The 115343-nt window shown below is 33.5% G+C and carries 91 protein-coding genes and 1 pseudogene (1 of these 92 running past the window's edge); 33 read left to right on the forward strand and 59 right to left on the reverse strand.

All coding sequences use genetic code 11. The features are described 5' to 3' along the window. Nucleotides 1-145: 145 nt before the first annotated feature. The 20 genes from M9897_00005 to M9897_00100 all read right to left on the reverse strand — a co-directional run bounded on the left by M9897_00005 (nucleotide 146) and on the right by M9897_00100 (nucleotide 30612). Complete coding sequence (locus M9897_00005; GenBank protein ID MCO5267263.1) at nucleotides 146-352, reverse strand: hypothetical protein; 207 nt, start codon at nucleotides 350-352, stop codon at nucleotides 146-148. 1 nt (nucleotide 353) lies between these two features. Next, the gene (merTP, locus tag M9897_00010) at nucleotides 354-953 is read right to left on the reverse strand and encodes a mercuric transport protein MerTP (protein MCO5267264.1); all 600 of its coding nucleotides are present in this window, start codon (nucleotides 951-953) and stop codon (nucleotides 354-356) included. Then, a complete protein-coding gene (locus M9897_00015; GenBank protein ID MCO5267265.1) occupies nucleotides 950-1324 on the reverse strand; it encodes a metalloregulator ArsR/SmtB family transcription factor in 375 nt (124 codons plus the stop codon). Before M9897_00015 ends, merTP begins: the two co-directional genes overlap by 4 nt. Nucleotides 1325-1565: 241 nt before the next feature. Next, on the reverse strand, nucleotides 1566-2615 hold the full coding sequence (locus M9897_00020; GenBank protein MCO5267266.1) for a hypothetical protein: 1050 nt from the start codon (nucleotides 2613-2615) through the stop codon (nucleotides 1566-1568). Nucleotides 2616-2783: 168 nt separating this feature from the next. After that, nucleotides 2784-3830 carry a hypothetical protein gene (locus M9897_00025; protein ID MCO5267267.1) on the reverse strand — a complete coding sequence of 349 codons (1047 nt, stop codon included), beginning with the start codon at nucleotides 3828-3830 and terminating at the stop codon, nucleotides 2784-2786. A gap of 46 nt (nucleotides 3831-3876) precedes the next feature. Further along, nucleotides 3877-4935 (reverse strand): hypothetical protein, encoded by a 1059-nt coding sequence (locus M9897_00030; GenBank protein ID MCO5267268.1) that lies wholly within the window; start codon nucleotides 4933-4935, stop codon nucleotides 3877-3879. Continuing rightward, nucleotides 4898-8461: a S8 family serine peptidase gene (locus M9897_00035; protein ID MCO5267269.1), complete on the reverse strand. Its 3564-nt coding sequence runs from the start codon at nucleotides 8459-8461 to the stop codon at nucleotides 4898-4900. Before M9897_00035 ends, M9897_00030 begins: the two co-directional genes overlap by 38 nt. Nucleotides 8462-8634: 173 nt before the next feature. Further along, nucleotides 8635-9030 (reverse strand): hypothetical protein, encoded by a 396-nt coding sequence (locus M9897_00040; protein ID MCO5267270.1) that lies wholly within the window; start codon nucleotides 9028-9030, stop codon nucleotides 8635-8637. Nucleotides 9031-9038: 8 nt separating this feature from the next. Continuing rightward, entirely contained in the window at nucleotides 9039-12596 is a 3558-nt protein-coding gene (locus M9897_00045) for an OmpA family protein (protein ID MCO5267271.1), read from the reverse strand. A gap of 149 nt (nucleotides 12597-12745) precedes the next feature. Next, nucleotides 12746-14398, reverse strand: coding sequence for a WG repeat-containing protein (locus M9897_00050; GenBank protein MCO5267272.1), 1653 nt, complete (start codon nucleotides 14396-14398; stop codon nucleotides 12746-12748). Between the two features lie 1110 nt (nucleotides 14399-15508). Then, a complete protein-coding gene (locus M9897_00055; GenBank protein MCO5267273.1) occupies nucleotides 15509-16672 on the reverse strand; it encodes a DUF262 domain-containing protein in 1164 nt (387 codons plus the stop codon). After that, nucleotides 16672-17760 carry an adenine-specific methyltransferase EcoRI family protein gene (locus tag M9897_00060; protein ID MCO5267274.1) on the reverse strand — a complete coding sequence of 363 codons (1089 nt, stop codon included), beginning with the start codon at nucleotides 17758-17760 and terminating at the stop codon, nucleotides 16672-16674. Before M9897_00060 ends, M9897_00055 begins: the two co-directional genes overlap by 1 nt. Nucleotides 17761-17944: 184 nt before the next feature. After that, complete coding sequence (gene ltrA / locus M9897_00065; protein MCO5267275.1) at nucleotides 17945-19174, reverse strand: group II intron reverse transcriptase/maturase; 1230 nt, start codon at nucleotides 19172-19174, stop codon at nucleotides 17945-17947. A 756-nt stretch (nucleotides 19175-19930) separates the two neighbouring features. Beyond that, the gene (locus tag M9897_00070; GenBank protein MCO5267276.1) at nucleotides 19931-20623 is read right to left on the reverse strand and encodes a hypothetical protein; all 693 of its coding nucleotides are present in this window, start codon (nucleotides 20621-20623) and stop codon (nucleotides 19931-19933) included. Nucleotides 20624-20869: 246 nt separating this feature from the next. Then, nucleotides 20870-24271 (reverse strand): isoleucine--tRNA ligase, encoded by a 3402-nt coding sequence (ileS, locus tag M9897_00075; GenBank protein MCO5267277.1) that lies wholly within the window; start codon nucleotides 24269-24271, stop codon nucleotides 20870-20872. Nucleotides 24272-24335: 64 nt separating this feature from the next. Then, nucleotides 24336-24668, reverse strand: a complete 333-nt coding sequence (locus M9897_00080) for a zinc ribbon domain-containing protein YjdM (protein MCO5267278.1) — start codon at nucleotides 24666-24668, stop codon at nucleotides 24336-24338. A gap of 35 nt (nucleotides 24669-24703) precedes the next feature. Continuing rightward, on the reverse strand, nucleotides 24704-26029 hold the full coding sequence (locus M9897_00085) for a hypothetical protein (GenBank protein ID MCO5267279.1): 1326 nt from the start codon (nucleotides 26027-26029) through the stop codon (nucleotides 24704-24706). After that, nucleotides 26019-28409 carry a TonB-dependent receptor plug domain-containing protein gene (locus M9897_00090; protein MCO5267280.1) on the reverse strand — a complete coding sequence of 797 codons (2391 nt, stop codon included), beginning with the start codon at nucleotides 28407-28409 and terminating at the stop codon, nucleotides 26019-26021. The genes M9897_00085 and M9897_00090 overlap by 11 nt, the downstream gene beginning before the upstream one ends. 15 nt (nucleotides 28410-28424) lie before the next feature. Beyond that, entirely contained in the window at nucleotides 28425-29033 is a 609-nt protein-coding gene (locus M9897_00095; protein ID MCO5267281.1) for a hypothetical protein, read from the reverse strand. A 343-nt stretch (nucleotides 29034-29376) separates the two neighbouring features. After that, nucleotides 29377-30612, reverse strand: a complete 1236-nt coding sequence (locus tag M9897_00100; GenBank protein ID MCO5267282.1) for an IS4 family transposase — start codon at nucleotides 30610-30612, stop codon at nucleotides 29377-29379. Between the two features lie 88 nt (nucleotides 30613-30700). On the opposite strand from M9897_00100, the gene M9897_00105 reads away from it, so the two are divergent. After that, on the forward strand, nucleotides 30701-30946 hold the full coding sequence (locus tag M9897_00105) for a hypothetical protein (GenBank protein MCO5267283.1): 246 nt from the start codon (nucleotides 30701-30703) through the stop codon (nucleotides 30944-30946). Between the two features lie 50 nt (nucleotides 30947-30996). On the opposite strand, the gene M9897_00110 is transcribed toward M9897_00105, so the two are convergent. Then, on the reverse strand, nucleotides 30997-31839 hold the full coding sequence (locus M9897_00110) for a sulfotransferase domain-containing protein (protein MCO5267284.1): 843 nt from the start codon (nucleotides 31837-31839) through the stop codon (nucleotides 30997-30999). 21 nt (nucleotides 31840-31860) lie between these two features. Continuing rightward, entirely contained in the window at nucleotides 31861-32466 is a 606-nt protein-coding gene (gene cysC, locus M9897_00115) for an adenylyl-sulfate kinase (GenBank protein MCO5267285.1), read from the reverse strand. Between the two features lie 186 nt (nucleotides 32467-32652). On the opposite strand from cysC, the gene serS reads away from it, so the two are divergent. The 3 genes from serS to M9897_00130 are packed head-to-tail and all read left to right on the forward strand — an operon-like array spanning nucleotide 32653 to nucleotide 35152. Next, nucleotides 32653-33924, forward strand: coding sequence for a serine--tRNA ligase (gene serS / locus M9897_00120; GenBank protein ID MCO5267286.1), 1272 nt, complete (start codon nucleotides 32653-32655; stop codon nucleotides 33922-33924). Between the two features lies 1 nt (nucleotide 33925). Next, the gene (locus M9897_00125) at nucleotides 33926-34183 is read left to right on the forward strand and encodes a rhodanese-like domain-containing protein (GenBank protein ID MCO5267287.1); all 258 of its coding nucleotides are present in this window, start codon (nucleotides 33926-33928) and stop codon (nucleotides 34181-34183) included. Nucleotides 34184-34186: 3 nt separating this feature from the next. Continuing rightward, a complete protein-coding gene (locus M9897_00130) occupies nucleotides 34187-35152 on the forward strand; it encodes a bile acid:sodium symporter (protein MCO5267288.1) in 966 nt (321 codons plus the stop codon). 58 nt (nucleotides 35153-35210) lie between these two features. Here the strand turns inward: M9897_00130 and M9897_00135 are convergent, their stop codons facing one another. Beyond that, a complete protein-coding gene (locus M9897_00135) occupies nucleotides 35211-36536 on the reverse strand; it encodes a hypothetical protein (protein ID MCO5267289.1) in 1326 nt (441 codons plus the stop codon). 107 nt (nucleotides 36537-36643) lie between these two features. On the opposite strand from M9897_00135, the gene rsmI reads away from it, so the two are divergent. Beyond that, on the forward strand, nucleotides 36644-37315 hold the full coding sequence (rsmI, locus tag M9897_00140) for a 16S rRNA (cytidine(1402)-2'-O)-methyltransferase (protein ID MCO5267290.1): 672 nt from the start codon (nucleotides 36644-36646) through the stop codon (nucleotides 37313-37315). A 24-nt stretch (nucleotides 37316-37339) separates the two neighbouring features. Continuing rightward, nucleotides 37340-37801, forward strand: a complete 462-nt coding sequence (locus tag M9897_00145; protein ID MCO5267291.1) for a hypothetical protein — start codon at nucleotides 37340-37342, stop codon at nucleotides 37799-37801. Nucleotides 37802-37920: 119 nt separating this feature from the next. Here M9897_00145 and M9897_00150 read toward each other — a convergent pair whose 3' ends face one another. The 5 genes from M9897_00150 to M9897_00170 form a co-directional block, all read right to left on the reverse strand. Beyond that, a complete protein-coding gene (locus M9897_00150) occupies nucleotides 37921-40500 on the reverse strand; it encodes an adenosylcobalamin-dependent ribonucleoside-diphosphate reductase (GenBank protein MCO5267292.1) in 2580 nt (859 codons plus the stop codon). A gap of 445 nt (nucleotides 40501-40945) precedes the next feature. Beyond that, nucleotides 40946-41728: a 16S rRNA (adenine(1518)-N(6)/adenine(1519)-N(6))-dimethyltransferase RsmA gene (gene rsmA, locus M9897_00155; GenBank protein ID MCO5267293.1), complete on the reverse strand. Its 783-nt coding sequence runs from the start codon at nucleotides 41726-41728 to the stop codon at nucleotides 40946-40948. Further along, entirely contained in the window at nucleotides 41728-42036 is a 309-nt protein-coding gene (locus M9897_00160; GenBank protein MCO5267294.1) for a DUF4286 family protein, read from the reverse strand. Before M9897_00160 ends, rsmA begins: the two co-directional genes overlap by 1 nt. 55 nt (nucleotides 42037-42091) lie before the next feature. Continuing rightward, nucleotides 42092-42403 carry a DUF4286 family protein gene (locus tag M9897_00165; protein ID MCO5267295.1) on the reverse strand — a complete coding sequence of 104 codons (312 nt, stop codon included), beginning with the start codon at nucleotides 42401-42403 and terminating at the stop codon, nucleotides 42092-42094. A 174-nt stretch (nucleotides 42404-42577) separates the two neighbouring features. Beyond that, nucleotides 42578-43378 (reverse strand): DUF3108 domain-containing protein, encoded by an 801-nt coding sequence (locus M9897_00170; GenBank protein ID MCO5267296.1) that lies wholly within the window; start codon nucleotides 43376-43378, stop codon nucleotides 42578-42580. A 132-nt stretch (nucleotides 43379-43510) separates the two neighbouring features. Between M9897_00170 and M9897_00175 the strand changes: the two genes are divergently transcribed. Together M9897_00175 and M9897_00180 are read left to right on the forward strand one after the other, a co-directional pair. After that, nucleotides 43511-45979 carry a fibronectin type III domain-containing protein gene (locus tag M9897_00175; GenBank protein MCO5267297.1) on the forward strand — a complete coding sequence of 823 codons (2469 nt, stop codon included), beginning with the start codon at nucleotides 43511-43513 and terminating at the stop codon, nucleotides 45977-45979. 87 nt (nucleotides 45980-46066) lie between these two features. Beyond that, nucleotides 46067-46576 carry a hypothetical protein gene (locus M9897_00180; GenBank protein MCO5267298.1) on the forward strand — a complete coding sequence of 170 codons (510 nt, stop codon included), beginning with the start codon at nucleotides 46067-46069 and terminating at the stop codon, nucleotides 46574-46576. An 8-nt stretch (nucleotides 46577-46584) separates the two neighbouring features. Here the strand turns inward: M9897_00180 and M9897_00185 are convergent, their stop codons facing one another. The 5 genes from M9897_00185 to M9897_00205 all read right to left on the reverse strand — a co-directional run bounded on the left by M9897_00185 (nucleotide 46585) and on the right by M9897_00205 (nucleotide 52777). Beyond that, nucleotides 46585-47823, reverse strand: a complete 1239-nt coding sequence (locus M9897_00185) for a sensor histidine kinase (protein MCO5267299.1) — start codon at nucleotides 47821-47823, stop codon at nucleotides 46585-46587. 23 nt (nucleotides 47824-47846) lie between these two features. Further along, nucleotides 47847-48743: a sensor histidine kinase gene (locus tag M9897_00190; protein MCO5267300.1), complete on the reverse strand. Its 897-nt coding sequence runs from the start codon at nucleotides 48741-48743 to the stop codon at nucleotides 47847-47849. A 340-nt stretch (nucleotides 48744-49083) separates the two neighbouring features. After that, nucleotides 49084-50295 (reverse strand): sensor histidine kinase, encoded by a 1212-nt coding sequence (locus M9897_00195; protein ID MCO5267301.1) that lies wholly within the window; start codon nucleotides 50293-50295, stop codon nucleotides 49084-49086. Nucleotides 50296-50298: 3 nt separating this feature from the next. Further along, nucleotides 50299-51486: a sensor histidine kinase gene (locus M9897_00200; protein ID MCO5267302.1), complete on the reverse strand. Its 1188-nt coding sequence runs from the start codon at nucleotides 51484-51486 to the stop codon at nucleotides 50299-50301. Between the two features lie 55 nt (nucleotides 51487-51541). Beyond that, a complete protein-coding gene (locus M9897_00205; GenBank protein ID MCO5267303.1) occupies nucleotides 51542-52777 on the reverse strand; it encodes a sensor histidine kinase in 1236 nt (411 codons plus the stop codon). Nucleotides 52778-52928: 151 nt separating this feature from the next. Here M9897_00205 and M9897_00210 point away from each other — a divergent pair, with 151 nt between their 5' ends. The 4 genes from M9897_00210 to M9897_00225 all read left to right on the forward strand — a co-directional run bounded on the left by M9897_00210 (nucleotide 52929) and on the right by M9897_00225 (nucleotide 56299). Further along, complete coding sequence (locus M9897_00210) at nucleotides 52929-54083, forward strand: cystathionine gamma-synthase (GenBank protein MCO5267304.1); 1155 nt, start codon at nucleotides 52929-52931, stop codon at nucleotides 54081-54083. Between the two features lie 5 nt (nucleotides 54084-54088). Further along, nucleotides 54089-54787, forward strand: coding sequence for a TrkA family potassium uptake protein (locus tag M9897_00215; GenBank protein ID MCO5267305.1), 699 nt, complete (start codon nucleotides 54089-54091; stop codon nucleotides 54785-54787). Further along, entirely contained in the window at nucleotides 54784-55485 is a 702-nt protein-coding gene (locus M9897_00220) for an SDR family NAD(P)-dependent oxidoreductase (protein MCO5267306.1), read from the forward strand. Before M9897_00215 ends, M9897_00220 begins: the two co-directional genes overlap by 4 nt. A gap of 61 nt (nucleotides 55486-55546) precedes the next feature. Continuing rightward, nucleotides 55547-56299 carry a CAP domain-containing protein gene (locus M9897_00225; GenBank protein MCO5267307.1) on the forward strand — a complete coding sequence of 251 codons (753 nt, stop codon included), beginning with the start codon at nucleotides 55547-55549 and terminating at the stop codon, nucleotides 56297-56299. Here the strand turns inward: M9897_00225 and M9897_00230 are convergent, their stop codons facing one another. From M9897_00230 to M9897_00250, 5 genes are all read right to left on the reverse strand, one after another. Continuing rightward, a complete protein-coding gene (locus M9897_00230; GenBank protein MCO5267308.1) occupies nucleotides 56300-56821 on the reverse strand; it encodes a hypothetical protein in 522 nt (173 codons plus the stop codon). Between the two features lie 280 nt (nucleotides 56822-57101). Next, the gene (locus M9897_00235) at nucleotides 57102-58991 is read right to left on the reverse strand and encodes an FG-GAP-like repeat-containing protein (protein ID MCO5267309.1); all 1890 of its coding nucleotides are present in this window, start codon (nucleotides 58989-58991) and stop codon (nucleotides 57102-57104) included. A gap of 436 nt (nucleotides 58992-59427) precedes the next feature. Next, entirely contained in the window at nucleotides 59428-60045 is a 618-nt protein-coding gene (locus tag M9897_00240; GenBank protein ID MCO5267310.1) for an ABC transporter ATP-binding protein, read from the reverse strand. 59 nt (nucleotides 60046-60104) lie between these two features. Then, complete coding sequence (locus M9897_00245) at nucleotides 60105-61022, reverse strand: ABC transporter permease (GenBank protein ID MCO5267311.1); 918 nt, start codon at nucleotides 61020-61022, stop codon at nucleotides 60105-60107. An 87-nt stretch (nucleotides 61023-61109) separates the two neighbouring features. Next, nucleotides 61110-61553: a PepSY-like domain-containing protein gene (locus M9897_00250; protein MCO5267312.1), complete on the reverse strand. Its 444-nt coding sequence runs from the start codon at nucleotides 61551-61553 to the stop codon at nucleotides 61110-61112. A gap of 756 nt (nucleotides 61554-62309) precedes the next feature. On the opposite strand from M9897_00250, the gene M9897_00255 reads away from it, so the two are divergent. Genes M9897_00255 through M9897_00265 form a run of 3 tightly spaced genes read left to right on the forward strand, consistent with a single transcriptional unit; the run spans nucleotide 62310 to nucleotide 65855 of the window. Beyond that, nucleotides 62310-62606, forward strand: coding sequence for a GIY-YIG nuclease family protein (locus tag M9897_00255; protein MCO5267313.1), 297 nt, complete (start codon nucleotides 62310-62312; stop codon nucleotides 62604-62606). Beyond that, the gene (locus tag M9897_00260) at nucleotides 62581-63003 is read left to right on the forward strand and encodes a hypothetical protein (protein MCO5267314.1); all 423 of its coding nucleotides are present in this window, start codon (nucleotides 62581-62583) and stop codon (nucleotides 63001-63003) included. Before M9897_00255 ends, M9897_00260 begins: the two co-directional genes overlap by 26 nt. Beyond that, a complete protein-coding gene (locus M9897_00265; GenBank protein ID MCO5267315.1) occupies nucleotides 62895-65855 on the forward strand; it encodes a leucine--tRNA ligase in 2961 nt (986 codons plus the stop codon). Before M9897_00260 ends, M9897_00265 begins: the two co-directional genes overlap by 109 nt. Nucleotides 65856-65863: 8 nt before the next feature. On the opposite strand, the gene M9897_00270 is transcribed toward M9897_00265, so the two are convergent. Further along, the gene (locus tag M9897_00270; protein ID MCO5267316.1) at nucleotides 65864-67180 is read right to left on the reverse strand and encodes a hydroxymethylglutaryl-CoA reductase, degradative; all 1317 of its coding nucleotides are present in this window, start codon (nucleotides 67178-67180) and stop codon (nucleotides 65864-65866) included. Between the two features lie 3 nt (nucleotides 67181-67183). Next, complete coding sequence (locus M9897_00275) at nucleotides 67184-68230, reverse strand: isopentenyl-diphosphate delta-isomerase (protein ID MCO5267317.1); 1047 nt, start codon at nucleotides 68228-68230, stop codon at nucleotides 67184-67186. A 200-nt stretch (nucleotides 68231-68430) separates the two neighbouring features. Between M9897_00275 and M9897_00280 the strand changes: the two genes are divergently transcribed. After that, entirely contained in the window at nucleotides 68431-69090 is a 660-nt protein-coding gene (locus M9897_00280; GenBank protein MCO5267318.1) for an FAD-binding oxidoreductase, read from the forward strand. 116 nt (nucleotides 69091-69206) lie between these two features. On the opposite strand, the gene M9897_00285 is transcribed toward M9897_00280, so the two are convergent. The 7 genes from M9897_00285 to M9897_00315 form a co-directional block, all read right to left on the reverse strand. Then, nucleotides 69207-69884: a TonB family protein gene (locus M9897_00285; GenBank protein MCO5267319.1), complete on the reverse strand. Its 678-nt coding sequence runs from the start codon at nucleotides 69882-69884 to the stop codon at nucleotides 69207-69209. A gap of 417 nt (nucleotides 69885-70301) precedes the next feature. Then, nucleotides 70302-70679: a glycine cleavage system protein GcvH gene (gene gcvH, locus M9897_00290; GenBank protein MCO5267320.1), complete on the reverse strand. Its 378-nt coding sequence runs from the start codon at nucleotides 70677-70679 to the stop codon at nucleotides 70302-70304. Between the two features lie 95 nt (nucleotides 70680-70774). Next, nucleotides 70775-71800 carry an AI-2E family transporter gene (locus tag M9897_00295; GenBank protein ID MCO5267321.1) on the reverse strand — a complete coding sequence of 342 codons (1026 nt, stop codon included), beginning with the start codon at nucleotides 71798-71800 and terminating at the stop codon, nucleotides 70775-70777. Between the two features lie 61 nt (nucleotides 71801-71861). Then, nucleotides 71862-72317, reverse strand: coding sequence for a GNAT family N-acetyltransferase (locus M9897_00300; GenBank protein MCO5267322.1), 456 nt, complete (start codon nucleotides 72315-72317; stop codon nucleotides 71862-71864). Between the two features lie 2 nt (nucleotides 72318-72319). Further along, nucleotides 72320-79768 (reverse strand): cell surface protein SprA, encoded by a 7449-nt coding sequence (gene sprA / locus M9897_00305; protein ID MCO5267323.1) that lies wholly within the window; start codon nucleotides 79766-79768, stop codon nucleotides 72320-72322. Nucleotides 79769-79809: 41 nt separating this feature from the next. Beyond that, a complete protein-coding gene (ruvA, locus tag M9897_00310; GenBank protein MCO5267324.1) occupies nucleotides 79810-80385 on the reverse strand; it encodes a Holliday junction branch migration protein RuvA in 576 nt (191 codons plus the stop codon). A 2-nt stretch (nucleotides 80386-80387) separates the two neighbouring features. Continuing rightward, nucleotides 80388-82655: an NADP-dependent malic enzyme gene (locus M9897_00315; GenBank protein ID MCO5267325.1), complete on the reverse strand. Its 2268-nt coding sequence runs from the start codon at nucleotides 82653-82655 to the stop codon at nucleotides 80388-80390. A 64-nt stretch (nucleotides 82656-82719) separates the two neighbouring features. Here M9897_00315 and M9897_00320 point away from each other — a divergent pair. Next, nucleotides 82720-83412: pseudogene (locus M9897_00320) on the forward strand (NAD-dependent deacylase). A 56-nt stretch (nucleotides 83413-83468) separates the two neighbouring features. Here the strand turns inward: M9897_00320 and M9897_00325 are convergent. After that, on the reverse strand, nucleotides 83469-84188 hold the full coding sequence (locus M9897_00325; protein MCO5267326.1) for a T9SS type A sorting domain-containing protein: 720 nt from the start codon (nucleotides 84186-84188) through the stop codon (nucleotides 83469-83471). A gap of 200 nt (nucleotides 84189-84388) precedes the next feature. On the opposite strand from M9897_00325, the gene M9897_00330 reads away from it, so the two are divergent. Continuing rightward, nucleotides 84389-86005, forward strand: coding sequence for a choice-of-anchor J domain-containing protein (locus M9897_00330; GenBank protein ID MCO5267327.1), 1617 nt, complete (start codon nucleotides 84389-84391; stop codon nucleotides 86003-86005). 53 nt (nucleotides 86006-86058) lie between these two features. Here the strand turns inward: M9897_00330 and M9897_00335 are convergent, their stop codons facing one another. Further along, on the reverse strand, nucleotides 86059-87333 hold the full coding sequence (locus tag M9897_00335; GenBank protein ID MCO5267328.1) for an OmpA family protein: 1275 nt from the start codon (nucleotides 87331-87333) through the stop codon (nucleotides 86059-86061). A gap of 134 nt (nucleotides 87334-87467) precedes the next feature. Between M9897_00335 and purH the strand changes: the two genes are divergently transcribed. The 7 genes from purH to M9897_00370 all read left to right on the forward strand — a co-directional run bounded on the left by purH (nucleotide 87468) and on the right by M9897_00370 (nucleotide 95572). Beyond that, nucleotides 87468-88994 (forward strand): bifunctional phosphoribosylaminoimidazolecarboxamide formyltransferase/IMP cyclohydrolase, encoded by a 1527-nt coding sequence (gene purH / locus M9897_00340; protein MCO5267329.1) that lies wholly within the window; start codon nucleotides 87468-87470, stop codon nucleotides 88992-88994. 75 nt (nucleotides 88995-89069) lie between these two features. Next, complete coding sequence (locus M9897_00345) at nucleotides 89070-90095, forward strand: rod shape-determining protein (GenBank protein ID MCO5267330.1); 1026 nt, start codon at nucleotides 89070-89072, stop codon at nucleotides 90093-90095. Nucleotides 90096-90200: 105 nt separating this feature from the next. Next, nucleotides 90201-90941 (forward strand): rod shape-determining protein MreC, encoded by a 741-nt coding sequence (locus M9897_00350; GenBank protein MCO5267331.1) that lies wholly within the window; start codon nucleotides 90201-90203, stop codon nucleotides 90939-90941. Between the two features lie 8 nt (nucleotides 90942-90949). Continuing rightward, nucleotides 90950-91450, forward strand: coding sequence for a hypothetical protein (locus M9897_00355; protein MCO5267332.1), 501 nt, complete (start codon nucleotides 90950-90952; stop codon nucleotides 91448-91450). After that, nucleotides 91447-93318: a penicillin-binding transpeptidase domain-containing protein gene (locus tag M9897_00360; protein ID MCO5267333.1), complete on the forward strand. Its 1872-nt coding sequence runs from the start codon at nucleotides 91447-91449 to the stop codon at nucleotides 93316-93318. The genes M9897_00355 and M9897_00360 overlap by 4 nt, the downstream gene beginning before the upstream one ends. Beyond that, nucleotides 93315-94715 carry a rod shape-determining protein RodA gene (gene rodA, locus M9897_00365; GenBank protein ID MCO5267334.1) on the forward strand — a complete coding sequence of 467 codons (1401 nt, stop codon included), beginning with the start codon at nucleotides 93315-93317 and terminating at the stop codon, nucleotides 94713-94715. Before M9897_00360 ends, rodA begins: the two co-directional genes overlap by 4 nt. Beyond that, nucleotides 94715-95572, forward strand: a complete 858-nt coding sequence (locus tag M9897_00370; protein ID MCO5267335.1) for a CPBP family intramembrane metalloprotease — start codon at nucleotides 94715-94717, stop codon at nucleotides 95570-95572. Before rodA ends, M9897_00370 begins: the two co-directional genes overlap by 1 nt. Here M9897_00370 and M9897_00375 read toward each other — a convergent pair. After that, on the reverse strand, nucleotides 95569-96891 hold the full coding sequence (locus M9897_00375; protein MCO5267336.1) for a DUF1624 domain-containing protein: 1323 nt from the start codon (nucleotides 96889-96891) through the stop codon (nucleotides 95569-95571). The genes M9897_00370 and M9897_00375 overlap by 4 nt on opposite strands. A 131-nt stretch (nucleotides 96892-97022) precedes the next feature. On the opposite strand from M9897_00375, the gene M9897_00380 reads away from it, so the two are divergent. The 3 genes from M9897_00380 (at nucleotide 97023) to hemW (ending at nucleotide 100597) form a co-directional block, all read left to right on the forward strand. Continuing rightward, on the forward strand, nucleotides 97023-98579 hold the full coding sequence (locus M9897_00380) for a HAMP domain-containing histidine kinase (protein MCO5267337.1): 1557 nt from the start codon (nucleotides 97023-97025) through the stop codon (nucleotides 98577-98579). A gap of 47 nt (nucleotides 98580-98626) precedes the next feature. Further along, nucleotides 98627-99352 carry a hypothetical protein gene (locus M9897_00385; protein MCO5267338.1) on the forward strand — a complete coding sequence of 242 codons (726 nt, stop codon included), beginning with the start codon at nucleotides 98627-98629 and terminating at the stop codon, nucleotides 99350-99352. A 117-nt stretch (nucleotides 99353-99469) separates the two neighbouring features. Further along, nucleotides 99470-100597: a radical SAM family heme chaperone HemW gene (gene hemW, locus M9897_00390; protein ID MCO5267339.1), complete on the forward strand. Its 1128-nt coding sequence runs from the start codon at nucleotides 99470-99472 to the stop codon at nucleotides 100595-100597. Here hemW and M9897_00395 read toward each other — a convergent pair. Next, entirely contained in the window at nucleotides 100594-101469 is an 876-nt protein-coding gene (locus M9897_00395; GenBank protein ID MCO5267340.1) for a cation diffusion facilitator family transporter, read from the reverse strand. The two genes, hemW and M9897_00395, sit on opposite strands and share 4 nt — an antisense overlap. 34 nt (nucleotides 101470-101503) lie before the next feature. Continuing rightward, entirely contained in the window at nucleotides 101504-103666 is a 2163-nt protein-coding gene (locus M9897_00400; GenBank protein MCO5267341.1) for a PKD domain-containing protein, read from the reverse strand. 329 nt (nucleotides 103667-103995) lie between these two features. Between M9897_00400 and M9897_00405 the strand changes: the two genes are divergently transcribed. After that, the gene (locus M9897_00405) at nucleotides 103996-104487 is read left to right on the forward strand and encodes a hypothetical protein (GenBank protein MCO5267342.1); all 492 of its coding nucleotides are present in this window, start codon (nucleotides 103996-103998) and stop codon (nucleotides 104485-104487) included. 3 nt (nucleotides 104488-104490) lie between these two features. Here the strand turns inward: M9897_00405 and M9897_00410 are convergent, their stop codons facing one another. The 5 genes from M9897_00410 to M9897_00430 all read right to left on the reverse strand — a co-directional run bounded on the left by M9897_00410 (nucleotide 104491) and on the right by M9897_00430 (nucleotide 109408). Continuing rightward, entirely contained in the window at nucleotides 104491-105417 is a 927-nt protein-coding gene (locus M9897_00410) for an Omp28-related outer membrane protein (GenBank protein MCO5267343.1), read from the reverse strand. A gap of 8 nt (nucleotides 105418-105425) precedes the next feature. After that, nucleotides 105426-107078 carry a DUF6029 family protein gene (locus M9897_00415; GenBank protein MCO5267344.1) on the reverse strand — a complete coding sequence of 551 codons (1653 nt, stop codon included), beginning with the start codon at nucleotides 107076-107078 and terminating at the stop codon, nucleotides 105426-105428. A 13-nt stretch (nucleotides 107079-107091) separates the two neighbouring features. Beyond that, nucleotides 107092-107619, reverse strand: coding sequence for a TlpA family protein disulfide reductase (locus M9897_00420; protein MCO5267345.1), 528 nt, complete (start codon nucleotides 107617-107619; stop codon nucleotides 107092-107094). A 330-nt stretch (nucleotides 107620-107949) separates the two neighbouring features. Continuing rightward, a complete protein-coding gene (locus tag M9897_00425) occupies nucleotides 107950-108675 on the reverse strand; it encodes an NRDE family protein (GenBank protein MCO5267346.1) in 726 nt (241 codons plus the stop codon). Nucleotides 108676-108724: 49 nt separating this feature from the next. Next, the gene (locus M9897_00430; protein MCO5267347.1) at nucleotides 108725-109408 is read right to left on the reverse strand and encodes a phosphoribosylaminoimidazolesuccinocarboxamide synthase; all 684 of its coding nucleotides are present in this window, start codon (nucleotides 109406-109408) and stop codon (nucleotides 108725-108727) included. A gap of 155 nt (nucleotides 109409-109563) precedes the next feature. On the opposite strand from M9897_00430, the gene M9897_00435 reads away from it, so the two are divergent. Then, a complete protein-coding gene (locus M9897_00435; GenBank protein ID MCO5267348.1) occupies nucleotides 109564-110013 on the forward strand; it encodes a DUF420 domain-containing protein in 450 nt (149 codons plus the stop codon). Here the strand turns inward: M9897_00435 and M9897_00440 are convergent, their stop codons facing one another. Beyond that, nucleotides 110014-111237 carry an ABC transporter permease gene (locus M9897_00440; GenBank protein MCO5267349.1) on the reverse strand — a complete coding sequence of 408 codons (1224 nt, stop codon included), beginning with the start codon at nucleotides 111235-111237 and terminating at the stop codon, nucleotides 110014-110016. Between the two features lie 2 nt (nucleotides 111238-111239). After that, complete coding sequence (gene rbfA, locus M9897_00445) at nucleotides 111240-111578, reverse strand: 30S ribosome-binding factor RbfA (GenBank protein ID MCO5267350.1); 339 nt, start codon at nucleotides 111576-111578, stop codon at nucleotides 111240-111242. A 205-nt stretch (nucleotides 111579-111783) separates the two neighbouring features. Between rbfA and M9897_00450 the strand changes: the two genes are divergently transcribed. The 3 genes from M9897_00450 to M9897_00460 all read left to right on the forward strand — a co-directional run. Then, the gene (locus tag M9897_00450; protein ID MCO5267351.1) at nucleotides 111784-113634 is read left to right on the forward strand and encodes an ABC transporter ATP-binding protein/permease; all 1851 of its coding nucleotides are present in this window, start codon (nucleotides 111784-111786) and stop codon (nucleotides 113632-113634) included. 222 nt (nucleotides 113635-113856) lie between these two features. After that, nucleotides 113857-114642 (forward strand): class I SAM-dependent methyltransferase, encoded by a 786-nt coding sequence (locus M9897_00455; GenBank protein ID MCO5267352.1) that lies wholly within the window; start codon nucleotides 113857-113859, stop codon nucleotides 114640-114642. After that, nucleotides 114621-115343, forward strand: partial view of a glycosyltransferase gene (locus tag M9897_00460; protein ID MCO5267353.1) — the 5' portion only. Its footprint extends 18 nt past the window's final position; 723 of the gene's 741 nt are visible here — the first part of the coding sequence; its start codon is at nucleotides 114621-114623; its stop codon lies beyond the right edge, outside the window. Before M9897_00455 ends, M9897_00460 begins: the two co-directional genes overlap by 22 nt.

The raw sequence follows: 115343 nt of genomic DNA on the forward strand, positions 1-115343 counted from the left end.
CGCGGCTTGGCGAAGGTGGCGATTTTACCACAAATGTTCATACGAAGCACACTCTTCAAATTTACGATAAACTGTCATACGAAGAACTGAACCGCCACTTTTGCCAAACCGCTGTTAGTGGCTGGGCTTCTTTGTTTTTCGTCTGTTAGCAACATTTTTTGTCCTGCTGAATTGGTGGACAAGCAACACTTCCGTAACTACAATAAACACAGCAGTCGCCTTGTTTTGGTTTTAGAACTTGTTTACATTTTTCACATTCGTAAAAATATTGACAAGCGTCTGTCGGCATTGTTTCTTCTTTCTTGTGTCCGCAGTTGGGACAAGTTATTGTTGATTGTAATTTGATTTCCATTTTAATTTTCTTTTTTGTCAGCTACAGAATATCCTGTTGAGTTTATTGCTTTTTCGATTTCAGAAATGTTTGTTTTTGAGTTGTCAAATTCTACGATTGCATTTCCATTTTCGTAAGATGCGTTTGAACTTATTATTCCTGTCAATTTATTTACTTCGTGATTTACGTGTTCGCCACAACTTTCACAAGTCATACCGCTAATCGTAAATTCTACTTTTTTAATATTGGATTTGTCCACTACTATGATTTGCTTTTCAGCCTTTGAGTAAAAAACACTTGAATAGTATGGAAAAGCAAGCATAACGATGGCAAATCCCGTTACTATTCCTAAAAACATTTTTGACTGAATGAATTTTGGTTTTTCTTCTGTCTCACAGTTGCAGTCAATTTGCTTTTTTGGTTTCAACTTTTGATACCAAGCAAAACCAAGCACTAAAATTGTCATTCCGATAAAATACGGTCGGAAAGGTTCAAGCCAAGAAAAAGTTGAGGCAAGTCCGCTTGTTCCTGCAATGAGAGCCAAAACAGGTGTAATGCAACACAATGAAGCTGCAATTGCTGTTAAAAGTCCTGCTCCAATTAGTTTGTTGTCTGTTTTCATAATGTTTCCAAAATTTTGTTTTCGTCAAGTATTTTGAAAAACGGTTTCAGCATTTTTTCATACTCTTTTGTTAATGAGTAAAAAATGGTTTGAGCTTCTCTTTCTGTTTCAATGAGTTTTCTGTCTTTGAGTTTTCGCAAGTGTTGTGAAACCGCTGAAATTGTCATACCAAGAATATCGCTTATATCACAAACACAAAGTCGTTTTTCTTCATAGATCAGAAAGAGAATTTTCAGTCTTACGTTGTTTCCTGCCAATTCAAGTCCGTTTGATAAATAGTCAAATGAGCCGTTGAGTTCTGAAACTCTGTCTTTACAGCGATTTATTTGTTTAATGTCCGCTTGTTGTCGTATGCAAGAATTGTTGTCCATAGTACAAAGGTAGTCAATTTGCTTATTTAAGCAACTACTAAAATACGAAACATCAAAAAGAACCCGATTTGTCTGTCGGGTTGTGTCGTCATAGCCTTGCCACTAACGGTTGGCGGCTACCCGAAGGTGGCGATTTTGAAGCACTTCACTGTCAACCAAGCACAAAACTTTGATAGAAGCACAAAGCTTGATTTAACCACTGAACCGCCACTTTTGGGTAGGTGCTGTTATGCACAGGCTATCATTCTTCGGCATTGTAATATTCTATTTTTCGTTCAATTAGTTTATTTAATTTGTTTTGATAATATATTTTTAAAGTTGTCCAATTACCGTGAATATCAAAAGTATATTCATATATCTCACGATAAGGATTATTGATGGCTTCAGTTTGTTCAAAAATAGCAGATTCAAAGTAAAATTCTTTCCAAATTAATAGGTTATTCTCATCATATCCTGCTTTAAAGTGTTTGCTAAACGACCAATTAGAATTGCGAATAGTAAAGTCTTGCACGTTTTGCTCAGTGATATTGCCTTTTGAATCAAATGAAGTTGATACCATAATATTTAAGCATGAATTTGCAGTGGCACAAATATTTTGGAGGTGATAAAAAACCGGTCTATTCAGAGAATCATAGGTTGTAACCGTATTTGGATATTTGTAATTTCCTTTCTTGTCAAAGTGGAATTCTACTTTACCACCTTTCATATCATCATAAAGTTTCGTAATAGGGTAGTATTTATATTGGACGGAAGTAAATGAATCATTATAAGTAAATTTCGTTTTGTAATGATATACTTCATTTTCATGGGAATACTTCCCTATGAAATAATCTTCCTTTCCAATAAGATAACCTAAATCATTGTATTGGTAATTTGTTCTTGAACTGTCTGAATATTGCCTATTTTCGGTTTTTCGTTCTAAAAGTTTTCCATTTTTATAAGTGTAATCTTCAATCGTCCAACAAAGGTCACAAGTCGTATGTTTAAAATACACAAGTTGTAAATTGCTGTTAAATTTTTGCTCTACGGCACTTTCAATTCCATTAATCGTGTCAGCATTAAGATAATAGCTTGTTGTATTTACGATTTTTACAGGTCCTTTTAAATTGAAAAAAGTTGTGTTTCTTTCATTTTTTCCATAGGTAATTTGGTCATAAAAAGGGTCTATTAAGAAAGGATATGTTTTCTCTGTTCCATTAGTTGCATATATGTACATAATAAGAGATTCTTGCGTAAATCCTTTATTAAAATAGAGGAGAAATAAAATAAATAATATGACTTTAGTTTTCATCATTGCTTGTTGTTGGGTGTTCTTTTAGCTTGTGCATAACGGTCAGTGGCTCAGAGAAGTGACGGTTTTTAGAGTAAACCCAAGAACGAAGCGTAAATTTCTTTCTTACAGTAATCTTCAAAACGAAGCATTTATTTGCCATTTCTCTGAGCCACATGTTACCCAACGTTACTTTTTAACAAGTATCGGTGTTTTTTCCATAGTATTTGGATTTAATAAATAAATATTTGGTTGTATTAGTACCCCCCCAGATTCACTTAATTTTGAATTATGTATTTCCTCTATTAAAATATTTCCCGAAATCTGAGAAACACTGATGTTTAATATTTTTCGAGTTTGACACATTTCTTGTAAAAGTTTTGTAGTCCCAGTTAATTCATTATACTGATAGAAGCCTAATCCATAAATAACATAATATATATAATTTTGATATTTATCTACATCTGTAAGTGCATATCCATCTGGGTTGTTAACAGATATTATAGGATTAAAAGTTGTATTTGAAATAATATAGCCTATCCCTCTATTGACCGGTGTTTGTGTTAAATCTGCAAAAGAGAAAAGCCCCTCAATGAATTCCCCTCCAAAAAACGCTGGACTACCTACTCCAACAGAACTATTAAAATAATAAGGAATTGAGTCAACAATATCAGCATCTAAGTTATAAATAGGTCTTTGATTATTATAGGCTGGACCAGTTGCTAATATTTTAGTTCCTGCACCATTAAATTTCGGTTCATAGAAATGTATATTTGAAGGTAAGAATTGATGTAACCCAGTACCATTATCATTAATTATATATCCAACTCCTGAACTTCCCGTTCCAACATTAAATACAATTTTCCCTTGCTTTCCCCAGTCAGGCAAACTTATACCTAATCCTATAGTTTCATTAGCATTACATAAAACGATATTTTCACCAGTTGATATTATGTGTTTAACTAATTCCTCTGAACTTGCAACACCTCCTCTAATATAGACAAATTCATCATCACTAAAAGGACTAAAACAAGGTTGTGAATACGTGGTGTCTCCGTAATATTCATCTAAAGTGATATTGCCCTCACCCCAGTTAAAATCTTCACAGGGAGTAGTTTCGTTGTTTCCATTGTTATCAGTAATACTTGGAATCTTATCCTTTTTACAAGAAGCAAAAAGGATAAGAACCAAACACAAACTACTGCTTAACAAACTTAATTGTCTTACCTGTTTCATTTGCTTTAAGTTTTATAAAATACATACCTTTTGACTTTGTTTTAAGTTATTTCTTAACCAAAATCGGTGTTTTTTTCATTGTATTTGGATTTAATAAATAAATATTTGGCTGTATTAGTACCCCCCCAGATTCACTTAATTTTGAATTATGTATTTCCTCTATTAAAATATTTCCCGAAATTTGAGAAACACTGATGTTTAATATTTCTCGAGTTTGACACATTTCTTGTAAAAGTTTTGTCGACCCTGTTAATTCATTATACTGATAGAAGCCTAAACCATAAATAACATAATATATATAATTTTGATATTTATCTACATCTGTAAGTGCATATCCATCTGGGTTATTTGTAGAGATTATTGGACTAAAAATTGTATCTGAAATAATATAACCTAAACCTTTTTCTGCTGGCGTTTGAGTTAAGTCAGCGAAAGCAAAGAGGCCATTTTTTATTTTTCCATCAAAACAAGCTGGACTTCCTATTCCAATTGTACCGTTAAAATAACAGATAAATGAATCTACTATGTTTGCATTTAAATCATAAATAGGACTAAGAATATTTGACTCACTATTATAGTAAGAACCTAAAGCAAATATTTCTTTGCCTTCATTATCAAATTTAGGTTGTGAAAAATTCACATTTGAGGGTAAAAATTGGTGCAAATCACTTCCATCATCATTAATTATATATCCAATCCCTGAACTTCCTGTCCCAACATTAAATACAATCTTCCCTTGCCTTCCCCAATCAGGTTGGCTAATTCCTAATCCTATAGTTTCATTGGCGTTACATAAAACAATATCTTCACCAGTTGATATTATGTGTTTTACCAGTTCAGCTGAACTTGCAACACCTCCTCTAATATAGACAAACTCATCATCAGTAAAAGGACTAAAACAAGGTTGTGAATATGTGGTGTCTCCGTAATATTCATCTAAAGTGATATTCCCTTCTCCCCAGTTAAAATCTTCACAGGGGATAGTTTCGTTGTTCCCATTGTTAACAGCCATATTCGGAATCTTATCCTTTTTGCAAGAAGCAAAAAGGATAAGAACCAAACACAAACTACTGCTTAACAAACTTAATTGTCTTACCTGTTTCATTTGCTTTAAGTTTTATGAAATACATACCTTTTGACCAAGGTGTTGAATTAATGTTGATTGAATGTGCGCCAATAGTGAAGTTCGATTTATCTCTATTATATACAAGTCTTCCATTAATGTCGAATATTTCCAATTGAACATCAGAATTTTCAGAAAGTACAAAGTTAATTGTAACATTATTTGATGATGGATTTGGATAACAAGACAAATTAAATATTTGCTCATCCTCTTCATCAACTCCAGCATAATCCGACTCTAAATGCAAAGTATAACCTACTCGTACAAGGTTACCTGGACTAGCTGGATACCAATAGTCAATTGGATCTCCATTAGGCTTTTGTGTTAAGTGTATAATTGTTCCCTTCACATCACCAGAATTATTGCTCATACTTGTAATGTAATTAGCGTTTTCTCGGTCTATATAAGTCGGAGTTGGGCTAATTTGATTATCTAGGAGAGTTGTATAACTATTTAATGGCCAATAGTCCAAAATGATATCTCCACCATTTAAGTTGTTATCTAAAGTATAAGAAATTTCATAAATAGTTCCATGATATTTCCCATGGGCTAAATCATTATTACTGAAAAAGAAATCCCCAGTAACTTTTGGAACATTACTAAGATTAGCTGGAATCGGTAACTCTTTTTTGACATGCTTAACAATGTATTCTGTTCTATCTATTTTTTGCATTACAGCTCCAGCGTCTAAAAGTCCCCAACCTGAGTAATCGTCATAGCCATCAGAATAATTACTTCCATATGTTGCAAAGTCTCGGTCATTTGCATATCGTTGTAGCAAAAACTCCACATCATCAGGTGCAAGGTTATTAGGAGTCGAAGGTTGCCAGTCAATATGACTAAGCATAAGAGCCGCAACACCAGAAACATGAGCAGCAGCTGCTGAAGTACCATCAAAAGAACCATGTGAGTTTGTAGAATTATTGTTGATTGTATAGATTATATCAGAATCATAGGGTGCAACAATGTCAACATCACCTCCATATGATGAGTTTGAATGTTTATATCCGTTTTTATCAGTTCCACCAATACTTAAAACCCATTCTTCGCGTTCTGCATAAGCTGGGAAGTATTCCTTTTGATTCTTTTCGTTCCCTCTTGAACAAACATTTATTACACCATTTCTAAAGATCTGTCGCTGTGCATCTTTATACATGTTTTGGGTAGTTATAATGGGTACTTCTTCTGAGTATGGTACATTTCTTTTCCAACTATTATTGATAATATCCATAGATTGAGGATAAAGTGATGTCCATGTAGAAGCATCTAGCATTGCTTCGGTTACTTCTGTTGCTGTTAGCCCGATTTCAATGGCTCTAAATCCATGTATTGAAACGCCTATATTGTGTTCCACTGGGTTAGGGTCTGGCTGTGTGCCGTCCCCAGGAATAACGTTTTCATAAGGCCAATTTCCACCAGCGATACCAGATATTCCATCATTGTTGTTTCTTAATGCCCCAATAATTCCAGCCACCTTTGTACCGTGTCCATTTCCATTTCCTCCTACTATTGGGTCACCATGATTGGACGTGTATTCCAAACTTTGATCTATTTCATAATCATAACCTCCTTTAATTTTGGAAGCTGAACCATTGAAAAAACCACCAAAATCATCATGATCCCATTTAACTCCAGAATCTATTACTCCTACTTTTATCTTATCAGAACCAGTCTCAATTTCCCATGCCGGTTCAATATTAATATGTCCATTTGGATATGTAGCAGAAACTAAAGAATGTTGGGAAGAAAAATAAGGGTCGTCTACCAATAATTCAACAAAACCGTTGGTATGTGCATATTTAATTGAAGGGAAAAGTGGTTGTCCTGTGTTTAATACATTACATACATTCACTTCATCTTCTTTACCAACATCTATCAGTAAAATAGCCCAAAACGGCTCAATTTTCACCTCATCACCTAATCTATTTACAAATACGCTATCAGCAGTTGTAAAGTGTCTAAATATTTTATAGGTTTTTGCTCTTCCCCATGGAATTTCTGGATAAACATTTTGTAAATCATTAATTACATTAGGTTGAACAAAATCGCTTAACGTTCCATAATTAAACCCTCTTCTATTTACAGCATCGTGAATGATAGCAGATTCATCAAAGCGAACAATTATTTCCCCTTTAGCATGTGATTCCACACCGTTTACTATTCTTGGTTCGACAACTCGATTTGTTGAAGAATATTTTACAGTGGCGTTTTTGTCAACACCATTTATTTTAGAAATTCCGGAAACAAAAATATCATCCCCTCTAACTGTTACAGATTTTGCCTCATTCTCTTGACTTCCAGCATCAAATTTTTGAACGAATTTTACATCTCCATCAGTTGTATATTTGATAGTTGCAAACTCTTTTGTGTCATTTTCATCTTTTAGAGTCCCTGTTACAATAACATCTCCTTGGTTTGTAATTGCTAAGTGTTCAGCCGTTGCGATATTATCGCTACCTGATGAACCGAATTCTCTTTGCCAAAGTTCTGTTCCATCGGAGGAATATTTAATAGTTATATAATCCTTTCCTCCATTAGAGTTTTCTTTCGTTCCTGTAATGTAAACATTTCCGAAGTCGTCAACACCAATGGCTCTACCAACATCTTCTAGACCACCATCAAAATTTTTAACCCATTCTAAATCAAAGTTTCCATTGATTTTTAAAGTTTGAATGTTTCGATTGCCGTTAATTTCAACATAACCTGTAATGTAGGTGTTGTTATTTGCATCAGATGTTACAGCTACAACATTGTCTAAACCAACACCTGAAACAACAGTCCTTTTAACATCATTGATTGTACCATCCGATTTATCCATAATTAGGGTAGCATAATCCCAACTGTTGAAGGCAGAAGCAGACGCGCCAGAAACAACAATGTTATTGGAATGAATAGCTATACTTGTCGCCGCATCATGCAGATTTGCATAATCATAAGTATTGTGCCATAAATAGCCTCCGTTCGCATCAAACTTTACAATAGCATAATCTGAAAAGGTATTTAAAGATTCTGTACCACCTACTAGATAAATACTTCCTTCTTGGTCTATGTCTAAGTCAGCAGGAATATCCATACCGTTTGCTGGTCCATCCCATGAACTTGCCCATAAAAGATTACCGCTAGGAGAGTACTTGAGAAGCCCAAAATCCATACTACTTTGTTCTTCAATGGCAGAAGCAACGAAAATTTCATTTGAAGCATTGATTTTAAGCTGCACTCCATAATCATTACCACTACCAGAACCATCATAGGTTTTCTCCCATAAAACTTGTCCATGGGGGTTGTATTTAGTAATTAAAACATCAGAGTTGCTTGATTGGTTCATCGTGTTTCCAACCACAATTAAATTACCAAAACTATCAACTGCTGATACAGTTCTGTGGATATTACCAACTTTTCCAGTTGAATTATCCCAATCCTTATTCACATATGTTTTTTGTGCATAAGGAGTTCCAGCAAGGAAAAACATCCCTGCTAGCGTTAGCATTATTTTATATTTATTTTTCATTTTCATGTCAATTTAAGTTATTTTTCTAAGTAATTCTAATTTTTATTCGTTAAAAAGGAAGAAAAGTCAAGGTGGTTTTAAAACTAAATACAAAGTTTTTATGATAGATGATGAGGAATATCATCACTTTAAAAATAGCTTTATATTTATGTAATGTTCTCATGCCAAACTGTTTATTTATCCCCGTTTACGAGTGTTTGCGTAATGTTGGGTAACGTTCGGCAAATAGGCGCAGGCAGGGAGTTTAACCACTGAACTTGCCACGAAGAACTGAACTTCAAATTTAGCACTTTCCTGTCTAACGAAGCACGTAAACCCTGCTTGAGCTTATTTGCTGTTACAAGCTGGCCTTCTTTCTTTTCAAGCGACTTACCTTTATTATTATCAATCAGTTCTGTCATTCTGCTTTCGCCTGCCGGGTTGCGTTTCGGCAAAGTTTTATTTTTGTTTAATGGGGAAGATTTTTTGTTTTTTCTCAAGGACGTGGAAAGCATACTCTTTTGCAAGCTTTGGTTTGTGTATGGGCTTGTGCAGCTTGCAAATGTGTATGCTTTGATTGGAGAAATCACTTTAGTTACTATTTTAAAAATCTTAATTCAACTCGTCTATTTTTCTTTCTTCCTTCATCAGTGGAATTATCTTCAATATTTCTGGTCGCTCCATATCCAATAATTGTAAAAATTGCAGGATCACATCCTTGATTTATAAGGTAGTCTTTTACATTATTTGCTCTAGTTTCGGATAATATTTGATTTTGTTTTTCAGTGCCTATGTCATCAGTATGACCAGATATTTCTACTTTCAATTCGTTTTTAATAATAATATTTGCTACTCTTCTTAATTCAGGTAAGGATTCATCTAATAAACCAGCTGCGCCAAAATTAAAAAACAAGTTATTGATGGGAACAGCTGTTCCCTGTTCAATCATTTCTTTAAATGTAACCACATCAATATTCTGTTCAATTGATGTTGCTTTTGTCTCTTTTCTCAAATCTATGTTATTTGAAATTGGGAATAGTTCATTGTTATCTATATAATAACCATAAATTTTACCTAAGGGTAAAATGAAATAGAAACTGCCATCAATAGGGTTAGAATTTGATTCGCCTATAATTTTATTAGCTTCCAAATCTTCCCAAGAAATCATTGCACTAATAGGCTTGTTGCTTTTATCAACTAACTTACCTGATATTGTGGCAACATAATCTGGTTTAAGATAATCTGGGATTTTGAATGAAAAAATATCTTTCCCTGTCCCTTTTGCTAATGTTATGTCGTATAGAGATGTTGTTGCTTCTGCAAAAGCATTTTTCAAATCATTAGATGACTTTGAGTGATAAAAATTTCCACCTGATAATGATGCTATTTGTGCGAGATCACTGTATGCCTGAGAATATTCATTTACTTCTAATGCTATACATTGATGAGGTATTTTACTAATCCCTAGTTGAGAAATAGTTTTTAAAAACATATCAAATGACATATTACCATTTGCATCCCCATCAGACATTAATATTACCATTTGATTTTTGGATGCTCTATTTTTATTTGCTGACATATATTTGTTTGCCTCCAAAATGGCTTCATACATTGGAGTTTGTCCATAGTCTCGTAAATTCAATATAAATTTCTCTAATTGATTATAATCTTCAGTAAAATCAATTCTATCAAAGATTAGTGAGTTATTATAACCAGGAAAAGTAAGTATTGCTACTTCAGAATAATTTTGAATAGCTGTTTTGCAAGTTTCTAAAGCAGCAACCTTTAAAGCATCCATGCGTGAGCCACTCATGCTCCCTGAAATATCTAAAACTAAGACAAGGCTTGATAACTCCATCTTTTTTTTGTTTGCCGAATAAAATGCATATTCTCCATCTGTGGAAAATTTAAAACCCCAGTCTTTATTAACCGTATTAATATTCTTTCCCATATTTATTGGAGTTGCCCAATGAGTCCATGACGAGTCGTTTAAGCGTTGGGTCATAAATACATCTGTACTACCAATACCATAATGACCATCAGAACTAAAATATAATGTTCTGCCATCTGGATGCAGAAATGGAGATCGTTCAGTATATGGGGTATTGATTTGATTTCCTAAATTAATAGGATTAGACCATTTATTCCCATCAAGCTTTTCAGATATATATATATCTGTTGGGTACTCATTATCCCCACGATACAGCCCTTGATTGATAGAATTCACATTGAGTCCACCGGGTCTTGAAGATGTAAATAGTAACCCTTTTCCATCGGCAGTAAAGGAAGCGTCACCTTCATAATATTCTGAATTGATAGGATAAGGAAATGCTACTGGGTTGCTCCAACCATACCGTGTTTTTAAGCTGTAGTATATATCACCACCATTATCATTACGCCAAAGTAAAAGTATATTTCCATCAGCAGAAATAGCCATTGGTGCCTCATTCCCATCAGCTGTACTTAAATCGGCTAATAATTCCGGAGATGACCATTTATCATTTATCCAATCAGCAGTATAAATATCTTCACCGCCTAAACCATCAGGGCGTCCTTTTGAGCAAAAGTATAATTTTTTCGAATCATAAGATATAACTGGGCTATAATCATCAAACTCTGAATTTACTTGAGTAAGGGATTCGAAAATTATTTGCTTCTCATTTTTTTCAAGAACACCAATTATCTTATCAAAACGTAATGCCATTTCGGGAAAATAGGGTTTGTATTTTTTATAAATACTTGATGCATTAGACCAATCTCTATGAATAATAAAACGCTCGGCAAGTTTCTGAACACAGACGAATGCTATTTCTTTTGGTGCATTATTCTTAATAAAATTCTCATATAGTACTGTATTAAATTGCCTAACTCCAATATCTATGTTCAAATCATCTAGTTTTTTTAAACTCTCAAATTCATTTTCAATTTTACTTTTATAAGTTGCTGAAAATATTTTCAAGTGCTTATTATACATTTTTTTGTATGTATTTATATCCCCATCCTGAAATAAAACATCAAAATATTCATCTATATTTTTCTCAAAACCTTTAATTCCAATTTCTTCAATAAAACGATCCATTTCAGTTATTAAACCTTCATTTTTAATTATCGTAAGTAAAGAATCTTGTATGTTTTTAAGATTCTTATTGTTAGGATGCTCTTTTATAGCAGCCCAATAATCTTTTATGCTATTAGTTTTTACAACATCTTGAAACAGCAAATTATCAAACTTAATTATGGCTTCAGAAAGAAAAGAACTGTTGGGGTATTTTAAAATAAACATTTTGAATGCATCTGAATTATTCATTTTTTTTGCATCATTAAAAGCTAATTCATCACGTTTTTGAATAGCTTCTTTTTTTTCAACTGCCTCAGGGTATTTATTTATAAAATCCTGATATGAATCAATTGAATTAATTTTTGTTGCTTCTAAGAAAGCTAACTTATTTCTCAATGATATTGCATCATTAAAAAGGTGCGATTTAGGATACTTATCAATATATTCTTGAAAGGAGCGAACTGAATTAAGTTCTTTTGACTTCGCGAATTCTAATATATATATGTTACTCAACGCAGATTTTAACAGATCATCTGCTTGTGAATTATTAATCACTCTATGTGAATTGAAGTCATTTATAAACTTTTGATATGAATCAGTTGTGTTTATTTTTTCTGCTTCATTAAAAGCAATTTCATAAATTTTTCTTTGGGCTTTTATTTTCCATTCTGGGGCATTGGTAAAGTAAAGAATGTAATTTTTAAAACAATCTATTGTATTTTTATCCTTACAATCATTATAAGCCAGATTATAACATTCTTCTTTAATTTTCGATAAGCTTTCTATTGTGTATCCCTTTTTGCTGTATTTTACTTTTTCTTCATTACCTAAATCATTTAATACCTTTATAGCGATTACAATATAATCATTGGCTTTGTAAGGATTATAACCCTTGTATTCTTTAGAGTTATATAGTTTTGCATATGCATAATTTAACTCAATATCATCTTTTTCTTTCTCATACTTCTTAGACAATTTTTTTTCTGCCTTTGCGAACTCTAGCTTATCTATATGTTTAAGGAATGCATTTGATTGGGCATTTGAAGATAAAATGCCAAATAAGAAAAAGGATAAAATGCAAAAATATTTTTTAGTCATAACTATAATAAGATTCGTAATTTCAAAAATATTTGACTTCGTATTGATGTTTTTAATAACTCACAACCAAACTTGTTAGCGTTTGGTTGTGAGTTGGGTTTATTAAAATAATAGCAGCTTATTGATAAACGGAAATATACTCTTGGCCATTAGTCAACGTATTCTTCTTCTTGTTCTGCTGATTCATATTCAGACATATCATCAAAATCCTGCTCCGAAGTCGCGGCACTTATTACAATCACTATATCTCCACTATTCATTGCTATTATAATCTCTTTTTTACCATCACTGTAAACATTTTTATTTTTAGAACTCTTGTCCTCGTCTTTTTTATATCCGCTTAGTTTGCCTTCAATAGCGGAAATTACAGCTTCCTCTTTACCATATCCTTTACCTCTCAACGATATTGAATATGCAAAGCCAGTAGGTTCATTTTTTCCATTAAATTTATACTCGGTGTCTTTGTAGGTGTACCAACCAGATCCTTTAGTTACTGTTATTTTGTCGTACGCAGAACCTAGTACATAGAAACTATAACTCGCATCGTTAGTTATTTTTTTGCTTGATAATACTTCATGTTCTGAACTGTTTTTTCCAAATTTTCTTTCTTGTAACTCATACTTTTTCATTACATCATCAAAAGTAGAATTGAACGTAAATCCTTCAGGACTATCAAAATTCAGAACGGATGTTATAGCACCAACATTAAAATAATCTGTATTAGCACTGCTATATTCAGATCCTCCTGTTAAAAAATATTGAACAAGGTCTCTTGAAACATCATCAAACTGCGGATTTATTACGTACTTTCCTTCTTTATCAATAAAACCAATTTTACTTGCGCTTACAACAAGTGCAAGTTTTCCATTGAAAGGAAGTGCAACATCAAATTGAGGGTTTATAACTATTTTACCATCCCTGTCAATATATCCGTAACTTTTACCTGATTGAACAGATGTAATTTTGTTGCCGTTGAAAGGGTATGCTTCTCCAAACTGAGGGTTAATAATTAATTTCCCATCTTTATCACACCAACCGTGTTTACCATCTTGAACAACATGAAATAAATCTCCGTCTATTTGCATACTTGAGAATTGCGGATTAATTATGTATTTTCCGTCTTTGTCAATTACACCTGCCTTATTTCCGGATTCTACAACACATTGTCCATTTTGAAAGTCGCCAGCTCCATCAAATTGATGGTTGATGACAATCTTTCCCTCTTTGTCGATGAACCCCCACTTACCTTCATCATTTCTTACCCCACATTTGCCATTACTAAAATTTGAAACTGATATGAATTGTGGATTGATTACAACTTTCCCTGTTTTATCTACAAACCCCCATTTTTCATCACCTTCTTCATTTACCATACTGAATGCAGCTAGACCATCTTTAAAAAGTCTTACTTCTTGAGCATCTTGAAGTGTAAATTTTATTTCGCCTTTTTTGTCAATAGCAGCAGGTGCGGCATTTTCGCTCACAACCCAAGCTAATCCATCACTAAAAACTGTCGCTTCTTTGTATTGAGCATTTATGGCATATTTACCATCATCAGTGATAAAACCAAACTTTGGTTCATCTCCAGATGTTTCAACCAATGCCAGTCCATCTCTAAAAACAGTGGCGTTCTTAAATTGAGGATTAATAACAATTTTACCTTCCTTGTCAATGTACTGAAATTCTTTTCCGCTTTTGACTGGAATTAATTTAACTTCGGAGATAGAATCTCCACCACCTCCGCAAGAGCTGAAGATGCTTGCAGCAACAATGGCTGCTACTAATTGTACTGTTTTTTTCATTTTTCTAAAATTTAAATTATGCCTACTCTTATCGCTTTTCGGCAACCGCGTTGTATTTATTATTGGAATTAAATTAAAACTGTTTTTTTGGGGTAATGGCTCTTTGACTTTTGCATAGAGTTGTCTTGTGTGTTGGGCAAAAGGAAATGTGCCATTTGTGTATTGGCTCTTAAAAAACAAAAAATGTGGGTCGGCAAAAAATAAAACTTTATCGGGTCGGCTGGTGTGGTCGGCAGTCATTCCGATTTGATTTTCTTCTTTGTCTTTGTATGTCGTCTTGTCAATTCTCATGTCGCTGTTTTTTTATTAGGCTTGCTTGTAACGTTGCGGCTGCTTCGCATCCGTTCTGATCCTTTTGATAATTCAATATAAATGTAATAAATATTTTCCTAGGATATATAATAATTGATTTGATTTATCCAGAATGGTGCGAAACAGCCAGTTATGGGGAGTACAATTCTATAGTCTTTGATAAAATGAAATCCATCTATTGAATTGTACGTAGTAGTTCACCCAGAAATAAATACAGCCGACCTCACGCTATTGTTCCGAGGTCGAATTGCTCTTATGTTTGACATAGGAGTCTGTTTGAACTCGGTAGGGGATTTTACCAATTAAAAAAACAACTTTCATCCGTTTTGGTAAGTGATTAATTAACGAAGGATAGAACAAGAAAAATAATCAATGATGTACTTTTTATTTTTAGTAAACTATTGACTTTCTAGTTTATTTTCGTTAATTTAAACTAAAATCTGTGGACGTGTCAACGTCACAAATACTCTAAAAGAGATATTTGCACGGTTTACCCGCACAGATTTTAGAGCAGAAAAATGATAAAATATTTTCTGCTAATAACTTACTACAAAACGGATGAAATGTTGAAAAAAATAAAAAATCCACGTACAATAACGTGGGGACGTTCCTATCTGTGGTGGACTATTCCCTCATAACGGTTTGCGGCTTGGCGTAGTGGCGGATTTTTAGCACAAAAGTTCAATCGAAGAACTGCACTTGAACCTACCACAAAACTGTCATACGAAGCACTGCACCCGCCATTACGCCAAACCGCTGTTAGCACCAGTTGTTTTGTCTTTCTGTTGTTTGTAGTCGTCATTTGTTGCCTTTCGCTCTGTTGTGTGTCTTGCATAACATTTGGCAATTTTTCGTGTCTGTCGCACCGCCTTTACTCCAAGCTGTAACGTGGTCTGCGTCCATTTCTGCAAGTTTCCAAATTTTAGTTTTATTGCTGTCGTGTCCTAATGCACATAATGGGCAATTTGAAACACTCTTTTTCTCTGCTTCTGCTGTCTGAATAGCGTAAACTGATTTTTTAGTCGCTTCGTCAAAAACCCGAACTTCTAAAAGTTTTGTGTCTGTTGAACCGCCAAGTATATACTCAAAAATCCCTTTACGATTTTTTACATAAGGGTCGGCATAAAGCGTTTTGACTTGTTCAGAAACTTGTTGTGGGCTGTATGGTTTCTTTTTGTAGGTTTCATAAAGTCGTCCCCATTCAAGTCCACGCATTTCCGTTTCTACGTCTGTAAATACAGTAGAAACCCAGTCAATAACGCTATTGAAATAAGTTTTTAACTCGTTTATGTTTGTGTCAAAACGGTGTTTGCTCATATAGTCGCCAATGTTCCCTTTGCTTACCCAGTCAAGTGCTCTTTCTAAGAACTCTTGTCTGTTTGCACTACCTGAAACGTAAGCTCCCCATTTTTGAATATTGGCGTTTTGAGTGTTGCTAAATTCTTCCTTTCCAAGTGTTACAAAAGGTCCAGAATAAACTGCATTTAGTAATTCTTGATTGTTGAGTGGAACACCAGCAATGTTGATTGTCCTGAACCATTCTTTAATTTCGCTTTCAGTTCCTTCGCACTCGTAAATTAAAAGTTTTGTGTTCAATATTTTTTCTTGCTTGTCCTTAGCAATACCGCCAAAATATTGTTCCATTCCGTTCTCGTCTTTGATTGCAAATTTGTTAGTTACAAATCTGCCAAAACTTGTAATGCGTTGTTGACCATCTAAAACTTCAAACTTGTCGGCACTTACTGTATTGAAATAGATTAGTCCTAATGGATAACCTTTTAAAATGCTTTCAATTACTGCAACATCTCTTTTGCCGTCCGCATAAATGTAATTACGTTGATACTCGGGCTGAATTGTCAGTTTGCCTGATAAACCAAAAAGACCTTTGCCTTCAAGTTCATTGTAAACAAAGCCATCGCAAATGGCTTTTACTGTTATGTCTGTTCTAAGAGTTGTTTTCATTATTTCTTTCTTCTTATTAAAATTCGGCTATAAATTCTGTTGCCGTTAATATAGCCCCTGTCTAATTTACCTTGCCAATTTGGATTTACAATTTCAGGTAGTTTCCCTTCTTTAACTTCATAGTCACTACCTACGATTTCAAATTGTTCGGGTGAATATTTGTCTAAGAAACTAATTGGAACTCCCATAATTCCGTCATAATCGCTTGGTATTGCATCTGTGTATGAAACTTCAATAGCGTTGTAGTTGTCATAATTTTGATAGCCGTTTTCTTTTATGTCTTTGTGTTTGCTGAACTTCAAATTGTCTTTCATTGTCATAAGTGCCAATGGTTGGTGTCTTTTGCCGTGGTCTAAATTTGTATACCAGCAACAATTTCTGAATTTGACTAAGCCAGTTTCTTTATCGTAAACTCCGTCAGCATAATCTTTTGATAAAGGTGAAGCAAAATATGCGTTACCAGCTTTGAAGCCATTACCAAGCCACATTTTGTCGGCTTTTAGAAGTGCAAATATTTCTTTGTATGTAATTGCATTCATACTACCGATTAAAACAAATTGTTTGTCAGCTTCTATTATCCAAGAGAGAAATTCACGAAACAATGAAAAAGGTGGGTTTGTAATAATTATGTCTGCTTCGTCTCTCATTTTTTTTATCTCTTCACTTCTAAAATCTCCGTCACCTTTTAAGTAAGACCACTCCAAATCATTTACATCAATTTTTCCGTCACCTGATTTGTCACGTGTCAAAGTGAAAATCTTACCGTTTTTCTTGGTTTTATACTCGTCAAACTGTGGGTCGTTGACTTCAAAAAGTGTAGGTTGATAGTTGTTTTTGAATTTTTTGCTGTCCGGTGCGTAGCTTGTGCTTATTAGTTTTTTAAGTCCGAAGCGTTCAAAATTTTGAGCAAAGAACTTAGTAAAGTTGCTCCATTCAGGGTCGTCACAAGGCATTAAAATTGTCTTGTCCTTAAAAACATTTGGGTCATACTCCAAGTATGAGTTAATCTCCTTTTCAATATCGTGATATTGAGTGTAAAACTCATCGTTCTTTGCATTCTTTGCACTTGTTAGGTTGCTATTTGCCATTTCTCTTTATCTCGTCTTTATATTTTTTAATGTCGGTTTTTGTCTTGTGGTGTGTCGTCATACAATTGGTGCTAATCGAGTCACGTAAGGGAATTTCACCCCTACGTTCTCACGGAACCGTACGTGAAAGTCTCCCTTCATACGGCTCTTCATGTTACTAAATCACATCAAAAGTAATAACTTTTTACGGATATACCAATAACCAATGCGCAAATAAATTGGGGTTTTCTTTGTACTTGGTTTTCAAGTAGCGCACAGAGGCTTTCTTGAATAAGTCTTTCTCCCATTTTGTCCATTTCAGTAGTCGTGCGTTCAGTTGATTCCACACCATTCGCATATCATCTTTCCAAAACTTGTGGTAATAGTTGATAATCCCACGAATGACGGGGTTGATTTCCTTGGCGATTTCTTCCAAGGATTTTCTGCGCTTGTGTAAATTCATTTCCCTGAACTTTCGCATGATGCTTGTCTTCGACTTCTGACTTACGCAGATACATGGAATAGATTTCACTTTTCCTGTGCCTTTTGTTTTGTAGGCTCGTGGACGGATTGTAAAGCCAAGAAAGTCGAACCCTTTGGAGTATTTCGTTTGTGAAAACCCTCTCAAATTGACTATTTTACTTTTGACTTCATGCAACTGTAATTTACACGATTCCATGCGCTCTTTAATTTGGCGCAACATGAATTGCGCTTGATTCTCGGTTTTGCAATGCACTACAATATCATCTGCATACCTTTCAAATGGCTTTTCAGGGTGGAACTTATCCATCCATTTATCGAAGACTACATGTAGAAATAAGTTTGCTAAAAGCGGACTAATAACGCCACCTTGTGGAGTTCCTGAAAGGGTTGGTTTAAAATCTCCCTCTTTCTGTACAATTCCTGCTTTCAACCACCTTTCCACATATAACAAAACCCAATTGTCTGAACAGTAGTGTTTTAATGCTTTCATCATCAGTTCGTGGTCGATGTTGTCAAAGAAACCTTTGATGTCTAAGTCAATAGCAAAATCATGATTGTATAAATTTGTATATGCTTGTTCAACGGCTTGATGACAGTTCCGATTGGGTCGGTAACCAAATGAACTGGAATGAAATTTTGGTTCTACTATTCGTTCCAAGTGTTTTCGTACTACTTGTTGTGCTATACGGTCTAAAATCGTCGGGATACCGAGTAATCGTTCTCCTCCCCCTTTCTTTGGTATAGCAACTTGTTTGACAGCTTTCGGAAAATAACTCCCTGAGCTTAGGCGGTTCCAGAGCATATAAAGTTCCGTACTTGCGTTTTTCTGCAAATATTCCCAACTCATTTTGTCTATTCCACCACTTCCAGCATTGGATTTTACCTCCTTGTATGCTTGCCAAACCATTAATCTGGTTATTGGCTGTGATTTTGTTTCATAATAATTAATCATCCCTTTTACGGTTGTAAATTCGTTTGAAACCTAACATGCTTAGCCCTTCGCTCCATGTTCATTACAAACACTTCAACACTACTACGGCTAAGTCTGCCCCCTACATCTCAAGCACATCCCCTCTTGTCTGCTTCCTATTTCTATTTTACAGAACGATGTAGAGTTCACTTGTTCCTTAAAACAGCCTATGTATGCGTCTTGCCCACTTAACCCCGGATGCCGTGTACCCAGTAAATCAGGTGTCCGGTACACTCTTATCATAGGTACAAACGTAACTACCTATTTTTGACATCGTCTATTGCCCTTACGAGGCTTCATCGTTGGGTTCACTTTCGTTCAACTCACATACACACACCTACAGAAGTCGTTGCTTCCGTTTTTCTTTGTCGCTCACCACAAAACCGTTTCCTAATCTTGCAGCACAAAGTGGTTTAATGGCTATTCCTGAAAATCGCCATTGAGAGACCTACTCTCATCTGTTTTAAAGCACCAATCAGCAGACAGCTGATTGTTCAAGTCACACACGTTTTGGGGCTTTGCGAAGTGGCGGGAAATCGAAGCGGAAAGTTTCGATTTAGACGACACGTAGCAAAAGCCAATTTCTATTTGCTAAATTATGAAAAAAGCCAATAAAATTGGCTTTTGCGGATTACGAAGCACAGACTTTCAATTTAGCCTTAACCCCGCCATTTTGCAAAACCCTTGTTAGTGGCTGGTGTTATCATACGTACGTTTATAGTCTAATGTAGAAGATTCTTACCCTGAAGTCATTCCATAAATTTGGATAATCCACTTATTTCCATAGAAAAAATTATTAGAATGAAGAACATATATATTTTCTCCAAATTTACTTGGTTTAACTGCGTAATTATTTAAATCGTATGTATTTGGATAATACAATAGTTGATACTCGTGAAAATCTTGAGTTTTTGATTTAGGTACAATCTCTAAATATTTTATCTTTTTGCCTTCTAAAGAAACAGTGCTGATGTAAAAGGACTCTTTTTCTATTTGTTTATTTAATTCAAGGACGTTAATTGTGTCGATATTTACATTATTAAACTTTTGAATTATTAAATCTAATTTATTTTCACTGTGTTTAATGAGGTCCTCTATATCAGTATTGGTTTTTTGAATACTTGAAGGTTGGTTGATGAAAATTGTTTTTTGAAAAAAATCTTTTTTGTAGTTTGTTGAAGCAATAAGAATAATAACTGGCTGGATTAGCCATAAATATTTCTTTTTTATAAAAGCTAAAATGGTAGGAATGATGATATTGAGAGCTAATAGTATTTTCACTTCAAATCTAATTTCATAATCAGAATAACTTGGATTTAGCCATACAGAATATGTTTTCCACGAATAATAATTAGTGAAAGTGAAATATAATAATGCTGAAATTGTTACAATATTCAGTAATAATAAAATATTTTTTACCCATTTATGCATTTTCGATTTGTTTTAGGAGTTCAACTATCAGAATCTGTCTTTCGTTGATGTGTTCTCTTACACTTGCCACTAACTTATTTATACACGTAACATCATCTCGCCCTTCTAACAACCATTTGTCAACTTGGCGCAACTCCGTTTCGTTTTATTTATTGTAAATATAAATAATAAAATGTTAAACCCCAAATGTATCAAATGGACATTCTATCCCATCCAAAGGATGTCTTAACGCTACGATCGTTAGACCTACACTCTCTCCAACTGGATGACAGCATCGCCTTCTACTTCAATATCTGTAGTATAGCCAGAAGTCTTACCAAATACAATGTCATTTGCTAATACTTCAGAAGAAATATAGGTTTTATTATTGGTAATTGCATCACTAATTTCTGGAGTGGTGTCTATGGTAATAACAATCTTATCTGTTACTTCAAAACCAGCTTCTTTTCGGAAATTCTGAATACGGTTTACCAATTCTCGGGCAATTCCTTCTTGCTTTAAGGCAGGAGTAATTGTAATATCCATAGCAACAGTAATTCCTCCTTCAGATGTAACTAACCAACCTGGAATATCGTCTGTAGTAATCTCAAAATCCTCTAATTCTAAGGAAATTGTCTCACCATTTAAATCACCAGTCCAACCTTTGTTCTTCTCTACGGATGAAATATCAGCATCTCCCCAAGCTCCAACCATTCCTGCAATTGCCTTCATGTGCTTTCCATATTTTGGACCTATGGTTTTGAAATTTGGTTTTATTTTCTTCTTTAAAACTCCCGTTACATCTTCTAATAATTCTAGTTCTTTGACATTAATTTCAGATAGAATTAAATTCTGAACGTGCTGTATTCTAGATTTAAAATTCCCATCTAAAATAGGAATCATGATTTTTTGGAGCGGCTGACGAACGCGGATATTTTCCTTTTTACGTAAACTCAAAGCCATGGAAGAAACTTGTTGTGCAATTTCCATTTGCTCTTCTAATTCTTCGTTGATATCAGCTGTATGAACAGTAGGGAAATCGGCTAAGTGAACAGAGTTTACCTTGTGCTTTCCTGTTGTTTTGTTTAAATCGCGGAATAATTCGTCACTGTAAAATGGTGCTATAGGGGAACTCAAAATAGCGATTGCTTCCAAACATTCATACAACGTTTGGTAGGCTGCAATTTTATCTTTACTATAGTCTCCCTTCCAAAAACGCCTTCTACATAAGCGCACGTACCAATTGGATAAGTGATCATTTACGAAATTTTGTATCAAACGCCCAGCTTTAGTTGGTTCTAAGGTATCTAATGAATAATCTACTTCTTTAATTAAAGAGTTTAATTTAGAGATGATCCAACGGTCAATTTCTGGTCTTTCTTGTGTTGGGATACGCGCTTCACTATACGTAAATCCATCAATGTTTGCATATAAAGCAAAGAAAGAATAGGTGTTGTAAAGCGTTCCAAAGAATTTACGCTGTGTTTCTACAATACCATCTGTATCAAAACGTAAATTATCCCATGGAGAGGCATTTGTAACCATATACCAACGAGTGGCATCCGGACCATATTTCTCCAAGGTTTCAAATGGATTTACAGTATTTCCTTTACTTTTTGACATTTTCTGTCCGTTCTTATCTAATACTAATCCGTTAGAAATAACGCTTTTATAAGCTACAGAATCAAATACGAGTGTACCAATTGCGTGTAAGGTATAAAACCATCCTCTGGTTTGATCTACCCCTTCTGCGATAAAATCTCCCGGGAAAGCCTTCTTTGAATCAATGAATTCCTTATTTTCAAATGGATAATGCCATTGTGCATACGGCATAGAACCTGAGTCAAACCACACATCAATCAAATCTGATTCACGCTTCATAGGCTTACCAGATTGTGATACCAAGGTAATTTGATCCACGTAGTTTTTATGTAAATCTACTTGTTCGTAATTTGCATTCGAGAAATCATCTGGGTTAAAGTCAGCCAATGGATTTTGAGTCATCACTCCTGCTTTTACTGCTTTCTCACATTCTTCTTTCAACTGACGAATAGAAGAAATACAAATCTCTTCGTCTCCTTCTTCTGTTCTCCAAATAGGAATTGGAGTTCCCCAATAACGAGAACGCGATAAGTTCCAATCATTTAGGTTTTCTAACCATTTCCCAAAACGACCAGAACCGGTAGATTCAGGTTGCCAATTGATCGTTTTATTCAATTCAATTAAACGGTCTTTTTGGTCAGATACTTTGACAAACCAAGAATCTAATGGATAGTATAAAACAGGTTTATCTGTTCTCCAACAATGTGGATAGCTGTGTTCGAATTTTTCTACTTTAAAGGCCTTGTTTTCCTCTTTGAGTTTAATGGAAATCAATACATCTACAGATTTCTCTGGAGCTTCACCGTCTGCATAGTATTCGTTTTTTACGTACATACCCGCAAATTCTCCCATCTCAGGACGGAATTTACCTTGTAAGTCCACCAAAGGAACAGGATTGCCATGCTCATCTGGCACCAACATCGGAGGAACACCTGCTTGTTTAGCCACAAAAGCGTCATCCGCCCCAAAAGTAGGTGCAGTATGTACGATACCCGTACCATCTTCTGTAGTTACAAAATCTCCTGAAATCACACGGAAAGCCTCTTGTGGATTTTCCATAGGAAGTGCATACGGCAATAATTGTTCGTAGCGAATTCCTACCAAGTCAGCTCCTTTAAATGATTTCCCTATCCAGAATGGGATTTTTTTATCTCCTTCTGTATAGTTCTTTAAATCTTCACTGTTTTCAACTTGTTCATATCCCTTAGAAAATTGCAATCCCACCAATGGTTTTGCTAAAATTACATTAATTGCCTTAAACGTATATTGGTTGAAAGAGCGAACAAGAACGTATTCAATGTTTTTTCCAACGGTTAATGCTGTATTGGAAGGAAGGGTCCAAGGAGTAGTTGTCCAAGCTAAAAAATGAACATCTTCATTGTTGAATTCCTCTCCAAAAATCGTTTTACTGTCTTCTTTGACTTTAAATTGTGCCACACAAGACGTATCTTTTACGTCGCGGTAACAACCCGGTTGATTTAATTCATGGGTGGATAATCCTGTTCCTGCTTTTGGAGAGTATGGCTGTATCGTATATCCTTTGTAAAGCAAGTTTTTTTGATACATCTGCCCTAACAACCACCATACACTTTCCATATATTTTGAAGTATAGGTAATATATGGATCGTCCATATCTACCCAATACCCCATTTTCAAAGTCAAATCGTTCCAGATATCGGTGTATTGCATCACCTCCTTTTTACAAGTAGCATTGTATTCTTCGATAGAGATTTTAGTTCCAATATCTTCTTTGGTGATGCCTAATTTCTTTTCTACCCCTAATTCAACGGGTAAACCATGTGTGTCCCAACCGGCTTTTCGGTTCACACGATATCCCTTCAGCGTTTTATAGCGACAAAAAATATCCTTGATAGAGCGCGCCATAACGTGGTGAATTCCAGGAAGTCCATTTGCAGAAGGAGGACCTTCAAAGAACACAAACGGCTTGTTTTCATCCCTCGAATCAATGGAAGCTTGGAAGGTCTTTTCTTGTTCCCATTTCTCCGCAATTCGCTTGGCTACTTCGGGTAAATTCAACCCATTGTATTCAGGATATTTATCACTCATAATTTGCTCTTTTTAAAAAGGACTGCAAATGTAGTGAATTTTGTTGAAAAACAGAGAGGATATGCTACGCCTTCTTTACAAATTCAGATTTCAACGACATAGAACCAAAACCATCTACTTTACAGTCGATATTATGGTCATTATCGGGGCGTAAACGAATATTTTTCACTTTTGTTCCTGACTTAATTGGTCTAGGATATCCCTTTACAGGTAAGTCTTTCATAACAATTACAGCATCTCCATTTTGTAATTCATTCCCATTGACATCGATAACTTTCCCTTCTTTTTCAAGTTCTTTAGGATCAAACTCATAAAAACATTCTGGACAAACAATTAAGTTGTCTTGTTCATACGTGTACTCACAGTTACACTTTGGGCAAGGCATTAAATCATTCATATCTATATTTTTGTTCTAAAGATAAAAATCTTTTCTTACTTATGTAGCTTATATAATCGCGTAGGTCGATATTTATTAGCAAGTGTGATTTCTTTCTTCACATCTCCGTTATCATCTACCGAATAGAATCCATTGAATTTACTTTGTTCAATATTTGGAACTGCAATGAATAATTTATCATCTATGATATTAAACACATTGATACGCGGTGAGGCATTGGAAGATGGAATATTTAATTTCTTAGCTACTCCCGGATTAGCAGGATCAAATTCGTAATACGACATGGTTACAGCTCCCGGAGATTGATCGGAGTCCAAGAACCCATACGCTCCTTCAGATACGTGGAGATAGATTTTACCTTTATAGGAAATCATGGATTGTGCAACGCGTTGCGAACCAATAGCCGACTCAATATCTATAGACCAATTGGTATCGAAATCAGTTTCTCCACTTTTAATACGGAATACTTTAGATGGATTTCCTTCATTAAACTGATTCCATCCCCAAGAACAGAAATACATATTTCCATTTTCATCCACAGTGGTCGATTTATTTTCAGATACAAAGAAGCCTACTGTTTTTACTCCGTAATAGGATATAATCTTCTCCACTTGCTGTGAATTAATGTCAACTACCGCTAGATAGAAACTCGTTTCGGTTTCACTGATTAGGTTGAATCCAGCTTTCTCAAGAAATACAATACTTACGTACAATTTCCCTTGGTTGGCATCTAGCACGAGGGATCCGGTACGCACTAAGTTATTACCCGATTCATCCACCCATGTTGCATCAGGTCGAAAGGCTTTTACGGCAGGTTCCAAATCTATCTTTCCTGTCAGAATCATCTGAGTAGGATCAAATATTTTGATTTTGTATGCGTCTTTCCCTTCGTCGTAGAAATATCCTAAATGCTCATTTACAATGCATAATTGGCGTGCTGGGAAGAGATTATTTTTAGAAATACTTAGATTATCTTCGATATACATACGGTTATCTACATTGAGTGTCAAACGGAACAAGCCCGGAGTAGATGAATATCCTTGTTTATCTTTTGCCAATGAAAACAAATATTGATTCATTGAAAAATGACCTGAAGAAGTGGATGGGTTGGAGTTGATAAACAGATCTTCCTCTGTAAACAAATCATATTTTTTATCAGGAATCATTTGAGAAAGATTAAAGGCAAAGAAGGTTGTAATATCTTCCGAGGAAGCGTCTTCTGTAGCAATTACATAATTGTATTTGCTAAAATCGGATTTAGGTATATTGTCCTTACTTAGATTTTCCACCTTGCAAGAAGAGAGGATTAAAGCAAGTACAAAAAACAAGCATGATATTTTAAGAGCGTATTTAGAATTCATAACTTAATTTCATTGAAAAATTTCGACCTGCACTTTGCATTCTAAAATTGTTATACACGGGTTTATTGAACATATTATTAATTTCTGCAGAAAATGCCAAAATATGCTCCTTTTCTGTAAGTTTTATCCACCATACAAAACCCGCTGAATTAACATGCTGTATAGGAATTACACGATCTGTATAAATTTTACTTTTCCCATAGATTCCTAAAACCCCATCTGGTTCAAATTGCTTTTCTATAAAATCGAGATAGTATTGATGTACGTAACTATACGTCCAGTAAAGTTTGATTTTATCTTTTTCGGTAAATAACTTCTTAAACTCGTAACTAATGCGAGCATTTCCAAAATAGAAAGGCATATTACTCACCCGTGCATCCATGAAATGGTCATTTTGAGAGATGTTATCTTTAGAACCTTTAAAACGGAACTCATTGTAAGTTAGATTTCCAGAAATTTCTAATCTTTCCACTGGATACACGCTTGCTTCTAACTCTATTCCGTATCCTCTCACTTTATCTAGGTTCAAGAACATCGAACGGAATTGTGTTAATTCCTTTAAACGTATCATGTCTTTCGTGTTTCTATAATAGGAACTAACCTCAACTTTGTAGTACTTTTTGTGCCTATACCCCAAACTTACGTTGATATTAAGACTTGTTTCGGGTTTTAACTTTAAATTGGGTAGGATAAAAACATTATCTCCAAAAATCTCCAACTGGTCTGGTAAACGATAGGTATTTTCGGCAGAAGCACGTGCCATCCAACCATTTTTAGACTGGTATTTAATAGATTGAGCTAAGCTCGTTCCGAAATTCACAGTAGAAAGTTCCTCTTCCTCACCTATTTCAAACTCATCATCTACTACACCTTGTGTATAAGAATTCATAAATTTAACCTGAGTCAACCCTTCAATGCGTTCATCCCATAATTTATATTGATAACCCAATGCCGCAATAAAACGGTTATAAGTCACATACGATTTAGAATCATACTCACTCAAATCATCGGCAATACGGTACAGAAAATTCTCTACAGCATTTAAAACCAGTTTGTGTTTATCCGAAAAACGGTAGGTAAAGAGTCCACGGTAGGTGAAATTATTAATTGTTGTACGAATGATGGGCTCTGTCAAATTCGACATATCCGTTCCCATCTCGGTTCCTGAAATTGTAGCATGTCGATTCCCTTCCCAGTCGTAGTAAGCATCTTTCACTGAATCAACCAATGCATAATTGATACTGCTAAACACGAGGAATTGAGAAAGCTGGAATTTATTATCCCAAAAATTCTTTTTGTAGAGCAAAGACGGAATCACAGTCGTATGTTCATTTCGTAGGGCTCCACCATAAGGGCGGGCACGAGATGACATATCGTTTTGAATTTGCTTTTGGAGTCCATAGCTATTGACACTAATTTTAAGTAAATCTGCCCATTTCTGTTTTTCGATATTGACGAAAACTTCTCCACTAACTTGTTTATAACCATTGTGGAATAATTTAGCCGTTATATATTCCGTTTTACCTGTAGTTTCATTATCCAGGGGTAAATCATCTACTTTAAAATTGTTATCCGAATAATTTGCAAAAGCATTTACTCCAAAAGAAAATTTTTCCGAAGATCTCACAAATGAATTCAAACTCAAACGATGCGTATTGAATGAGCCAAATTCATAACTCACCTTAGTATTCGTATTTGTAGGAGGTTTAGTGACAATATTAATAGCAGCTCCCAAGGCATCAATTCCAATTTCTGGAGGCATCACTCCCTTGTAAATCTCAATATGGTGAGCCATATTAGTAGGGATTTTTGTAATACTCATACTAGATCCCAAATAATCCATAGGTATTCCATCTATTAAGAATTTGACAGATTTCCCATTGTATCCACCAACGATAATATCAGATTCAGCCCCTAAGCCTCCATTGTTTCGTACTTTGATTCCCGTTGCATTATTCATCAACTGTTCCACCGAAGTAGATGAACGTTTATGCTCTTCTAAATCTACGATTTCAGCTTTAATTGACTGTTCGGCTTTAACGTCAGTTGTTTTTTTGGAAATAACATCTAAATCATCAAACAAATAGGGCGTTTTTATTTCTAAACGAATTTTGGAGATGCTTTTATCCAAGTTTAATTTTTGAGGTTCTGAGCGATATCCTACAAAAGTAGCTCGAAGCGTATATTCTCCCTGTGGTAAATTAGTAAAACAAAATTTGCCAGATTCATCTGTCCGAACTGTATCTTTCCTTCCTACCAAAAATACGATAGCATCGTGTTGGAGTACCTTGTCAACTACCACACTACCGCATATATCAATTTGACCATGTAGCTGGAAAATTTGAAAAATAAGAATGAGAAAAAGGAGTGGATACCTCATCATAGTATAAAAGGCTTATAACTCTCCTGCGCTGTATGGTTGACCAAATAATAAAATATTTGCACCTCTATTAGGTGTACCTTTTATAAGTGTAACCTCTACCTCAACATCTACGATATCTGTGGAAGGTTTTCCTGATCTTCTTGTGTCAACTACTGCTTTATACACAATTTTCTTATTATCATCAGATACTTTTAGATTATGAATATTACGCATCGTGAAATTATAGGGAGGCATTGATAAATTGATTTGCTGCATCTCAAAACTCTGTTTGTCTTCTTTGAAATTCCAATACCATCTGTCTATCTCTGAATTCTGATTGTATTCTCCTTCGTTGAAATAAATCAATTTATATCCTTCCCCACTAGCAATCTTTTCTTTTCTAAATTCCATTCCCCACATTTGTTCAAACATAGCTGGGGCATAGCCAAAGTAATTCGCTACATTATACTCTACGTTATCATTCCAGATAATCACATTATCTAAGAAATTCATAGATTCAATTTTCCAAGTACCATGAATTTTTAGTGTGCCATCTTCTTTTGGCTTTGCTGTATCTTTTTTACAACCTACAAATGAACTTGCAATAAACAACAAGATGAATAGATATATATATTGTTTCATGATTTTCACTTAATTTAATACTGTTTGCAAAAATAGTATAAGAATCTTGATTTTGGATATGTTTTCAACATGATTTTAGTCATAACTAAGTGATTAATAGCGCATTGTCATAATACCGTCATGGAATTGTCATAGAATTGTCATGGGGTAGAAAGATTAATTGCATCGTGGGTTGATAACCTGGATAACGAAATTAATTCTTATTAAACAAGTGGAATTCACATAAAATATGATACATTTGTGTTAATAATTCTAACATATATTTTTACACATTCATCCGAAAGTTTTTAAAAATCTTGATAATTCCTTCTATATCTTAGTAAAATCGTCATTATATCGGGTTTTATTGAGAAAATAAGTCATATTGATCAAATATTTTAGGAGGTTTATCTCTTTTAATTTTCTTAGCGCCTTCAGAAATTGAGTCACACACATAATTCAAGGAGAGATAAAAAGGTAAACAAATTCTGATTTTTTCGACAAAATTAGAGAATGACTGTACTTTCTTTTTTGTGGTTCTACGAATCAATTCAAGTATAAGATATGAAATTAGAGCAATGTAAATTTGTGATTTTACAGCATTTTCACTCGTTCCAATAAATGTCTTTAATTGTAGATTTTGTTTAATTGCTTTGAAAAAGAGTTCAATATCCCATCGTTTCTTATACAAATCAGCGATTGTCCTAGCTTTCCATTCTAATTGATTTGTTATAATTTCAATTACTTTGTTTTCATCTGGTTTGTAAACATGTACTAATCTCAAATAATGCTGGTCGATACCACAATCTTTCGATTTCTGACCAGAAAGTTTGATAATTTCATCTTTTAAGATATCTTGATCATCGACTTCGGGTAATTCTATTTCTTGAATGGTTTCATAAACAGTGTTGTTTTTTATTCTTGTAACAAAAACATTTTCTGCTTGTATTCGATTTAACATTAATTGAAAATCAAAATAGCCTCTGTCCTCAACGATTATGGTGTTTTTTGGAAAAATAAGTTGAGATAAACCATAGCGATCATGCATTTTGGCTTCAGTTATATTTATCATATCAGGAATCATTAAATAATCATCCCAACAAGTGTGGATTTTAATTCCTCCTTTAGCTGTCCGAAATTTTGCCCAATCAAACATCGATAAACAGAGGCTAATTGTGGTGCTATCAATGAGTTTAATTTTTTGGTCTTTAATTTCCTCAATGATTTTGCTTTGATGTTTAGTTGCTAAAATGCGTTCATAGTGTTTTAAGAGTCTAAAATATAGCGTTTCATAGATTTTCCAATTCCGCTTTTTATTACCGTCGCTCATTGTTGAACGTGCAGGACTTTGTAATAAGCCTAAGTCCTTAATATACGTCTCATTCACACCTAAACCAATAGAAATATCGCTTAATGTTAAACATTTATTCAGCTGTCCGAAAGTCATTGCCACAAACTGGTCGTAAGTTTTATATTTACTACAGCCTTTGTCACCTTGAAACTGTTTGGAGCAAGCCTCCAACATCCAACGAGGTACGAAATCTATTATTTGGCGAATTAAAGGTTTGTTATTATTTTTGCATCGTCTGAAAAGTCCCATAAAATTTGTTTTTTAGTCGAAACCAAAAATAAAGGATTTTTCAGACATTTTTTTAAATTTCAAACTTTCGGATAGTTGTGATATTTTTATGAAAAAGAAAAACTTATTTATTGCACTGTTTTCGACAATGGCTTTATTGTCATGTAAAAAAGATTATTCATGCACTTGCACCGTTAAGTATGTCGATAGTGGTTCTGTTTATACAGAAGAAACTAATCTTACTATAGAGGGGGCAAATAAAACTCAAGCAATTGCTGCATGTAATGAGGCAACAATTAAACAAGTATGGGGACCAAATGATTCATACGAACAAACTTGCAAATTAAAAAAGTAACCAATTAAAAAGGGAGCTAGCTCCCTTTTTTTATTTCCCACCAATTCAATTCATTCAAGAAAACCGCCTAATAACTTATCATAATTTTCTTGATATTCTTTTAATTGTTTGTCTGAGAAATAATTTCTCCATCCACCTATCTCACCTTTTCGAATAAACTGATTATACACTAGCTTTGATGAAGGAGGGACTTCTCCGAATTTTTCTTCATGTTCTTTCATATATTGAAATGATGAATGGATTTTGGTACGTTTAACAATATCATCTGTTAGTTTTACATTTAAAAAATCAGCAATTCTCTTTAATGTGTTATCAAAATCCGTTTTCAGTGATTCATAAGATATATAAAGGATATTTAAGTTGTATTTATTGTCAAACCAATCCTTATTAAAAGAAAAATAATTCATTTTATTTTTGGGGTTATTAAAATATTTTTCAAAATTTTCATCAAATGTCAACTCTGCATTTACATAGTTTTTATTATGATGAAAATAGGATACGGCAACATCTTTTCCATCTCTAAAAACATAAATAATCTTATTCTTTAGGCTTGGATCGAAATCTTTATAGTGATCATGAAATTTTAAAATCCTTGGAGATGGTATAGCGTTAATGTTCCCAGCCGTCTCTCCTTTAGCTGCTTGATTACTTGGCCAAGGTGAAACATCGTATATATGATTAAAGTCCATATTTCCCTCTGTTAGTAAATTATAAACAATCACCTGCATCCAAGTTGTTCCAGATTTCATATAAGTTACAATGTAAATATCATCATCTCTCATCTGAAAATCCATATAATACAGATATCTATTTAAATGATTCTTTGCAGTTACAACATTATAAGCAATCTTATTCAGTAATTTTATTAAAAATTTAAGTACTCTTCGTTGCATAATTGTTTGAATTATATTGGGTTAAATGGTTTTTATTCGTTTTTCATCCACAAGAAAACGGAATATTCTTTGACTTGCTTCTTTACAATCTTCTGATAAGGTTTTTATAATCAAATCTGGATCTTTAGGAATTTCATATGGAGAGGATATTCCAGTAAAATCTTGAATTTCACCATTTCGTGCTTTTTTGTATAAACCTTTAACATCACGTCGTTCACATTCTTCGATTGGAGTATCTACAAAGATTTCCACGAAATTTTTCCTACCAATTATATTTTTTAACATTGTTCGCTGACTCTCTAGTGGTGTAATAAAAGAGCAAATGGTAACTATTCCAGCTTGCCTAAATAATTTAGATACTTCTCCTATTCTTCTTAAATTCTCATTTCTGTCCTCAACATTAAAAGATAAATCACTATTCAATCCTTTCCTTACATCGTCGCCATCTAGCCAATATGTATGTATGCCATGAGTGTGCAGTAAAATCTCTAATTCTTTTGCAAGAGAAGATTTACCCGAACCAGATAAACCTGTAAACCAAACAACAACAGCATGATGCCCCATTAATTGAATTCGTTGAGCTTCAGAAATGAAGGGTTTTTCCAGAACTTTCTTCTCTTTTGACATGCTTGTTATTGAAGGGAGTTTAATAGATGTAAAGTTAAAATTAATTATCGAATATTTATTTTCTCTTCGACTTCAAAACTTTATTCTATCAGGATAAAACTCACCAATCCCACAAAATAATTCCTGTTTTTCTTCTAGTTAATCACTCAATATCTATTAACTTTGCATTTTCAAAATGTAAAAATTATGTTGGAAATCACTCGAATTAGAACAGAAAAGGAAACATTGATTGATGGATTAAAGAAACGTGGTGTTGATTTTAGCCCTCAACTCAATGAGATTTATCGTTTAGATGAAATCTGGAGAAGTAAGAAATCAGATTTGGAGAATGTTCAATCCGAGTCAAATTCAATCTCAAAAGAGATTGGAAATCTCATGCGTGAAGGGAAGAAGGAAGAAGCGGAAGCTGCTAAAGCAAAAACTACTGAGTTAAAAGACAAAGAAGCTTCTATCAAAGAAGAAGTGAAAGAGTTGGATGAAAAAATTCTTAAACTTTTATATGAAGTTCCAAATGTTCCCCAAACAATTGTACCAGCAGGAAAGGATGAAAATGACAATGAAGTAGTAATTGAAATCGGAAAGAAAACTGAGTTTTCCGGTACACCTCTACCTCACTGGGAATTAGCTAAAAAATACGACATTATTGATTTTGAATTAGGGGTAAAAGTAACAGGAGCAGGTTTCCCTTTTTATAAAGGAAAAGGAGCAAAACTACAACGTGCCCTAATCAATTTCTTTTTACACGAAGGTGAGTTGGCAGGATATACAGAATACATGCCTCCACACGTGGTTAATGAAGCAAGTGGTTATGGAACTGGACAATTACCTGATAAAGAAGGGCAAATGTACCATGTAGGGAAAGATGATTTATATTTAATTCCTACCGCTGAAGTGCCATTAACTAATATCTACCGCGATGAGATTCTTCCAAGTGAGGATTTCTCTATCAAATTAACTGGATATACTCCTTGTTTTAGACGTGAAGCAGGTTCGTACGGTAGTCATGTGCGTGGACTCAATCGTTTACACCAATTTGATAAAGTGGAGATTGTACGATTGGAACATCCTTCTAATTCTGAAAAAGCTTTAGAAGAAATGGTCAACCACGTGAAAGGATTACTTGAGAAATTAGGATTACATTATAGAATTCTTCGTTTATGTGGAGGAGATCTTGGATTTACTTCAGCAATCACATACGACTTTGAAGTATTCTCAGCAGCGCAAGAGAAATGGCTAGAAGTTAGTTCTGTTTCTTGTTTTGAGACTTTCCAAGCAAACCGTTTGAAATTGCGTTACAAAGGGAACGATGGTAAAACTCATTTATGCCATACCCTGAATGGTAGTGCACTTGCTCTTCCTCGAATTTTAGCAGCTTTATTAGAAAATAATCAGACTCCAGACGGAATCAAGATTCCTGAAGTTTTACATAAATATTTAACCTTCACAACTATTTCATAAGATGGCAGATAAACAACTCATTATTGATGTACGTACAACGGTAGAATTTAGTCTGGGTCATATACCTAATAGTATCAATATTCCGCTAGATGAGGTCCCAGATAGAGTGGAGGAGATTAAAGCTATGGAAGGGCATATTATCCTTTGTTGTGCATCAGGTGGCAGGAGTGGAAATGCAACTGGCTTTCTTCAAAATTGTGGTGTTGATTGTGAAAATGGAGGGGGTTGGAGAGAAGTCAAAGAAAAACTTGGATTATAAAGGATGAAATTTAAAGTAGATTCCTTTGTAATTGCTATTGTAATTAGTATTCTGCTTGCTTATTTCTTTCCTCAATTAGGTGCATCTAATAGCCCTATTCCAATCAATCGGATAGCTAGTATAGGAATCTCACTTATCTTTCTTTTTTATGGACTTAAACTCGACAATAAATCGATTACAAACGGATTAAAAAATTGGCGCTTGCATGTTTTAGTTCAAGGAAGTGCATTTATTATCTTTCCTCTTATCGTTGTTTTCTTTTTTCCATTTGTAAAAGATACCAACTACGAATCCACTTGGCTAGCTTTCTTGTTTATGGCTGCCTTACCATCATCTGTATCATCATCAGTTGTACTCGTTTCTATGGCTAAAGGTAATCTGACTGGAGCCATTTTTAATGCAAGTATGTCCGGGATAATTGGAATTCTTATTACTCCTTTTTGGATTGGATTATTTATTAGTCAGACGCATATATCCTATGATTTTACGGAGATTTATCTTCAATTAGTTACCGAAATAGTGGTGCCTTTGACCATAGGTTTATTACTCAGGAAATGGCTTGGAAGTATAGCTCAAAAGAACACAAAGAAGATTGATTTCTTTGATAAATTCATAGTGTTGTTGATTATCTATAAAAGTTTTGTCCATTCCTTTGAAGAAAAGATTTTCGGTAGCTTTAGTTGGTGGGTACTGTTAAGTATATTTGGTTTGGTGATAATTTTATTCTTTACCATGTTCTTTTTAACTGGTTACTTAGGCAAACTATTTAAGTTCAACAGACCTGACCAGATTACTATCCAATATTGTGGAACTAAAAAATCATTGATACATGGGACCGTATTTTCAAAGGCCCTTTTTGGACAATCTTCTGCCATTGGATTAATCCTGCTTCCCTTGATGATATATCATGCTTTTCAGATACTAATCATTAGTTTTCACGCAACGAAAGAAGGGGGTGTTGAAAGTTGAGCTTGGCGTCAGCCCTCGGTACAATTTTTCTTCGAAAAATCACACCGAGGGCTGACAACTATAAATCTTCCTTTTCCTTCTTCTCTATCCCCTTTATTTTTAAATTCTTAAACGGTTGTACAGTAATCATGATATAAGCCCAATTTTGTAATTTAGTCTGATTAACGCCTTTCAAATCTCTTAATGCTTTAGTACCCAACATGAACGAATATCCAGCCTGGATTGCAACCTCATCTATCATTTGGTAGATAAATGTAAAATCCATTTCGTACCCTAAATACGGATGATGAGTAGCTAAAGGATCCATCGCATTTAAATCCATAATCTCTCGATGACTAAAGAAAGCGTGGTTATCAATCTTAAAATGGAACTGTTTAAATTTATACCCCAGTTTAAAATAAGCATCTATTAATCCTACACTATTCTGATGATTCCCAGAATAAAAGTAATCCATATATCCATTAAATGAATGACGAGTAGAATGTAAAGTCTGATAGGAATAATTACGATTGTTTGCTGTCATTAATTGTGATGTTCCTGATAAAACCTCACCTCCTAAAGAAAAAGAAAGTCCTTTAATTGGTTTATAATTCGCTTCTAAGGAAAGATCAAATGCAGATAAAACCTGGCGTGTTGGGGTCATACCCATCTGATAATACCCAAATAAAGTAATTCCATATTTTTCTTTAGTAAACTCAAGATGTGAACCCATTGTTTGTGTAAAATTAGTTCTCTTTTTCTGGATACTATCTTTGTTAAAATAGGTTTGTTCAACACCATTATTCAAAAAGATAATGCTGGCACTCAAGGAATTCCACTTCTTATTTACCCATGCATATTGAAAGGTTTTATATTGATTTAGCGTATAAAAAGTTTGTATATTTGAATTTGCATTTTGGTTATATGCTCCTCCTATATCCAATTTCCAATCATTGTAATTAAACTTTAGAATGGCAGCATCATGTCGAATACCCTGCATTCCCCATCCAGATGGACTAAAAATTCGCTCGTTATCATATTTCAATTGTTGCCTTCCTACTTTTAATTGCCAATTTTTGTTGAAAATTACTGCCACATTTGCTTCACGGATAGAAAAGAAACCACCTTTTTCGATGCCATCATAGGAAGTGCTTCCCCATGTTCTAATATCATTCACGGAGAAAGTAAAGTGAAAGCGTTCATGTTTATATTTAGCTCCTAGAATTGCTCCCTGATGTATATAAAATCCAGGTTCTTGTCCTTTCATTAAAGGTTGCTTATATCCATCAGCAAATTCAGATCGTACACGATAATTCCCAATTAATTCAAATTGAGCTTGTAACATAACAGAAAAGAGTATCGAACCAAATGTTAAAACTAATGTAATTATATTAAAACGTTTCATAACTAAAATTTTTACAAACTTAAGAATAGATGGGTATCACAAATATGACTATCGTCATATAATTAGATGTAAAATATTAGTTGTAGATTTGCGTATAACTTCAAATAATGAGCAAATTATACGTTGTCCCAACTCCTATCGGAAATATAGAAGATATTACGCTTCGTGCTTTACGTGTTTTAAAAGAAGTAGATTTCATTTTAGCCGAGGATACACGCACAACTGGACAATTACTTAAGCAATACGATATCTCCAAGCCTCTTAAATCTTTCCACATTCATAATGAACACAAAATAGTAAATCGGCTAGTAGATGAAATAAGTGCTTCCAATGGGGTTGCCATTGTATCAGATGCGGGCACACCAGGGATTTCTGATCCAGGCTTTTTAATTATCCGTGCTTGTATAGAAAATAATATTGATGTAACCTGTTTGCCAGGGGCTTCAGCAATTATCCCAGCAGTTGTAGGAAGTGGATTTCCTTGTGATAGTTTTGTGTTTGAAGGTTTCTTACCGCATAAAAAAGGAAGACAAACCAAATGGAAAGAAATAGCAGAAGAAAAGCGTTCTGTTGTGCTCTATGAATCTCCCCATCGTATAGTAAAAGCTCTTCAAGAGATGGTTGAATTCTTAGAAGAAGACCGACTTATCTGCATTGCTCGTGAATTATCCAAGCTATACGAAACTTTTCATAGAGGAACAGCGAAAGAATTACTTTCATATTTTGAAACGAATCCACCAAAAGGAGAAATTGTTATTGTAATTAGTGCAAAAAAATAAATATAAACCTATAACAGATAGAAGATGAAAAAATTAATCCTGTTAACCCTGCTTATAATGGTAAGTGTTACAAGTTTTACTCAAAAAGTTAATTTAAAAAAAGAAGTAGTATCTATTGATGATACGCCTGTATTCCTATTAAAATATGATTTTGGGATGAATATAATAACTATTTATAATCTCGATAATAAGAAATTAATGATTTTACCCGTAGAGACTTACTATGATTCTCAAAAAATAACATCAGGCAATCCCGAAGGGAGAGTCGTATATTATGATGCAAGTTTCTTAACAGCTGATATTGAAAAATGTGAATTCAACGTTCCGGGCGGAAGAAAGCAACTCGCAAAATACTTGATAGAATATAACCTAATTAAAGAAGGAGAATTAGATGAGCAGGCCGTACAACAATTTGTGAAAATTCATGGTAAGAAATTCTCAGAAGAAAGAGGAAGATCGACTACAATTATTATAAAATCAAGATAGTTTAGCACAGGTTATTAGCTTAAACTGTAAGTTTATTCAAATCATTACCTCTCTTATACTTCAAAAAAAACTGCGTAAATCTCTTTCCGCAGTTTTTTTATTTGTTTAATTGTAACTTCCTATCCACATTTACTGTGTCCACAGTTGGTGCAAGTTAAGCAACCTTCCTGGAAGTATAGTGAGTCCTGATGGCACTCAGGGCACTCATTTTTACTTTTTGTTCCATCTGGAACATATTTCTTAATAACGCGTGTTACACCATTTTTCCAAGTATTCAATGAGTCATCTCTAAGGTTTAACGAACCTACTAAGTCAACTACATTGATAAGTGGCATACCATGTCTTAACACACCTGAAATCATTTTTGCGTAATTCCAGAATTCTTTTTCAAAAGAACGAGAGAGTCCTTCTACCGTCACATTATATCCTCCTCTATCAACATATTGGAAGTCATAACGACTACTTTCTTCGTTTTTCACTTTCTTGATAAATCCTTCTTTAACATCAGCAGGAATTCCGTTAAATCCTTCTGTAGAACCTGTAAAAATTTCATAAGGTCTTCCGTCTAACATACCTACAAAAGCAATCCATTGCTCCAAGTTATTTTGGAAACGAACCACCTCAGCTTTTAAAATCTCAGGTCTTTCAGGAGCATGGTGATCGTGGAATTGAGTAGATTTTCTATCGTCATCGTCTTCTTTCTTTTTCTCATCAGCGGAAACAAGAACACCAGAACGAGAACCATCACGGTAAACAGTCATTCCTTTACATCCAGATTTCCAAGCTGTTTCATATACTTTTTCTACGATTTCTTCTGTTACATCACTTGGTAAATTTACCGTAACCGAAATAGAATGGTCAACATGTTTTTGCACACGACCTTGCATTTCAACCTTCTTTACCCAATCAACATCATTTGAAGTCGCCTTGTAATAAGGAGATTTTGCTATAATAGAATCAATTTGTTCCTGATCCATGTTGCGAACCTCTTCCAAATTATATCCTTTTGCAATTAAATAAGTCTCAAATTTATGGTGGAATACAGGATACTCTTGCCAAGAATCACCAATCTCATCAACAAAATCTACTCTTGCATTCTTATCGTCTGGATTGATTTTTCTTCTTCTCATGTAATTTACCATGAAAGCAGGTTCAATACCAGAAGTGGTTTGTGTCAAAATTGAAACAGAACCAGTAGGAGCTATTGTCAATAAAGCCACGTTTCTTCTACCAACAGAAATTAATCTTTCATATAAAGCAGGGTTTTCCTCTTTAATTCTCAACATAAAAGGATTTTCCTCTTCACGAGCAGCATCCCACATTGGGAAAGCACCTCTTTCTTCTGCCATTACACTAGAAGAATAATAAGCATGGTGCTTTAATTTTCTATGTAATTCATCTGAAAAATCATTTGCCTCATCTGTACCATAACAAATGTTTAATGCAGCTAACATATCTCCTTCAGCTGTAATTCCAAGACCAGTTCTTCTACCCATTTGGCATTTTTCGCGGATACGTTTCCACAACATCAATTCTGTATGCTTAATACCTTCAGATTCTGGGTCGTTTTCGATTTTATTAATAATTTTATCTACTTTCTCAACTTCCAAATCAATAATGTCATCCATTAATCGTTGTGCCTTAATGATGTGTTCTTCAAATAAAGCATAGTCAAAACTTGCTTCATCTGTAAATGGTTTATTTACATAAGAATACAAGTTTACAGCAATTAAACGACAAGAATCATTTGGACAAAGAGGAATCTCTCCACAAGGATTTGTAGATACAGTTTCAAAACCTAAATCAGCATAACAATCAGGTAAAGATTCTTGAATCAAGGTATCCCAGAAAAGAACTCCTGGTTCAGCTGAAGCCCAAGCATTATGAATAATTTTCTTCCATAACTTATTTGCTTCAATTTGTTTCTTATAGGATGGGTTTTCAGATCTAACAGGATATGTTAATGTATAATTCTCATTATTAAGAGCAGCTTTCATAAATGCATCTGAAATCTTTACAGAAACGTTGGCACCGGTAACTTTTCCTGCAATGGTTTTAGCATCAATAAAATTCTCTGAATCTGGATGGTCAATAGCAATTGTTTCCATTAGAGCGCCTCTTCTACCTCCTTGAGCAACCTCTCTTGTAGAGTTGGAAAAACGTTCCATAAAAGGAACCACTCCTGTAGCTGTTAGAGCAGAATTTTGAACAGGGGAACCGCTTGGTCTAACAAAAGTTAAATCTACACCCACTCCTGCTCTTCGTTTCATTAACTGAACAAGTTCTTGATCTAATTTTAGGATACCTCCATAAGAATCTTCTACATTTTCATTTCCAATAACGAAGCAGTTAGAAATAGAAACATATTGAAAATTATTACCTATACCAGCCATAGGACTTCCTTGAGGTACGATATATTTAAAATTCTTAAATAGCTCATAGATTTCCTCTTCCCCCATTGGGTTTGGATAGTTCGCTTCAATACGTGCAAATTCTTTTGCTAATCTTCTATGCATTTCATCTGGAGATTTCTCATATATATTCCCCATTGGGTCTTTTAATGCATATTTTTTCATCCATACCTCTCCTGCAAGAGTGTCCCCTTTAAAATATTCAATTGCAGTAGCTAGTACCTCTTCTTGCGAATATGCTTTCATCGCTTTTGTTTCTTTTGTTTTTAGTGCCAATTTTTCGCTCATAATAACAAGATTGTTTATGTTACTTCCTAATTAAAAAATTAAATTTTGCTTTTTTTGAATAGCTGGTTCGATGATTAATTTATTATGTGGACATCCATAAAAATCTCTCAGTCGAAATTCTGTTGGTAAAAGTAGAAACTTTATTTGACTTTTTTTTTCTGGAAAAATTTAGGAAGCAATTTTACCTGTTTTTTACTGTGAATAACTCTATAAAAAGTGTTGAATTTATTTTTTTGATTTTATCGACTTATTCGTAAAATTGAACGATTTAAAGATGATATTCATAGATTAAATTCTGTTGAAAAGTTATTATTAAAAATCTATCAACATACCTTGTTGATATTTTTTAAATATTTTTCAATATGGTATTGATATTATATTATTTTACTTTCAGAAATAAATAACCCCTTATAAATCAATCTATCGAGATAAATGGGAGTGTATTTTATAGATATGCTTCCACAAATTGAGTCAAAATGATAAATTCATCCACACTTAATTTTTCAGGTCGTTGAGATAATAATGGATGATCTGGTAATTTCTGAACATCTACAATTGTTTTTAAACCATTTCGAATCGTTTTCCTTCGCTGATTAAAAGTAGATTTCACGACGCGTTCAAATAGCTTCTCATCTACAGGTAATTGATTGCGATTATTTCGAGTACAACGTATCACTCCTGACTTTACTTTGGGAGGTGGATTAAATACATTCTCATGAACTGTGAAACAATACGCTATATCGTAATAGGTTTGCATTAAAACACTCAAAATTCCATAACTCTTAGATCCTGGTGGTTCTGCGACTCGCTCTGCTACCTCTTTTTGGAACATTCCCATAATCTCAGGTATCTGATTGCGGTATTTCAAACAATGAAACAAGATTTGAGAAGAGATATTATACGGAAAATTACCAACGACCGCAAAAGATTGTCCTTCAAAATAAGTAGATAAATCTTCCTTCAAAAAGTCTCGACTATGTATTTTCCCATTTAATTTTGGAAAATTCTCTGAAAGATAGGTGACAGATTCTTTATCAATTTCCATAACATGAAGATTGGTGTCTTCCTGTTCCAAAAAATAACGAGTTATAGCACCCATTCCCGGACCAATTTCCATTACATTCCCTGTTTGTGCTACATTCTGATATTGTGCCACAATTTTTTTACAGGTATTCTGATCTGTTAGGAAATGTTGTCCTAAATGTTTTTTAGGTTGAACCGACATAATTAGAATTCTTGTACTACAGTCAATAAAGTCCTAAATGCAGCAAATTTACCTTGGAATTTTTGTGTATGTTCTCGTTGTAAACGAGATGCATGCAGGTTCTGATACATATCTAAGTCTTCTTGTGATTTTGCGGTGTACATGATTGCAAAAGTATATCCTCCCTCTTCTTCTCCATGTACACGACATAGTTTACAATCTCGGAAATGATTTGTAAGCATAACATCAGGGATATGTACTTCTTTCATCCATTGGAGCCATGTTTCTGCAATATCTTTATCTATGCTTACTGTGACATTATATACTACCATATTATTGTATGTTATTCTCTAAGATTATTACTTGAATTTCTGCCGAATAAATAAATTATGAGATTTCATCCAAAAAATCAAGGTATGATTTGGTTAAAAAATATCGTCCTTTAAACTTATTTTGATGCTCTTCCAATAAAGGTATCTCTTCATTGTCTAAAAAAGCTTCCATATCCTCAAATGACTTTACATAAAAATGAAATGAATAAGTTTTGCCTCCTTTCTCATTGCGTTGGTGTTTAAAAACACGGCAATATTCAAAATGATTAGATTCAATCGCTTTGGGGATATACACTTGTTGCATCCATTCTACCCATTCTTCGTGAATGTCTTTGTCTATCTTTATATTTAAATCGTAAACTAACATATTTAGTTGTATTCTATGCAAAGATATATATTGTTTAGAAGATTAGGTTGATATTCTTGTGACAAAGCGTGGGAATAGTGGGAAATTGAAAGTGGAGAGTTGAAAAATGAAAGTGATATACTGATACCTAACTTTCAATTTTCCACTCTCCACTTCCCACTACCAAAGTTTTACTTAAATTTTAGAAATCTTTCCTTTTAATCCTTGCCACTCAACTAAGTGCATTTTGATACTTCCAACAGCAATTTTAGCTTTTGCAAGTACAGGTATATGATTGGCATCATCTGTAATCCACACTTGAAGATCATCATTTTTACCAAACACACGTCCTTTCTGAACAGCAGGAGTAAATTTGAGGGTTTTAAATTTTCCACTTCGGATTTTCACTTCCTCTTTACCCAGATATTTAATCTTCAAAGGCCATATTTCTTCATCCATAAAGCATTTGAATTCGATAATATCTCCTGGTTTTAAATTGCTGAAATCAATAGTTCTAGCATAATAAAAAGAAGAAATCATATCTTGAATACCTAAAGGGACATTGAATTCATCTTTCTTATTGTTCTTTTTATTTTCTGTTTGTACCTTTTGCTTATTTTGATGGAAAACATACTTTTGCTTAATTGTATATCCGCCTTCATTCACATCTCTCAAAAAATACCAAGGAAATCCACCTTCTTTATCAATATAAGATTCATATACATCCTTCACTTCATAAAACCAGTTAAAAGCACCTAAAGTTTTACCTTCTCCTTTCACGTGCAATAAAGGTCTATTATCTGCTCCGGTAACAGTTGTTTCATTTACAGATAAAACAGCTTCACCTGCATCCATAATTCCGTATGATAATCTATAGCGAAGTACTTCTCCTTTTCCATAACTTCGACTCTTAATACTTGGATAACTCACGGTTGTGCTGCTTGTCATTCCGAAAAGCAACATTCCAATTACTCCTATTGCAATTATTGTTTTCATGGCTCTATAATTTTAGTTTCCATTAGCAATTTACAAATTGCTTGCCAAGAATGTCTAATTAAATTAGTAAAGACCTTTTTGGTTTTCTTTTTTTTAATTAATTTTGAGCATTAATTAAAAACTTAAATTAAAATGAAAAAATTCTTATTATTATTAACGATTCTTCCTTTACTAGTTTGGGGACAAGGATCTATGGATTTTGAAAGTGTTTCAATTGCTCCTGGAACTGCTTACACTAGTGACACCTATACTGAAAACGGTATAACTTATAGCTACTCAGTATGTAGAGATACTGCATCGTTTCCAATTACCAATAAAGGTTTGATGCTTAGAAGAGCTTCAGATAGTTATTTTGAATGGACTATCCCTAATGGTATTGGTGACTTAACATTTCAATATCGTAAAGCATTCACTGGAGCTAATGTTCGTCAATTAGAAATTCTTGTGGATGGAGTACAATTTGAAACTACTAATACTTATGGTGGTTCATCTGAACAAGAAGACGACATCTACACGTACACAGGAACAATTAACAAATATGGCTCAGTTGTTATACAAATTAAAAATGTAGGAACAGCAACAGGAAATAAACAAACAGTTATCGATAATATTTCTTGGACAGCTCCATCTTGTCCAGCACCAACCGACCTACAAGTAACTGTGAACCCTGATAATACAATAACTGTAGATTGGACTGCAGCAAATCCAACTCCTCAGTATGGACACGGGGTTGCTATTGTACCAGCAGGTACAACTCCAGATATGGATAATGCAAATTCCGTGTTATCGGGAAATACTTTTACTTCTGGTGTCTTAGCTGATGGAGATTATGATATTTACGTAGTATCTGTTTGTGATCTTGATTTGGGTACTTTCACTTACGAAATTTCTGATCCTATATCAGAGACAAACGTGTCTGTTCCTGCTGCATTATCTTGTGAAGAACCAACTAATTTAGAGGTAACTGTAAATCCTGACAATACTTTAACTGTAACTTGGGATGCTCCAACTCCTGCTCCAGCTAATTACGGTATTATCATCGCACCTGCTGGTACAGCAGTTGATCCAAGCATGGCTACTATCATTACAGGAACTTCTTATACTTCTGCTGTTTTAGCTGATGATGATTATGATGTATATGTAGCATCTTTTTGTGATATCTCTGACCCATTAAATCCAGTTGTTTCTAACCCTATTTCAGAATATGGAGTTACTGTTCCTGGTTGTTTTGCACCTACAAATCTTGTAGTAACTGTGAATTCTGACAATACTTTGACTGTAACTTGGGATGCAGCAGTTCCTGCTCCAGCAGATGATTACGCTATTGTGATTGTCCCAGCAGGTACTACAGTAGACCCATCAATGGTTACCCAAGTAAATGGAACAACATATACATCATCTCCACTTGCTGACGGAAATTATGATGTCTATGTGGGGTCTTTATGTGATTATTCTAATCCGTTAAATCCAGTTATTTCTGAACCAGTAGAAGAACTAAACATTGCTGTTCCGCTTGTAACTTGTCCTGCACCATCAAATTTGGTATTAATAAACAATGGAGATGGAAGCATTACAATAAGTTGGGATGCAGCGGTTCCTGCTCCTGCACAAGGATATGGTGTGGCAATTGTTCCAAATGGAACAACTCCAACTATAGCAGACTTTAGTGGTACAACATCTAATCCTTATATTTCTGATGTTTTAGCTGAGGGAGACTATGATGTTTATGTAGTAGCTGTTTGTAATTTTGGGGCGATGGATATTTCTACTCCTATTATGGATGGAATCTCGGTTTCTTTAGCAACATGTGATGTTGTTACTGATTTAGATGTTGAGGATAATTTCGATGGTACCTTTACTGTAACTTGGACCGAGCCAATGCCTGCTCCATTTGATGGATATGATGTTGAAGTATATGATGTAACAAACAGTAATTTAATTGGTTTCTTCCATGTTACAACAAATTCATATGATTCTGGTGTTTTACCTGATGGTGAATATGCTATAACTGTTTATGCGGTATGTGATGATAACTTCGGTATTACTTCTGATGGTGTAGATGGAGGAATTGTCTTAGCAAATACATGTGATGATGTTACTGATTTAGATGTTGAGGATAATGGAGATGGTACTTTTACAGTAACTTGGACAGAACCTACTCCTGCTCCAACTGATGGATATGAAGTAGAGGTTTACAATGCAACAACAAGTACATCTGTTGGTATATTCCCTGTAGGAACCAACTCATATACATCTGGAAATTTAACTGATGGCAATTATGAAATTACTGTATATTCAATTTGTGATGATGCAAATGATATTGTTTCCGATGGTGTAGATGGTTCAGTAACTATTGCCACTTCTGGAATCAACGTAGAAAAGATTGCTACAATGAACATTTATCCTAATCCTGCCAACAAGCATCTGACTGTTAAAACAGGAGATAATAAAGGTGTTATTGATATTTTGGATGTTACAGGAAAAGTAATCTATACAACTGAGATTAATTCTAATGTGACAACAATTAATGTAGATAAACTACCTATGGGTGTTTATTTTGTTAAGTTCCAAGCGACAATTATTAAATTCATTAGAAATTAAATAAAATAAACTTTATACAAAGCCCGCCAATGAGCGGGCTTTGTTTTTTTAGAAAGAAGTCATAACTTTATCGCACATCTATATTCTATGGATAAAGAAGAAATTTTTAAAGAACTTATTACCGAAATGGCAAGTGATGGAGATATTAGTCCTTCAGAATATAAGATTTTGGTAGCAAAAGGTAAAGATTTAGGTTTATCTCAGAAAGCTATAGATTTACTAATTCAGCTAGAATTATCTACACAAAAACCTGCTTTTGAAAATAAGGTTGAAATTCGGTCGACTTTTGTAGATGATAAACAAAGTAATGAAGTATATACCTTTAAGTCTGCTATCACCCGCGGGGGAAGTATCCTTACACCTGACACTATTATTATAGATGGAACAACAGTTACCTATAAGAGACGTAATAAATACTTAATTAATACTGATAGTGTAAGTGTAGCCATCTCAAAGATATCATCGATAAAAATCGATACAAGCTTATGGGGGACTGATATTATCATTGATACATTTGGTTCAGGAAAAATTATTGGCAAAAACTTCACAAAATCAGATGCATACGAGATTCAACGATTAATTAAAGAAAGACAGTAGAATTCTAACTAATCGCCTTCAAATAATCGCCTTGGTTCTGAATCTTTTAATTTAAAATAATAATAAGTTCCCAATTCTGTTACCTTGCATTCATAAATTCCATCTAGTTGATCTGTAAAAACATCCACCAAATCTAACCCAAAGGAAGTGTCTTTATCATCCTCATTCCAGTGACCATTATCATAATACAACATAGTGAAATCGGAATCAATCTTAGATGAAATTGTAATTTCAATTCGTCCATCTTTTTCAAAAGAATACTTTAATGAGTTGCTTATTAACTCATTTAAGATGAGTCCTAAAGGAACTATTTTTTCAGGATTTAGAGATTCCAATTCTGTTGACAGTTTATAAGAAATATCATTCTTTGTATTATACACTGAAATAATATCCTTTACTAAACTTTCGATATAATCATGAAGATTTATTTCCTTTAGAGAATCCTTTTCATACATTTTCTGATGAACCAAAGACATAGTTATAATTCTATTTATAGCAGTAGAAAAATTCATCTTAGCCTCAGCAGAGGAAAGTGTATCAGATTGCATTCTCAATAAACTTACAATCACTTGAAGGTTATTTTTTACACGATGATGTATTTCTTGGAGCATAACTGTCTTTTCCTTATTTTGCTCCTCTACAATACCTTTCTCTTTGCGAAGGTTAGCAATAGCTCCAGTATAAAGTTCTTTGGCATGTTCGTTTAATTTCTCATAATGGAACATAACATATCCTAAAAGAAACATGGAAATAATAAACTCCATTGAATTTCCACGTAAAGAATTGTTCTGTAAAATAACCTCAAATTCTTCAATTGTTAGATAATGGAAGTTAAAGAACATGATGTAAAGTGCAGCCGTTAGCAAGAGATAGAAATAACCCCACCATTTACCTAATGTGAAAAATGCAAATAAGGCAATTAATACAGAATATAAAGATTCAATAAAATGAGCATCTTCTGGAATTAAAATAGTTTTAAATTGAGCTCCAATAATTCCAATATACATAATACTAACAACAATATGATAATTAGGACCAACCTTACTGAGAGCTATTAGACATATAAGTGAGAAAACGAATGCTGATATAAACAAATAAAAATAAGCAGGACCAAAAATAAGAGACATAATAGAAAGAATGCCTATTCCAATAGTTGTCAATAACACAATTCTCCATACAAATTTGGTTTTAATTTGTTTCTGGAAATTATCTGATTCTACTATGGGAGGTCTTAAAAAGTCTAACATTCTTTGTCTTTATTTATCTTCCACTATATGATATTTCTTAATTTAAAGTAATAAAAAGTTCCATTTTCTTTAATCATACGCTCATACGTTCCATCCAACTGTTCAATAAAAATATCTATTAATTTTATTCCAAAAGCCTGATTGTTAGGCTTCTTAAGCCACTTCCCATTATCACTATAATTTAATTGGACGCTTCCTTCTTCACTTCTGAAAATATGAATATTAATATTTCCTTCTCCTTTAAATGCATATTTTAATGAATTACTTACTAATTCATTAATAATGAGTCCCAACATCACTATTTTTTCCGAATCAAAGTTTTCAATTTCAGAATGAACAGAATAAGTGATATTTCCTTGGACACTATATGAATTCATGATCTCGTGAACTAATTTCTCTAAATACTCGTTCAAATTCACTTCTGCAAGGGAAGTACTCTCATATAGTTTTTGATGTACAAGAGACATGGTTGCTATTCGATTAATTGCCTGCTGAAAACTGTCACGTGTTTCTTCATCTTCAATGGTATTAGACTGCATTCTTAATAAACTGACAATTATTTGAAAATTATTTTTGACGCGATGATGAATTTCTTGAAGAAGTATTGCCTTTTCTTGATTCTGTTTTTCAACCACTATCTTTTCATCCTTTAATTCATAGAATGCATCTGTATATTTTGAAATAATTTTTTCATTTAAAGTTTCATAGTTGTACATAATAAAACCAATCAAAAAAAGTGTAATTATGAATTCAATCGTATAAATGAATAATGTATGTGGTTGTAAAATAATTTTGAAGCCTTCTGTATCGAGGAAGAAAAAATTAAAATATAAAAAATATACAATACTTGTTAATAATATATAGAATCTACCCCATTTAATCCCCAACACAAAATGAGTAGTTAAAATAATGACTATCATCCAAAAAATTTCAAGGAAACTTAAATCATTATGTTTAATTAATACAGTGTAAAAAATTATAACGCTTATTATAAAAGAAACTAAATTAACCATCAATTTATAATGCTTATCATGTTCCCGAGTAAGTCCTCTCGATATCAAGAGGATAGAAAGCACTATCAAAAAGTAAAATTTATATGAGTAGTCAAAAACAAATGATAAGAATGTTAAAATAAAAACAGTTGCTATAAAAAATATGTTAAGCCTCCAAGCAAAGATAAATCGTGCTTCTTCTTGTGGGTCATCAGTTAAAATCTGAGGCGTTCTAAAATAGTTTACTATGTTTTCTCTTATGCTCAATTTATTTATCGTATAACGTAAAGGTAAATACTATTCCAGATTCTTTGTGGTTTTTAATATAATTTCCGTCTAATTGCTCTATAAAAATATCTATAAATTGTGCCTCTATAACTTCTTCTTCTTTATCCTTATTTTCAAAATAACTATCAGAATATATCATACTAAATTGACTATTGTGTTTATTACTAATATCCACACTTATAATACGAGGTTCTTGTATAGAATATTTTAATGAATTTACTATCAATTCATTCAAAATTAACCCAAGAGCAATAATACGATCAAAATCTAAATTCTCTAGTTTTATATCAATAGAATAAACAATATCCATATCTGGATTTTGTGCTGAGAATAAATCTTCAGTTAACTTTTCAAGATATTCCTTTATATTAATTTCATTGATTGACCTGTTTTCATACATTTTTTGATGTACTAAAGATAGGGTTCTGATTCTATTGACAGCAATCTCAAAATTTTCTCTAGCTTCTCCAGAATCTAACAGTCCTGATTGCATTCTTAATAGGCTAATGATTACTTGTAGGTTATTTTTCACACGGTGATGAATTTCCTGAATAAGCACAATTTTTTCGTTATTCTGTCGCTCTACATCATCTTTCTTGTTATTCAAATCAGTAATAGCATGAATCTGTGACTGATCCACAAACCTACTCCATACAAAATAATGATGTAGTATAAACCCAAACGTAAAAGCAACTAATAAGAATTCAATAGAAATAGATAATAAGAGTCGTGTACTCAAGATATGTTGAAACTCTTCAATATCAGGCAATAAAATTTGAAAATAAATATAAAATAAGATAGCATCCAACGCTAAATAAAAACTCCCCCAGAAATTTCCTAAAACAAAATAGGCTGCTAGTGATATCATCATAATCATAATAGGGAAAGAAAAATGGAGCGTATCAGAAACAAGAATGGTAGAAATATAAATAAGTGTTACCAGTAATATGAATAACAAATTCATTATCAACTTAAAATGTAAAGGATAGCGTTCTAATAATATTTTTGTTCCCAACAAAACAGCTAATCCACAGATATAATAGTTGGAAAAATAAGAATTGGTACTAATACTAAAAATAGTTAAGCTAAAAACAGCTACTAAAAATAGTAGCAATAATCTCCACGCAAGTTCAAACCTAGCTTGAGCATGGAAATCATCAAATTGTATATTATGTTTTATAAAATTACGCATTAACTATTCATCATATAAGGTAAAATAATAAAAAGTTCCTTTTTCGTTAATTTCGCGTTCATATTTCCCATCTAATTGGCTACTAAAAATTTCTATTAAATCTTTTCCCAATGATTCCTTCATGCTTTCTTTCCAAATCCCATTATCAGAATATATGAGTGTGAATTTCAATTGATTGATTGATGATATTTTAATTACAATTTCTGCATCCTGGAAATCTTTAAAAGCATGTTTTAATGTATTTGTTATTAATTCGTTTAGGATTAATCCCAAAGGCACAATACGATTCACATTTAGATGATCTAAATGAATATCCACAATCGTTTTAATATGCTGGATGGAATAAGAAGCTAGAATATTTTGGATAAGATCCTTTATATAGTCTTCTAGTTTAACTTCACCTCCTAATTTTGTTTCATACATTTTCTGATGTATCAATGACATAGTAACAATTCGCTGAATAGCGTCTTGGAAACTCTTCTTGGCATCTTCTGATTTTAAGTTTTCTTCTTGAATACGCAATAAACTAACAACAATTTGAAGATTATTTTTTACGCGATGATGTAATTCACCCAATAGTACGGTCTTCTCATTATTCTGTGCCATAATAATAGACTTTCCATCCTCTAATTGTTGTATTGTTTCGTAATATTTTGTTATTCCTTCTTTATTTAATTTCTCAAAACTATACATAATCAATCCCAAAAAAATCATAGTTCCAATAAACTCAAACGTGTCCATTGGAATAGATCCATTAGATAATATCTTTCTATAATCTTCTATATCAATAAAAAAGAAATTTAGATATAAGACTGTCGTTACAATAGTAACAGCTAAATAGAACCACCCCCATTTATTATCTAAGGTTAAGAAAGCAAACAGCGTAAAAAGGGTCAACCAAACAATACGCACTAAATTAAAACTCCCACTTGTTCCAAAAATGGCTATGATAACAATACTCATTAGACCTAAATAATATATATTTAGAATAATAGGATATGAATTATGGAATTTCTTGAGTGCTAATAGACTAATAACAGAGATGAGTGTTCCAATAAGAAAAAGATAAAAAAGGTGTGGTTTAACAATCGCGGCCATTAATGAAAACAATAGGATACAGATACTAATTATTAGAATCATCCAACGAATAAATTTAGCTCTTGAGGTTTGCAGAGAAAATTTCTGTTCCATTTTTAGTTAACTTGTTATGTAATTATATTTATAAAGAAACTATGTAAAATTTGATTTATCCAAATTGAAATTTATAATGTGTCCCTTGGCTATCGATAATTCGCTCATATGTCCCTTCTAATTGTTCAGTAAATATGTCAATTAATTGTATCCCAAAGGAATCTTCCCTACTACTCTTTTGCCATATTCCATTATCAGAGTATATCATAGAAAAATCTTGATTCTCTCCCTCATAAATTGAAATTTCAATTTTTCCGTTCTCCTCAAAAGCATATTTTAATGAATTGCTAATTAATTCATTTAAAATTAAACCTAAAGGAACAATCCTATCTGGATCGAGTGTCTTCATATGAATATTAACCATATACTTCACATCTCCTTTTGTCGAATTAGCACTAATTACATCATTCAATAATTTCTCAATATAATCTTGTAGATCAATGTTTATTAAGGACTTATTTTCATACATTTTTTGGTGTATTAAAGACATTGTCATAATACGATTAATCGCTTTATGAAAACTTTCTTGTGCTTCTTCAACTTGTAACCCACTCGATTGTATTCTCAAAAGACTAACTATTACTTGCAAATTGTTTTTTACGCGATGATGTATTTCTTGAAGTAATACTACCGCCTCTTTATTCTTTTGTTCTACATTCTTTTTTTCTAGTGTTAGGCTTAAAATTGCTTCTTGGTGCATATTAGAGATCTGTTTATTGTATTTAATATACCTAAACATGATATAACCAATAATGAAAATGGCAACACAATACTCAAATGTATTTTCTTTTAAAGTATTTGAATTCTTGATAATTTCAACTTCGGAAGCTTCTATATATAGAAAGTTAAAGAATATAGCATATAAAAGAACATTTAAAAAGAGATAAATACTTCCCCAAAGACGACCAAGCGTGAAAAAAGCAGTAAGAGCAACTACTAACATCCACACAGATTCCAACATGTGTGGATCATTGCGTACGGTTAACAGAGCAATATACTGGATCATAGTTATAGAAAAACAAAGTCCATTTATCACATACCTATAGTGATAGATGAATCTTTTTAACATGAAGTAACATAACAAGGCAAACAAAAAAGCCAATAAGAAATAGTGCGCAAACGGGTCGTTGATTAGATATGCGAGAATGACTAATATTCCTGAACAAACTACATAAAATACACAAATAGTCCATACAAAATCAAATTTTGCAATTTCTCGATAATCTTGAAAATCAGTCTGTAATCTCTTAAAAAAGAGAAAACGTTTTTCATTTGATAATATATTGCCCAAGATAAAAGAGTTTACGCATTAATTTGAGCTAAATCTATTCATTTTTTTTCACTTTGCACATACTCTCTAAATCTTTGTTTTAGAATGTGGGAAAGGGAACTATATTTTTTCATAAATTTGTATACTTTTAATTCTTAATAGAAAATTAAATATGCAACAAAAATATACCCGTTTTGGAACCAAAGCAATTCATGCCGGCGTAGAGCCTGATTCAGCAACTGGAGCTATTATGACTCCTATTTATCAAACAAGTACGTATGCTCAAGAAAAAGTGGGTGTACACAAAGGATATGAATATTCCAGAACACAAAACCCAACTAGACATGCACTAGAGAAAGCTATTGCGGCTTTGGAAAACGGAAATTTTGGGGCTTGTTTCGGTAGTGGCTTAGCTGCTATGGATACCGTTGTTAAATTATTAAATCCAGGAGATGAATTAATCTCTACATCCGATTTATATGGAGGTTCTTATCGAATCTTTAAAACCATTTTTGAAAAATATGGAATCAAATTCCATTTTATAAATATGAATGATTTGTCTTTATTAGAAAAGACTATTAATTCAAACACAAAGATGATTTGGGCGGAAACTCCTACCAATCCAATGATGAATGTAATTGATATTGAAGCTGTAGCAAAAATTGCCAAAAAATCTAATATCTTATTAGCTGTTGATAATACATTTGCTTCTCCTTATTTACAAAATCCATTGAACTTAGGGGCTGACATAGTAATGCATTCTGTTACAAAATATTTAGGAGGACACTCCGATGTAGTCATGGGAGCACTTGTTGTAAATGATGAAAAATTGGCCGCTGAGATATACAGAATTCAGAATAGTTGTGGGGCTGTTACAGCTCCCATGGATTCTTTCTTGGTATTACGAGGAATCAAAACTCTTCATCTAAGAATGGAAAGACATTGCCAAAATGGGGAAAAAGTAGCTCACTTCTTAAAAACTCAACCCAAAATAGATAAAGTTTACTGGACAGGATTCCCTGAAAATCCAGGCTACGAAACTGCAAAGAAGCAAATGCGTGGTTTTGGCGGAATGATTTCTTTCTCATTAAAAGGAGATAATATGAAAGACGCCCATGCTATTATGGAAAAATTTAAGGTGTTTACCATTGCAGAATCGCTTGGTGGCGTTGAATCTCTTGCATGCCACCCGGCTACTATGACACATGCAGCTATCCCTGAAAAAGAAAGACAAGCCGCAGGTATCGTAGATTCTCTTATCAGATTAAGTGTAGGAGTTGAAGATGTAGAAGATCTACTGGATGATTTGAAACAAGCATTAGCATAAACATTATGAGCAATAATAAATTTGCAGTTATAGGAATTGGTAGATACGGGGCAAATATCGCCCGTAGATTAGCTGAAAGAGGTTCACAAGTATTTGCTTTCGATATAAACGAAAATAAAATTGAAGATATCAAAGAGGATGTGGCTTATGCGGTTACCTTAAACAGTATGGACTTTCGCGCCATCTCTTCACAGAAATTGGATGATATGGATGCAGTTGTTGTAGCCATTGGTGAAAATTTCGAAGCTACTGTTTTAACTTCTGTACACTTACTGGATTTAGGTGTTAAAAGAATTATTGCTCGTGCCAACGGAGAAGATCAAAAATTAATTTTGGAGAAGATTGGAGTCAAAGAAATCTTAGCTCCTGAAGATGAAGTAGCATTCTTGGTTTGTGAAAAATTATTAACTCCTTCCGTACTTTCTTTCCTACAATTGTCAGATGAATACGAAATCGCTGAAATTAAACCTCCCAAAGGAACTTTAGGAAGAACTATTGACGATATTGATTTCCGAAATAAGTATCAGCTTACTTTAGTTACCATGCGTCGTGAATACGACATTAAAAAGAAAGGTCAGTATGAAGTTGAACAACACGTAATTGGTGTGCCTAAAGGAGATACTATTATTGAATCCCGAGATACGCTAGTCCTTTTTGGAACTACCAAGCACGTGAAACGCTTTATTGAGGTCAACGAAGCATGATTTACGTTATCACAGGAACCTCATCTGGAATCGGAAAAGCAATTGCCGAATTTTATTTAGAAAAAGGCTCCTTTGTTATTGGTATCTCAAGAAGAAGTACCATCCAACATCCTCACTATTTTCATATTTCATGTGATTTCTCGAAGTTAGAGGAATTACAAGCGCTCACCTTACCCAAAGAACTGATTCAGGCAAACGCTCCTATTTGTCTTATTAATAACGCAGGAGTAATTGGACAAATTGGACGAGTAGAAAATCAATCTCTTCAAAATTATACAGAAGTGGCATTGGTTAATACGGTAGCAGTGCAATATCTATGCACCTATGTTATACAACATTTTGGATATAAACAAATAAATACTATCATTAGCATTTCTTCTGGGGCGGGTCAATATCCAATTTCTTCATGGGCTGCCTATTGCGCTTCCAAGGCTTCCATCAATTTATTTATGGAAACACTACATAAAGAGATACAAGAATTGGGTGAAAATACACATGTTTTCAGTATTTCTCCAGGTATAGTAGATACTGAAATGCAAGAAAAAATTCGTTCCAGCAATACCTCAGATTTTTCTAGACATTCTGAATTTGTAGAATTAAAAGAAAGTCAAAAACTACGCTCTCCAAAAGAAGTAGCCAGCTTACTTGATGAATTTCTTACAACAATTCCTCACGAAGGGGTAATATTCCGATTATAAGCTAAATTCCAATTTTTGGCAAACTACTTGTATTACTATTCATACATTTAAACTTCTAATTATGCCAACCTTCGTATTATCCATATTGATTTCTTATTTACTTATGATACAAGTAAATGCACAATCACAAAAAGACCAATCTTGGTCTGCAAAAAAGAAAGCTGAATTCTATAGTGCTTACCAATACGATTCAAAATCTCAGAATGAGCAAAAAGTAATTGACCTCATGTTTAAACAAGTACAATTGGATTATAAATCACTTACGTTGGCTCAAAAGGATATGAAATATTTACCCAAATTGGAAGAAATTTGCTCTCTCAAAGTGTTCGTTCCTATAACAGGTCAATTAACCCGTGAACAAGAAGCAATTATTCACCAAGAAATGGTTCGACTTATTAATGAATTTAGAAAGGAAAATGGGAATAAACCACTTTTGAACATAGATTCTGATTTAGATATGGCTGCTAAATTACAATCTGATTATTGCGCCAGTATGAACAGATTATCACATATTCAAAACAACGATAGAGAATATGGTTCTGTAACAAAACGTATCTCCATGATAAAAAATGGGCATTATAAAAAAGCTTATACATGTGGAGAGAATGCAACTTACACATTCATAGATATGAAAAAGATAGATGAAGCATATCTTAAAAAGATAGCTTTTGACCTTTTTACCTCTTGGGTAGAATCAAAAGGGCATCGTGAGAACATGCTAAATCGTGATTTCAAATATTTTGGATTTGCCCTAACGATTCGTGCTGATGTAGGATATATTTATGCTATTCAGGTGTTTAATGCAACGCGTTAATTAAGACGATCCGTTTACTTTGAAATGATAAGCTGTGCCATATTTTAAATTAATTTTCACATTAAAATAGCATTTTCCTCCATCGAAAACCTGGATTACATTATGTTTCCAACTATCACCGAAATTTTTACAGAAGCAATTCACCCATACCTCTTTCTCTCCATCTTGTGTAATTACTGGTAAATATTGTCTTTTATAGGTATCAGGTACAATGTAAAGCTCACTATTCTCAATCTCGTTTGAATCGTTAGTTTCTTTCCGTATTCTTTTTTTCATATCAATGTTATACTTGGCAACAATGTTCTGAAAGATTGTTTCAACTTGAACAAGTTCTTCCTTGGATAAATCAGTTGCTTGTGCTTGGTCATATATCCAGAAATGTTTCTTAATATCATACGGGATAATAGCAATTTGAGAAGTGTCCTTAATAGTAGTAGAGGTTATTTCACTTTGGTTGGTTTGTCCTCCACAGGAAAGAAGAACAAAACTTCCCAAAATGAGGGACAAAAATTTTATTTTCATACAAAGAGATTAAAAAAGGCATCTAGTTCCCTAAATGCCTTTCAAAGATAAATTATTTATATTAACCTTGCTGTGCATTAAGAATAAAATACTAATTATAATCTTAGACCCCGACACTCCTTCGTCCGTCGGGGTGACAATGTATAGAGTGGGTAAGGCGGTCGGCAAAGCCGACCGATAATAACCCCTCACAATTGTCACCCCGAGAACCTTGGTTACTCGGGGTCTATTTTTTTAAAAAAACCTTCTTACATCTTTACAAATGCACAACATGTTTATATTAATTTCTAACAATCTTTTTTGTCTGTCCATTCATCTCAATAAAATAAATTCCGTTTGGATATTTTTCTAAAGAGATTGAGACACTATTGCCACTAAATGCTTTCTCAAATACAACTTCACCAACCACAGAATATACCTTGATTAGCTGATTCTCTTTTTTGGAATTAGTTGTAATTTTAAGTGCTCCATGTGTTGGATTAGGGTACATATTCCAAGCAGAAGCATTTTCGGCTACTAGTGAGGAAGTACTAATATTTACACAAGCAGAACTTACACTACATCCTTCAGAGGAAACTATAGTAACGGAATAACTACCAGAAGTTGTAGGTGTATATGATGCAGTTGTTTCACCCGAAATAACCGTTTCATTGTCACAATCCGTCCAATAATAGGTATAATTTCCTGTAGCATTTGCTGTTATTGTATTATTAGCAACACTTGTAGTATTATCAATCGGAGTAATTACAATATTTTGTGTTTGCGTTACAACATTGCCTTCACTATCAGTATAACTCCAAGTAATAGTTGTATCCTGATATGCTACTGGATAAGCATCTAAGATTCCTGTTATCGTTCCATCACAATCAGATTCTGACGTTGGTGGTGTTAAAGTACTTAAATCTACCGGACATTCTGCAGTAATATCTGAAAGGGTTGCAATACTTGGTATGGATGGAGTACAAGGAGGAGTAAGAATAGCATCATTTAGATATAATTTAGTTACAGCAACATATCCATCACCATTTGTTCCACTGATTAGGATATCTACTTTACCATCTCCATTTACATCACCAACCGCTATTTTTCCAAAAGCAATATTTACAATACCTAAACCTGTTTCTTCAGTAAACCCAGCTTGTCCATCTCCAAGATAAACCTTGGTTTGGTATGCTCCTGTCTGACCATCACCAGTGATAATTAAATCTAAATTTCCATCGTTATTAAAATCTGCAAATTTTGCATCACCGTTACGAGTTTGTAGTAAACTTGAGCTAATAGGAGCAACTGTATAACCCGTTCCATTCCCTAGATACAAAATGGTATGTCGTACAAAACCATCATCTTGACCTGTAATGATAATATCTAAGTGACCATCATTATTCACATCCCCAACATCAATTGAGTTGTAATATGTACCAGTAAACGGATTGGGATTACTTCCAGAAAAAGTGAAAGAACCACTTCCATTGTTCATATACATTTTTGCAATACTCGCGTTAGGAGAATATTTTAATCCAACCACCAACAAATCCAAATCTCCGTCTTCGTCTGCATCAATAAATTTAACACTTCCAGATGTTATTTCATCCATGGTGCCACTCATAATAGGTCCTGCAGCAAAGGCACCGTTTCCATTATTCTTATAAATGAATAATTTAGGAGTACTAATATCTGATTGATAGCCAGATAAAACAAGATCTAAATCTCCATCACCATCAATATCTCCTAAATCTATTGCTCCATACCAAACAGATTGTAAGGCATTTAAGGTATTTGTAAAAGTTAAGTTTCCTTGGTTTTTATATAGATGTGTTACTCCATTAACTCCATCCATTCCTGTCATTACAATATCTATCTTTCCATCACCATCCACATCACCAAATGCAAAATCTGGATAATCTACAGCGGCAAAAGGGGTTCCAGTAACTTCGGTGAAATTACCATTCCCATCATTTTCATAGAGTTTTGTGTATTTTGTATTGGCTGCATCATGCCCAGCAACAATAGCATCTAAATCCCCATCACCATCTAAGTCTTGTAGAATTACTCTACTACTAGAAGCATCAAAAAAAGGAGCTGTTGGGTCCTCGACAAAACTTAATTGTTGAGATAAAGAATAAGTTATTCCCAAACATAAGCATAAGGAAGTCAAATAAATGTGTTTCATAAATAATGGTTTTATATATAATTATGTGAAAAGTAGAATAAACTAATGAAATTCACAAATTCCGATACAAAAAAAATTATTAGGCTAATTATTTGTTGCAAACTTCTTAAAAAGCTTTTATAATTTTCTAAATAGATTATACTAACTTGTTGTTTATAAGCCCTTTCGTTACTGTTTCTTTTATAAAATTCTAATAAAAAAATGTTGACAAGTTATTTGTAATTAATTTCAACAATCATGGTTGATACTTTATATGCTTTTATCTATTATACCAGTTTGCAATTACTTTCTTATTCTATTTGATTAGATTATCTCTAAAACAACTCAAAAAATGACAAGCCAAGACATTGAAGAAATAAGAAAATTGGGAGGACACAACGTAAGAAGCAAAATATTTAATTTTGCTTTAAATTAAGATATTTTTTAAAGCAATCCTCTACTTTAACTGTATCGCTTTTAATTTGTCACCTATTGATATTCGTTTCATTTCCTCTTCTAATGCTTGAAACCCCTCTTTTTGTACGGTTTTTATTAACTCTCCAGTTTTCAATAAATGAATTTCGTCGCAAGTTTCATTTAGAGTCGAGAAAATATGTGAAGATATTATGACGGTCTTGTTTAGTCTTTTTAATTCAAGAATGAGTTCCGTAATGATTAGATTGCTTTGAATATCAACACCATTATATGGCTCATCTAGTATAAAAACTTGGTTTTCCTGTAACAATATTGCCATGATTGCTAACTTCTTTTTCATACCAGTAGAATAGGTAGAGGCGTATTGATTCAGTGGTAAATCAAAAATATTTTGCTTTTCAAAGTCTCGGATTTCTACTTGTCGAGCATTGCATAAAAGCTGTAAATATTCACGACCTGTAATACGCGAAAAGAAGTAGGGATTGGTAAGTAATAAGCCGGTATAATTTTTTAATGGTTGTAGATCTGATATTATTTCTCCTTCATATTTCTCTAATTCGGAAATACATCTAAAAAGAGTTGTTTTACCTGCTCCATTTTCTCCAACAATACCATATACTTTTCCTTTCTCAAATTTCAAGTTTATATTATTCAGAACAGTTTTGTTGCCAAATTTTTTTGTCAGATTTTTTAATTCGATCATTGTAATAAATAATTTAAACGTTTTTGTGATTGGGAGAATAATACTGGAATTATAACTAACAGTATGGGTGGAAAGAAGATACAAAGTACTAAGATGATTCCTTGAATAATGCCAATCTCATCAGGGTATGTTGAATATTTAGCAAGGATAAAAAAGATAAGAAAGGCATATCCAATCATTAGAAAAAGCAGAATAGTCCATATTTCTGACAAATAAAAGAAAGAAATAACAAGAACAAGAGGTAAAACGAAATAGGAAGCCTGCAGTAAGGCGATTTTTATTTTAGAAAGTAGGAAAGATTTAGTTGATAAATTAAATGACCACACATAATATTCATCTTCTGGTTTAAAATAATAGCTGAAGTAAATAATAAAGGCAAGTAAAAATGAAAAAACACCCAGGTTAAAATTATTCACTGAAATTGAAATAATTGCAAGAATATAAGTCAACGGAATCAAATAGAAGGTTCTACGAAAACCTGTCAGGAACTCAAAGGGATTTTTAAAATAGGGAGTTGGAATAGTGAAATGATAAGTTGTTTTTATATTCTTTAATGCAAGAATAAGTGCTAGTGCAAGCACTATCAAAACAGCAAAATATGAACGGTAGAACAGTAAGATTATCAAAAAAGGAGCGCTTAAAATTAAGTTTTCCATTATTCTAACTTTGGTGTACTGCTTGGCTTTAAAAATTAGTTTAAGAAATTCAATACGCTTAATCTCAGATAATCTTGTGGTAAATAAAATAGCAAGTAATGCGATGATATAGGGAGCGAATTCAGTTTTCTCGAATAGATAAATCGTTAAGGCAATTAAAAGAGAAATCAGTATAACTATTGCCAAGATTGGATGAATGCCTATCTCCCGAAATTTTCGTCCAGTTAATTTAATCTGTAAATTCAAATATTCTTTCATAAGACGGGAAAATCTCTGTCTCTTGTATAATTTCTGAAGCTTATTACAATTATAAGAGATTTTATTCTTATAGGATTTTCATTCGTTTTAATCATCTATTCTTAAAAACTCACCATTTAAGGTAAATTCAAGTTCAATGTCGTTGTTTAATTCAACAGATTGATGTGTTTTGTCTAAATCCCACTCAATAATGAAATTATTAGGATAATTTGCCTTTACATAATCTAAGATTTCTTTAGGAATGACGCTATCTGGAAGTTTGGTTTTTGCATCTATATCTTTAATGTTATTTTTTCCATCAAACTCCAATTTAATATTATCACTTAGAATAACTTCATATTCCTTTGTCAATCCTTCGTAATCAATTTCAGTTTGTAGCACTTTATGATTAGGGAAGTGCTTGCTTACATAAGCTTGAATTGAAGCAGGAGCTTCAGAAAATGGGATAATTTTATCTTGTGCAAATGCGGATGAAGACACCACAAATAAACTAATTATCAATAGGTTCTTAAGATTCTTGATTGTTTTCATTTTTGTCTTTGTTTATTTCTACTCTGAAGGATTTTAACTTATCCTTATCACTAAACGTACCAACAAATAGTTTAGTATGTTTGTTTTGAGAACATCCAACAATCTGATTAAGTCAAAGGGGATTTTTAAAATGAATTATTGGAAAGGAAGGATAAGATTCCTCCCTTTGTACCAATACTCCAAAATGTTCGCATGAAGGTAGATTGGATTCCTCACTTTATACTGATACTTCAATATGTACGCATGGAGATAGATTGGATTCCTCACTTTATACTGATACTTCAATATGTACGCATGGAGATAGATTGGATTCCTCACTTTGCTCGGAATGACGTGGCGAAAAAGGGAAAGATGGGGGGCGGCTTCGCCGCCCCCCACCCCCTAAAAAAGACGCCACGTCATTCCGACATGCCAGCATGGAGGAAACCTTGTCATTCCAACACGCTCCTATGGGAAGAAAATAAATTCCTCATTCCTGCCAGCATGGAGGAAACCTCGTCATTCCAACACACTCCTATGGGAAGAAAATAAATTCCTCATTCATGCCAGCATGGAGGAAACCTCGTCATTCCAACAACCTACAAAGTAGTAGGATACCCACTCAAAAACCACAACTTAAAATATCACATAAAATGTAGAAACCAGATTCCTCACTCTGTTACTAATAATATTTACATTGAGAAAATCTATAAAAAAACACTTTGAATTTCTCAAAAAACAACTTATATTCACTAAACCAACCTAAATTATTTTTATATGAAAACCACTAAAAAACCTTTTGTTTATTTATTAACAAATAAAAGCAACACTGTTATTTATACAGGTGTAACAAGTAATCTTCCCAAACGTATTAGTCAACATAAAAATAAGATATACGAAGGATTTACCTCAAAATATAACGCAGACAAGCTTGTGTATTATGAAAGGTTCACTTTAATAACTGAAGCAATAAAAAGAGAAAAACAAATCAAAGGTTATCGAAGGGAAAAGAAAGTGAACTTAATCATAGAAAAGAATCCTACTTGGGATGAGTTACCAATTCCTACTGATTAAAAATCCTCTCATTTTTATATACTGGCATGGAGAGAATTCTCCACAAATCATCATCAATAAAGCACTCTTTAAAGAGAAATTTTCAGTTTACCATTTTTCTTCTAAAGAAATAGTTGTATGTCTGGATGAATATTCAGTTATTCTAAAATTTAGTATAACTGCTTCTGATGGAAAAGAATACCAAACAAATCACTTTGTGCAATTCATGGTAAAAACTCTTATCCTCCAATTATCTCTTGCCTACTTTCATCATTCGTATTATCTTTGCGTTTTAATTTTAATTCACGCATGGAATACGACTTTAGAGCAATTGAACAAAAGTGGAGAAGGTTTTGGCAAGAACATAAAACCTATGCTTCTGAAATGGATACGTCTAAACCAAAATATTATGGTTTAACCATGTTTCCTTATCCTTCAGGAGCAGGTCTGCATGTGGGACACCCACTTGGATACATTGCCTCTGATGTTTATGCGCGTTATAAAAAATTAAAAGGATACAATGTGTTACATCCAATGGGATATGATTCCTTCGGTTTGCCAGCTGAACAATATGCGATACAAACCGGACAACACCCTGCTGTAACAACAGACCAAAACTTAAAACGATACAGAGAGCAACTAGATTTACTCGGTTTTTCTTTCGACTGGGAGCGAGAAGTACGTACTTCAGATCCGCAATACTACAAGTGGACACAGTGGATTTTTAAAGAATTATTCGCTTCTTACTACTGTAATAAAACCAAAAAAGCACAGCCCATTGAGCAGCTGATTGCTTTATTTGAAAAGGAAGGAAATGAAAATATAGATGCTGCCAACAATTGTGAAATTACTTTTACAGCAGAAGAATGGAAGACATTTAATCCACAAGAAAAAGCCGATATTTTAATGGATTATCGTTTAACTTATTTGGCTGATTCATGGGTAAATTGGTGTCCTGCCTTAGGAACAGTACTTGCCAACGACGAGATTGTAAATGGTGTTTCTGAACGTGGAGGTCATCCCGTAGAACAAAAATTGATGCGTCAATGGTCTATGCGTATCACAGCTTATGCAGATAGATTATTACAAGGCTTGGAAGGCTTGGATTGGACCGATGCAGTAAAAGATATTCAACGCAATTGGATAGGAAAATCGGTAGGTGCTTCAGTACGATTTAAACTTGATGGACATTCAGAGGATATTACGGTATTTACAACTCGCCCTGATACTATTTTTGGTGTTTCCTTTATGGTATTGGCACCAGAACATGAATTGGTGAATCAAATTACTACAGCAGCATACAAAGAAGCAGTTGAAAGTTACCAAAAGCAAGCAGGCTTAAAAACCGAACGCGATCGAATGGCAGATACCAAAACTGTTTCAGGACAATTTACGGGTGCTTACGCTATTCATCCTTTTTCAGGAGAGAAAATCCCGGTTTGGATTGGAGATTATGTATTAGCTTCTTATGGAACAGGTGCTGTTATGGCTGTTCCTTGCGGAGATCAGCGTGACTGGAATTTTGCTACAAAGTTTGATATTCCGATTAAAAATATCTTTGATAACGTGGATGTTTCAGAAGCTGCGTATGCTGAAAAGAAAGGAAAAATTGCCAATTCTGAGTTTTTAAATGGATTGGAAATTCCACAAGCTATGCAGGCTGCAATTCAAGCATTAGAGGAGCAAAAAATCGGAAAAGCCAAAACAAATTTTAGATTAAGAGATGCTGTTTTCTCTCGTCAACGTTATTGGGGAGAGCCTTTCCCTGTATATTATACTAACGGAATTGCTGAGGTCATTGAAGACAACTATCTTCCTATTGAATTACCCGAAGTAGATAATTATTTACCCACTCCAGATGGCAGACCTCCTTTAGGAAATGCAAAAAATTGGTTTTGGGATTCTACTAAAAAGGAACTTACGTCAAAAGATGGTGCAGCACACCCTATGGAATTAAACACCATGCCAGGTTGGGCTGGAAGTTCTTGGTATTTCTTGCGTTATATGGATCCACACAATACAACTGCTTTTGCTGCTAAAGACAAGGTGGATTATTGGAATCAAGTGGATTTATACATCGGTGGAGCAGAACATGCAACAGGTCACTTGTTATATGCCCGTTTTTGGACAAAATTCTTGTTTGATAGCGGATATATCCCTTTTGAGGAACCTTTCCAAAAGATGATTAACCAAGGAATGATTCTAGGAAGAAGTAGTTTTGTATATAGAACGCACTTAGATATTTCCATTAAAGAAAGTAATGAGGAATTTGATGGTTTCTTGTTGAACTTCATAAAGAATCACCCTATTTTCATTTCAGCAAAACAGTTGAATAATCCAAATCATCCTGGAATACAGGCAGTGATTGATAAATTAAAAGCAAAATTCATTGCTGAACATCCACATATAGAGATTACAGGAATTAAATTATACGACCATATCGCTCCTATCCATACAGATATTTCCTTGGTAGATGGTGATAAATTAAATATAGAAGGTTTTAGAAATTGGCGTCCAGAATTTAAACACGCAGAATTTGTGTTGGAGGATAATGGCACTTATCTCTGTGGACACGAAGTAGAGAAGATGTCAAAATCAAAATACAACGTACAGAATCCCGATGATTTAGTAGAAAAATATGGAGCAGATACTTTGCGTATGTATGAAATGTTTTTGGGTCCTTTAGAACAAGCAAAACCATGGGATACGAAGGGTATCAATGGAGTACATAACTTCCTACGTAAACTTTGGAGATTGTTCCATGATGAAAACAACCAAGTGGCTATTTCGAACGAGGAACCAAGCAAAGAATCTTTAAGATCGCTTCATAAAACCATCCAAAAATTACAAGATGATATGGATAGATACGTATTTAATACGACTGTATCAGCCTTGATGATTTGTGTGAATGAATTAAGTGAGCAAAAATGCAATCATAAAACGATTTTAAACGATTTAGTGATACTATTAGCACCTTATGCTCCCCATATTGCTGAAGAGTTATGGGCAAAACTTGGAAATGCAGAAGGAACTGTTAGTTCTGCAAGCTATCCAGTGGCTAATACATCATTTTTAGAAGATGATAATGTAAATTACCCTATCTCTTTTAATGGTAAAATGCGTTTCAATTTAGAATTCCCGAAAACAATGAGTAAGGAAGACATTGAAAAGGAGGTTTTAGCCCATGAAAAATCACAAAAATACTTAGAAGGGAATACGCCTAAAAAGGTAATTGTGGTACCAGGAAAGATTGTGAATATTGTGATGTAGTGAAAAGATTATACCCACTCTTTGGTTATTTTTCTAACTTCTGCAACAGAAACCACTTTATCTTTAAAGTATTCAACTACTTCTTTATGGTGCTCTTCTGGAACGTTTAATTGTTTCAAGATATTCAGCAAATGCATTTTCATGTGCCCTTTTTGAATACCTACAGTTACCAATGATTTCACAGCAGAGAAGTTATTTGCCAACCCAGCAGCGGCAGCAATACTCATTAGTTCTTTCACGTTGGGATGTCCTAATAATTCTAATCCCATTTTTACAAGTGGGTGCAAATTTGTTAAACCACCAACCACACCTATAGCAAGAGGTATTTCCAAAGTAAATTTAAAATGTGAGTCTGTAATTTCTACATGTGTCAATGATGAATAATGACCTGTATGAGAAGCGTAAGCATGCCCACATGCTTCTACTGCACGAAAATCATTTCCTGTAGCTAAAATTACGGAATCTATTCCATTAAATATACCTTTATTGTGTGTAGCTGCACGATATGGATCCAATTCAGCCACACGCATTCCCAAGCGGAATCTTCGAGCAAATTCTTTTCCCGTCATCCCTGGAACAATATCATCTAACTCATTAATACTACATTCTACCCAACATCTTACTCTACAATTGGGGGTAAAATTAGAGAGGATACACATGATTACCTCTAATCCATCCTTTTTGAATTCAGCTTGTTCACTATGCCATCTTTTAAAGGTTTTAGCAAATTGTTCCAAACATGAATTAATAAAGTTTGCTCCCATGGATTGATCGGTTTCAAAAGTGCAGAATAATTGCATTAAACCCGGTTCTTTTGAAGTTAAATCACGTAATTCAATATCTGTAATTCCACCACCTCTTTTAACCATATTATGCGTAATCTCACCTGTTTCTGATAGTAAAAGTTGTTTTAACTCAGCAAAACGTGCCTTCAACAGTTGAACATCATCTAACCAAAGGAAATGTACTTGTCCTACTTTCTCTGTACCTATGATTTCCGTTTTAAATCCACCACGAGAAAACCAGATTTTAGCGCTTTTAGATGCAGCTGCCACTACAGAGCTCTCTTCTATTACCATAGGAACAATATAACTTTTCCCATTGATAAGCATATTTGGGCACACACAATAAGGAAGAGGGTAATTTGTGATCGTATTCTCACTAAATTCCTCTAATGTAGTTTGCATTTTAGCATCTCTATGATGAAAACTTTGATAGATTTTTTTAGCAAATTCAGCATCAGGATGTTGTTGCGCAACGACCTCTAGCTTTTCACTGTTACTTTTTTTTGAGAATCCCCCTATTATCTGGTGTTTCTTATCCATTTCTTAATTTTTAATCTTTAAAAAAGCTTTAGCCAATAAAAGACCTTCTATTTGATACTGTATAAATTCATCTAGTGCTTCTTGTGAAATTTGGGCTCGCCGAAGCATTTCTGAAGCTTGTCCATATATCGTGTTTCCTTTTGATAATTGAGTACAATAATAACCATCTAAAAAGGTTTTAATTCCACCACTAGCAATAAACGTAGTGCATTTTGTCTTCTTGTCTAATTCAACAAGTAGTTTGTTACTAATCTCCACCATTTCTACTGCAGAATGCCCAACATGTACAAAAGGCATCAAGTATTCACTCTTGGTTTTATTACGCATAAGCTCCAATAATGAAAAATTTGTTCCTCCATTGGCAGCAAATTCAATAGCTGTTAAAGGTAATTGCATCAACTCTTTCATACTCTCATAACCAAAACCTTGTCCCACCTCTTTGACAATCACAGAGAGTTTTGTTTCCTTTATAAATTGGCGTATAGTTAAAAGAGGGGACTGTTGGATAATATCACCTTCGGGCTGCATCCATTCTTGCAAAGGATTTACATGAATAAATATGCCGTCTGCACTTACCTCTTCTACTAATTTTTGAATCTTAACTATAGATTTCTCTTGAATGGATTTCTCTATTTGAGCAATTCCAAAATTAAGGTAATAGGGAACTTTATCTCCTAATAGAGGGCGTAAATCAAAGTCCTTCACCTTTAAGGTATCTTCCAAGGCAATACGAGAAGAGCCAGCTCCCATTCCTAGCCCAAATTTACCAGCAGCAATTGCTAAACGCTTATTTACTTCATTCGTTTTAAGCGTTCCACCTGTCATGCTAGAAATCCAAATTGGAAAATTTAAGGTCTTATTTCCTAACTTCACCTTCCAAGTATCTCCCTTTTTAGGATGGGCAGATAACATAGGTTCATAGTAAAAACGATCATCTTGTTCACTCACTTGTGATTGCAGAGCAAGTTCCATGTGACTGTCTTTTCTTGAGGCGGTTTCTTGACTCTTTATATTTTTTGCTTTTGCTTCCTTCATGTATGTAGCATCCATAACTCAATATCTTCAAAGATATTGTAAATGATTTGAATACAAAGGTATCATTTTATCCCTGAAGAATAGAGATAAGGGTTTAAGAATTTATGAAACGATTTTTTTAACCTTTTTTAAATATAACTACTCTAATAAATAGTAAATAAAGGATGTATTAATTCTCTTTTAATTGTAATTTTATAAACATAAAACAAGATCACATGCAAACATTAAAAATTCTGAGTACGAGCTATATTACACACGATGTTAAACGAATTGTTCTAGAAAAACCACAAGGATTTATGTATCGCCCTGGACAAGCCGCATTATTATCTGCTAAAACACCGGGGTGGGAAGACAAAAAGAAACCTTTTACGTTCACCTCATTGATGGATATGCCATTCGTTGAATTTACTATTAAAATCTATAAAGAACACAATGGCGTTACGAATGAATTAGATAAATTAAAAATAGGAGATGAAATCATACTTCATGGTATAAAAGAAACATTTGAGTACAAAGGTCCAGGAATTTTTATTGCAGGTGGTTCAGGAATTACACCTTTTATAGCCATCTTCAGAGCACTTTATTATTCCAACAATATGCGTGGAGTAGCTTTGTTATACTCAAATCACACTGTACAAGATATCATTTATCATGACGAATTAACAATGATGTTAGGAGCAGCCTATAAAAATGTATTTACACGTCAGGGAGTGATAGGTTTTAAAGAAAGACGCTTGGATAGAGACTTTTTATTGGAAACCCTCAGCAGTTTTGATCAACGCTTTTACGTATGTGGTCCAAAAGGATTTGTAGAAGATATAAGTTCTGCATTACTTAGTCTAGGTGCTCGTGATGAATCACTCATTATAGAATAAATGGTTTGATTTTATTATTTTTTATAAATGAACATCGGTTAATTTTAAGCTTTTGAAAAAATAAATAACAAAAAAGCCGTCTTATGTGACGGCTTTTTTAATATTGTTTCAAATGCTTAATGCAATATAAAGTTAATTGGAATACGGCAACGGGCACGTACCTTCTCACCATTAGCTTCGGCAGGAACCCATTTAGGCATAGAACGAACAACTCTCTGAGCTTCCTTATCTAATTCTGAAGAAACTCCTCTTAATACTTTAACCTGTTCGATACTTCCATCTTTATTTACAACGAATTCTACGAATACACGTCCTTGATCTCCTAATTCCATTGCAATTTCAGGATATTTTACATTATCAGCCAAGAATTTCTTCATAGCCGCTGCACCACCAGGGAAAGAAGCCTCTTTATCCGGGTAATCAATAATAGGAGCCTCAGGTGCTGGAGCAGCTTCTGGTTTAATATCGATAGTAATAGTTTCTACACGAACTTGTTCATCTTTATCTTGGTTCTTAACCGTTTCAATTTCCTCTGCTGGTTCAGGTGGAATCTCCATATCCTCAATTTCTTGAACAACTGGTTCATCCTCAGGTTCGTTTTCTTGTTCTATTATTTCTAATTCTTCCGGAATATCATCCTTTGATTGTGCCATTCTATCACCTCCTGCCAGTAATACTTCTTCCTTATAAGAGAAGGAAAGTGTAATAAGGCTTCCAATGATGAAAAAACCAAGAAACACAAGAGGTACTCTCAAACGTTCATTGTCTGCTGTAGGATTTTTCTTAATTTCCATACTATCTTTATTTATCGTATCAAAAATATAATAAATTTAGATTCTATTACAATTTCGATATATAATTTTAAATATTAACCACCCAAATATACAACCAATTCCATTAGCAATCAAATCGAGCAGCTCAAAAAATCGGAAGGGAACATAAAATTCTTGTATAATTTCTAATATAAAACTCAACAAAAAACTACCCAAAATTCCAATTCTAAATGCTTTTCGATTTAAATTATCTGATATATTCTGCCTCTTTAATCCTATTATCCAAAACAAAGATAAAAAGGTATATAACAAAAAATGTGCAACTTTATCTACTCCTTCAAATATGGAAAAATTAGAAAAATTAGAGCCAGGAATGACACTAATAAATATCACAAAAATTGTCCAAAGAATACTCGGAAGTATGAATCGAAACACGTTTTAGCCTATCAAAGCTTTATATCCATCTGCATCAAGTAAATTATCTAAATCAGATGCATTCCCCATTCTTACTTTAATAATCCATCCTTCTCCATATGGGTCAGAGTTAACTAAATCAGGATTAGATTCAATATTTTCATTAAATTCAATAATTTCTCCAGAAACAGGCATAAATAAATCTGATACTGTTTTAACTGCTTCAATAGATCCAAAAACTTCTTCTTGCTCTAAGGTTTCTCCAGCTGTTTCAACTTCTACAAAAACAATATCTCCTAATTCGCTTTGCGCAAAATCAGTCACTCCAATTGTAACTGTATTTCCTTCAACCAAACACCATTCGTGGTCCTTTGTGTACTTTAAATTTCCTGGTATGTTCATGCTTAATAAATTTAAGTCTCAAATGTAAAATTTTTAAATGATTTTATCTTGCTTTTCCTAAATATTTTCCAATGATTAAAATAATTCTAACTAAACTACAAAATTAAATCTGAGAAAGTCTTCGTAGATGGAAAACGTTCTAGAATTACTTTAAGAACCACCGTAATAGGAATAGAAAGTATCATTCCTGGAATACCCCAAACAAAGCCCCAGATAGACAACATAACTAAAATTGAAATCGTATTCATAGAAAGAGATTTACCCATTAAAATAGGTTCTAAAATGCCACCTCCTATAGTTTGTATGGCAATTAAGAGAAGCGTAAAAAATATAAGTCCTCCCGTAAAACCCATTTCTATTGTTGCAAATAAGCTAAGCAAAACTACTGATAAAATCGGTCCGACAACTTGGATGAAATTTAATAAAAAGGCAAGTACCCCCCAGAATATTGGGAAACTCACCCCAAAAGAATACGCAACTACACTATAGGCAAATCCTGTAATGGCACTAATAATTAGTTTCACTAATACAAAGACTAGAATATTCTTTTCTAATTTACGATAGGCTTCTTTGGAGGTATTCATTTCTTTAAAAATTAAACTCTCTAGAACTTTCTCAACATCAATAGAACCAAATAAAAATAAAACCATAAAAAATAAACTCATCAGAAGAATCGAAATGAAGTTTATGGCAAACGAAAGCCCATTATTTACATTTCCTAGGAGAAAAGATCGAACTTTATCACTTTTAAAGAAAGCTGTAATTTGCTCCTGAGCTTCATCCATTTCTATTCCTAAAATATCTAATGCTTTATCTGTTATTTCATTCATTCGATACGTTGCATTATCAATAAAACCTGCATCTACACTTTCTAATTCTTCAGTAGCTAAATAAACAACTTCATAAGCACCTCTCGCTATTACTGAAATGACTAATACAATAAAAATCAACCCAAAAAGTCGGGGCAATCTTTTACTAGTAAACCAACGCATTAAGGGGGAAAATAATAGTGCTCCAAACAGTCCAAAAGCTAATGGAATAAAAATAAAAGATAATATATTAAAGAGATATAAAACAAGGGAAATTACAATTATCAGCAAGAGGTTTTGTATAGACGACATTTCTTCAAATTTTAGATATTGTGAAAGTAAGCATATTTAGTTAAAGAAAGAAGTGAATGAATTAGAAATACAACCTGCCATTCACCCATTCGGAATCTAATTTTGCCCCAACAGATTTGTAAAATTCAATGGCAGAACTATTCCATTCAAGCACTTGCCAATCCATTCGTTTTGCACCACTATTTTTAGCTTCTTCTATGAGCTTAGAAAATAAAGATTTACCAATTCCAAGGCGTCTATATGCTGGATCGATTATGATGTCTTCCAAATACAATGATCTTCCATACCACGTAGAATAAGAAGTATAGTAAAGAGCTATTCCAATAATATTTTCTTCAGATTCTGCTACAAAACAAGCGCAAATACCATCTTGGAATAAGTCAATAGCTAATTGTTCTGCTGTATTGATAACTTGATGTGGTTCATTCTCAAATTCGGCTAACATCTTAATCAAAGCTAGGATAGCGCCTTCGTCTCCTTGTTTAGCCTTTCTAATATGATATGCGGGTGTTGACATGTTTATAAGCCACCCAAATTGAAACGTAATCTGATACCAGAAGAAATATTTCCTGTCACATAAGATGTGGCGATTTTTGGTGTATTCAATTGTTGGTCATAATACAAGGAAACCGTCAAATATTTAGTAACTAAATAATCTAAGGTAGAACGGATAGACATTACCTTTTGACCTGCAGTAGCTTGTGTTGTATTCTCAATTATCTTACGAATTACTGTTAAGTTATCTCGAATAGAGAAATCAAATCTGAAATTCAAATCAGAAGGTTTTAGTTTATTTCCTTGGAAAGTGAATGGTAATCTAAATTTAGTGAATTTATATCCTACACCAATAATATATTCCGTTCCAGTCATTTCTGTTACTTGGTTATTAGATAACGCCAGCGAAGCCGAACGTTCTTTATTAATCTCAAATTTGGTTAATAATCCATTTCCTCCAACTTTCCATGTAGCATCAAATCCAAATAAAGGTGCAAATCGTTCAGAAATGGTAATATTCTGAACTTGCTGACTTGGAATGAAGTTATTATTGATATCTCTCGCTGTGAGGTTGCCATCATCATCTTGCATAGATTTTAAGTTTGTCTGCATTCCTGCAACTGTTACTGAAGAAGAATATCCATGTCTAAGCGTAAAGTTTTGTACCGCTTTTTTCGCAAATGGGAATTTAGAAAGGCCATTATAGGAGATATTCCAATTTGGAAGAGGAATATTTCGCAATGGTGAAATAGATCTTTTATTCACTTTTCTACCTGAAAACGTAGATAAGAATGCGCCGATAATTACATCTTGTTGAGCTGGTCCATATCCATCTTTATACCCCGAACTATCTGAAATACTATTAGGATTTCCAGCCCCTAAGAAAGCTGAAACTTCTTGACGTTTGTCACGCATATTCGTAAATAACTGAGATTTATATTCTTTCGTTAATCTTTCAAAGGCTGATCCTATGGAGATTGTGGAATAAGTTACAGTCGTACTTAAGAATCTACTTTGACTCTCAAAAGTTAGCAAACTATCAGAAAAACGATAGAATTCTGAAGAGTTCTGTGTGAATTTTCTATCCATCGTCAAATCAATCTTTAAATCACGGATAGGCTCTAAACTTGCTTTAATGTTATAATTCTGACTATGAATAACTGTGTGTTGGGTATTCAATCCACTTGTATCTACAATATATCCTTTATCGCCTGCATACGGTGCAATTCTAAATCCATTTTCTTGTCCAAATACATTTCGCTCTTGGTCACCAAAAGCAAAGCGGAACATACGGCCATCCCCAAATGTGGTACCATTCATACCAAAAAATTGAGCTTCTTGGTTAAATCCAGGTAGTAAAATACCATCATTTTGAGCATAGGTTCCTGATATAGATCGTACACTCATAACCAATCGTCCCATAAAACCAGCAACTGGATGGAAAGGTTTTCCATATTTTTCTTTATATCTTTCTTCACGTTCTTGCTGCTTCTCAAGTTGCTCATTCTGCTTTTCTAGTTTTGGTTGTTTACTTTCAAGTTTCTTCTCAACTTTTGCTAATTCCTGGTTATGTTTTGCTAATTCTTCAGGACTTAACTTATCTACCTTCACTTTATTCAACTCTTTTTGTTTCTGTTCAAGTTCTTTTACTTTTTTGGCTAATTTACTATTGTTCTTAGGAGTCGTTTTTCCTTTTGAAGCACCTCCAGAAGATTTATTATCACCTCCTAAAGTATTCCTACTTACAGCAGCAGTTCTACCTCCTCCGTCTGAGATAATTTTATTTAAGAATTTAGACTTTTTATAGAGAGTTAACATATTCAATTGTGCTGTTGCATTAATTGTTCTACTATTCTGAATAGTATTTCCGAAGGCTTCCATACCTAAATTAGGCCTGTTCCATTCATACGAACCGCTATAACGTATGTTAGAATTAATGAAGTCTAAAGCAGGTATTTTGCTAAATGGTAAAGTGTAAGTAATATTATACATTTGGTTATAACGCATAGCACGCCCCAAAGTACTCATCTGAGATTTAATGGAGTCTTGGAATACACGATAATTGTCCGGATTTTTCTTTCTATCAATTTGTCCTTCTGGTTCATCAAAAATGGAATTATTGCTAGCCGTAAAATCAAACTTTAAACTTTTCGAGATATCGTATTGGAAATTGAAATCTCTGTTCCACATGAAATTCTTTAGATAAATTGGTTGGAATTCAAAGGCAGTATTTGGAATATTATTTCTAATCTGTCTTTCGTTGTAATTACGAATAATATTGTTTCGTACACTTATATTTTTAGGCCCTAAATACAAATTGAAAGAACGAATAATATCCCACCATTTTGATTTTTTCATAAACTCAACATTCTTAAATGGCTCCCACAGTTTTGGCGATCCGTTAAATGAATAGTCGAGTCCTCCTTTCCAGATTTTTGTTCGATCGTAATTCGTTCTGAAATCTCTATGTAAATTTTCACTATACCCATAGTTAAATGAGAAGTTACTAATATTCCAAATACGAGACTTACCTCCAGGTTTTTGTTGGCGACGTATATTTGTGAAATTATAAGATTTACGCTCGTCAAATTCCTGACCATCTCTCATACGCTTTCTTCGTTCTTCTCCATCATACGATGTTAATTCAACATCTGGATTATATGGATCATATTGAGGATTAATTGTTCCAACTGAATATGTATATAAGAACGGAATATCAATTCTTGCCTTCTCACCTAATAATTGACCTAATTGTGCATTTGCATTAACATCTAAATTCAAACGATTATCACGTTGTCTTTCAGAAACTCTGCTATCTATACTTCCCCAGTTCATACCACTGTATGCCCCAGCAACTTTAACGGAAGCAAAATCTGCAATTTGCACATCCATCTGTGCCAAAGCAGCAGAACCTCCTTTATTATCAAACTCAGTTAAACGTAATTCGTTTACCCAAACTTCTACACATTTTGCAAAGCCATCATCTGGTTTCCAAGGATTATCTCCATTTTGCGCTGGATTACGAATACCAATCATTATGGTTTTTACATCTGCCAGATTCGGATTTCCCTTCACCTTAATCATACGTTTCGGGTGGTTCACATTATTATTGTCAGATTTGCCCGGTTGATGATCAACCACTTTCGTATATTCTACATTGTAGGCTGCTCCAGTTCCCGGACTCTCCATGGCTCTATTTCGTTCTTTTTTCAGAGCAATTAACTCTTCAAATACGACACGAACATTATTCTCCTCTGGCCAAATAGCCAAATCCGATTTAGCACCCCATGGTGTCTTCTTGACGGGTATCTCGTATTCGTAATAATTTTCCTTAAAATCAGTTCCTAACCTGACAAAGACCGTGACATCATAGTTGTTGAGCGGTTTCGTTGGGTCCACTTCTTCTCCATGCACAAACATTTCTAGGTTCTTATACCGGAGCATATCCATACCGACATTTTTGGTGGCAGCTCGCGCATCTCCATCCTTTAAATCACAAACCTCGAGTGTCATAGATTGTTCATTTAACTGACGTTGATATTGCTGAGAAGGGTCAATTTCTCTCAAAATTCCAGGAGGAATTACATAATTAATTGGCTCTCTTTGGTCATGTTCTTCAATATTTACAGCTCCAATATCAAATGCTGTTAAATCAGGATCAGTTTGAATACCATCACCAGGCTGTGTTAAACTCTCTCTGAACTTTCTCCACTCACTTCGCACCAACTCTAGCTTAGCAAAACGTAGGGTTGTTTGTTCTCCAAATTCATTTAAGAACATACGCATAAAACGAATGGAACGAAAATCAGAAATTCCATTTACAGCCTTCTGAGGATTACGAATTGGAATTCTAAATTGATACCATTTGTAATTCTTAGAGCCCTTTGAATATTCACGGGTGTTGATGATATAGTTCTGACCAACATTTAAATCACTCTTGTGAAGAGAAACTTTATATTGAAAATAACTTTCAGATTCACTCAGGTTATTATCTCTATTTATATCTTCCATATCAGGCGTATTAGTAGCCTGAGTATTATATCCATCTGAATTAATCAACTTTGACATTTCAGGAGTTGGAGAGTTTCCTTCATGTCCATTCCAATATTTATATCTTCGAATTACACCATATTTATTTTGGTCATATCTATCATCACGATAATAGGTATAATCATCATTAGAAACGTCTTTCAACATTCTGTCTTTTGCTTGTTGAGAAAGTACTGGATTATTTTGAATCCAAGTTACATAATTTGCAAAGGCTGTCTTTTCCTTATCTGAACTATATCCGTCTAATCCAACGTCTTGCTGAGCACGTGTATCAGGGTCATTGTCAAAAGCATTCACAACAACTTGTTGAGTAGATATCCTTGCCCATTTTGTATAATCAATATTTTCAGTGTTGGAATATTCTCTAGGAAGTCCATTTTCAAAACTTTTCCTAGAATCTGGTAATATATCTTCTGATAAATTTCCTAAGTTAAAATAAAGATTTCCTCCTACATTGGTTCCATCAGGATCTTGATCATTATTAAATGGATCTAGCAGCCAAAATTGGATGTACTCCACATTTGTTCGCTCAAAATCAGTGGTTGTTAATGAACGCATGATTCCAGCCCATCTGCTTTCTGGATTGATAAAGTCACCATCAGAATTAACGGTATTGGTTGTATCATAATTATACATACCTCTTTCTTTTGGATAATAAGTTAAATCCAAGGTTGTAATATTGGTGATTTCTCCTAAAGCAGGATTATTATTTGGGAATAAATCGGTCTTATTTACATAAGCAACATTCATATTCTCAGTTTCTGCAGGATTTTCAGCTATATTTTTTGGAGTAGTTGACGTATTTCTATGGAAAGTAGAATAGTCAATTACATACCACGACATGTGTGCTCGATTAAAGCCAGCACGTAAATCATTTTTTAAATTGGCTTCAGGAAACATATCTGGTTGTCCATGTGGAATAGAAGCTAATTTCCAAGATGAAAAATTCTTTAAGTCGATAGTAGATTGGCTACCTTCAAAATCGTCAACATACGAAATACCATCCTTTGTAATTGCACGTGGAGAACCTGGAATCAAGTGAGCAGCTTCAGCATTTAATGTTAAATAGGATTTTTGTTTCGTAGAGATGGTTGGAATAAGGTTGATTAACTTAGTTAAGAAAGGTAACTCTGTTCTATAAGAAAGATTTACACCAACCACATTATTTTTATACGGTTCCTCACCAATATCTACTTTTTGTGTAATTGGTTTTTCCGCTTTTCTCATCCATGTAAATCCTATATTAAAGTCAGGGTTTACCATATAATTGAGGTGAGTACCCATTAACGATTTATTTTGGAAACCAAAGACCGAATTGCTTTCTATAGAGATTTTAATATCTGCATTAGATTCTAAAACAGCAGAGTTTAGAATTTTTACTCTCCCTAAGTTATAATCTACTGTAAAGTCAGAGCCTTCTTGTAAGCGAATACCACCTGCCGTAACAACTACAGAACCTTCTGGTACATTCAATGCATTCAATGGAATTTCATCTGTAACAGAGGATTCGTATTTACCAACAAAATAAAAACGATTTTTCTTTGGTATTTGCTGGGCTGAGATTTTAGTTGAATCATATAATTCCGTAAACGCTACATTATTGGCAATTGGAGCTAAACCTGCACCAATCATTTCTTTCTTTACGGTTTCCCCAAACGGTTCCACAGTACTAAAATAAATACGTCCATTCTTAGTATTAATCGTACCTCCATTCGTGGCTCTATTTCCTTCAAAAGTTATAGGCATAAAATCAAAAACCCCATCCATTTGTGCGCGGTTATTTTGATTTAATCTATCCATGCCTACTACATCAATTACCTGACGATCATCTAGACCTGGGTAAGGAAGAAAATTCACCAACAAACTGTTTTCGGGATTGTTGTATAAGATATCTAATCTGAATCCTTGTTGACTTACTTGATATGCCCCAATAGAATACACGTTTTTCATCATTAAATCCCAAAGTTTATTCTTTGGATTTGTGATGGTTGGCTTTAATAATTTTAAGAATAGAGCATTTGTTCCAATGATTCCATCTGTCGAAAAATCTCCCACTTGATAGGTTTTCCCTGAATAGGTATATTCATACGCAACAGCCAAAACCTCATCATTATCCAGAGGCATATTTAAGGAGATAAAACCTAATTGTGCATTATATGTAAATTCTCTTTCATCTAATCTACGAGCATTTTCAACCTTCTCATATTCCACAGATTGACGGAAGGGACCTGGAGTTGAAACCTGAGTTTCTAAGGCAGCAACAGCATTATTAAAACTACGAATTGCTGAATTTCCACTTAGGAAATTGTATAATCCATTTGATTTATTATCAGGCAATTCATTACTGGAAGGGGAACCTGGGTTCCCTGACCAATTGCTTGACTTATTTTCTCCTAAATCTGTAAAAGCTAAAATGTTACGTGTATCTTCTGTTTTATTTGATTGATTTGTTACCCATACCTCAATACGTGTAATATTTACAAGAGAATTTACAACCGGAACAGTTTTCATTGCTTCATCATAATGATCTCTATGATAATAGTTTAAAAAATAGTGTCGGTTTGCCTCATATTCATCAGCTTTTAATTTAAAGTCTTTAACTTGTGCCCCTCCTTTGATATTCATCTCCTGTTTTTGCCCACGAGAAGTAGAAGCAATAGCATCAATAGTTAATCTTCCAAATTTCAATTTTGTATATACTCCAAATAGGGTTTGAGAACCTTGAATTAACGAAGTTTGAAGAGGCATAGAAACATTACCTGCTTCAATTTTTTGCAAAATTTGGTCTTCATTTCCTGACCATTCAAGTTTGGTAATATTATCAAAACTGAAAGAAGCTTTGGTATTATAGGAAGCACTTAGTTTTAGCTTAGTTCCAATTTGCCCTACTAAGTTCATTTGTATTTGCTGTTGAAAATCAAAACGAGTTATACGCCTATCTTTTTCTGGAATAGCCGGGTTATCGTAACGAGCGGAATTTACCCCTAGGGAAATCTCTATACTTCCTTCTGGACGAATTTGAATTTCATCTGATCCAAAAATATTAGCAAAAAGAGGACTATCAATCTTAATAGGAGGAATTAATCCCCGTTCTTCTTTGTTCTGAGAATCAATTTTTTCTTTCCAATAATCCGAACGATTTTTACTGTCTTCATATTGAATATACTCCTCTAATGTCATCATAGAAGGATTCCTATAATCCATTCCATTGAGTTGCTCTTGAAAAATATATTTTCCTGTTTTAGGATCATAGACAATTGTCTTTTTTACACTCGAAGGGTCCCCAAGATCAAAACTTTGTTTGTTGTTTCCTGTAGGGTCGTAAGGATTATTTATGGGATAAGGAAGATTATGTGTTGTGTCAACCTGTCCAAAAACAGTTAAGGGAATAAGGTATAGCAACACTATCCAGTATTGTTTCACAACGGTATTTTGTGTCTGTTTTCTCACTCCAAATCGCAAAGTTATAAAACTTTCAATGCATCCTTAATTAAAGTTTCAATTGTGTGCTCATCTCTAATGACTTTGGAGATAGCTTTATCGGCTGCCTTTTTGTCAAAGCCAAGAGAAATTAGTGCAGTTAACGCATCAAAACGCATTGTATTGTTTGAAACGGAAATATTTTCTGTGATAGAGCTAAATTTTAACATCTTATCTCTCAAATCAACAATTACTCGTTGTGCAGTTTTTCCTCCGATTCCTTTCACTTTTTGTATAGTAACAACATCTTCTGTGGTAATGGCTTGTGCAATTTCAGAAGTAGTAAGTCCGGATAACATCAGAATAGCTGTGCTAGGTCCAATTCCAGAAACAGAAGTTAAGAGATTAAACATTTCCCGTTCATCTCTTTCTTTAAAACCATACAAAATTTGGGCATCTTCTCGCACTACAAATTGGGTATATATTTTTATCGTATCAACCTCTCCGATAGAAGAAAAAGTATTCAAAGATATTTTAACCTCATAACCAATTCCTCCACATTCAACTACTAATGATGTGGCGGTTTTTTCTACTAATTTTCCGTTTAGGTAGGTAATCATAGTTACTTATTTTGTGCGTCAACGACAGCGATTTTAACCATATTTACAATTTCACGAACAGATGCTCCTAATTGTAGTACATGTATAGGTTTTTTCAATCCTACCAAGATAGGTCCTATTACTTCTGCGCCCATCATTTCTTGCAATAATTTATAGGAAATATTTCCAGCGGCCAAATTAGGGAAGATAAGTGTATTCACTTTTTTATTAGCCAACTCAGAAAAGGAGAATTTATCCATAAGCATTTCATTGTTTAAAGCAAAATTTGCTTGGATTTCTCCGTCTGCCGTAAGTGTAGGATATTTATCTCGGATAATTTCAATAGCTCGTGCCATCTTCTCAGCATCTTTACCTTTCGCAGAACCAAAATTGGAGTATGATAGCAAGGCGATTACTGGCTGAATATTTAATTTCTGTACCGTTTTTGAAATATTATACGTGATTTCTGCAATTTCTTCAGCAGTTGGATCCAAATTTACGGTAGTATCCGCAAGGAACATAGGTCCTCTTTTCGTGATTAGGATATACATCCCCGAAACTTTATTTACTCCATCACGCGTTCCAACTACTTGCAAAGCAGGTTGTAAAACATCTTTATATTTTCTAGTAATTCCTGAAATCATAGCGTCAGCATCTCCCACATTAACCATCATTGCACCAAAATAGTTACGCTCTCGCATAATTTTGCAAGCTTCAAATTCGGTAAAACCTTTGCGTTGACGAGAAAGGAAGAACTCATGTCCATATTTGTCTTTACGTTTTGCTTCACTCTTATCTTTAGGATCTAAAATCTTAACATCATCTCCAAATTCCATTTTGTATTCTTTGATGAGGTTTTTAACTGTCTCCTTTCTACCTAATAAGATAGGAATACAAACACCTTCTTCATAAGCCGTTTCTGCCGCTTTTAAAATTTTATAGTTATCTGCCTCTGCAAAAACAACGCGTTTTGGATTATTTTCAGCTTTTTCTGTAATCTTACGAACTAGCTTATTATCAATACCCAATCTGTTTTTTAGTTCATTCTCGTATGCTGTCCAATCTTTAATTGGTTCTCTGGCAACTCCTGAATCCATAGCTGCTTTTGCAACAGCGGGAGAAATTGTATAAATAAGACGAGGATCTAGTGGTTTAGGAATCAACGATTCTCTACCAAAGGTTAATCCTTTCTCACCATACGCTTCACTCACCTCATCAGGAACAGATGCTTTTGCTAAATTGGCAATGGCATACACTGCAGCCAATTTCATTTCTTCATTGATAGTTTTTGCTCTTACATCTAAAGCACCTCTAAAAATATAGGGAAACCCTAACACATTATTCACTTGATTAGGATGGTCTGAACGACCTGTTGCCATGATGACATCTTTTCGTACACTCATCGCTTCCTTATATCCAATCTCAGGAGTTGGATTTGCTAAAGCAAAGACAATTGGGTCTTTTGCCATGGATTTAACCATTTCTTTAGCAACAATTCCTCCTTTAGATAAGCCCAAGAAAACATCTGCTCCTTTCATTTCAGTTTTTAAATCTGAATTTCGAGCATGTGTAGCAAAAAATTTCTTTTGCTCACTCAATCCTTTTCGTTTCTTATGGATTAAGCCCTCACTATCAAACATATAGATGTTTTCAGGTTTTGCTCCTAGGGTAACATATAATTTAGCGCAACTAATAGCTGAAGCCCCTGCACCTGAAACAACAAATTTGCATTTTTCAATCTTTTTATTGGTTAATTCTAAAGCGTTTAGAAGTCCAGCCGCCGAAATAATTGCCGTTCCATGCTGGTCATCATGCATAATAGGAATATCTAACTCTTCTTTTAAACGGCGTTCAATTTCAAATGCTTCCGGTGCCTTTATATCTTCAAGGTTAATTCCTCCAAAAGTAGGAGCTAATGCTTTAACTGTTTGAATGAAAACCTCAGGGTCACTTGCATCTAATTCTATATCAAAAACATCTAAATCTGCAAATATCTTAAATAAAAGTCCTTTTCCTTCCATGACTGGCTTTGCAGCAGCAGGACCGATATTTCCAAGTCCTAAAACAGCTGTTCCATTCGTAATAACTCCAACTAAGTTCGATTTAGCAGTGTATTTATATACATCATGTGGATTCTTCGCTATTTCCAAACAAGGCTCTGCCACTCCTGGAGAATATGCCAAAGAAAGGTCTCGTTGTGAACTATAAGGTTTTGTTGGAATTACCTCTATTTTTCCTGGCTTTCCATGTGAATGGTAGTCTAGTGCGTCTTGTTTTCGTATTTTAGCCATTGTTTTTGTATTTTACAAAAGAGCAAAATTAATAAAAAGCGCAATATTTAACTATTTTAGTATAATGAAAGAAAAAATAATTGTTTTTACAGGAGCAGGGATAAGTGCAGAATCTGGTTTGGGTACCTTCAGGGACTCTGGTGGACTCTGGGAAAAATATGATATACATGAAATAGCTACTCCTGAAGCATGGCATAAAAATCCTGATTTAGTAAATGAGTTTTATAATATGCGTAGAAAGCAATGTTATGAAGCTAATCCAAATAAAGCTCATGTTGCATTATTTGAGTTGGAAAAATATTTTGATGTGCAAATCATTACTCAGAACATTGATGATTTACATGAAAGAGCAGGCAGTACAAATGTGATCCATCTTCATGGTGAAATTAATAAAGTTAAAAGTTCTGGTCCAAATGCTGAAAAAACATATTATCCACAAGACCATTGGGGGGTTAAAATGGGAGATGTTTGTCCGGAGGGCTACCAACTTCGCCCTCATGTAGTTTGGTTTGGAGAGGAGGTGCCTATGATGGAAACTGCCATAAAGACTATGGAAACTGCAGATATTGTTATTGTAATAGGAACATCTCTCTAGGTTTATCCGGCTGCAGGATTAATCCATTATGCACCACGTAACGCTCAGTTTTATTTAGTAGATCCAAATGAATTAAATGTACCCAACAACTTTAAAGTATGTAAAGAATCTGCTGTAGAAGGAGTTCCTAGATTAGTTGCCAAATTGATTTCTGATATATAAAAAAATCGGGACACCATAAGGTATCCCGACTTCTACTAATGAAATCTAACAAACTATTATTTAACTATAAGTCGTTGTGTTTGACTTCGAACACCATCGTTATCGATCAAATAAACGAAATAAAGACCTTTATTTAAAGAAGTTAAAGAAACCTTTGTATTTACACCGGTAAGCATATTTCTTTTTACCTCCTTTCCAAGTGCGTCTAGGAATATAAGAGTACCTCCATTTTTAAAATCTTCTCCTTGCACCATTATCTCAGTTTGTGCTGGATTTGGATAAATACTTAATCCCACTTTTGTATTTTTAGCAATTGAGCTTTCATCTGGTATTACTGTAAACTTTACTGTAATAGAATCAATTATATTATTCAAAGTAGTTTGAGCTATATAATATTTTGCAACAGCAAATCCGGATTCTTCTCCATTTGTAAACATAGAAGGTTTATACAATGATGTATCTCCTGTGGCGATTGTTTGAGAAATACCTGAGTTAAGTCCTGGATTAGTTGCAGGATAGCAAACTTGGTTGTCACAGAAGGTTACACCAAAACTATTACTATTCATAATTACTTTTCTATAAAATATAAAATCAGTAGTTGTTCCAATATTCTTAACATAAAAAGGTTGATCGATATTCACACCAAAGCCTTCGATAAAAGTAGTGTCTGCTGTATTATATGGTTGATAATTGTTATCTAGGATAACTATATCAGTTTGTGCAAAAGATACATTCCCTAAGAATGTTAAGAGAAAGATAAAGTATAATTGTTTCATATTACATGTTTTAATTGGTTCAAAAATATAGCAATTCTTTAAAAGAATCTAAAAAACAAAACAAAAAGTTTGCCACTAAAAAAGATAGGAATCCAAGAATGAATAATATTAAGACCTGTTAAATAATCTCTTTTAGATAAGTACGATAAAAAAAATGTATAATCTTGTATGTAATTATGAACCAATTAAAATTTAAAATCATGAAAAAACTTGTACTTGGAATGGCAACTCTACTTTTAACTGGGGTTGGCTATTCACAAACTTATTTTAGCGAGGACTTTGAATCTGGTTTAGGTAACTGGACAAATGTCGATAGTGATGGTGACGGAAATAAATGGAATACTTATGATGTCTCAAGTGTATACCCAGCTCAAGCAAATGTTGCTACTTCTGCATCTTGGAATGGCGATCCATTAACACCAGATAACTGGATGGTATCCAGTGCTATTGACTTATCTAGCGCTACAGGAGCTATTAAGCTTAGATGGAAGGCTTGGGGACAAGATCCGAATTATGCAAATGAGAGTTATTCAGTATATGTAGGGACAGCAAATGATATAGCTACATTCATATCAAATGGAGCAAATTTTAATGACAATGGAACAGCCATGACTGGAACTCCAAAAACAGAAACTATAGATATTTCTGGTTTTGCAGGTCAAACTATTTATGTCGCCTTCCGTCATCATGATGTAACAGATAAGTTTAGATTAAATATTGATGATGTAAAAGTATTTTCTCCAGTAGCTAATGATCTTAGTTTAGCAGATATTACTGTAGATAGTCAAATGTTAGGAAATCGTACGTTTACTTTTAAAGTAACTAATGAAGGAGTAAATACTGCTTCCAACTTTGATGTAGAGTATACAATTGCTGGAAATACACAAACTAAAAATGTAACAGGGGCTAACGTAGCATCTGGAGCTAGTTATACTTTTACTGCATCATATAATGCTACTGCACAAGGAAGCGTTTCTGTTAGCGCAAATATCACTACATCAGACGAGGATATGTCTAACAATTCTAAAACCAAAAGTTTTAACTTCTTCCCTACTGTAATACAATATCAAGCTACAGATATCCATGGAAATAGTTTTGATTTATACAATAGATTATCGCAAGGACAAGCAATTGTTTTAGATTTTATGGCATCATGGTGTGGTCCTTGTCAATCTTCTACCCCAGCTTTGTCTCAATTCATTGAAAATAATGGTTCTGGAAATGGTAAAGTTGAAGCCTTGGCTATTTCTGTTGAACCAACTGATAATAATTCAATTTTGGCAGGTTTAAATTGGAATGGAGGATATTATGCTTATCCTAAATTTGCTTATACTGCTAGTAATGATGCTAATTTCTTTCATTATGCGGACAATCATGGATTTAACACTGGTTATGGTATTCCATTCTTTGTAATGATTTGTCCAAATGTTAACGATCCTGCAAACAGTACTATTATTAAGCATGATACAGGATGGGGAAACGGTATGTTTAATGCTTACCAAACAGCATTGAATAGCTGTCCATCTGCAACTTATGCAGGTATTAGCATGGATGAGAAAACAACAATTGAATTTGCTGCATATCCAAACCCAGCAAGTACTGAGCTAAACATTGAATTTACATTAGATACTAAGAACGATGTGCAAATATCAATGTTAAATACAATGGGTCAAGTAGTTTCTTCTCAAGTAATGAATTCCATCGTTGGAGATCAAATGATCACCCTAAATGTTGCAGACCTAGAATCAGGAATGTACATTGTAAAAATTAAAACAAACAATGGGGAATCTGTAAAAAGAGTTTCAGTTATTAAGTAATAAGTAAGTGTAATGTGGAAAGAACCCGATCCAAATGGATCGGGTTCTTTTATTTATAATACTTTTATCTCTACCCGACGGTTAGCTTGTTCTTGCCATTCATTTTTAGGTTCCGGATAAATCATTCCTTCATTACCATATCCTTCAGCCTTTAATCTTTTCTTGTCTATACCACTATTTATAAGATATTTTTCGACTCTTTTAGCACGCGCAGCAGCCATTTTTTTTCCTGCAGTAGAACCCTTACCTACCTCATTTACAAAACCAGCTATTTCTACTTTAACCTTAGAATTAAGGAGGAGGAAATCACGCAAACGTAAAAGAACATCTTCTGATCCTCCAGTAAATTCACTAGAGCCAGTTTTAAAGTAAATTCCTTGTAATTCTATACGTGTTCCTGCCACAGCTGGTTCCATCCAAATGGTCAACTCTTTTGATTCTTTTTCAGCTAATTTCACTGTTTTATCTGTAAAAAAGTACCCAACGGCATCTAATTCTAATTTTAAATCTTCCTTATTTTGAATATCAAAAATCAAATCAGAGCACTCATATAAACCATTATAAGTTTTCGAGTTTTTTATATTTATTTTGGCTATAACTGGTAAGCCTGTTCGCTTATCTCTAGTTTTGATAGTAATTGAGGGGAAATCTTGATATTTTTTGCGTAAATCTACTTCCTTCTTCATCGCATCTATGTCAATATTTGTATCATCCAAATCAAAATTAATCTTCATGTTAACTGTTGTTCTCTTAGTTACAGATGAATTTAACAAAATAATAATTTCCTTGCCAGCCTCCATTTCTAAACTGTAAAGGAACTGGTCGTTTGGCTTTAAATTAAGTCCAAACGAATCCGTAGCAGAAACTTTAAGAACACGTTCAATGGTAGCCGTGCCGACGTTTACATCTTCACAAATATCTAATTTAGCATAACTATTATCAGATTTAAAAGGAATTTCTTTAGAAAAAACGATGACATCCATTTTTCCTTCATCACCTATTCCAGTAAATGAAAATATACCATCATACGGAGCAATAAAATTAATCCAATAGGTATTATTCAGTTTTAAATCTTTCAGGCTAGAATATACTGATAAATTGGTTTCATAACCTCTTTTTCCAGTAAATTGAATTACATAATCACCAGGGTTATCTATATATATATTACCACTACATTCAGCAACATTTCTAATCTTTGCATCAGATTGGCTATAGGATATATACGAAAACGAGAATAGTAGTAATATAATTATTTTAAGTATGTTGGAAAGCACGATATTTAGTGTAATTAGTTTTCCAAAAATAATTATAAAATTTAATTTAAGCACATTTTGTAAATTAACATTCACTTTAACAGGTATCTCAATAAGTATGCAAACTTTTAAAATACTTTATGAATAAACATTTTAAATAGGCTTTTTTCAATTTAACTCATTATTTTTGTACTCTGAATATGAGAATTATGGATAAAATACAGATTAAGAAAGCAATAATTTCAGTTTTTAACAAAGAAGGGCTAGCTCCAATTATTAAAGAATTAGATAAACAAGGAGTCGTTTTATATAGCACAGGAGGAACTCAAAAATTCATTGAAGAATTAGGAATAAAGGTAGAACGAGTAGAAGATTTAACTTCATATCCATCCATTCTAGGAGGGAGAGTAAAAACATTGCATCCTAAAGTTTTTGGTGGTATCTTAAATAGAAGAAATTTAGCGGAAGACCAAGCACAAATTAAAGAATACGATATTCCTTCTTTTGATTTAGTGGTGGTAGATTTATATCCATTTGAAGAAACAGTTGCTGCTGGGGGAACTGAAGAAGAGATTATTGAAAAAATTGATATCGGTGGGATCTCATTAATCCGTGCTGCAGCTAAGAATTTTAATGACGTAGTAATCATTTCATCTCGAAATCAATACGATAATTTTTTAACAACACTTACAGAACAAAAAGGAGAATTTACCTTAACTCAACGAAAGGAATATGCGGGAGAAGCATTCAATATAAGTTCTCATTATGATACGCACATTTTCAACTATTTCTGTCCACAACAAGATACTTCATTTAAACAAAGTATTTTAAGTTCGCAGGTCTTAAGGTACGGAGAAAATCCTCACCAAAAAGGAATCTTCTTTGGGAATTTGGAGGAAATGTTTGATAAAACTCACGGAAAAGAATTGTCATATAACAACTTGTTAGATGTTGACGCTGCCGTAAATTTAATGCATGATTTCCGTAATGATAAGCCAACATTTGCTATTTTAAAACACAATAATGCATGCGGTGTTGCAACTAGAGAAACAATTAAGCAAGCCTATATAGATGCATTAGCAGGTGACCCTGTTTCTGCTTTTGGTGGAATTTTAATTGCCAATACAAAAATTGATGTTCCCACTGCTGAATTAATTAATGATTTATTTTGTGAAGTGGTAATTGCTCCTTCTTATGAACCAAAAGCTCATGAAATTTTGGAAGCTAAAAAGAATCGCATTATTCTTATTCAAAAAATAGATACTCCTCAAGATAAACAATTCCGCACAATTTTGAATGGGGTGTTGATGCAAGATAGAGATAATAAATCTGAAAATACTACAGATTTTACATCTGTTACTAATGAAAAACCAACTTCTCAACAAGAACAAGATTTAGTTTTTGCAAATAAGATTGTGAAACATACGAAGTCTAATACAATTGTATTAGCAAAAAATGGTCAATTATTAGCAAGTGGAACTGGACAAACTTCTCGAGTTGATGCATTACAACAGGCTATCCACAAAGCAAAATCATTTCATTTTGATTTGAACGGTGCTGTAATGGCTTCAGATGCATTTTTCCCATTTCCTGATTGTGTTGAGATAGCCAATAAGGAAGGTGTTAACACAGTGGTACAGCCTGGAGGTTCTATTAAAGATCAGTTATCTATCGATTATTGCAATGCGCATAAGATGGCAATGGTATTCACAGGAAACAGACATTTTAAACATTAATAGCATAGATTCTTCTTTTTAATCAAATTTTATTTATTTTTGAGAAGTTAGAATAACTATAAATTACAAAACGGAATGGGATTATTCAATTTTTTAACACAAGAAATTGCGATTGATTTAGGGACAGCCAATACACTTATCTTGATGGATGATAAAGTAGTAGTAGATGAGCCTTCTATTGTTGCAAGAGATATTCAATCAGGAAAAATAGTGGCAATTGGAAAACGTGCAGAACAAATGCATGGTAAAACTCATAAATTGATTGAAACCATTCGTCCATTACAAGATGGTGTTATTGCGGATTTTCAAAGTGCAGAGCAAATGATTAGAGGGATGATCAAAATGATTAAAACTCGAAAAAGTTTATTTAACACCTCTCTTAGAATGGTTATTTGTATTCCATCTGGTATTACAGAAGTTGAGAAAAGAGCCGTAAGGGATTCTGCAGAGCATGCAGGGGCAAAAGAAGTGTATTTAATCCACGAACCTATGGCTGCGGCTATTGGAATTGGGATTGACGTAGAGGAACCTATGGGTAATATGATTATCGATATAGGAGGGGGGACATCAGAAATTGCTGTTATTGCGCTAGGTGGTATCGTAAGTGATAAATCTATTCGAGTAGCAGGAAATATATTTACAAAAGATATTGAAGAATACATGCGTCGCCAACACAATATATTAGTGGGAGAAAGAACGGCAGAACAAATTAAAATTGAAGTAGGTGCTGCATTACCTGAATTAGATAGTCCACCAGAAGATTATGCGGTACGTGGACGAGACTTAATGACGGGTATCCCTAAAGAAATTATAGTGAGTTACACAGAAATAGCTCATGCTCTAGATAAATCTATTTCTAAAATTGAAGAAGCTATTTTAAGCGCCCTCGAAATGACCCCTCCTGAATTATCGGCAGATATATACAGAACAGGTATTTATTTGGCTGGTGGAGGCTCTATGCTTCGTGGGTTGGACAAAAGAATGTCGATGAAAACTAAATTACCTGTTCATATAGCTGAGGATCCATTGAGAGCCGTAGCAAGAGGAACTAGCATTGCATTGAAAAATATCAATCGTTATCAGTTCTTGATACGTGATTAACCCAAATGAATCATGCGGAGGTTTATAGCGTTCTTCCAACGATTTAGAGTATTTATCTTTTTTATACTCTTACAAATCCTCGCACTGACTTCTTATTTTTCTGTAATGAATTTTGCGAGAACTAAGTTCTTTAATTCATCTAGCGCTGTAGTAGCTACTATACTAACTTGGGAGCGAAATGTGGTAAAGTTTGTATATCTGGATGAAGCAAATAAAAAATTACAAGAAGAAAATGCTTCTCTAAAGAAAAAAATTGCTTCTAATTTCATTTCTATTGATTCATCCACTGTCAAAATCAATGATACTATTCGAAAATTAAGTTTTCAAGAAATACCAGCCACTGTTATCAACTCTACATATAATTACCCAAATAATTATTTCACTATAGATGCAGGAACAGCTAAAGGAATTAAAAAGAAAATGGGGGTGGTTTCATCCGATGGTGTAGTAGGAATTGTATATGATGTATCTAAACATTTCTCAGTAGTTAAATCTATACTTACAAGTAATATAAATATAAGTGCATATATCAACAACTCTGATGCTTATGGCATTATAAAATATGAGAACGGAAATCCACGAAGTGTTCAATTAACGGGTATATCTAACGATATATTTATCAAAAAAGGTAGTCAAGTTAAAACACGAGGAAGTGCAGGTTATTTCCCAGCTGGAACTCCTATTGGTGTTATTGAAAGTATTACTCCTATTGAAGGAAAACCTTTATGGAATATAACCGTTCGTTTAAAACAAGATATGCGAAAATTAAGGTATGTTTATGTAATCAAAAATTTACATCAATTGGAGTTAGATACCATTGAAGAGAAAATAAATGAATTGAAATGAATTCCATAATGAAACATAGCATCCGTATGATTTTATTCATACTTGTCCAAGGTTTAATCTTTGGTCAATTAGATTTTGGCTATGGCATTCATCCTATGGTTTATCCGCTATTTATAATTCTACTTCCTTTTGAAATAAATATCTTCTTATTGATACTCATTGCCTTTTTTACCGGTATAGGAGTCGATTTCTTTATGAATACATTTGGTTTACACGCCAGTGCAGCTTTACTTGTAGCTTATTTACGTCCAATTATTTTTAACTATTTTTCACCAAGAGATGGATATGATTCTTTTAAAGAACCTACAATAAATAGTTTGGGATATGCTTGGTTTTTTAAGGTGGCAGGTATCCTCATACTGATTCATCATACTTGGTTTTTTATCTTAGAATATTTTAAAAGTTCATTATGGACAGAAATTATCTTAAACACTTTTCTTAGTTCTGTCGTATCTTTGTTTTTATTTATCTTAATCCAGATATTCTTTTTTAAGAGATCCAAGATATGAACCTTGAAAGTAGAAAAATAGTATTTATTCTCCTCTTTGTATTAATGGGAGTAACCTATTCATTTCGTTTATTCTACATGCAGGTTATGGATAATCAATGGATTGATCGTGCACGTGAGGTAGCTTTAAAAAAATTGGATATCAAACCACCACGAGGAATATTTTTTGATAGAAATGGTAAGAAAATTGTTGCTAATAAAACATACTATAATCTAATGTTTATTGAAAATGATATTGAAGATTTAGATACTATAGCATTTTCGCAATTAATAGGTTTATCTGTAGATTCTATTCGTCACCAATTCGCATACATTAAAAAAAGTTTGGATAGAAAAACTAAAAGTAAAATCACGGGGCAAGACACTATTGTAAATGACTATAGAAATTATCTTCCCTATCCGTTTCTCAAAGAATTGAGTGCAGATGAAATGGCACGCATTGCCATTGATTTGCCTTATTTTAAAGGTTTTTATGAATATCCCATTAGTATGCGGGATTATACCTATCCGGTAGGTGCCAATATTTTTGGATATTTAAATGAAATTAATGGGGAAGAATTGAATCAAGATCGACAATTCTACAGTATGGGAGATTTCATAGGTAGAACTGGTTTAGAAAAATACTATGAAAAAACATTACGAGGACAAAAAGGTACACGACTCATTTTAAAATCTGCCAAAGGAAAAGTTATTAATAATTTTGCAGAAGGTAAACTGGATACTTTTGCGGTTCAGTGTCCTCCTCTTTATCTTGGATTAGACATCATATTACAAGCCTATGGGGAAAAACTGATGAAAAATAAATTGGGTTCGGTAGTTGCTATTGATCCTAAAACTGGGGAGATATTAGCCATGGTGAGTTCTCCTAACTACGATCCAAATCTCATGGTAGGTAGTAGAAATATTAAACGTAATTATTCCATTCTATATAAAGATTCTCTTAAACCATTTTACCCTAGACCCCTAGCTGCAGAATACCCTCCAGGATCTATCTTTAAAACAGTCCAAGCACTGATTGCGCTTCAAGAAGGGGTGATAGACGAGAACTTTAGTGCGCCTTGTAATAAAGCACTCGTAGGATGTCATAATCATCCAACTGCAACTAGTATTAGTAAAGGTATCCAATATTCTTGTAATCCTTATTTTTATGCCGTTACTCGAAAAATTTTACAACAAGACAAAGATAAGAGTGTGTTTAAAGATGCCACAATAGGAATGGAAACATGGGTAAAATACGTACATAGTTTTGGTTTAGGAGTTACGCCTCAAACAGATATTTATGGCATGCGTAAAGGATTGATTCCAGATGTTGAATTTTACAATAAATGGTATGGAGAATACCGATGGGCTTTTTCTACAATTCGTTCAAATAGTATTGGCCAAGGTGAAATCAAATTAACACCACTTCAAATGGCAAATCTAGCTGCTATCATAGCTAATGAAGGATATTATTATGAACCACATTTTGTAAAAAGCATTGGAGATAATGGTCCTTTAGATATTTATAAAGAAAAGAAACATACCATGATAGATCCCTCTCATTTTGGAGTAATAAAAGAAGGTATGCGTATGGCTGTAAATGAACCTGGAGGAACAGCAGCGAGAGCAAGAATCCCAGGAATTACTGTAGCTGGTAAAACTGGTACAGCGCAAAATCCGCATGGAGAAGATCACTCTGTATTCGTAGCATTTGCACCTTTTGAAGATCCAAAAATTGCAATTGCTGTATTTGTAGAAAATGCAGGATTTGGAGGAACATGGGCTGCACCCATTGCCAGCTTAATGATAGAAAAATATCTGACTGGAAAAATTTCAGATCCTGCTAAAGAAGAACGTATTTTTGAAAAATCATTTTACTCTACCAAATGATAAAAGACAGAGATAAATCACAAGATTGGGATTGGGTGGTAATTCTTATCATTTCATTGCTTCTTATCATGGGGATTATCAATATCTATTCTGCCGCATATAATCCTGAACATCCATTTCTTTTCGATTTAAAAACGCTTTACGGAAAACAAATTATGTGGATAGGAATAGGAGTGTTCTTGGGTTTTGTAATTGCATTAATAGATGCAAAAAATATTCGTTTGTTGACGCCTGCTGCATACCTTGTAACAATTTGTTTACTAATAGTAGTGTTATTCACAAAACCTATTAATGGAGCAAGATCATGGTTAGGAGTTGGTTCATTTGGTATCCAGCCTTCAGAGTTTTCAAAAATGACGACGGCTCTTATGCTTGCCTATGTAATTTCACAAACACGAGGCAAATTTATGTCTAATCGTACTATGTTCGCATCTATCATGGTAATCTTGCTCACTATGATGCTTGTATTAATCCAAAATGATACAGGAACATTCTTAGTGTTTACCGCATTTTTCTTTGTGCTGTATAGGGAGGGAATTACTTTTGACCCCATTATCTTATTTGTATTAAATAAAATGTTTGGACTTAAACTCAAACAAACTTGGATGGGGGTACACTTTATTCCAGTAGCATTTGTGGTTATTTTATATAGTATTACTATTCTCTTTTTTACAGATTCTTATCATACCTATTCTTTTTTACCGGGATACATTGTTCCAGGATGGGCTCTCCTTATCGCATTAATTTCCATTATTGCAATAATCATTTTAGTCATGAATCAACTCCTTTTTTCACAAAGAATCCGTAAAAAAATGAGAAATCTTGTGCTTCTTATTTATGTTTTAGCAATTGGATTTATTGGGGCTGTTTCTTACGTATATATTGATGTATTGCAATCTCATCAAGTAGATAGAATAGACCTTTGGTTAGGAAAAATACAAGATCAAGATGGAAAAGACTACAACCGAAATAGAGCATTAGCAGCAGTAGGCTCTGGAAAGTTTTCGGGAGTGGGATATCAAGAAGCGATTTTATCTAGTCCTAAAAGTAAACACGTTCCTGAAAGTGAAACTGACTTTATTTTTTCTGTTTTTGCTGAAGAATGGGGGTTTTTAGGTTCATTTGTTTTAGTTGTTTTGTTTACTATACTGCTTGTTCGAATTATCATTATAGCAGAACGACAGCGGGATAAATTCGCCCGAGTCTATGCCAACTCGGTCGCCATGATACTATTCTATCACTTCTTTATCAATATAGGAATGAATATAGGAATTGTTCCTGTTATTGGAATTCCATTACCTTTCTTTAGTTATGGGGGATCTTCAATGATGTCGTTCTTAATTATGATTTTTATTCTACTTAAACTGGATAGTCAACGAAAAGAAATTCTTGCTTAATGAAAGAACGATTTACTTCTTTAACTCCGACTGCTCAGTTTATCACTTTTCTGCTTTTTGCATCAGTATGTTTTTTAGTGTGCACTTCACTCATAAGTTTAATACTCTATAATGGCAATAGAGATGTTTCTTTATTTCATTTAGAAGCTGCTAATTCATATCCTGTTGAGTTTATGTTAGCTAATTTTCTACCCTTTCAATTAGGGTTTCTATTTATTCCGGGATATTTGTACTATACTTTTACCAAAAACGCAGACGATATACTTCTTCCTAGTTCACAAAGAAGTAGTATATGGGCTACTTTACTATTTTTAAGTATATTTCTCCTTTTACCCTTCCTTACTCAGGTTAATATTGAGATAGTGAGATATACTGGATACATTGAGCAATTAATGCAGCAAAAGATTGAGTCTGATACACTCATTCAAGAACTCGTCGGTAAACCTAATTCTCTCTCTTTTTATGTTGCTATACTCATCGTTGGAGTGCTTACAGGGTTTGCAGAAGAGCTTGTATTTAGACGTTTTTTGTTTCATCATCTTTTAAAATATTCACATAACTTATGGTTAAGTATCATGGTAAGTGCGTTATCATTTGCATTACTTCATTTTAACTTAATCCAGTTGATTCCTCTAATTAGTTTTGGGATTGTATTTGCATTGATGTATTATATTTCAGGAAGTATTTGGTTGGGAGTATTTTTCCATATAGCAAATAATTCACTAAACCTATTTTGGCTATCAAACGATTCTGTCCCTTATTGGATTGATGAAGTGAATTGGCTTATAAACAGTATAGGAATCTTACTACTAATTGGATGGATTATTAAGTATAGAAAAAAATTAAGAATAAACTAATCCTTCTTTTTCCAAAAGAAAATCTTCTGATAATAGTTGTCAAAAAATTCATAGTATTTAATAAAATACACGAATAGTGTCATAAATAACATAGCTCCTATTACAGAACCCCAAGGGTGTAATTTACTAGATAAAAAGTCACTTAATCCAAAACCAAAAATTCCTCCGTATAAAATAATAACGTGAATAATATAAATAGATAATGTCTTCTGACCCATCTTTAAAAATAATTCAAAATTCCAAGGTATTAATTTAGCTAGCGTATAAACAAGTGCAATAAACAACAGCAAATTACCAAAAGCATATAAGGTCAATGTAGAAAAAATATGATATTGACTTCCAGTTAAATAACTATATGCTATAATAGAGAGTCCCAAAATAGCACTAGTAATAGGAATTACCCATGTTTGAAATACAACAAGTTTTGTAGAAAAAATATGTTTGAAATAAGGCTTATAAATACCGATAAAAATAATCAATGAAAAAGCTAAAAATACCTGTCCTAACCGAGCAAAAAGATATCCCATGTGAGCAAATGGCTTTAAGCCTAAAAACATAAAATACGGTTGTATCATCTTTAAAAGAACACCTGGAAATATATTTAAAATAAGTCCCGTCAGGAATAGAATCAGCACATATCTATTAGTATATACTTTAGCTGCATGTACGCTTAAATATGCTCCCATCATACCACCAAAAGCTACAAATCCCACCCATGGGAAGAGGGCAAAGATAGATTTGAAGGGTCTGTCATCTGATGCTACCACCAAAATATTCTCTATAATGGGATGTACCCCCGAAAAGTCAAGTGAATAAATTGTAGGACGCAGAATGAATCCTAAAAAACCAACAATTCCTAACCATAAAGATAAAGGAATAAAACGCACCAAACTTTGGATACCACTAAAAACAATAATGATAATCAGTGATAAACCAATGCATTGAAGTACATGAAAAATAAATAAATACCCTGAAAAATATCCTTGTAATAAATAATATAAATTCACTTGTAAAAAATATCCCCAAAATAAAAGCTGAACACCACGTTTTAAACCTTTTCTTACACGCTCATTATGAAAGAAAGGCTTATTTTTTCGCACTAAAAGATAAGTAAAAACTAACCCTGAAACCGTAAAGAATAAGGGAGCCGTGAATCCTCGGGTAAATTTCCAAATACTGTAAATAAAATAATCATCACTTCGAAATTTATCTTGCAAAGACATCACAATAAAATGTCCTTCCAGCATCATTAAAATAGCAATAGATCTGGCTATATCAATAAAAGCTAAACGTTGCTCTTTCTTAGGTTCTTGCTCCATGTGGATAATTATGGATGCAAAGATAATCAAATTGACAATGTGAAGTAAGTCTGCTTAAAATTTGAAAAAAATCCTTCTTCACACGAAAATCATTGATTATTTCGTTATCTTCAACAGTCAATTCAAAGAAGATGAGTTTATACTCCAACAAACGAAGATCAAAATTAGTCTTACTAACCCTTGCTATCATCTTGGTTGGATTGTCTTTGTGGGCTTCTAATCGTATTGTAGAGAAGGTAGCTCAACGGGAAAGAGAGCGTGTAACCCAGTGGGGAGATGCCATTAAAAAACGTGCCGAATTGGTATTACTTACCAACAATTCTTTTAATGAATTAAGAAGCAAAGAATTAGCTGAAATGGAATTATGGATAGATGCTACCAAAGAAATTTCTCAGAATACTTCTCTTGATTCTTATAGATCTTACGATCTACCACTTAAAATAATCAATCGAAATAAAGATATTCCAGTAATTGTGTTAACACAAGATAGTACTGTTTCTACCTATATTAATTTGAATTTTGATGTAGCACATTTCAAGCTTCTTCATCCTGAGATTGATTCAATAAAAGCGGAGCAATTATTTAAAGATTCCTTGGTTAAACTAGCCCATTCGTGGGGAAACGCATATACCTCTTTTACTATTGAGGTATATACCAACATGTACATGTCTTTCTTCTATACTGATTCTCGCCAGATTTCTCGTTTAGAAGAGGAAAGGGATTCACTAATTCATGCGTTTAATGCAGAGTTAATTGACAACCCTGAATTAGTTCCTGTAGTATTAACCAATAGCAACAAAAACAAAGTTGTAGCGTCTAATTTACTTAAACAGGAAGTAGATAGTATTACTTTAGCAACCACACTTACTACTCTCTCTAAAGAAAATCAACCTATAGAAATTCAAATAGGAGAACATGAGGTGAATTTTTTATACTATGCAAATAGCCCTGAATTAGTACAACTCCAATACTTTCCATATATACAGTTTGCGTTGATTGGTCTTTTTATTTTGATTGGATATATTATTTTTAGCACTTTTCGCAAAGCTGAACAAAATAAAGTATGGGCGGGAATGGCTAAAGAAACCGCTCATCAATTAGGAACACCTATATCATCCCTTATGGCATGGGTTCAATTGTTAGAATCAAAGCCAGAAACACAAGAAATTGCTAAAGAAATGGATAAGGATATTCATCGATTATCACATGTAACCAACCGTTTCTCAAAAATTGGAGCAGAGACTGAACTGGAAGATGCAGATATCATACACACTATTCAAGAGTTTTTAGAATATTTTGGAACACGTGTTCCCAAAAAAGTGACAGTAAACTTTCATTCAGATGAAAAAGAATTAGTAATCCCTCACAATCCACCTCTTTTTGAATGGGTGATAGAGAATATTTGTAAAAATGCTGTAGATGCTATGGAGGGAGAAGGAAAAATCTCTATCAAGATGATACGTAACATCAATCAGATTTATATTGATATTTCCGATACCGGGAAGGGAATGACAAGCGCCCAAGCTCGGAGCGTTTTCGAACCTGGGTTTACTACTAAAAAACGAGGATGGGGACTCGGATTATCATTAGCCAAACGAATCATTGAAGAAAATCACAAAGGACGACTTAAAGTACTTCATTCAGAAGTAGGAAAAGGGACTACCTTTCGTATTACTCTGACTTTGTAAAAAATTCGAATGGCACAATTTTAGACAAGGATTCTTAAATTATGCGTATGAAAATCTTATTTTTTATATCATGTGTACTAATCTTCTCTCCTGTTTTTACGCAATTAGAAACTAAAATTATACAAGGGAAATATGGTGACTCTACCTTAACTTTTCACGAAAATCACCAAATTTCTACCATAGATTTTCATATAACTGACCGCTTAAGTAAAACCATTGTTTATAATTCTAATGGGAAAGAACTTTTTCAAGGTGAACATGGATATCAATATGGGAGTCATGGGTTGGATATAAAGTTTTATCCAAATGGTCAGGTAGCGTCTATTCGAAAAACGTTTCAACCAGATGGAGGAATACAATATGATGATCACGCCTACTTCTATGATGAAGATGGTACCTTTATTCGGGAAGAAGATTATTCTCTCCCAACACAACTTATAACGCAGCCAACACCTACAACATATCAGCAAGAAATTATACGTGAAACATCTACACCTCCCAAAATGGATTCCATTAAACTATTTATCAAAAACACTACACAACATAAAATAAAACTCTTAGTTCGTTCTAAAACAACTCAGTATGATTGGATAGTGAAAATTAAAAAAAATCAAACTTCATTCATTGGTTCCTATCTGGATTATAGTAATCAACTTCCTCCCGATAATTATTATGAAGTTATTATCTTACCAAAAAAGAAAAAACAATTTTCTATATTAAAACAAACTTCATTAGATAGTAGCGTAGAGAAATATTGGGTGATTTTATTATAGCTTTCACCCTTATTAACTGGGTAAATCAGTTATTTTCGCTCAAACTTTTTTACAAAGATTCAACCCTCTTATTGACAGAAAAACAATATTCTCTGAGGTATTTATTACCTTTGGAAAATGGCTGGTATCTATATCCATATTCCTTTTTGCAAACAAAAATGTTCCTATTGTGATTTTTATTTTAGTACAACTTATCAAGGGTATCGTACAAAAATGATTTCAGCTATGTTGCATGAAATTAAATTGCAAAAAGCATATTTAAAAAATGAAATGATCGAAACGCTCTATTTTGGAGGAGGAACTCCTTCACTACTCACAAAAGAAGAGCTTCAATCAATTATACAAATCGTTTTTAAAACGTTTTTAAACATTTCTATAAAAGAATTTACATTAGAGGCAAACCCAGATGACATCAATGAAGTAACATTATCTAATTGGAAAGAATTAGGTGTAAATCGTTTAAGTATTGGTGTACAGTCATTTTTCCAAGAAGATTTAGATTGGATGAATAGAGCACATACTGCTAAAGAATCTACAGAAGCAGTTTTGCTGGCTCAAAAAATGGGGTTTTCACTTTCTGTTGACTTAATTTATGGATTACCTAACCGAACGCTTGTTGATTGGAAACACAATTTAGACAAATTAATAGCTATTCGTCCCGAACATATTTCAGCCTATTGTTTAACTATTGAGAAACGAACTGCTCTTAACAAAATGATACAAACGAAGCAACTTCCAAAAGTAGAGGAAGAGGCGCAAGCACAACAGTTTGAATTAATGGTAAACGAATTATCCAAAGTAGGTTATGAACAATATGAAATTTCCAATTTTGCCCGCGATGCCCACTACTCCATCCATAATTCAAGCTATTGGAAAGGAGTACATTACATCGGAATTGGTCCTTCGGCCCATTCCTATGATGGGAAAAGTCGCCAATGGAACATAGCAAATAATCAGTTATATATCAAGAAGGTTTTGAGTGGTGAAACATATTTTGAGAAAGAGGTGCTCTCTCTTCAAGACCAATTTAATGAACTTATTTTAACTGGTTTACGCACAAAATGGGGGGTTTCAAGATTACAACTTTCTGACAAATTAAAGTTACCAGAAGAATTTAAAAAGCAATTAGAAAAATTCAAAGAGCTACGGTTAATTCATGAAGAAAACAATACATTGTACCTCACCGAAAAAGGAAAATTACAGGCAGATTATATTGCTTCTATGCTTTTTATTGAGTTAGATTAGTCTTCATCAGGCTCAATATGTATAAGTACATGTCCTAATTGTGGAATTTCTTTTCGTAAAGTATCTTTTAGTTTATGGGCAATGTCATGTCCTTCTTTTACGGTAATATACGCATGAACGGTAGCATGTAAATCAACATGGTAAATCATTCCTGCCTTACGAATAAAACATTTTTCAGTTCCAACTATCCCATTAACCGTCATAGAAACTTTTCGAATATCAAGGATCAAATCTTCATATAGATTTTCATCCATAATCTCACCTAAAGCAGGGCGGAAAATTCGATAACTATTATATAAAATAAAACCAGCCGCAACCAAAGCTGCCCAATCATCTGCTGTTTCATATCCTTCACCTAAGAATAATGCAAGAGAGATTCCAATAAGGGCAGCAATCGAAGTAAATGCGTCACTTCGATGATGCCACGCATCTGCCTTTAAAGAAGAACTATTCGTTTGACGAGCTCTTTTCATAACCAGTTGAAATGAAATCTCTTTCCAAACAATTATAGGAATCAAAACAAACAGCGTCCAGAAAGCCGGTAATTCATGAGGTGTCCGAATATTATGAATACTCTCATACGCAATAATTGTGGCTGAAGTAATTAAGAATCCAACTACAATAAAAGTAATTAAAGGTTCGGCTCTACCATGTCCATACGGATGATTTTCATCTGCTGGTTTACTCGTATATCTTAACCCTAGAAAGACTAGAAAAGAAGAAAAAATATCTGTAGTTGACTCTATTGCATCTGCAACAAGTGCATACGAGTTTCCAAAATATCCAGCCAACCCTTTTATAACTGCCAAACAGGTATTCCCTATAATAATAAAATAGGTAGTCTTAATAGCTGTTTCAGAGTTTGCTGACATTTTTTAGATTAGAATATCTCGTAAAGTTACACGTCTAACGTAATAATGCAACAGTTCCATGGTGTAATTCATACAGTTCTTTATGATTCATAAAATGAATACGCCAAACATATACTCCGTCTGGAGAATCCTTTCCTTTGCAGGTTCCATCCCAACCTGCTTGTATATCATGTGTTTCAAAAACTACTTCACCCCAACGATTATAGATGGTAAATGTATAATCTGTTACATCAAACACAATTGGTTTAAATTCTTCATTAAACTTATTACCATCAGGTGTAAAAGCAGTTGGAACATACAAAGTAGTTTGAGGTTCAATATAAATTGTACGATAGGCAGTATCTGTACAATTAAATTCATTGGTTACAACTTGATATGGAGTGTGATAGCCACTTTCATTATAGAAATAGCTAACAAACCGATCAGCCGTATCAACAGTTTCCGTCAACTGATAAAAATGTTCCAAACTTCCGATACTTTGATCTGAAAAATAAATCTCATTATCAAAAATAGAAGTTTGCGTGGGTGAAACATTAAAAGCAGCAGTTGGAATGGGATGAATAACAATGGGATTGGGAGCGGTATAGGTTAAATCTGCAGAACAACCTTTTACTACTGAAATATGTAATGTTGGATAATATTCGCCGGGATTTGAATAAAAATGAAGTGGGTTTTGTATGGAAGAATGTGTCCCATCACCAAAATCCCAGTCATAGTTAATATCTACGTTAGCCGTGCTACTATCTATAAATTGAATAGGTATATTTGAACAAGAGGTGTCTGATTCAGAGATAAAATTTATAGTTGGAATACCAACTACTTTGACAATTTCAGTATGTGAATTAATACAATCTTTCCATTGAGCTGTAAACGTTACCGGAAACTCCCCAATTGTATCATATACAATATTAAGAACATCTTCAGTTATGGAAGTATTTTGTGAGGCATGGTTACCAAATTCCCATTGAAACGAAGAACCTGGGTTATAATTTCCCTGACCAAAGAAGTTATAATTATTGGTAGTAATACATTGCGTATCAGGTGGATCAAAAAATACATCAAAACTTTGATATACTGAGAAGAGTTGAACCGAAGTATCTGAACAAGGCCAACCTGGGTTTACCACTAAAGTAACGTAATAATCACCTTCTCCAGGAAAAGTATATGTTGGGGTTTTCATAGTACTTGAGGCAGTCGGGTCACTTGGAACGCCAAAATCCCACTGATAATTTTGTCCCCCATAGCTGTTATTCTCAAATTGAATAGTCAACCCTTCACACGCATCTACATAATTTGTCAATTGATCTTGTGGAACAATATTAGCAACTACACTCACTTGACAATTAAACACAATAAACAAGAAATCACGTAGTGTCTTTCCAATTAGTACACCATTTCTATACTCTTTCACCACAACTCCTACTACAAATTTTCCAATTAAATCCGGATCGACAATCATTTGTCCTGTTTGAGGATTAATTGTGATTTGTCCCGATGCACCGAAAGGTTGGTTTGCATTGAAACCACTTTCCCAAGTTACTATATTAAAAGGAGGATTTACTGGAGGGTTTGGCATAGGATCAACAGAAGTTCCAGCATGATAGGGAGATCCTAATTCATACACCAAAGAATCTCCATCTGGATCTGTCGCCGAATGGTCAAAATATAGGGGTTCATTATTACATAATAATAGAGGTGGATAATTCGTAAATCGGGGACTGCTATTACAAGTTATTCCACTATTGGTTCCTGGTATTTCAGTAGTGAGTGATAAACCTTGTTCTCCTGAATCATATAAATTTATAACATCTGTTCCACGACAACAACGCTCATAGGCTAAAATATATCCATCTGGCAATGGAGGTAAATTAATCGTTTTTGAATATATCGCTTCTTCTACGCAAATCCCGCTAGGTGGAGTTACACATGGATTACTAAAAATTACAGGCAATATTACACTCCCAGGATAATTTATTTGTTCTACCCGAACAAGCGAATTATTGGACTTATTAAATACTCCCAATAATAAAGGGCTATCATAAGCTGCTCCAGTACTATTACAATCACGATATACTTTGATAGTTATTTTATAGTTATTGTTTCCTAAACAATCATAATAAATTTCTCCTCCCACTATATGTGATGCGAACAGTTCTACTGGTAAGAGTATAAGCAATATCAATAAAAACAACCTCATTTTACTACAAATTTATGTAAATAGATTGAAATCACCATGTTAAAAATTTATAGGGAATTGGGTTTTTTCACTATTTTTTATAAATTTCCTTATTATACACGAAAACAATGCCAATTATAAATAGTTTAAAAAAGTACGCAGACGGATTTTTCTCTTTGGTTTATCCACATAATTGTCTTCTCTGTCAGCGGGAATTAAACCAACATGATGAATATATTTGCTTTTTATGTAAGGAAGATTTGCATTTTACTTATTTCGAAAAATACCAAGAACCTTCATATTCTGAACAATTATTTTGGGGGCGTTTACACTTGGAAAATGTGTATTCTATGCTCTATTTTTCTCAAGAAAATTCTACGCAAAAAATTCTCCATGAAATTAAGTACCACAATGGAAAAGAATTGGGTGTTTATATGGGAAAAATGATGGGAGAACGCATATTTAATCAAGCAAATTATACTGATATAGATGCTATTATTCCGGTTCCTATTCACACAAAAAAGGAGTTTATACGAGGTTATAATCAAAGTATGAGTATAGCAACAGGAATACAAAAAACCTTTCAAGTTCCTGTTGTAAATGCTTTATATAGAAAAACACATGATGCCTCACAAACTAAAAAATCTCAAGAACAACGATATGAAAATGTAAAAGATAAATTTGGAGTATATACAAATAAATTACAGAATATTCATCATGTATTAATTGTAGATGATGTGCTCACTACAGGGGCTACGCTAGAATCTGTAGTGAAAGCCGTGCTATCTGTTCATTTACCGATTAAGATAAGTATTGCAACAATTGCTGTGGCACATACTTAATTATTAATTGATATCCTGTCGGATAACTTGCAAAATTTCATAAGTATCTACATCATAAACATAGATTAAGAAATGTAAGTTCTCCTTATCAATATCAGTAGGAAGTTTATAGGAATAATCAAAAATTTTCTTTTCTCCAACAGGAGTTGCTGCATCAAATACTTTTTGCCCCCAAGGTCTATTATCTATACTACCCAAATGTTTGTCACGATGTATATAAAATTCATTATCGCTATTATCTGGCATCAACTGCCAATCTACCAATGAATCTTGTATAACATATACTACTGCATTCATTTCGATAGCTTCATTCTTCATTTTTTCTACCTCTACGTGTAAATAACCACCATTTGTTTGAGAATAATAATTAAAAACAGACTGAATATTTACTTTCAAATCATTAGCCGTCATGATATCCTGTGCCCTACTTTCCCAAGTACCTAAGAAATCAAACATTTTACCGTTTATAATCTTTCGGTTTACTGTCCCTTGTGGATTTCCAATAAAATTATACCCATTTTCAAAGGTTTCACCATATAAAATACCATCTGAATTAGTATGATCGGTTGTATATGGTCCGCTCGTATTGGTTTGTTGAAAACCTACCTTACCCCCCGGTCCAGCATGAATAGATGCAATAAAAACTCGTGTAGGATAATTCTGATGAATCTGATGTGCCTTTGTCGCAGCATTCGGACAATTAGAACATAAATGTCCCGTATAATCTTCGATTAACACATTTACATTTGTATTAGGATTAGGTGCAAATGTTGGATATTCATTCGCTAAATAATCTTGCCAAGCACCAGGATACAAAGTAGTATCTATGTCATAATTTACTACTTTTTCGTAGGGATTATCAATTTTATCACAAGCTGTAATTCCAACAACTACAGCCAATAATAATAAACTATATCTTAATTTTTTCATGTCTTCTATTAAAAAGTATGAGTGAATGTTACGGTTAAACCATTAGAAGCAGGGACAAAACGACAAATACCTCCTACACAGAATAAACCTTCTTTTTGACGACCATATCCCACTTGTAAACGAGTTGCTCCCCAAATTTTTCCGACAAACACCATAGGGTAATTTATTCTATCAGCTTTAATTGAGTTTCCATAATTAGATTGAAGAATAGCACTAAAGAACCAACCTGGAGAAATAGTATATTCAATAATTCCAGTTGCCCAAGAGCCTTTGTCTTTATTTTTTACCGTCCATAATCCTTGTGCTTCCACTCGTATGGTATGCTTATTATTGATGCGATACTCTACATCTAGCACTCCAATATGTGACTCAATAATTCCTTTTGCACTGGCAATATGGATAACATCGTTATTCATATTGATATTATAATAACTCCCTTTGATAGTCCATGACTTATTGAGTTTTCTTTTAAATTCAAAATTGATATCTCTCCAATAAAGTAATTTACCATCCATATCAAATAAAGAAGATTTATAGAAAACACGTTTTTCATCGGCCATGTTAACATTAGTATGACGTGGTGCATAAGCAGTAGAAAAATTAAATGCCAAATCAGTTCCATATTTGCCCCCTAATTTACTTCCTTTTTTAATGGTATAAAGTATATCTGCTTGGAAGGCTACTTCTCCATTGGGTTGAGAGGCATAGGGATACAATGTAGCAACTAAATTATACGTGTGTGTTTTGGTAAGCGGTGGTATAAAACCAATAGTAACATCTTGTAAAAGAGCATCACGGTCGCTTCTGAAACTCATATTATCAATAGATTTTGCAGATAATAAAATTCCTAATCCTTTCTGAGAATATCCTGCATTAATTAACATTCCCTTTCCATAATTATATGCATATCCGTTATCAGCAGAAGGGTCTTGTTCTTTAATAATATATTCTCCATTGATATAAAACTTCTTGTATCCTAATTCCAAACGACCTCCATAAGCTCCCGTATTTTGTGGAAGAATAAGTGTGGAATTATTATCTTTTTGAAATTTAGAAACAAAAGATCCACCAGCTGTTATGCGAACTGAGTTTTCGGATAAGGTAGGAAACCAATCATTAAAAGACAACTCTAAATCAAGTCCTCTCACGATACCAGGACCATATTGATTCTTCCCTCCAGAAAATGAATAACGTTGTTTTCCATATACTGTTTTTAAAGAAACACCTTTAAATGGACGAAGTTTAATACTCACACCATTCATAACGTTATCAAACCCTAATGCTCTATCTTCATAAGATCTGAAAATCAATCCTGACCCAAATTGTTCATAGAAATTCCCTACAGTAATATCTACCCAATCATTTTCATATCCTGCATATAAGTATCCAACTCCTACTCCTTCAAATCTATCTGGATAACCTAAGATACGAGGTAAGTAAGCTTCAATTCGTGTTCCTACTTTAAATCCTTTTAATCGATAGTTTACATTTAGATAAGAGTTGAATAAGGATTTTTCGGGAGGTTGGTTTGCTTTAATTTTAGTATCTGTTACCAAATATTGATAAATTGTCTCAATATTCCCTGAAACAGTTCCTTGTGACCATATATTGTTTCCCAAAAATAGTAGGAAAACAGCTAAACCTAGTTTGTTAATTTTCATAAGTATCTTTTCCTTATTTCTTTTCTTGGGATATTTTTAGTAAATGTTCGTACAAATTGTTTTCATCTCCTGGAGCATAATTATTATGGGAATAAACAATCTTACCTTCTCCATTTACCAAGAATGTATGTGGAATATTATTTACACCCATTGCTCTTTTGAAGTCACTGTTTGGGTCTAACAATATTTCATATTCCCATCCTCTAGAATCTACATAAGGAGTAACGCGACTAGCAGTACGTTGGTCATCTACAGAAACAGCCACTAATTTTACGCCTGTTTCTTCTTGCCAATCTTCGTATAATTCTTGAATGGTATTTAATTCATTTTTACACGGTGTACACCAAGTTGCCCAAAATGAAATGATAATCGGCTTACCATCGTTAGTTAATTTAGCCGTATTAATAGTTTTACCATTTAAATCTTTCAGTTGCGTTTCAGGAAGCGAACCTCCAAACAAATCTCCTAATCCATCTTGTGCAAAAGAAGATACACATATACAAAGAATAAAGGAAGTAAAAAGTATAAGTGTCTTTTTCATATTTATAGTTTTAGAATTCATATTTATAGTTCTAGAATTTTTGATAAAGAGCATAAATCATGCCCAAACATTCAAGTCCAAATATATATAATAATCCTTTATTCTATTAATAATGATTAAACTTATTCTTGGAATCCTGAAATAGGAAAACAATAAAAAAAAACTGCAAAGTTATGTGCGGAACTTTGCAGTTTAAAGATAGTATTAAGTTAAATAAAGTAGTGTAATGTATTAATCATTAACCGCAACAAATGTAGGAATAAAATTGAAATAAAAAAATTTTATCTAATTTTTTTTACCATTTATCTAATTTTTTTTGTCTTTGGTCAATTAATTATCAAAAATTATATCTTCATTCTTGCTATTTAATTGAGATAAATCATGATAGAAATAGGACTGTTTTTTTGGTGTATAATGAAATTGTGAGATGCTAGTTGTCTTTAAAAAACCTCTATCTATTACAATTCCTTCTCCATTCTTGTGTTCTTTTTGCTGATGAAATTGTAATATAAATTCTGATTGTATCGCTTGTTTCCCATATTGATTCATAAATTCTGCTAGCATTTTTTCTCTTTCTATGCGTTGTTGAGGTGGATATAACATAGCGGAAGACCAAATATGTGGGATAGTTTCATCTACCTTAGTTAAAAAACGGTGTTCTCCGTCCCATACCAATTCATAGATTTCTACTTTATGTTTCCAAGTAAAAAGAAGTGCATAAAATTGTTCTATTCCCCCCAAATTATAATTTTCTGCAGCACTCAGAATATCATCTGAAGCTAAAAGTTCTTTCACTACAATTCCCCTACTTAGGCGATAAACAACTTTTCGTTTATGTTGTGAAAAAGCCCCATTCATCAAACAAACTAATTGCTTATTGCTGCTAACTCCCATCCAAGTTCCACCTGCTACGGTATCTTTTGCATAATACAATTGCGCACCTAATTCTTCATATAATTGAGGTGCTAATGCTTTACGAAAGGAAGCCTCATCTCTGTTATGAGTTACGATAAAAGAGCTTTCACCCTTGAGTGGAAAATAAGTGACTGTGCACATAATTAGTTGAGAGCAATTACCTAATTATCAACTAAAATAAGATTATTTTCTATCCTAAAAATTCTTTTTCTAGTTTTAAAGGCTCCAGATAAACACCATTTTGATATACACGCATGTTGCCACCAGAAATCTCATCAATGAGAATGACGTTACCTTTGGAATCACGACCAAATTCTAATTTAATATCATATAAGTCTAAGTTCTTTTTTGCTAGCTCCTCTTTTACAATATCACAAATTTGAATGGTCATTTGCTTTAATACTTTATATTCTTCATGAGTTAAAACCCCTAACATAGCCAAAGCATCATCTGAAATAACTGGGTCGCCACGGTGGTCATCCTTAATAGTAATCTCTACAAAATGATCAAGTATTTGACCTTCTTTGCAATAATCTCCATATCTTCTAAAAAAGCTTCCAACTGCTTTGTAACGACAAATTACTTCTAATCCTTTTCCAAAAACAGTAGCTTTTCTAGCTAGCATGGTTTGCTCTTCAATATTCGAATCTACAAAATGTGTGTTGATTCCTTTCTCATTCATCAAACGATAAAAGAAGGTAGTCATTTTCAGTCCAGACTTTCCTGCTCCCTCAATCGTTAATCCTACTGTATTCGCACCAGGATCAAACACTCCATCTGTTCCTGTTACATCGTCTTTAAACTTTAAAAGAACTTGGTCTTGGTTGTCTGTTGCATAGACATTTTTGGTTTTACCCTGATAAATGAGATTCATTGATTTAATTTTTGATTTCAAAAGTACAATAAATTGAGAAAAACTTGTCTCGTAATTTTTGTTAATTTTTTATCATTATTAGAAAACAAAGTGATTGATGTATCTCTCTTTGTAAATTTTATTTTTTGCTACATTTGAAAATTAAATTACTAAACATGGCACTATTTATTCAAACACTTATTCTTTTACTAACTCTAGTTTCTCCTTTTATAGCAGTATATGCCGTTTCTTTTGCTAAAAAAGGAAACTATAAAAAACACATAATAATCCAAAAAATGCTTTTTTTAGTATGCATGGCTGCTTTAGTAGTTTTAGAAATTCAAATTCGTTTAGCAGGAGGTTCGGGAAGTATTGCTAAAAACGGAACTTATTATCATACTACTTTCTTTAAAATAATTTTAATAGCACATATTATAGGTGCTGTACTCACTTATATTGTTTGGACTCTTATTTTTATAATTTCCTCTTTTATGCATGCAAAAAAGGGGAAATTGCCAGGTGATTTCTCTAAAACACATAAACTTTTTGGAAAAATTACCATTTTTGGTCTTTTCTATACAGCTATTACTGCGTTAATAGTATATATGCTGACCTTTGTGTTATAATTACCTCTTAAAAATAGGGTGTTTTTTAACCATTATTTTCGTAGGAAAGTAACTTATTATAAGACCTAGAATAGTAGTGGATGCAACAATTGCAATAGCATCTTTATAAGAAACATCTATAGGAAAAACCTCGCCAGGTACATTTGGCATTTGAAGAAAGCCAAAATAAAGCTGAAGAAAAACAACCATATAACCCAATGCTAATCCTATCATTACTCCTCTTCCTACAATAATGAGTCCTTCATAAAAGAAAATGCGAAAAATACTCTGTTGGTCAGCCCCAATACTATATAAAGTTAGAATATCCTCTTTCTTCTCAACAAATAACATAGTTATTGATGCAATCAAATTAAAAGAAGCTAAAATAAATACAAAAATAAGGATGAAATAAATGATTAAACGTTCTGTTTCGCTCGTCTTAAAGATAAGTTCATTTTTTTCCATATTGGTTTTAACTTCAAAACTATCTCCTATTATTTTTTGAATTTCTTTTTTTACAGTTGATATATTTACGTTAGGACTTGTCTCGATAAAAACAGCACTAATATCATCTCCATATTCTAAAAGTTGATTAGCTAATTCATACGGGATAAGTACTTTTTCCATATTTACTTCCCGATTGTAGTTCATACGAGCCGAAACACTAACGCGATGTGTATTAAGTGGATTTTTTCCTGGTCTGAGTTTTCCTTCTCTCAAAGGAACATTAAAAACAATCTGTTCTTGAATAGTTTTACTTACAGGAACATAACCACCTAGTTTATCGAGTAAACCCGCACCAAAAATGGCACGTGGAATGCTATCTTCATATAGAATAGGCTCCCCATCTACTAAATGGCTTTTCATTTTAGACATAGATAAAAAAGTAGTATCTACACCAAGCATTTGTGCATGTACCCACTTATCACCCCTTTTTAATATAATCACTTCTTCGAGCGCACGTGAAACGTTTTGAACACCTTTTACGGATTTAATTTGTTGTAAGTCAATGAAGTTTTGATTAAAGGTTTTAGATTGGGTAGATCGAATATTTAGTGAGGAGTCAAAATCACTATACAGCTTAACTACCATCTGTTCAATTCCATTGAAAACAGAAAGCAAAATCACGAGAGAAGCTGTTGAGATGGCTATACCTACCACGCTGATTTTTGTAATCAGGTTTATAACATTCCGCTTTTTCTTAGCCTTGAAGTATCGTTTTGCTATGAATCGGGAAACATTCACGATTATCCATTTTTTAGAAGATCATCTATTTTTTCTGCATAATCTAATGAGTCATCAATAAAAAAACGCAATTCTGGAATATGGTGTAAGCTTTTAATTACCCTCCCAACATCTCCTTTAATTCTTGCCTTATGCTTATTGATTTCATCAAATACTTCTTGAGGTGTGGGTCCAGCAAAAATACTTACATACACTCTAGCTAAACTTAAATCAGGTGTAACTCTTACTGCCGTCGGTGTCACCATCGCTCCCAAACAGAATTCTTTGGCGTTGCGTTGAAAAAGTTTAGCAAGTTCTTCCTGAATGACTTTTTCTATTTTGCTTTGTCTAATTGATCCCATACTACAAAGATAATGAATAAGTTGATTTACAAGTTGTGTTTCATGCCAAATGGAAGGAAATAAGCTGTGTAATATTGTAAATATAATCTATGTGCATTTATAAAAGATTGATGCGTCTAATAATTATAAATGTACGATAGTTTCAATCCAATATTTTTTAGCTCTAACACAGTGTCCCGAAAATTAAATTTATATTTGTGGATAAATGAAGCAAATACTTACCATATTTAGAAAGTCTTTTATCTATAAGAGTCGTGTAATTCTCACAATTATATTCAATTTACTCTTTGTGATTTTTAATCTAATTTCCTTGGTATTGTTTGTGCCTTTTTTACAAGTTATTTTCCCAGCAGATGGTGATATTATTGTTCAAGCAAAACCTATCTTAGAAGGAGGTAAATTTTCAGATTACGTACATTATATTAGTGAATACTATAACTATTTCATGAGCTCTATGGCACATGATAGTCCAGAAAGAGCCTTACTTTTTGTGTGTTTTTCTGTCGTAATTGCTTTCTTTTTCAAAAATCTATTTCGTTATTTAGCTATTTACCATCAATCTCAACTACGTATGGCTGTTGTTCGAGATTATAGAGATGAGATGTTTGACAAAATTCTACGTTTACCTATTTCTTTTTTTACTGAAGAAAAAAAAGGAGATTTAATGTCACGCATGAACCGTGACGTGGATGAAATTGAGATTGCCGTTGTTTCTGTATTAGAATTAATCTTCCGTGATCCTATATCCGTAATTATTACAATTAGTGTATTAATTTATTGGAGTCCCCAGCTAACCTTATTTTCATTCATTTTATTACCTGTTTCTTCTTTCATAATCTCTCGCATAGGTAAAAGCTTAAAGAGAACTGCATCCAAAGGACAAAAACAATTAGGTGTCTTATTTTCCATTCTGGAAGAATATATTGGTGGAATACGAATTATAAAAGCGTTTAATGCGGAAGAAAGAGTTACTAATCACTTTAAAATAAATAACCTCCATCATCAAAAATTGGTTACACGCACCTTTCGTAAACGTGATTTATCTTCTCCACTCAACGAGTTTTTAGGTGCAATTGTATTAGTAATTATTGTCTGGTATGGAGGAACCATGATTCTCAATGGAAATGCAGATGAAGGGTTTACTGGGCGTGAATTTATTGGATTTATTATTGTGTTTTCACAACTGCTTGTTCCTGTACAAAGCATTGCCAAAAATGCAGCTTTTATGAGTAAAGCTAAAGCTAGCCAAGAGCGCATTGAAGAAATCATAGCCATTGAAGAAAAAATTACGGATCCTGAAAATCCGAAAGAAATTAAATCATTAGCACATAACATTGAATTTAAAAATGTCTCTTTTGCTTATCAGCAAGAAAATGTACTTAAGAACTTAAATTTTATAGTAGAAAAAGGAAAAACTATTGCTTTAGTGGGAGAGTCGGGAAGTGGAAAATCTACTATTGCTGATTTAGTTCCTCGTTTCTATGATGTAGTTGAAGGACAAATCTTATACGATGGAATAGATATTCGAGAATTTAAACTCTATGATTTAAGACAACAAATTGGCGTAGTAAACCAAGAATCCATTTTATTTAACGATACTGTTTTCAATAATATCGCATTTGGAGTAAAAAATGCAACCGAAGAAGAAGTAATACGAGCTGCTCAAATTGCGAATGCACATGATTTTATATCCAATCTAGAAAATGGATATAATACAAATATTGGAGAAAGAGGAAATAAACTATCCGGAGGACAAAAACAGCGAATTTCAATAGCTCGTGCTATTTTAAAAAATCCACCTATTATGATTTTTGATGAAGCTACTTCTGCACTTGATACAGAAAGTGAAAAAGTAGTACAAGATGCCTTGAATAACTTAATGAAAAACCGTACTTCGCTGGTAATTGCTCATAGACTCAGTACCATTAAAAATGCAGATTTAATTTTAGTACTTAGTAAAGGAGAAATTGTGGAGCGTGGCACACATGAAGAACTTTTTGCTAAAAAGGGAGTTTACCACAAGTTAAGCACCATGCAGGGAATTGAGTCAATTTAACCTGAAATAATCTAACTATATAAAGAGATTTCTATAGTTATTACTGCTTACAATAAAGGTTAGGATACTGAAAAACTATTTTGATGTAACACAGTTTCTTCATCTATAATTTGAACAACACGATATATATTCTCAAAAGATTCTATAACTGCATTTTTTTAAAAAAATAATGATAAAACCACTCTTTTCATTGTATACTTGTAACGAAATTGTGAATTACAAATGGATATTTGCGAAACAGCTACATTTAAAACAGGGGAATACGACCGCCATCCGTGGGAATTGGCACGACTAAAAGTAGTAGTTTCTTTTCTGCAACCATTGATTTCTAAACAACCTAATGCACGAATTCTCGACTTAGGGTGTGGCGATGTGTTTGTTGCTGAATCATTGTCTAACACATTTACTCAAACCACATTTAGTTGTGTAGATACGGCGTTTACCGAGGAGTATATCCAATATATTGAAAAACGAGTGGATAAACAACGTATTCAACTATTTTCATCGTTAAATGATGTTTCAAAAATTGTCGAAAACACAGTCGATATCGTTTTGCTTTTAGATGTTATCGAACACATCGAAGATGAAATTGAGTTTCTAAATAAACTTCGTCATTCAGGAATAATCAATGAACACACCAAAATTGTGATTACAGTTCCTGCATATCAATCACTTTTTAGCAACCATGATGTTTATTTAAATCATTTTCGTAGATATGACACTAAATTATTAGCAGAGCGGATAGGAAAAGCAGGATATGCCGTGGAAACTACTGGCTATTTCTTTTTTAGCTTGTTCTTAATACGAAAAGTGCAAAAATGGTTGCAGAAAGAAGGAGAGATAGATAATGAAAAGGGAATCGGAGCCTACACCTCAAAAGGATGGATGGACAGTATGGTTAAAAAAATATTATATTTAGACTTCGTAATAGGGAAAGCACTGCGGAAAACAGGCATTCGTCTTCCCGGGTTATCGTGTTTTGGAATATGTCGGATACAGCAATCATAATACCATGTTATAACGAAGCTCATCGTTTAAAAAGCTCTAATTTCCTAGATTTTCTATCAGAATATAAGGGTTTCTCCCTCTATTTTATTGATGATGGTAGCACCGACTCCACCCTTTCTCTATTGAAAGATTTAAAATCTAAAAATGAAGATAAAATTACAGTCTATCGGATAGAAAAAAATGGAGGAAAAGGAGAGGCTGTTAGAACAGGGATGATGTTGGCATATGAAACCGGACAGTACGCTCAAATTGGCTTCCTCGATGCTGATTTATCTACACCTTTATCGGAGTTTGTAAGTCTCACCTCCTTTTTAATTCAAACACATAAAAAAGCAGTGTTTGGTTCACGATTAAAAATCGGAGGAACAAGAATTGACAGATCACCTTTTCGACATATTGTGGGACGCTTTTTTGCTACGCTCATCAGCTGGACAATTAAAATTCCATTTTACGATACACAATGTGGAGCAAAAGTATTTGAAAGTATCACTGCGGCCAAAGTTTGTCAGAAACCATTTGTATCACGCTGGTTGTTTGATGTAGAAATTATTCTTCGCCTCAAAAAAATATGGGGAGAGGCTATCTTTAAGTACCTCCATGAATTTCCGCTTGGTGAATGGACACAAGTAGATGGTTCTAAAATATCCTTTCTGGACGGTGTTAAAATACCTTTTGAGCTACGAAAGATCAGAAAAAACGAA

Origin of the sequence: Brumimicrobium sp., assembly GCA_023957385.1 — a bacterium.
Classification (GTDB): Bacteria; Bacteroidota; Bacteroidia; order Flavobacteriales_D; family Crocinitomicaceae; genus Brumimicrobium.

What these genes read in the sequence shown, in the direction of transcription:
- gcvH (MCO5267320.1), bottom strand. Translation starts at nt 70,679, where the DNA reads ATGAACATACCAGGAAATTTAAAGTACACAAAGGACCACGAATGGTGT.
- serS (MCO5267286.1), top strand. Translation starts at nt 32,653, where the DNA reads ATGTTGGAAATCACTCGAATTAGAACAGAAAAGGAAACATTGATTGAT.
- M9897_00135 (MCO5267289.1), bottom strand. Translation starts at nt 36,536, where the DNA reads ATGAAACGTTTTAATATAATTACATTAGTTTTAACATTTGGTTCGATA.
- rbfA (MCO5267350.1), bottom strand. Translation starts at nt 111,578, where the DNA reads ATGGGATCAATTAGACAAAGCAAAATAGAAAAAGTCATTCAGGAAGAA.
- M9897_00295 (MCO5267321.1), bottom strand. Translation starts at nt 71,800, where the DNA reads ATGTCGTCTATACAAAACCTCTTGCTGATAATTGTAATTTCCCTTGTT.
- M9897_00220 (MCO5267306.1), top strand. Translation starts at nt 54,784, where the DNA reads ATGATTTACGTTATCACAGGAACCTCATCTGGAATCGGAAAAGCAATT.
- M9897_00035 (MCO5267269.1), bottom strand. Translation starts at nt 8,461, where the DNA reads ATGAAAAATAAATATAAAATAATGCTAACGCTAGCAGGGATGTTTTTC.
- ltrA (MCO5267275.1), bottom strand. Translation starts at nt 19,174, where the DNA reads ATGATTAATTATTATGAAACAAAATCACAGCCAATAACCAGATTAATG.
- merTP (MCO5267264.1), bottom strand. Translation starts at nt 953, where the DNA reads ATGAAAACAGACAACAAACTAATTGGAGCAGGACTTTTAACAGCAATT.
- cysC (MCO5267285.1), bottom strand. Translation starts at nt 32,466, where the DNA reads ATGTCAAAAGAGAAGAAAGTTCTGGAAAAACCCTTCATTTCTGAAGCT.
- M9897_00030 (MCO5267268.1), bottom strand. Translation starts at nt 4,935, where the DNA reads ATGAAACAGGTAAGACAATTAAGTTTGTTAAGCAGTAGTTTGTGTTTG.
- M9897_00315 (MCO5267325.1), bottom strand. Translation starts at nt 82,655, where the DNA reads ATGGCTAAAATACGAAAACAAGACGCACTAGACTACCATTCACATGGA.
- M9897_00160 (MCO5267294.1), bottom strand. Translation starts at nt 42,036, where the DNA reads ATGGTAGTATATAATGTCACAGTAAGCATAGATAAAGATATTGCAGAA.
- M9897_00170 (MCO5267296.1), bottom strand. Translation starts at nt 43,378, where the DNA reads ATGAAAACAATAATTGCAATAGGAGTAATTGGAATGTTGCTTTTCGGA.
- M9897_00210 (MCO5267304.1), top strand. Translation starts at nt 52,929, where the DNA reads ATGCAACAAAAATATACCCGTTTTGGAACCAAAGCAATTCATGCCGGC.
- M9897_00045 (MCO5267271.1), bottom strand. Translation starts at nt 12,596, where the DNA reads ATGACTAAAAAATATTTTTGCATTTTATCCTTTTTCTTATTTGGCATT.
- rodA (MCO5267334.1), top strand. Translation starts at nt 93,315, where the DNA reads ATGATAAAAGACAGAGATAAATCACAAGATTGGGATTGGGTGGTAATT.
- rsmI (MCO5267290.1), top strand. Translation starts at nt 36,644, where the DNA reads ATGAGCAAATTATACGTTGTCCCAACTCCTATCGGAAATATAGAAGAT.
- M9897_00060 (MCO5267274.1), bottom strand. Translation starts at nt 17,760, where the DNA reads ATGGCAAATAGCAACCTAACAAGTGCAAAGAATGCAAAGAACGATGAG.
- M9897_00085 (MCO5267279.1), bottom strand. Translation starts at nt 26,029, where the DNA reads ATGAATTCTAAATACGCTCTTAAAATATCATGCTTGTTTTTTGTACTT.
- M9897_00420 (MCO5267345.1), bottom strand. Translation starts at nt 107,619, where the DNA reads ATGAAAAAGACACTTATACTTTTTACTTCCTTTATTCTTTGTATATGT.
- M9897_00050 (MCO5267272.1), bottom strand. Translation starts at nt 14,398, where the DNA reads ATGAAAAAAACAGTACAATTAGTAGCAGCCATTGTTGCTGCAAGCATC.
- M9897_00425 (MCO5267346.1), bottom strand. Translation starts at nt 108,675, where the DNA reads ATGTGCACAGTCACTTATTTTCCACTCAAGGGTGAAAGCTCTTTTATC.
- M9897_00280 (MCO5267318.1), top strand. Translation starts at nt 68,431, where the DNA reads ATGCAAACATTAAAAATTCTGAGTACGAGCTATATTACACACGATGTT.
- M9897_00270 (MCO5267316.1), bottom strand. Translation starts at nt 67,180, where the DNA reads ATGGATAAGAAACACCAGATAATAGGGGGATTCTCAAAAAAAAGTAAC.
- M9897_00130 (MCO5267288.1), top strand. Translation starts at nt 34,187, where the DNA reads ATGAAATTTAAAGTAGATTCCTTTGTAATTGCTATTGTAATTAGTATT.
- M9897_00100 (MCO5267282.1), bottom strand. Translation starts at nt 30,612, where the DNA reads ATGGGACTTTTCAGACGATGCAAAAATAATAACAAACCTTTAATTCGC.
- M9897_00400 (MCO5267341.1), bottom strand. Translation starts at nt 103,666, where the DNA reads ATGAGGTTGTTTTTATTGATATTGCTTATACTCTTACCAGTAGAACTG.
- M9897_00405 (MCO5267342.1), top strand. Translation starts at nt 103,996, where the DNA reads ATGCTCTATTTTTCTCAAGAAAATTCTACGCAAAAAATTCTCCATGAA.
- M9897_00300 (MCO5267322.1), bottom strand. Translation starts at nt 72,317, where the DNA reads ATGTCAACACCCGCATATCATATTAGAAAGGCTAAACAAGGAGACGAA.
- M9897_00180 (MCO5267298.1), top strand. Translation starts at nt 46,067, where the DNA reads ATGGATAAAGAAGAAATTTTTAAAGAACTTATTACCGAAATGGCAAGT.
- M9897_00250 (MCO5267312.1), bottom strand. Translation starts at nt 61,553, where the DNA reads ATGAAAACAATCAAGAATCTTAAGAACCTATTGATAATTAGTTTATTT.
- M9897_00005 (MCO5267263.1), bottom strand. Translation starts at nt 352, where the DNA reads ATGGAAATCAAATTACAATCAACAATAACTTGTCCCAACTGCGGACAC.
- M9897_00245 (MCO5267311.1), bottom strand. Translation starts at nt 61,022, where the DNA reads ATGAAAGAATATTTGAATTTACAGATTAAATTAACTGGACGAAAATTT.
- ileS (MCO5267277.1), bottom strand. Translation starts at nt 24,271, where the DNA reads ATGAGTGATAAATATCCTGAATACAATGGGTTGAATTTACCCGAAGTA.
- M9897_00215 (MCO5267305.1), top strand. Translation starts at nt 54,089, where the DNA reads ATGAGCAATAATAAATTTGCAGTTATAGGAATTGGTAGATACGGGGCA.
- M9897_00255 (MCO5267313.1), top strand. Translation starts at nt 62,310, where the DNA reads ATGAAAACCACTAAAAAACCTTTTGTTTATTTATTAACAAATAAAAGC.
- M9897_00125 (MCO5267287.1), top strand. Translation starts at nt 33,926, where the DNA reads ATGGCAGATAAACAACTCATTATTGATGTACGTACAACGGTAGAATTT.
- M9897_00275 (MCO5267317.1), bottom strand. Translation starts at nt 68,230, where the DNA reads ATGGATGCTACATACATGAAGGAAGCAAAAGCAAAAAATATAAAGAGT.
- M9897_00285 (MCO5267319.1), bottom strand. Translation starts at nt 69,884, where the DNA reads ATGGAAATTAAGAAAAATCCTACAGCAGACAATGAACGTTTGAGAGTA.
- hemW (MCO5267339.1), top strand. Translation starts at nt 99,470, where the DNA reads ATGGCTGGTATCTATATCCATATTCCTTTTTGCAAACAAAAATGTTCC.
- M9897_00185 (MCO5267299.1), bottom strand. Translation starts at nt 47,823, where the DNA reads ATGTTAGACTTTTTAAGACCTCCCATAGTAGAATCAGATAATTTCCAG.
- M9897_00070 (MCO5267276.1), bottom strand. Translation starts at nt 20,623, where the DNA reads ATGCATAAATGGGTAAAAAATATTTTATTATTACTGAATATTGTAACA.
- M9897_00435 (MCO5267348.1), top strand. Translation starts at nt 109,564, where the DNA reads ATGGCACTATTTATTCAAACACTTATTCTTTTACTAACTCTAGTTTCT.
- ruvA (MCO5267324.1), bottom strand. Translation starts at nt 80,385, where the DNA reads ATGATTACCTACCTAAACGGAAAATTAGTAGAAAAAACCGCCACATCA.
- M9897_00225 (MCO5267307.1), top strand. Translation starts at nt 55,547, where the DNA reads ATGCCAACCTTCGTATTATCCATATTGATTTCTTATTTACTTATGATA.
- M9897_00265 (MCO5267315.1), top strand. Translation starts at nt 62,895, where the DNA reads ATGGAATACGACTTTAGAGCAATTGAACAAAAGTGGAGAAGGTTTTGG.
- M9897_00150 (MCO5267292.1), bottom strand. Translation starts at nt 40,500, where the DNA reads ATGAGCGAAAAATTGGCACTAAAAACAAAAGAAACAAAAGCGATGAAA.
- M9897_00360 (MCO5267333.1), top strand. Translation starts at nt 91,447, where the DNA reads ATGAACCTTGAAAGTAGAAAAATAGTATTTATTCTCCTCTTTGTATTA.
- M9897_00355 (MCO5267332.1), top strand. Translation starts at nt 90,950, where the DNA reads ATGAAACATAGCATCCGTATGATTTTATTCATACTTGTCCAAGGTTTA.
- M9897_00175 (MCO5267297.1), top strand. Translation starts at nt 43,511, where the DNA reads ATGAAAAAATTCTTATTATTATTAACGATTCTTCCTTTACTAGTTTGG.
- M9897_00325 (MCO5267326.1), bottom strand. Translation starts at nt 84,188, where the DNA reads ATGAAACAATTATACTTTATCTTTCTCTTAACATTCTTAGGGAATGTA.
- M9897_00345 (MCO5267330.1), top strand. Translation starts at nt 89,070, where the DNA reads ATGGGATTATTCAATTTTTTAACACAAGAAATTGCGATTGATTTAGGG.
- M9897_00025 (MCO5267267.1), bottom strand. Translation starts at nt 3,830, where the DNA reads ATGAAACAGGTAAGACAATTAAGTTTGTTAAGCAGTAGTTTGTGTTTG.
- M9897_00190 (MCO5267300.1), bottom strand. Translation starts at nt 48,743, where the DNA reads ATGATAGTCATTATTTTAACTACTCATTTTGTGTTGGGGATTAAATGG.
- M9897_00235 (MCO5267309.1), bottom strand. Translation starts at nt 58,991, where the DNA reads ATGAAACACATTTATTTGACTTCCTTATGCTTATGTTTGGGAATAACT.
- M9897_00380 (MCO5267337.1), top strand. Translation starts at nt 97,023, where the DNA reads ATGAGTTTATACTCCAACAAACGAAGATCAAAATTAGTCTTACTAACC.
- M9897_00200 (MCO5267302.1), bottom strand. Translation starts at nt 51,486, where the DNA reads ATGGAACAGAAATTTTCTCTGCAAACCTCAAGAGCTAAATTTATTCGT.
- M9897_00450 (MCO5267351.1), top strand. Translation starts at nt 111,784, where the DNA reads ATGAAGCAAATACTTACCATATTTAGAAAGTCTTTTATCTATAAGAGT.
- M9897_00415 (MCO5267344.1), bottom strand. Translation starts at nt 107,078, where the DNA reads ATGAAAATTAACAAACTAGGTTTAGCTGTTTTCCTACTATTTTTGGGA.
- M9897_00430 (MCO5267347.1), bottom strand. Translation starts at nt 109,408, where the DNA reads ATGAATCTCATTTATCAGGGTAAAACCAAAAATGTCTATGCAACAGAC.
- M9897_00330 (MCO5267327.1), top strand. Translation starts at nt 84,389, where the DNA reads ATGAAAAAACTTGTACTTGGAATGGCAACTCTACTTTTAACTGGGGTT.
- M9897_00410 (MCO5267343.1), bottom strand. Translation starts at nt 105,417, where the DNA reads ATGAAAAAATTAAGATATAGTTTATTATTATTGGCTGTAGTTGTTGGA.
- M9897_00350 (MCO5267331.1), top strand. Translation starts at nt 90,201, where the DNA reads ATGAATTTTGCGAGAACTAAGTTCTTTAATTCATCTAGCGCTGTAGTA.
- M9897_00375 (MCO5267336.1), bottom strand. Translation starts at nt 96,891, where the DNA reads ATGGAGCAAGAACCTAAGAAAGAGCAACGTTTAGCTTTTATTGATATA.
- M9897_00020 (MCO5267266.1), bottom strand. Translation starts at nt 2,615, where the DNA reads ATGAAAACTAAAGTCATATTATTTATTTTATTTCTCCTCTATTTTAAT.
- M9897_00055 (MCO5267273.1), bottom strand. Translation starts at nt 16,672, where the DNA reads ATGAAAACAACTCTTAGAACAGACATAACAGTAAAAGCCATTTGCGAT.
- M9897_00395 (MCO5267340.1), bottom strand. Translation starts at nt 101,469, where the DNA reads ATGTCAGCAAACTCTGAAACAGCTATTAAGACTACCTATTTTATTATT.
- M9897_00080 (MCO5267278.1), bottom strand. Translation starts at nt 24,668, where the DNA reads ATGAATGATTTAATGCCTTGCCCAAAGTGTAACTGTGAGTACACGTAT.
- M9897_00110 (MCO5267284.1), bottom strand. Translation starts at nt 31,839, where the DNA reads ATGCAACGAAGAGTACTTAAATTTTTAATAAAATTACTGAATAAGATT.
- M9897_00195 (MCO5267301.1), bottom strand. Translation starts at nt 50,295, where the DNA reads ATGCGTAATTTTATAAAACATAATATACAATTTGATGATTTCCATGCT.
- M9897_00145 (MCO5267291.1), top strand. Translation starts at nt 37,340, where the DNA reads ATGAAAAAATTAATCCTGTTAACCCTGCTTATAATGGTAAGTGTTACA.
- M9897_00455 (MCO5267352.1), top strand. Translation starts at nt 113,857, where the DNA reads ATGGATATTTGCGAAACAGCTACATTTAAAACAGGGGAATACGACCGC.
- M9897_00260 (MCO5267314.1), top strand. Translation starts at nt 62,581, where the DNA reads ATGAGTTACCAATTCCTACTGATTAAAAATCCTCTCATTTTTATATAC.
- M9897_00385 (MCO5267338.1), top strand. Translation starts at nt 98,627, where the DNA reads ATGAAAATCTTATTTTTTATATCATGTGTACTAATCTTCTCTCCTGTT.
- purH (MCO5267329.1), top strand. Translation starts at nt 87,468, where the DNA reads ATGGATAAAATACAGATTAAGAAAGCAATAATTTCAGTTTTTAACAAA.
- M9897_00230 (MCO5267308.1), bottom strand. Translation starts at nt 56,821, where the DNA reads ATGAAAATAAAATTTTTGTCCCTCATTTTGGGAAGTTTTGTTCTTCTT.
- M9897_00095 (MCO5267281.1), bottom strand. Translation starts at nt 29,033, where the DNA reads ATGAAACAATATATATATCTATTCATCTTGTTGTTTATTGCAAGTTCA.
- M9897_00105 (MCO5267283.1), top strand. Translation starts at nt 30,701, where the DNA reads ATGAAAAAGAAAAACTTATTTATTGCACTGTTTTCGACAATGGCTTTA.
- M9897_00370 (MCO5267335.1), top strand. Translation starts at nt 94,715, where the DNA reads ATGAAAGAACGATTTACTTCTTTAACTCCGACTGCTCAGTTTATCACT.
- M9897_00165 (MCO5267295.1), bottom strand. Translation starts at nt 42,403, where the DNA reads ATGTTAGTTTACGATTTAAATATAAAGATAGACAAAGACATTCACGAA.
- M9897_00015 (MCO5267265.1), bottom strand. Translation starts at nt 1,324, where the DNA reads ATGGACAACAATTCTTGCATACGACAACAAGCGGACATTAAACAAATA.
- M9897_00090 (MCO5267280.1), bottom strand. Translation starts at nt 28,409, where the DNA reads ATGAGGTATCCACTCCTTTTTCTCATTCTTATTTTTCAAATTTTCCAG.